Genomic DNA, 111,074 nt, shown 5'->3' with positions numbered 1-111,074 from the left:
TGGTTGATCCACGTCTCCCTGCCCTGGAGCTGAATGGCATGTACCGACTCGATAGTTTGACCGTCGCGCATCGCCTTAACGTAGTTGCGATGAAAGTCAGGGAGACTCTCGAAGTTTTCCTTGGGTAGCTGGCGCACCGTTTTGTTTAATACCTGCTCAGCCCTTAAGCCGACACTTTTCAGGTAACTGCGATTACACGAGAGCATGCGCCCCTTGAGATCACGCACGTACAGCGGTGGTGGCATGCAATCTGTCAGCGTTTCAACAAACTGTAGTTGATCGTTGAGCATTCGCTCGGCCTTGAGCCGAGCCCTGATCTGACGAAGTAGGTAAAACACCCAGACCAGTGATAACAACAGCAATAGCGAAGCACCTACAACTATCTCGGTAATCCGCCGCTCGTAATCCACCCAGGTCTGACCACTCATGCCCGGTGGCGAGCGCCAGCGGTTGGCTATAGCATTAATCTCATCAGGAGCCACGCTCTGAAAGACTTGGTCAATGATAGATTGCAGCTCAAAATCACTGCGGCGCATTGCAAAATTAACTGTCGCCGGGCCAAGATCGAGTACCAGGTTGATGGCCAGCTTGTCGCGAAACAACCGCTCAATGTAATAGCGCGCCGCAGGCATCGCCACTACGGCGGCATCCGCCTTGCCTTCATAAAGCCAATTCATCGTGTCGAGTGAGCCGCCTGCCTCGACCACTACCGCTTCAGGGTAACGCTTTCGCAACTGCTGTATAGCCACGTGCCCTGTCGGTATCGCCACCCGTTTGTCCACCAGGTTCCCTAGTTTGCCTTGCTCGTCAACAGTGCTGAGCAGCACAAATGGACTAGCAAGAAACGGCCTGGAAAAGCGCAGGGTCTCTTCACGCTCGGGGCTTGCAGTCATAAGGGCAAGATCGGCCTCCCCCTTGTGCAACGCCTCGATAATCTGCGGGAAGCCTCCACTGCGTGAAATCACCTGAAAGTGTAGGCCTGTACTCAGGGTGATGACTTCGAGTATGTCGGCGACCCCGCCGGAAAATACCCCGCTGGAATCGAAATAGGCACCCGGGGCCAAGTCATCATTGATTACCAGTCTTACTACAGGGTGACGCTGTATCCAGCGTGATTGCTCTGTAGTCAGTGCGAGGGGGGCTTCGCTGGGGATGAAGCCGTTGCCGATCCAGCGCTTGGCCGTATTGCGCAGCTGATCTTCACCAATGGCCTTGATGGCGACGTTGATTAACCGCTGCAGACGTGTGTTGTCCAACTGCAAGGCATATGTGTAACCGCCGACGTCCAGGTCGGTGAAGCGCTCAAAATGCAAATAACCATAAAACGCGCGATTGAGAAGGTAATAGGCACTGTACAGATCATCCAGATAGACATCGGCTTGACCAAAAGCAGCAGCAGCAACGGCTTTGTCATGGTCTGCGTAGACTCGAAAGTCGGCCCGGGGAAAACGCTGTATCAACTCGCGGCTGTGTTCTTCACTAATAGCCACGCGCAAGCCGGCTAGGTCAATTGGCGAATGCCTAGGTTCGACATTGCGCTTAAACAAGGCCAATCGGTCCCGGGCGTAGGGCGCACTGAACAGCAGATCCTTACGCGGCCTCAAACTGCCGTGAATACTAATCACATCGACACTACCGGCCTGTAATGCCTGAATTGCATCCTTCTCATTGGCAAAAGCCACGATCTTCACCTGCAAGCCCAATAGCTGCGCGACCATGGCGGTTACATCGGCGCTGATACCCTCGTACAAGTTGTCTTCGGCATTGATCGAGAACGGCGCAGATTCGGTTGCCGACACACCGACCTTGAGTTCAGCCTTGTGCCGCAGCCAGCTCCAGTCTTCGGTCGAAATCATCATATCGTGATGATCGACCCGCAACTGGCTGGACAGCACCTGAGAAGCCAGAGGTCCGGCAGCAGACACCAGCGGCGCGCTGTTCAGCAGCAGACAGATGGACAACCATAAGAAACGTAGACGCATGTGAAGTAAACAACCGAAAGAGCTTGATGATTGCCGCCAAGAGTGGCGCAATAGTAGTTGAAAGTGTTTACCGCCGCCCGTTCTTCAGACGCCGCTTAGCAAATTGCGCTGCTTGCAGAGGTCGATAAAATGACTTTCCGGCATCGGCCGGGCAAACAGAAAGCCCTGGGCAAGGGTGCCGCCTAATTCAATCAGGCGCTCCTGTTGCTCAATAGTCTCTACTCCTTCGATAACCAACGAAATGCCTAACGCCTGGGCTAGCGTCACAGAACAACTGATGATCGCAGCGCTTTTGGGCTGACTTTGCATCTTGCGCACAAACGCACGATCAAGCTTGATCTGGCTGAATGGCAGCTCACTGAGTCGATCCAGAGAAGAATAGCCGGCGCCAAAATCATCCATCGCCAAGCCGCAGCCGAGCATACGCAACCGCACCAGATTCTCAAGGCTGCTTGCCGGTGCACTGATAAGCCCAGACTCGGTAATTTCGAACATCACGCTTGCCGCCGACACATGCGATCGTTTGATCAGCATCGTGATGCGCTCGGTCAGCGCGGCGCAGGCCAGCTGTGCCGGATGCAGGTTGAACGCCAAGTTGATTATTTGCCCCTGTGCAGCTAGCTTTTGCTGCAGGGCCAGGCCCTGCTCGAACATCTGCCAGAACAGTCGGTTGACTAGGTTGTGCTCTTCCATCACCGGTAAAAAATGCGCGGGGGACAGCACACCCCATTGGGGGTGGGCCCATCGCGCAAGCACTTCGGCGCCGGCCAGTAACTGTTCCTTCAGGGTGACCTTGGGTTGGTAAAAGGCCTCGAACTCACCATTGTCCAAGCCCTGCTGCACCTCGCTGAGGGTCGGTAGCTCGGCAGGCGACAACACCCTGGGGACGGCACTGCAGTGTTCCCGGTAACGTTTGACTACTTGTCTGAACCCCTCCAGTCTGAACGGCTTGCCCATATCGCCCAAAAAGTTCAGGCCCAGGCACTGGATCATCGCCACCGTGGCCTGACGCAAAACCGGGTCCAGCTCGCTGCAAAGCACCACAGCGCCGATTTTGCCGCTGCTACTGGCATGCCGAAGAAACGCCAAGCCATCCATGCCGGCCATTTTCAGGTCACAGAGGGCAATGTCCACAGCCTCGCAGGCGGACAGCACAGCAACCGCCTCAAGGCCGTCTGCCGCTTGTAGAATAGGTCCCGGCAGCACTTTTTCTAGCGCAGTCACAGTGACCAGACGCTGGAAGGGGTCATCCTCCAGCACCAGAACAGTCATGTCTTGCATCGAAGGTTTACACGCACGCAATTGAAGGAGACACATTGTGCAAGGCGCAAATCCTCCATCTCTATGGGAGATTTCCTCTACTCTCTAGGAAATTTCCGAAGCTGAGCTGACAGCAAGTACAGCACTGTCCTGCACCGCTAATGGTGTTAACCTTCTGCTGACTAGGCTGTACCGCTCCATAACAAGTGCGTTCTCAAGGTAAATTCACACTATGCATAGCGTTCTGATAGTTGACGATCATCCGGTCATTCGACTCGCCGTCCGGGTCCTACTGGAAAAGCACGGCATGCGCGTGGTAGGTGAAGCTGACAATGGCGTCGATGCGGTTCAGCTGGTACGCGATCTCACCCCACAAGTGGTCATTCTCGATATCGGCATCCCCAAGCTTGACGGTTTTACCGTTATTTCCCGGATTAAAGCTCTGAAAGTGCGTAGCGAGATTCTCATTCTGACCTCGCAACCTGCCGATTCGGTGTGCCGACGCTGCATCCAGCTAGGAGCTCGTGGTTTCGTCAACAAAGAAGAAGACCTTGGCAGCCTGATTACCGCAATCAAGGCAGTGGATGCTGGCTATAGTTTCTTCCCCACGCTGACGTTTGACAGTGTAAATACTGCGGAGCAGCTATCAGAGCTTGAGCTGATTCGATCATTGACCGATCGGGAAGTGACGGTTTTGCAATATCTGGCCCAAGGCTACTCCAACAAACAGATTGGCGACATGCTATTTCTCAGTAATAAAACTGTGAGCACCTACAAAACCCGTCTATTGCAAAAACTGGGTGCCGCGTCACTGGTTGACCTCGCTGAGTTCGCCAAACGCAATGCACTGACCGGCACTTAACTGACCTGTAGGAAATTTCCTAGGCCGGCATCAGCAACGTCCTACTCACTTCTTCCCTCTCCACTCCTAGACTTGCTCCAGCTCAACGGTACACAGATACCCGAGCAGAAAGAGTGTTCCATCGAGTCCCCTTCAAGGGCTTAAATATCAATACTAGGAGTATCAGATGAAAGTTAGTTCGTTGGCTGGCGCAATCATTGCCGCTACCCTTGCTGTAACCTCTGCAGCAAGTTTCGCAGCCGATAAAGGTCACGGAAGAATCACCTTCGAAGGTTCGATTATCGATGCGCCTTGCTCTATTTCTCAAAAGTCGGCCTATCAGACAGTCGAGATGGACCAGATCTCCAACGTTGCCCTGAAGAACGGCGGTAAATCCCATCTGACTCCATTTAAAATCGACTTGATCGGCTGTGAGCTTGGCACTCTGAAATCCGCCACCGCCAAGTTCACCGGTTCGCCAGCAGGCAACGCTGACCTATTGGCCATCCGCGGCTCCGCCCGAGGCGCAAGCCTTGCGATTGCCGACCATACTGGCACGCTGATCAAGCTCGGTACCGATTCACCTGCACAGCCGCTGTCCGATGGCAACACCTTCCTACAGTTCAACGCTTATCTGCAGGGAGACATGGAGACTCCAGCAGGTGGTGGCACAGCAGTACCGGCAGCTATCGTTCCCGGCACCTATGAAACCTTCGCCAACTTCACCCTCGACTATCAGTAACACGCGTCGTCATTGAGGTGACCAGGAGCACACAGCCAGTGTGTGCTCCTGGGTGCTTGCGGAGGTTTACATGATTCGCTCAACCGCCGTGCTACTAATACCGCTGGCGCTGTTCAGGCTTGGTGATCCCGCTCGTGCCGCTGAGCCATTGCCTGGAGATGCGCTCAAGGGGCGAGTACAACTGCTAGGAAGCATTGTCGACAGCGCATGCAGCATCCGTGTGGGCAATGCCAATCAGGCCATCGCTTTTAAACCGACTGCACTGAATGGACTGGTGCGTGGCGCTGCCTCTAATCAACAAACCTTGAACATTTACATCAGCGATTGCATTTCTTCGAATTCAAGCGCCGATGGCGATCCCTCACAACGCTTCCGACTGACATTTGAAAGCGAACGTGAAGGAAAACACTTCAGAGTTCAGGGCGCTGCCCGAGGCATTGCATTACAGATAAAAGATCAACAAGGGAAGTTGATTTCACCTGGAATGCTACTCGAGCACAGCACAACGTCTACGGACACGCTGATGCTTAATTACTCGATGAATCTCGTCGGTAGCGGACATGCTCTAGAACCAGGCGATTATCACGCCACGATCAAGCTGAGTATTCAGCACTTCTGAAATGCCAATACTTATTGTGCAGTAGCGCTCAAGGATTTAGTCACGTGGATCATCGTAAGGTACTAGCTGCCACTGCAATGTACTTTGTGGCGGCGTGGGCAAATGCGGCCGAAGAATTCCAATTCAACACCGATGTACTCGACGTCAAGGATCGTCAGAATCTTGATCTAGGGGTGTTTGCCTCGGCCAACTTCATCATGCCTGGTCAATATACCCTGCTGGTACAAGTGAACCGCGATACGTTGAGCGAGTTCCCCATTGCATATTTTCCTGCCCAAGACGATCCGAAGAGCAGTGTTGCCTGTCTTTCGCCGGCGCTGGTCAGCGAATTGGGTTTAAAGGAGCAGGTTGTCAAAACCTTGACCTGGTGGCACGACGGCGCCTGCCTTGATCTCAGTAGTGTTCCAGGCATGCAAGCACGCGGCGACCTGGGCACTTCGGGGTTGTACCTGAGCATTCCCCAGGATCAGTTGGAATACACGGCGGCTAATTGGGATCCACCCTCGCGCTGGGACGAAGGGATTTCCGGAGTGCTGCTCGATTACAATTTCAACGCCCAGACCACTGATCGAAAGAGCGGAAAAGGTCGAAGCGACAGCCTCAGTGGCAACGGTACCGCCGGCGTCAACTTAGGCGCCTGGCGTTTGCGTGGTGACTGGCAAAGCCAGATGCAACGCAGTACTGGCCAGCCATCTCAAGAGCAATTTTCCTGGAGCCGCTTTTATGCGCTGCGTGCCGTGCCGTCACTGCGCTCGAGCCTGATTCTTGGCGAAGACTACCTGGACTCGAGCATGTTCGGCAGTTTCCGCTACACAGGCGGCAACCTGAGCAGCGACGATAATATGCTGCCCCCCAACCTCAGGGGCTACGCCCCCGAAGTCAGCGGCGTAGCGCGTACCAACGCACGCGTGGTAATTCGCCAGCAAGGCCGAGTGCTCTACGACACCCAGGTTCCGCCGGGTGCTTTTCGAATACAGGATCTCAACGATGCGGTTTCTGGCCAGCTTGATGTGCGCGTCGAAGAACAAGACGGTAGCGTCCAGGAGTTCCAGGTGGACACTGCCAGCATCCCCTACCTCACCCGTCCGGGCACAGTGCGCTACAAGCTAGCAGCCGGCAAACCCTCCGACTGGGAGCATAATATTGATGGCCCGGCCTTCGCCACCGGGGAGTTTTCCTGGGGCGTGAGCAATGGCTGGTCGCTGTATGGTGGCGGCCTCGGCGCCAAGGACTATAGCTCACTGGCCGTGGGCGTGGGCCGCGACCTGATGGCCTTCGGTGCGCTGTCATTCGATATCACACAGTCGCGGGCGACGCTGCCGGAGCACAATACGCTCAGCGGCAAGTCCTACCGTGCCAGCTATTCCAAGCGCTTTGACGAGTACGACAGCCAGGTCACATTCGCCGGTTACCGGTTCTCCGAGGAGAACTACATGAGCATGAACGAATTCATCGAAACTCGCCGGGGCGGCCAGCCGCTGAACCAGAGCAAGGAGCTTTACACCACAACGTTAAGCAAGCAGTTCCGCGACTACTCGCTCGGCGTGTACCTCAACTACAACCACCAGACCTACTGGAACAGCCAGGCGAGCGATCGTTACAGCCTGTCACTGTCGCGCTATTTCGATGTGGGGGGCTTGAAGAACCTTAGCCTGTCGCTGACCGCGTACCAGAACAAGTCAAACGGAATCTCCGATGACGGCGCCTACCTGTCGGTCAGTATTCCCTGGGACAGCACCGGTTCATTCAGTTACAGCTCATCGGTCAATCGCGGAGAAAGCGCCCACAGCCTAAGTTACTACGACAGTCTCGATGAGCGTAGCCGTTACATGCTCAGCACCGGCAAGGCCTCAAGCGGAGCAACCGCCAGTGGCTACCTGTCTCATGATGGTGACCAAGCCCAGGTAGTGGCAAGTGCCAGCTACCAAGCCGGTGAGTACACCTCGGCCGGCCTATCCCTGCAAGGCGGCGCCACGCTGACCGGCCAGGGTGCGGCACTGCACCGTAGCAGCGTGCTAGGTGGCACCCGGCTGCTAGTTGACACCCAGGGGGTGGCAGGCGTCCCGGTGCGCGGTAACGGCGGGGTTAGTCGCACCAACCGCTTCGGCAAGGCGGTGCTTACAGACGTCAACAGTTATTACCGCAACCAGGCCAACATCGCCCTAGACGACCTGGCCGACGATGTCGAAGCTACTCGGTCAATTATTCAGGCCACGTTGACAGAGGGCGCGATTGGCTACCGCCGCTTCGATGTGATCGCCGGCCACAAGGCCATGGTCATCATTCGCATGACCAATAGCAGCGCCCCGCCCTTTGGGGCGACCGCAAAGAACAGTCGCGGCCAAGAAACCGGCATTGTCGGCGAAGAAGGATCGACTTACCTGAGCGGCATGAAGCCGGGCGAAACCATGTCGGTGCATTGGGACGGCGCCGCGCGTTGCCAGATCACCCTGCCCGACCGAGTTACATCGCTTGAGCGACAACTGGAGCTGCTTTGTCAGCCCGTCAGCGAAGCGGATAGCTCCGCCGCTTAATCTTTTCAACAGGTACCTTTATGAATTTCAGCTCCATGCGTAACACCCTGCCCCTGCTCGCCTTAATCGGTGCGTGTACCGCACAAACCAGCCTGGCTGCCGTTTCACTGGACCGCACCCGGGTGATTTTTACCGGCAGCGAAAAATCTGTCAGCCTCAGCATCAGTAATCAGAACGGCCAATTGCCTTACCTAGCCCAAGCCTGGATCGAGAACGAACAAGCCGAGAAAATCACCAGTCCGCTGGTAGTAGTACCGCCGATCCAGCGTCTGGAAGCAGATGCCAACAGTCAGGTGAAGATTCAAGGCCTACCTGAACTGAGCCAGCTCCCCCAGGATCGCGAATCGCTGTTCTATTTCAACCTGCGCGAAATTCCGCCACGCAGCGATAAACCTAACACCTTGCAAATTGCCCTGCAGACGCGGGTCAAACTGTTCTATCGGCCGGCGGCAATTGCTCCAAAGCGCGGGATGAATGAAGCACCCTGGCAGGAAAAACTCACCTTGACCCGCCAGAACGACCGCTATCTGCTCAGTAATCCGACACCCTATTACATCACTGTCATTGACGCGACGCGCGCCCCCAAGAGCGACACTGTAACCGGTTTCAAACCCTTAATGATCGCCCCCAAAGCCCAGCAGGACCTGGGTTTGAGCAGCAAGGCGCTGGGCGAAAAACCGGTACTGACATACGTCAATGACTACGGCGGTCGCCCGCAATTGCAGTTCAGCTGTTCGGCTAGCACCTGTACTGCCAGTCCCGTTGACAATAAACACTGACTCCCGAGCCCTGTTGTATCAAGTGAGTGCACACCATGATGCCTGGAACCCGTAGCTGCCTAGCAGCCTTGCTCTACAGCGCAAGTGTTTCAACCATGTCTCACGCCGCTGGCACCCTTGCGCAAACGGCCGAGGTTCAAGTGACCGGGACTTTGCTTGAAAGCGCCTGCTATTTGGACCCGCGCTCCACCTATCAGACCCTGTCGCTGGGCGACCTGAGCACCGCCAGACTGTTGCGCGTGGGCGACCAAGGTACTCCTGTGGCCCTGCACCTCAAGCTGCAGGGCTGTGTGCGCAGTGACGGCGGTAGGCGGGATAATCAGCATGGAACCCTTGTCTGGAGTGCCATCGAGCCGGTCCTAGCGCTTACGTTTAACGCCGTGGCCGATGTCGACAGCCCCGAACTCATCAAAGTGGTCGGGGCCGAGGGTTTCGGATTGCGCCTGTTGGATATCCAGGGCCGCGACGTGCGCCTGGGCCGAACCGCCCCGGCCTGGTTCGTCTCGCCAGGCGATAACCAGCTGACCTATTACATCCGCCCTGAGCGTACAGCGGCTCCCTTAAGCCCAGGCGACTTCCGCGCCAGCCTGAATGTGAGCCTGGCGTATGACTGAGGCACCTTCAATGACTATCGTACGATCCACACTGCTGGCCATCTTGCTCGGTTGTGCATTCACAACGCACGCTGACGAGCAGCAGGTGGTGACGATCGAAGGTTTCGTATATGCAGCGATTCCTTGCGTGATCAATAGAGACAAGCCCATCACTGGCCCCTTTGGCGATGTGCAGACCGCAGGCATCGATGGCAAATACAAGACCATTAGCCTGAATTACGATCTCGACTGCAGCCGCTCGGCGACCAATGAGCTGCGCATGCAGGTACGCGGTGACCCTGCTTTCGATCCCGCGCTGCTGGTGGTACGGGGCTATGACAATCTCGGCATTGCGCTAAAAAAAGATGGTGCGCCGCTTGCACTTAATACTTGGGCTGAATTCGACTCCCGCAAAAAACCGAAGCTACAAGCCGTCCTAGTTAAGCGAGGAAACAGTGTGGTCCAAGCCGGCAGCTTTAATGCTGGTGCAACCCTAGTGGTGGATTATCGATGAATATCCTACGGTTTTTTTTTCTCATCATGACAGTCGTGACTATGCCCCTGCAGTGCGTTCGGGCGGAAAACATGAAATTTACCGGCAACCTGCAGGCACCACCCGCGTGCACCGTCAGCGATAAGGGCGGGCGTATCGACGTGCGCTTCGAGCGCAATATCGCGGTCAATCGCATCGATGGCGAACGCTATCGCCAGGTGATTCCTTATCAAATCGAGTGCCCGGGGGCGGCCGGTGCCGGTATCACCTGGCACATGCGCTTGACTCTCCATGCGGATGACGCCGTCCACTTCGATCCTACCGCGCTCAAAACCTCGGTGAACAACCTAGGTATCAGGGTGTTACTGAATGGTACCGCACTGATTCCCAACCAACCGCGGGAAATCGATGTTTACGCATCGAAACCACCTCTGCTGGAAGCTGTACCGGTCAAACTTACCGGCGCGGCGTTGCCCAGTATCGGCTTCACCGCTTCGGCGCTATTGATGGCCGAGCTCTATTAGGAGGATTTATGGGCAAGTGGGCTATGACCCTGAGCGCCTGGTTTGCCGCCAGCCTTTGGTTGCCTACGGCGCAGGCAGAAGACAATCTGCACTTCTCCGGCACCCTGGTAAATGAACCTTGTGTACTTGTAGCGGAAGACGAACTGTTCAAACTGAACTTCAAGTCCGTGGTCAACAAGGACCTCTATCTCAACGGCAGAACATTGGGGTACCCCATCGACCTGCGCCTAACAAACTGCGACCTGGACGTAGGCAAGCGCATGGTCAGCATCACCCTCAGCGCAAATGGCAACGAAAGCACCGAGCCCCCTGGGCTACTCATGCTCGAGAGCGCCACTGTCCACGGCCTGATGGTGGGGCTTGAGACCACCAGTGGCACGTCCATGCCTTTGAACAAAACCCACCGCATGGGAGAACTATCCAGCGGCGACAACGTAGTCAGCTTCAAGGCTTACCTTCAAGGTGAGCCCGAGGTGCTGGCCAATCGAACCCTTGGGTTAGGCGACTTTACAGGGTCCCTGACTTTTGCCTTGAGTTACGAGTAATTACCTTGAAAATACCTTACGCAACTGCGCTCCTCAGCGCCCTGTCATTTCTGCTGCTATGCGGTGCTCCGATGCAAGCACAAGCTGCTATTGTCATTAATACTACTGAAACTCAATACGAGCCGGGTGGAGTGCGTTATTCCTTTACAGTGCAAGACTGGTCCCAGGATTATGGAGAGACTAACCCTTGCATGCAGTACGCGCCGGGTGAAACGATCTGTAGAGTTTCGATTGCCGTAAACAAACGCCCTGGAATCTATGACCCAGTAGGGTGGTACTATAGGACTTGGGAGCTGCCAGTTAAAACTGGTGGCAGCGCGTCTTTGTACCTTCTGTACTTAGATTTACTTGGCCTGGGTCAAGCATTCTGGATACCACTGAGTTCTTCGATTTTAGTTCCATATCAAAACGCTGGCAATGAACTCTGCGTCACTTTTACCTACTCGAAAGTCGGGAACGGCGCTGGAGGGGACAAAGGTCTTTTCGGTCCATGCACTCGTGTTGCTACGCCGCCGCTGAAGTGCGAGATCAAGGGCAACCCCACGATCAACCATAAAAATCTGCCTGACAATGCCCTGGACGGTGTAAAGGCCTCGACTCAACTCTCCTTAAAGTGTCTAGGTCCGGCCAGCGTTACAGTCTCGGCATCCAGAACAAACAGTTTCGGCGTACAACTTAGAAGCGACAACAGCCTGTATTCGAAAATCACGGTAAACGGCAAGGATGCGACGGAAGGTATCAATATCCCAGTGGACGGTGGACTGGCCAGTCCACTGAACATCACCTCGACTCTGGTTACCCGCGGGACCGTCCTACCGGGTGCATTTTCCGGTTCCACGGTGATTACCGTTTCTCCGCCTTGATATAGGTGAGAGAGCAACCAGGTGTAAAAGCGCTCTATTACCGTCGTCACTATCCTGTAAGTCGGTCGCGGGCGCTTTACCCCGCACTCAGAAACTTCTCCCTCCGCAACTAGTTGCCTCCTAATAATATTTAGAACTGCTTATCCATCGCCCCTGAGCGCTCTCGCAAAGTTTTGGTTGAAATAAAAGCCGACGCATTTAATAGCTGGCGAACACTGACCTAATGCAACGAGCGTGCAGGCCCGCCAAGCGACCGCAACTGGTACTCAGTAACAGTTTGGTACAGCGACTCGGACTTCAGCCTCAGGCGTTCGATTTCTGCCGCTGACTCACCGGCGTCTAGGGCAGCTTGGTAGCGCCGCTGTGCATCGATGGCCTGCTGAATCAGCGGCTCGCCAGCCTCAACAACTCCCGCCAAGGTCTTCTTCACGCTACCGCTCCGCCTGTTTGATCAGCGCAGTATAGGACGCCTCGCACGCGAGCCCAGCTATTCTCGATCTGTCATACGCTTTCGCCAGCTCTCCCGCTCGGGCATCAGCCCGTGCGAGCAGGTCGGAGAGCACCATGGCGGCGCGGGTGGCTGCCTGGCTTCGGGCGGCAGCGGTGGAATCTGCGGTGCGCTTACCCGCGGCGGCGGCATATCGGGCTGCATCGTCGTGCAGGCGCTTGCCAGCAGCATCGGCGCCATCAGCGCCAGCAGCTGCAGTGTGTTCTTGTTCCCGGGCATTTGCTCTCGCCTCTTCCTGTGCCGCTGCGCGGCGTTGCTCTTCACTGCGGGCCCTGGCCTCTTCCTGCGCCCAGGCCTGCTGATCACCTGCATCGCGGACGGCCCAGCGGGCCTGCCATTCGGCATCCATGGTCGAGCGGCCGTGTTCGTAGGTGCCCCAGAACGCCCAGAGCACCAGCGCCAGCGATGCCGCTGTGCGCCAGGTGATCACGCCAGCACCTTCAGCGCGCGGTCATACAGGGCCTTTCGCTCAGCGGCGCCGTGCGGTACCCGGCCAGGCTTGCCGGTGTTGATCACGCTGCCGATGTCCCGGAAGCGGCCGGCGTCGGCCAGCTCGTTGAGGCTGTGGGTCGACCACCACCAGGCGGCGGACAGGGCGGCGTGCTCCGGCTGCTCGAGCAATTCGGGCTGTTCTTCCAGTGGCAGGGCTAGGCCGGCGCCGGCGCCGGCATAGTTCCCCCGACCGGTGAGCTGGATCAGGCCGCGTCCACGGTACCGCCAGCCGTCCCCCGGGCGAGTGTTGCCCATGCGCCCGCTGTACACGATGTTGGCGATCTTCTCCGGCTGCCGCGCGCAGGCGGCTGCCGACTCCGCGGTGAACCGGCTGGGCCAGATACGCACCAGCGCCTCGGCGCTGTAGTTCAGGCTCTCCACCAGGTTGCGCAGCTGGCCCGACTCATGGCCGACCTGAGCCAGGAAAGCCGCCACGCGCACCGGGCTGTCAATCTTGTAGCGCGCCATGGCCCGGTTCAGTGCAGGCAAAAAAATGCCCGCGACTGGGCGGGCGTTCGGGAGGATCTGCAGAAGTTGCTGCATTGTGATTGGCATGACTTTCAAACCTCGTACTACAGAAAAGAAAAAGCCCCGACGATGCGGGGCTCTATTGGGTGTGTTCCGTCTCTTGTGGCGGCGGCGCGGTAGCATCGTCGGGGCTTGGCGGCCAGTCGATTGACAAGGGGTAATCGGGCTGCTGGTCCAGGCGATTCAGGGCGATGCGATAGCGCTTCCAGGCCAGCAGCGCTTCCTGCTCATGCGCTGAGGCCTCGCCGAGGTCTACCGCATCCTGCAGGGGCGCGATGCGCTTCGAGGCATAAGCCAACTTCTCTTCGCGCAAAGCCAGCCCTTCGGCGCGGATACTCTCGTTCTGCGCCACGGTATCCAGTACCCAGGCGTCGCCGTCCCAGTAATAGAATTCGCCTGGGTATTCCTGGCGGGTCAGTTCGGGAGGCAGCTCGCCAAGGGCGCTGTGCTCCGTTGCATTGCCGGTAGCCACCTCGTAAACGGTGCCCCGGTTGTCCTCAACCAGGGCCCAGACGTTGCGGGCCAGATCACGAACCACGGCATGGCCGGGCACGGACCCAGGCGGCGTATCAAGGTAGGCATACGCCGGAATCAACCAGTGCTCGGCGTCGAGCGGGTCCGGGTCTGCGAAACCCTGGCCGATGTACTGCAGGGTTTCAGGGTGTGCGTTGTAAATGATTGGAGCGTCCATTAGAGGCCTCTTCAGTATTTGATACAGGCAAGCAGCGCGATGTTGCGCGGGCGCGCTTCGTTGCCGCCATCTGCGTGAATCGTTACGCCGTGAACGTGGTCACCCACAGCAGCCGCAGAGCCAACCACGGGGTGCGCGTGGTTACCACCAGAAGAAGTGAAATTCCTCCATGCAGTAACCCCGGCGGTGTTGCCCGCCAGCGATGCAGCGGTTTCTCCCGGGGCGATGCTACCGAAGCCCCCCACCCCTACCAGGTCAGCGGCGTTTGCGACGGCGGTGGCGGTTCCGCTCACAGAGTGGGCATGCCCACCGGCAGCGGAAACCGTACCGCCGTGCACGTGATTCGCGTTCTGGCTGGCTTGAATTGAGGCAATTAGGCGCCCCGGGTCAACACCACGCCCATCGTCGAAGCCGCGGATAAACTCCCCGCGTAGGTCCGGTACGTTGAAGGTGCTGTGGCCATCGCCGGCACCGCCAAACACCCTGATTGCCGCGAACAACGCCGCATAGGTGGTTCGACTGATCACCGCACCGTTCGCCTTGAGATAGCCGGGCGGCGGAGTGTTCGAGGCGAAATAAACAATGGTGCCAGGTGGCGTGTTGTTGTCGAGCCGCGTCCAGGTATTCCACTGCTCCCCGTAGCAGCTACGGGCATAGACGGCATTACCCTGGTCGTACTGGATGGCCAACTGAGAGCGGTTCGCTCCCGGGGCCAGGTACCCGTAAAACGTCGTAGTGATATGCCAGTAGTGCTTGTCATCCGGCGTGTTGGCGTGATTGGTCAGAATCACCTGATTCACGGCCAGGTTGGGGTCTTGATCGACCGGCCCCTGATTCATGCCACTGGCTGCCGTGAGTGCTGCAGCCAGGCCTGAGATGTCCGCCATGGCATGGGTGTGCGACGCCGCTGCAGCGCCCAGGGTGCCCCGCGCTGTTGCACTATCAGCGGCGCCGAGAAGCCCGCGCATCAGTGCCGACAGCGGCGCCATAGCGAACTGATCAACGCCGGTGCTGAAAATGATCTGATTTGCTGCAGTGCTCAGCGCTGCCAGAGCCGACAGGGTGTTATCCATCGGCTGCTTACTTGCCAGCGCGTTGGTCATCGTCGTGGCAAAGTTTGGGTCGTTGCCCAGTGCGTTTGCCAGCTCGACCAGCGTGTCGAGCGCACCAGGGGCGGCGCCGATCACGCCATTGATCACGCTTTTAACCCAGGCGGTGTTCGCAATCTGGGTGTCATTCGCCGCCGCTGCAGCGGTCGGCACTTTCGGTGCGCCGGTAAAGCTCGGGCTGTCGAGCGGTGCCTTGCTGGCCAGCGCGGTATTGATTGCCTCCAGGTCAGCGATAGTCAGTGCCCGCGACCACTTCATTGACTCGGGGCCTCCCGGGGGCTTGGCGAACTCGCCAAACCAGACCCGGTGCCCGTATTCAAAAACGATAAAGTTCGTCATGTCGGCACGCGGCGTGCTGGCAATAACCCCCAGCAGCACCGAGCCCGTTCCAGCCGGAGCGTTGGGCGTCGGCGCCGACGTCCCCGCACCGTTTGCCTGGTAGAAGCCACCCGGCACAATTGCCTTGAAGTCAGGCAGTGCCGGCGCTTTCGTGGCGTCCAAGCCCACTTGGCCAATTTTCAACGCATCGGTAATGCCCATGCCGGCGAGCGTGTCCGGGTTCGATGCACTCAGTACGCGGCCGTCAGCGGCTACCTTGACCTTGGTGTACTCACCTGCAGCCACTCCAGTACGCCCCAAGGCCGGGGCGAAGTTCAGCGGGGTGCTGCCCAGCGTCGGCGGCACCAGGTTGGTCAGCTGCCAGGTAGTGCCGCCGTTGGCCGTGCCGCTCTGCACAGGCACCAGGTGGCCCGGGATACATTCAACGCTTTCGTTGGCGTCCTGAGCCCGCACCCAGGCCCCGGCAGCGGCGGTGTAGATCCAGTTCTGTGCCGCGTTGGCTTGGTTCTTCACCAACACCCGGTCCCCGGCCAACACGCTCACGCCATCAATGTTCTGCAGGCCGCTCAGGGCGATAGGCCCCGTGGTCGCGCAGCGTACCGAACGCTTGGCATCGGTCGCGGTGATGGTCTGAATCGCCTTGAGCAGCTGGCTCAAGTCGCCTTCGGTCGGCGTCATGCCGGCCGAGAGGATCACGTTCAGGATCTCTTCCGTGACAGCGTTGCCCCAATGCGCCGGGATCAGCGAACCGATCTGGCCGAGGGTTGGGTTTTCGTCCACAAACTTGCCGTCCACCAGGCCAACGCCGGGCGTACTCTTGGGGTAGTCCATCAGGGTTTATCCGTATTGAATGAATTCGAGGGTGTGCGCCGGCGCCGAACGCCTGATCACACATTCCAGGGCGCCGCTTGGGTTCATCCCGAAGCGTTGCCCCCAGTAGCTCGCGCCAAAGCGGCGCCCGAGGCGCAGGCGCGGCCCGGTTTCTAGGGTCCACATAAACTGGGCGGTCCACGTCCCGAAGTGCGCGGCGCCAAAACGCGACCGGCCAAAGCGTGGTGCGCTGTGCTCGACCACCCGGGCCTGCATGTAACCCAGGCTGAAAGCCAGCTCGACAAAGTACGCCGGCGTCTGGCCGCCGACCTCGACCAGCCGGCGACGCACCGCCAGTTGCCGGTCATCGAAGGTCGGCGACTCGCCCAGGCAGGGATCAGGCAGTTTCATGACCCGTTCCCAGTCCGGTACCAGCTCGCGCACGGTGTCCGGCTCGCTCTCGGTCAGCAGGTCCGCCACCCGCAAATCCTCGCGGGCCAGCTCCTGGGCGGCGGCAGCCAACAACGCGTCCACCTGCGGGTTAAGCTCACGGTCCCAGGCCGGGCCCGGGGGCAGTAGCGCGCGCAATTGCCCGTGGTAGTCCTCTGCCGTCCTTACAGCCACAGCACACCCCCATAGGTCAGCAGCTCATGGGCGGCGGCCGATACGTTGCCCACCGGCGCAGTCAGGGTGTGGTCCCGCTCGCCGGCGGCGCCGCTGATTGCTTCGCTGATATGCGTGGCCAGCAGCTCGGCGCCCAACTCCGACTCGCGGTTGTGCAGATCGATCAACGCCGCTTCGACCGCCCGCCGCACCGCGCTGCTGTCGGGGGTAACCTTGAGCTGGTACTGAACCGGCTTTTCCGCCGGCGGCAGCACGTACACTTCAGCCGTTACCGGCCGTTCTTTCTCGATGTAGGCCGCCACCTTCGCGCAGGCCTCGGCGTTGGGGATGATGTCGATATCGCCGTCACGCACAAAGAACACCCCCACCGTGCCCGGGCCCATCCAGCGGCGCACCACCCAGGCCCGCGTCACCCCGGCCACCTCAAGCGCCCAGGTGACGTAATCGTCCTTACTGCCGCCGTGCGGGATCACCTGATAAGAGCGGATCACCCGACCGCGCAGCGTCTCGATACTCTCCTGCTCGGTACCGCCCTGCAGGCCGGGTTCCTCAACGGTAAAGACCTCATTGAGCCCGAGCACCGGGCTGATAAGCCGTAGCGTGGTACCGGCCGGGGTGTTGCCCAGCAGGCCGGCTTCCAGGGCTTCCAGCTTGGCCACGCCCTGGGCGGCGCTCAGCTTGACCGTGGCCACCACCCGAAAGCGTGCGCCGTCATCACGCTGCAGCAGCGTGCCGGCATCGAGCAGCGCCGAGACGGCCCCGGTAAAGGTCGCGGTACCGCTGGCCGCTACTGCCGCCAGGCGGTCACGCTTAAGCCGCGCGCGGGCCATGCGGCGCAGTGTGTCTTCATCGGCCGTGTCGGGCAGGATCTGCGCGGCGATGTATTCCTGATGCCCATAGCGGGCAAAGGAGGCGCCGCCCAGCACCCGGGCCAGCACCTCCGCGTCAGACCGTAGCAGCGCGCTGGAGCCCGCCAAGTCGGCCTGCGCCCGAGCGATCAGCCCGGGTAATGTCGGGGTTTCAAACGGCATTGATCACCTGCCAAAGATTGTCGAGTTTCAGGTCTATGGCGGTGCCGTCCTTCATCGACAGCACCACCAGCATGTTCAGCCGGTCCACCCCGCGCGCGGTCGTTACGCTAACGCTGGTCACCCGCCCGTCCTCCAGCATCCAGGCCAGCGCCTCCCGGGCGAAGGCCGCCGCGTCGCGCTCGGTGTCGGCGGTCAGCGTGCGCCGGCGCAGTTGCCACAGCCGCGACCCAATGCGGTCATTGGCCAAGGTGGGGAAGCTGTCGCCCCACCAGCCATACCGCTCGCTGTCGTCCAAGCGGTCGTCAGCCTCGGCGCGGCGCCAGGTCAAAAGGCTGATCACCGCCGCCCGGCGCCAGGCGCTTTCGCACGCGTCGTCATTGAGCAATGCCATATCAGCCCTCCGGTACCGGCTTTTTGTCCGAGCCTTCGTGAACGTGCAGGGATGTGCTCACGCCGGCGGCGATCTGGTCGCCGGCCGATTCGATGCGTCCCGTGGTGCGAATGACCGGCGTGTCGAACTCAACCGCCGTTTCCGCCTTGACCTTGAGGGTCAGCGTGCTGACCTCGATCACGCGGTCACGCTTGAAGTGCAGGTAGTCGCCTTCGTCGGTGTACAACGCCACCTCGCCGCTTTTGAGCCCCTGCAGGCGAAAGCGCCGGTCGGACACACAAATCACTACCCCATGCGAGCGGTCGCCGTTCAGAAAGGCCGCCAGGGCCTCCGCGCCGGGCTTAGGATTTGAAGTCAGACCGTAGGTTTCGAAGTGCTCCATGCCGTCTTTCACTTCATCAGCAGTCAGCCGCATTTGCAGGCCCTGCATCTTGCTGCCGGCGTTCACCAGCGACAGCACGCCCCGGGCCAGGAAGTTTTTAAATCCACTCATGTGCCAGGCTTCCAGTCAGCGGGGATCAGGTATTCGAAGTTGTCCGCCTTGCCGCCCTTCTTCAGCTTGCGGGCTTTGTGCGGGTCTTTCGGTTCGGGGTCGAAGGCATCCGGCGGGCCTACGGTGATGTTGGCCACCGTGCCGTTCTCGTCCAGGCTGTATTCGATTTCGCTGATCAACATGTCGCGGTCGATGCCGATCAGGTCATCGACCACCCGCACGACCATGTTGGGCAGCCATAGCGCGCCGTTGGACTGCCGCCACCCCTGCACCTTGTATTGCAGGGTCAACGCCTTGCCCATACGGTTGCCGCGTTCCCAGTTGGCCCGCGCCTCGGCGAGCGTCGGCGTCATCTGGCCGCTTTCGTGGATCAGCAGCACCCGCTTACGCGTGGCGCGCGGATCATTGACCGACGCCCTCACCTCCGAGGCCTTTTCGCCGAATTCCTCATCGGTGCCCGAGCGCTGGCCGGTCACCCGGTATTCAGAGAACACCCCGGAAAAGTCCAGAGCGGCCGAGCCGGTGAGGATGTTTTGCCCCAGCTCCAGGCGGTCAACCGCACGGCCGGCACTCCCCGGCCGGATGATCACCAAGCGGCCGCGGGCATCGTCGGTCGAGAGCAGCCGGGAAAGCGTCAACAGGCGGTCAATCGACTCGAACACCGTTTCTCCCGGCTCGATGCTGTGATCGGCCAACTTCGTGGTTTCGGCGGCCTGGCTCAGCACCTGCACCCCGTAGGGTTCGGCCAGGGCTTGGACGATCTTTTGCACGCTCTGCCCGCGCCATTGCCCGGGCTTGTTGATCGCAGAGCAGTCGACCAGATCAGAAGTAACCGAGCGGCCGGCAATGGCCCGATTGACCGACTTGCTGTCGTAGCTAACCGGTGTGCTGTAGATCCAGCCCGATAGCACCAGGTCATCACCAATGCGCACTTGGCAGTAGTCGCCCTGGCGCACCGGTATTTCGGTGTCCTGGCCGGGCCAGCGCCAGGTAACGTCGAGCTTGAAGTCTCGGCTCTGCCGCTCGATCCCGGCGCTGATGCTGACTTTCGTCCAGCCGCGATAATCCAGGCCGTTCACGCTCAGCGTGACAGCGTTCAGGTTGTCCATGGGTTTAATCCTGGGCGACGGTCAACACACCCGGCGGCAGGAAGCCCGGGTGTATGGCCTTGTTACGCGTAACGATTTCGCCGGCGCGCGTGGCGTCGCCGAAACACTGATAAGCCAGCACCAACGCCGGCAAACTTTCCTGCGTCGTCACCTCGGTCAGGCGAACGCCCGAACGGGCCACCTCGGTCAGGTGCCCGGTAACGTGCTTGCGCACGGCTTCCAGCACCTCAAAGTGATCATGCGATGCGGTCTGCGCCGCCTCCCACAGCGCGGCACCGATGGCGTCACGAATCAGCACCACCTCATCGGCTGCCGGCACCTCCGGGCGCTGGATCGGCGCCGCCACCTGCTGGGCCAGGGACGGGCTACCCGGCAGCGGCGCCGGCGCAGCGATCACCGGCATAACCGCCGCCGTGCGCGCGGCCAGCACCAGCAAGGCGTCGCGCACCAGCTCGCGGGCCGCCTTGACGACTGCGACCGTAGCCGCGCCGCCGGCGGTGTTGCTGATCGATTTGTCGGTAGCAGCCTCGGCGGCCAGCGCCCTGGCCGTTTCGACTTGGCCGGTGATATCCCGGGTTGCCGTCACGAAAGTGGTAAAGACCGGCTCAACCTCAGCCAGGCCGGCGACCGTGCGGGCAAACTCCGGGTCGGCCTCGAGGCCGGCCGCCGCGCTGCCGCTGCCGCCCCCTCCACTGCCGCCGCTACCACCGCTCGATCCGCCACCGCCGCCACCCGTGCCGCCAGTGCCGCCAGTGCCGCCAGTGCCGCCGGCACCAGAGCCAGAAGCGCCACTACCAGCACCACCCGACGACCCACCGGCACCGCCCGAGCCGCCCGACGACGGCGCCCAGCGGTAGCCCGAGGAACGCGAATGGCCGCCGATATCGGCAAACTGCGCCCGGATCATCGCGGCGAAGTTGCCCGGGGCGTTGATCAGCATGTCAGCCAGCGCCTCGACGGAACCGACCAGGGCGACCAGCTGGCCGAATTCCTGATAGATCGCCATCTGAATGCCGGCAATGCCGTTTTGCAGGGCCACCACCGCCAGGCGCGCCCGATTTACCACCGACATTGCTGCCTTGTATCGACTGATTGCCGACTCAAGCAGGGTTTCCGATGATTCCTCAAGCTGCCGAGCGGTGTTCGGCACCCCGGCCGGGAAACCCTTCTCCCCGGCTTCGATGAACACCAGGTCAAAGCGCGCCATACCGCCTTCGCGCCGCTCGTGGGTGACCTCGCAATCCCCCGCCGTTACGTTCATGCGCCCAAACCAGGGGTGCACCAGCTCCCCCGGGCCCGGCTCATCCAGCGCTTTCAGAAGGTCGTCACGCTTTATCAGGTAGTCATCACCAATGACAAAGGCCGTTAGCTTGGTCGTCCGCGTGCGCCGGCCCATATCCTCAACCAGCGGCTTGTCCCGCTGGGGATACTCATGCAACTGCGTGCGCCGGCCGACCGGCATGGCGTCGCTGTCCACATGAAACGGCACCCCGCGAAAGGATGCCGGGTGCAGCTCATCCCGCCAGGTTCTTTCCATTGTCACCCCCTCAACGAGCGGTAGCCGACTTGCGGGGTTACCGTCAGGCCGGGTTGATTGGTTTGAGGCTGGTCCACGCGCATACCCGCCGGGGCGTTCTCAAAGCGCACCAGCATGGAGCCTTCCAGATTGGTTTTCTGCGTGGCCGCCGCCTGCTGCACCAACGACCCGCGCGCGGCTGGCAAACTGGCTGCTGCCGCTAACTGCCCCGCCGATGCACCCGAGCGTGGCGGCTGGGCCAACTGCTGGGCCGCCTGGGCGGCTTTGAGCATGTCCGCCGGGGTCACCCCCTTGGGTTGCTCAAGCTGCGGCACCTTCGGCATCGCTGGCAGCGGCGCCGGTGCAGGGTGTTGCGCCAGTTCCCGGGCCTTGGTTGGAACCACCTGCAGCACCGGGCTCGGCACTTTGGGCGGGGCCACCTGCAGCACTGGGGCCGGAACCTTGGGCGCCTCAGCCTTGGGCACCTGGGCAGCGCCCGGCCGCTGTTCGGCTTCCGGCAGCATGTCCTGCGGGCCCACCTTGGGCACCAGGGCAAGCCTGGGCGGCGCCGGTGCCGGCACTGCAGCAGCGGCGACCGCCGGCGGCGGTGCCGGCGGCCATTTGGCGGCATCTGGAAGCGCCGTAGCGGCCGCCGGCGATACCGGCAGCGGTTGCGGTACCGGTTGCGGCTTCAGCAGCGGCAGCGGTGCTGCAGGCGCCTCAGCCCCTGGCGCACGCAACAAACTGGCCACGCTGGTTGCCGCCGGCATCAACTCCGGCGCCTGCGCAATCGGCTTGACCAGTTGCCCCGGCGCCGGGTGCTTGGCTGCGTTACGGGCCTTCTGTTCCTCGGCCCAGGCATTGACCTTATCCGTCGCCGCGTTGACCACGCCGGAACCATCAGCACCATCAGACTCGAAGCCAAGGAACTTCATCATCGGTTCAATGATGGGTCGCAGCTTCTCCCATAGGCTGCGGAAAAATCCGGTGATCGGCTCCCAGTGCTTGATGATCAGACCCAGCGGCGACCAGTCAAACACCGACTTCAGAAAGTCGAAGAACGGCACCGAGAAGGCTTTGACCAGCTCCCACAGGGCGCCGAAGAACCCGCTGATCGGCTCCCAGTTGGCGATAATCTGCCCCAGCGGCGACCAGGCAAAGGCCGTTTTCATCCAGCCCCATACCACCATCGCGGGCCCCTGAATCCGCGCCCAAATGGCCTCGAAATACGGCGCCACCGTCGCCCAGTTGGCGATCACCAGGCCAGCAGCCAAAGCGATGCCACGCACCACCAGGCCAATCGGGCTCATGCTGGCAACGCCATTCATCAGCGTCAGCGCAGCGGTTGCCGCTGCCGTGGCCAGGCGCAGCACGGTAAAGCCCACAGCCGCGCCGATAATGCCCTTGATCAACCACGGGTTGGCAGCGGCAAGCTCGGTCACCTTGCCAATGATCGGCCCCACGGTGGCCATGAACTCGTTAAACGGCGGCAGCAGCACACTGCCAACCGTGATGCCCAACCGGGTAACCCGGTTCTGCAGGAGCTGCATGGCGTTTTGCGTGGTCGCCGCGCGAGCCGTGTATTCCGCCTGCATCGATCCGGCGTATTCGCTTTCGTCGCCGACAGACTTAAAGTTCTTCTGCAGCGTGTTCAAGCTGGTCAGCAGCGGCGCAATGGCCCCTACCGATTCCTTGCCGAACAGGTTGGTAAGCACGGCCGCTTGCTTGCTTTTCTCGACCTTGGCCAGCGTCTGCAGCACGCGGTTAATCGTGCCCTCGCTGTCGGTCTGCATGCCCTTGGAGATTTCCTTCGCATCTAGGCGCAACGACTTGTAGGCCTGGGCCTGCGATTTAGTCGCGGCAGTGCCTGCAGTGAGCGTTAGCATGAAGTTCTTGATGCCGGTGGCGGCCACGTCCTGGGCGATACCCACACCGGCCAGGGTCGAGCCCATCGCCGCCAACTGCGCAGCGCTGACCCCGGCCACCTCACCCAGCGGACCAATGGCCGTCAGGATCGCCGAGATTTGCCCCGTGCTGGCCGCGCCGGTGTTGCCCAGGTAGTTAATCTGGTCGGCCAGGGTGACCACCTCGGCCTGATTCATTTTGAAGGCCGTTCGCCACTTGGCCATCATGCTGCCCGACTGTTCGGCCGTCTGGTCGAACGCGACGCCCATTTTCACCGCGTCTTCAGCAAACTGATTCAGCTCTTCCCGGGCAATGCCCGACTGACCGCCGGCGGCGACAATCTGCGCGATGCCCTCGGCCGCCATCGGCAGGCGCTCGGACAGGCCCAGCACGTCGTCGCTCATGGCCTTGAACTGCTCGGGCGAATCGAAGTTAACCACCTTCTTCACGTCCGCCATGGCGCTTTCAAAGCCCATGGCAGCCTGCACCCCCATGACAAACGGGGCCGCGATGGCCCCGCCCTGGATCGCATCCATGAAGGTGATCTTGCCAAGGCCCGAGCTGTTCAACTGCTTGCGCAAGTTGGCCGCATTCTTGCGAACCCCGCCCAGCACCGGCGACAGCTTGTCGACGCCGGTAATAAGCGCTTTGAGCTGGAACTTATCCGCCATTGCCGCCCCCTACTAACGCCTGAATTCGCCAGGCGTTTTCTTCACTCTCGAACAACACGTCGAGCGGCCAGGCCGTGACCTCACCCGGACTGACTTTCCAGTACCAGGCCAGGTCGTAGGCCAGTTCGATCAGTCCGTCGATTGAGCTGAAGCGGGGGCCATGAAAAAACCAATGACCATCCACGCCAGGGTGTTCAGGTCGGACAGGTCCAACTGGTTAACCGAGCCGGGCGGGATGCCGGCACAGACGGCGATGTACTTCGACGCGGTTTCGACATCTGCAATGGGGTAGCCGCTTTCGCCCATGGTGTACGGCAGAAGTTTGATGGCCCGGACCTCTTGCACTGTCGGACGGCGCAGGTTCAGTTCAGTGACTTCCTCGGCGTGGGCTTGAATGGGGGCGTTCAGCTTGTGGGTTACGGTGCTCATTACTGCCAGTCTCCTGCAATGCCTTCAAACTTCAGCGCGACTTTTGCGTCATCGCCGGTCACTTTGGTTTCATCAACCAGATACGCGCCGCTCAGCACGTAGCTACTACCGTCGGCCAACTCGGCGGTAATGGTCATGTTGGTGGCGTTGGCCAACTTGGCCCGGGGGAAGTTGGGCGTTTTAACCGCATCGACGCTGATGTAGGGCACCAGGTCTTCTTCCTTGTAGAAGCCCCGCGTGATGGTTTCGCGCTTCTTGTCCGACAGCGGGCATTCCACGCCGCCGGTGATCGTGAGCTGTTCACCGTCGGCCTTGACGTAACAGGTGCCCGCGACTTTCTGACCCATGAAGGGATCTCCCATAAAAAAGCCCGCGCGTGGCGGGCTGGAGTTGTACGAAAAGGGTTACACCGCTTCGGGGTACTGCAAGCGGAACTGGTACGCCAGGGCGAACACCCGCAGCTGATTGACCAGATCCGGCGGAAACAGGACGCTGACACGGTTGGGGTTACGCGGATCGCGCTCGACCACCAGGTACTGTTTGAACAGCTCGCTGTTCTCGACAATGCCGTCGCGTTCGAGCGCGCCATAGGCGGCTATCAGTTCGCCCCGGATCACCAGCGGGGTGACGATTGCCTGGCCAGCGCCGAAGCGAGTGCCGTCGTTGGCCAGCTTGCTGCGCCCGTACTTGCTGGTAATGATCCCGCGCAGGTAGCGGATAACGTGCGCCGACTGGTGCAGCGTCTCGCTGTCGAGGTAGGAGTCATCCGGCTGGCCCAGGTCGTTACGCTGGTAGGTCGTAACGGCGCGTTCGATGCGGTAGTTACCGCCGGTGTAACAGGCCGTGGCAATGCCGCTGGTCAGCAGCGATTGGCGCTCGGTCAGCATGAAGCGTTCGCTCGACGGCGCCGGCTCGATGCCTGCCAGCGCACCGGTTTGCGTCGGGCGCGCCGGGTCGGCGCTGATGAACACGGCAGTACGCGCGGCCCACTGCGCCGCGATTTCCCAGACCGGCTGGGGCACACCCTTTTCACAGCCGTGAATGCTCACATGCGGATCATTACGCAGGCGCCCCGCCGCCACCAGCTGGCCCAGCGTGCCGCGCTTGGCGGTGTAGACGTGGCCATACAGCTGCTTTGCCCAGGACCAGCGCCCGGCGCTGTCATCCATGGCGACTTTCCAGGCATCGAGCGTCGCGGTGTCCGTCCAGGGCTGACAGATGAACTCGAATTCCTCATCACCCAGAGCCGCCAGGGCCTCGGCAATGTCCGGCGTTCCGGTGCCACCAGTCATGGCAGTGATGGTCAGCGCCAGGCCGGCCGGGGTGACCTCGCCGTTGTTGCGGCCCAGGCGATTGAGCTGCAGCTGAATGTCGTTGCCCAGCTCCCCCGAGAACTTGGCCACCAGCTTCACCGCCGTGGCCTCTGCCGTGGCCTTCACCGGCATGTCAGGCGCCGCGTTGATGCTCTCCGCCAGGGCGGCGGCCACCACGTCAGCGGTAGCGCCGGCAACGACTGGGACCCGCACGCGCTGCCCGGCGATGTACAGATTGACCAGGCCGGCCACAGTAACCGTGCCCGCTACGGTAACGTCGGCTTTCGCCGGCGTGCCAACTGCCTTGAGCGGCAAACACCAGACCTCGCCGGCCGAGTCAATGGCGCGGTGCTGTTTGTGCATGGCGGCCAGCATCGAGCCGTCACCCGCGATAGCGCGGGCCTCGGCGGTGCGGGCCACCAGTACCAGGCTACCGATCTCGGGGCTGTCGGCGTCGTCGTTGACCTGGCCGACCAGCAGCCGGCGCAGGGTCGAGGCGCCGCTATTGGCCTGCGAGTTGTCGACCTCGGCATAAAACAGCGGCACGCGGATATCGGCCGGAATGTTGCTGAAACCTACGCTCATTGCGCCTTACTCCCTCGGGCTGGCTTGGATTGAGTGACGGGCTCAGGCGCCGGCACAGGTTCGGGCTCTACGGCCGGGCTTTCCGCCGGCGCAGCTTCGACGCGCACTACGTCGCCGTCGTTGATACGGCGCTGCCAGTACGCGTCGTGGGGCACCTTATCGCCCGCCTCTGGCAGCAGCTGGCCGCCCTTTTCCGGCATAGGGCAGAGTCGCCCCGGCGCCGGTTTCACGTGAATCAGGTTCATGGGTTCAAGTCCTCTCGGGTTTCAAGTTCGACCCGCCCGTCAGGCCCGCCGGGGGCCGCGTTTGGATCCCTCAGCGGGTCGATAAAGTCGTATCGCATATCGATGCCCTCCAGCGGAGGCAGGCCGTCAAGCTCGCGCTCGTGCCACGTCTCAGCCGGATCGCCATCGCGACTTCGGCCCAACTGGAACTCAGCGCTGAAGCTGTAGCGGTAGATCACCCGGGCTCGGTTGATGAAGATCAGCGCGCCCCCGCCATAAGTGATGGCGTCGTACTCGCTGCCAGGTTTCCACCCCACCAGTGCCCGCCAGATTTCCGCGCGCAGTTCGTGCAGATCCTGCGCGGCCTCCTGGCCACGTTCATCGCTGGTGTCCAACACAACAACCACGTCGAATCCATCTGAAATAACCTGGCGAACACCGGTCTGCAGATCATTCGGTTCTGCCTGATCGTCGGAAGCGATCACATAGGCCGATGGGTGCTGCAGCTTGGAACTGCTCGCGACAGCATCCCAGTCGATACCGGCCGCAATCCGCGTGGAAAACGTCGGACAGTAGGCGCGCAAATGCGCGACGATCACATTTAGTCTCATCGTGGTTTCCGGTTTTTGAGGTCAGTTCAAGGCGGCCGCAAATGCAGCTGATAGCAGCGCCTGCACCGATGATCTGGAATCCTGCAAGGCATCAGCCATGTAGTTGTCGCGGGGGGTAATACGCCACCCAGCGGCGGCACGGGCAGCAAGGGCCAGCGCCCTATCGCCCTTGGCTCGGCGGTTCGATTTGCCTTTACCCATGCCTGGTGCAAGCTTTCCGGGGCGGTTTCCTTTCTTGACCCCGTAATGCAGGTAGGCCGGATAGAACTCCTTCATGGAGCTGGTCTTGCGCGGAGCGATCCGCACGAGAAAGCCGGCCCGCGACACCTTGAAGTTGATCGATTCAAGGGTCGCGCCCGTGCGGTTGACCGGATAGCCGTCCTGGCCTTTACCAAGCGCTAGGTTCATCTGCGCTCGTTGCGTGACCAGGCGGCCGGCTTTACGCATCGCCGCGCGGATCTTGGACTTGTCGAAGGCGTCGCGCTCGAAACTGTCAAAGCCTTCAAAGTGCACATAGCCTTCGACCGAAGAACGGCTAGCCATAAACGCCCCCTCCAGCGGTCACCCCGCCGATCATCTCCACTTCCAACACCGTGAAGCGATGGGCTCCGTTCAGATCAGCCACGCGACGCACCCTGTAAATCTTGGCCCCGTGCACCACCTCATGATCCTCTGAGATACCGTCCAGAAAGCGAAAGGTAACGCGGTGAGTGACCTTGGCATCCAGCTGAACTCCAGCAGCGTACGCAGCGGTACCAACAGGCAAAATGGATGCCCAGCGCCAAACCTCGCCACTGAAAGCCGAGTCCAAGCCGAAGTCTTTAGCCGGCTTATCGGTGCGTTGCCGAATCATGACTCGCCGGTTTAATTCGCCCGTTGCGGGCTCCCTGAGAGCCATGACTAAAATCTGGGCGGGACAGTGATGTCCGCTATCAGATGGTCGATAAAGCTCGACGGCAACTCGGTCAGCGACTGGCCAACGACCATCAGCCCACGATGCGTAAAGGCGGTTTCGGCGGCCATCAGCAGCCAGCTCAAAACACCCGGGTGCGCCTTCAAGTCCACCCCGGCGCGATAGCGAATACGCAGCCGGCCCTCAGGTCTGCCCCCCGGAAAGATCAGATAGCTCTCCTTGCCTCCTTGGCGGAGCTCTACCCTCCCTTCAAATGCCTTTTCCTGCCCGGCATCGCCGACGGCCAGCACCGATTCAACGGCAACCACCTGGCCAACATCCAGCGAATGCCCCGACGGATACGACGCTGGCCAGTCCTCCTCATAAACCGCTTCTCGAATGGCTGCCCCGGTCTTTGATTCGGCCTGGGCGGTAACCCCGGGGATGATGATCTGATCGATCAGCTCTGGCTGCAGGTCCTCCGGCTCAGCCCTGCACTGAAATGCCACCTGCTCCAGCGTCAGCACCGGCGCCCCTGTATAGGCGATGCGGCGAGCCATGATTACGGCTTCCCGCTTTCGTCCACCTGCTCATTGGCCTTGCCGGTGGGCGCTGAGCCCTCTTCGTTCTCAGGCTTTTTGCTTGCAGGTGCAGGGCCGTCAGCGCCGGCTTTACCTTTCTTCGAAGCCGGCTTGCCCGCTTCTACTGCATAGCCTGATCCGATCAAGCTTTCAGCAACACCAGCGTCAAAGCCAGCGGTTTCACCGGCGGCATAGCCGCGCCAGTTTTTCTCGAAAGTAACGATCGTTTTGCTCATAGGATGTTCCCCGGTTTCAAGTATTGGATGCCCGGCGTGCCGGGCGAATGCCTTACAGCGAGCGGCCCCATTTGACGTCAGTCATCACCGCCACAGACTCGACGTGGCGCGGGCCAAAGTCGTGCTTGGCGATCACACGCACGAGCGTCTGATCACGCTGGAAAGCACTGATGACGTTGCCGTTGCTGTCCTTGTAGGTGGCTTCCTTGCTGAAATCGATAACCATGGCGTCGTCCTCGCCGATGAAGCAGTCGGCGAAGTCCGCAAAATGGATTTCCGAAGCATCGCCATCGGCGCCCAGGTTGATCGGGATCTGGGTGGTCGAGCCAACCGGGAACCCTTTCAGCATGTTTTGATCCAGCTCCGGGTAGGCTTTGTTACCGTTGCCATCACGCAAGGCCGCCAGCCAACGCTTGGTGCGGGGCGCCATGGCAAAGCCTGGTGCCGTCATGTTGGAGTTGGCATTCTCCAGACGCAGGATCAAGGCCGACAGGGCGAGCTCCACAGCCTGCAGTGTCATTTCCGCCGGTGCGGCGAACACGTTGAAGGCCGGCGCCCAGAAGCGCAGACCTTTGGGCAGGTTTCCGGTGCCGGCGCCACGCAGGAAGGACAAGTCTTCAGCCGTCGCTACGGATGCCACCAGGTCATTCACGACCAGGCGATCAACACTTGGATTAGTGCCGGAGTACGACAGCAGGTCATTACTGATCGGCACCAGGGCCGCCAGCTTCTTCGACGAGAGTTTCAGATCATCGAACTGCATGTCGGTGGTCGGCATGTCTTCTTCAGTGCCGATGTAACCAACAACTGCACCACCCTTGATTCGCGGTACCGTCAGGTTGCCGTTGTGCAGCGGCAACGACACGGCGCCCAGGCTGCGCACCACCGACTTCGGTCGTAGCAACTCGATCACTTCGCTGGAGAAGTTCTGCGGTACCAGTACGCCGCCGGCACCGGGTGTGACGGTGCTGAGCGCCATGGCGATTTCGGGGTTGTAGCCGGAATCTGCGGCCATTTTGGCGGCGGCATGCTGGTCGCCACGTGCGGCAGCCAGCACGCGCACCATCTGCGCCATGTTGGCACCTGGTACCGGCTTGGCGGTGAACGGACCGCTGATATTGCTGGGTGGACCATTCAGACCCTGAGCACTCTCGCTGACAGGTACTGCGCTTGCGGTCGCCATTCGCTCAGCGGCTTCTGCACGCGAAAGTTTGTCCGTGAGAGCATTGAACTGGGTGCTGAGTTGTTCGAACTGGGCCAACTGCTCGACGCTGAGCGAGGTGCCCGCGGCTTCAAGCTGGGCCAGGGCCTGGATCTGACTGTTGAGAGTGGCGCGTTCGCTACGCAATTGAGTTACGAGGGACATACTGCCTCCTGGGCATAAAAAAACCGCCCGTAGGCGGTTGGTATCACTGCCGCGAACGCGGTCAGAGTTGGGTCTGAATGGCGAGCGCTGCGGCTTGCACACTGATTCGTTGTCGCGGTATGGCGCCTAGTCGCTGCGCGCGACTGAGTGCGACCGCTTGAGAAAGATTGTCTACCGCGAGCTGAGGCGCTTCGAGGCGATCGGCCAGGCCGGCGGCAATAGCCGCTGCGCCGCGATAGCAGGCTGCCTCGGTCGCAATGATGTCTGCCACGTCACGGTTGCGGTAATCGGCGACTTGCGTGGTAAAGAGCTGATAGCTCTCCTGCACAATATCGTTGAGCACCTGCTGGGACCGTTCGGTCAGTGGCTCGTTGGGGCTCAAGTCGTTCTTGTGCGCCCCCGCGAACACCGTGGTCACTTTGACGCCCATACCATCGAGCATCTTCGAGCGATCCATGTGGCTGGCAATCACGCCGATGGACCCCACACCCGATGTCAGGCTGACCACGACTTCGGAGCAAGCAGACGCAATTAGATAACCGCCGGAATACGCCATGAAATTGACCAGGCCAGTGATGGGCTTCACTTTGGTAGCGGCACGGATATCAGCGGCGAGTTCGAAAGCCCCCACTGCGCTGCCACCTGGACTGTCGATATCGAGCACGATGTGTTCAACCATCGGGTCAGCTACCGCTACGTTCAGTGCGGCGCGTAGTCCTTCGTAGCTGGTCATCGTTTCGCAGGCATTCAAGTGACTACCGCGGCTCACCAGCACGCCATGGACCGGGATCACCTCAATGCCTGTTTGGGCGATAGCAGCGCGGCGCTGCTCTTCGCGGCGGTCCTGCTCAATCTGGTAGTCCTCTTCATCGTGGAACAGCAACGGACCAGCAGCCGCGCCGCCCACGCCTAGATTGACGATGTTCAAGCTCATGGTTTGGTTGGCCCAGCGCACCGCCAGGTCCAGCATATCGGGGGTCGTTAGCAGCGGCTGATTGAACAGCAAGCTGGCAGCGCGCAGATGTCGTTTCATGCAGCAAGCATCCTCAGGATATCGTCGCGCTGCTGCTCGAGCTGGGCGCGGACGTCAGGGTTGTTCATGTCGGGCAGGCCGTGGGCGACGTCGGTCATGTTCAGCGGCTGTAGATAGCTGTCGCCGTTGGCAACGGGCGGCATGTTTTCCAGCCGCCGGATATCGTTGATCGACAACCAGCCCCATTGCCTGCCGATCGCGTAGGCGTCGTACCGACTTTTCTGGTCGCCACGTAGCAGGCCGGAGAGGTTGAACTCGATGAAGTACTCGCGCCGCTCCGCCGGTAGCAGGAAGTCGCGCATCATTGCCTGCTCGTGGCGCTTGACCCACGGCACCAGGGCAAAGATCACGTATTGGATCAGCAGCTGTTCAAGGCTGTTGTAGCTGGCCTTCTCCAGCTCGTTGATCATGTGCGGTGGAATCTTGTAAATCCGGGCGATATCCAGGCCAGTGGCTTTGAGTATGCCCAGCAACTCGGCGTCGACGTTGTTCATCGACACCGGTTTGAAGGTCATGCCTTCCTGCAGCATTGCGACCTTTTTCGCATTGTCGATCCCAGAGAACTTGTTGCCCCACTGGTCGAGAATCCGATCGATACTGCCCTGCTCTTTGATGGGCGGCGCCTCGCGTGGACGCTCGATAACGCCGCTGACCGCAGTGCCATTGGCAAATGACTTGCCTGCGTATTGCCTGACCGCCTGCGCCAAGCCGACCGCATCGGCATGTAGCTCAACGGGTGAAAGGCCCGTGTAGTGATTCTTGGTGTGCCATCGCACATGATGGACCAGCCGCATAGGCAGAGGATCGTGCCCGCCGATCCGATAGACAGGCCGCAGATCTCCCCCCTTAAGTACCGTCACCTTGTCGTTGCCCAGCGGATAGAGCGCCTTAACTGAACCGTCGTCGTTGCGCTCGATGTAGCTGTAGCAATTACCGCGCAAGCCCAAGGCGAGCTGGCCAGCTTCGCGGTACTCGTAAGGGGTCTGCCAGGGGTTTGGCTGGTAGCGAAGGACGTCATAGAGCGGGTGGGCCGTAGCAGATTCGCGCTTGCCGTCACCCAGTCGGCGATACAGTTCAAGTGGCAGCTGGCCCACGCTCTCGGCCAGAAGTGTGACGCAAGTCTGCAGAACAGTAATTGCAAGCGCGCTGTCTGGAGTTACCGTAACCCCAGCCGCCGAGCGGCTAGAGCCGATCAGGCCCCGCCAAAAGCTGCTTCCCCCATCGGAGACCAGCCCCTCGTTGGCACCGAGAAGGTTGCTGAAGAACATGCTCAGCCTCCCTCAGGCTTATGATTGATTTGCATGCGAGCGGCCGCTTTGTCAGCGAGCCAGGCCCAACCGATGAGACCGACGCCCGCAGTAATGAATGCCGCGGGAACATTGATCAGAGCGACGCCGGCGACCAGCGAGCCGAAGCCAACCAGGCCGGCAACCCATGCAGCGATTGCGATGCTGTTCAAACTCCAACTCCTTCGTCGTATATGGAACTGCCATTGCTTCCGGATGACGCAGCGCCGCTGATGCCCGTGGCCATGATCGCGGCGATGATGCCGTCGATCCGACCTGTTGCCTTCGCCTTGTCTGCTTTGCGGTTGTTTGCAGGGTCGGAAACGATTACCGCGTTACCGGCACACCACGTCATTACCGGATTGCCGTCATGACGCAGCGACTCCACCGCTTCCGCCGAGACCGCATCGTCAAAGAATTCCTCGGTTTCATCTTCAGGCCCCGGCTGAAGCTCGGTCATTCCGAGCAAGCGCCGCTCAAACTCATCAACTGCAGGCCCCATATCCTTGAAGCCCTGACCGAACTCGACGAGTTCCGGCAGCGTGATGTCGTACTCGACCATCAGCTGACGCATGTCTTCGATCCGCCAACGGTCAAATGCAATCTTGTCGACCTGAAAGAAATCGCAGATCGTCTGCATCCTGCGCAGCACGTGTAGCTTGCTGATCGCACGCCCAGGGGTTGTTTCTAGATCCCGCGATTTGATCCACGCGGCGTAAGGCACCTTGTCGCGGACTTCGCGCTTGTCCAGCTCGTGGTCAGGAATCCAGAAGTACGGGAGCAACCGCCAGTGCGGATCCTCATAGGTCGGATAGAACAGCAAAACGAACGATGTCAGGTCGGTCGTGCTGGACAGATCCAGGCCGCCAACGCTGGGGCGATTGCGCAGCAGCGACATCGGCACGCGCTCTTCAGCCTGGCTCCAGACATCCCACGAGATCCAGGGCGACTCTGCGCCAGTCCATTCACAGAAGTTCAGGCGGCGCACCATTGCCTCCTTGCTCGGCATGCCTCGCGCCTCTGTGACCTGCTCTCGCAAGTACTTCATGCCTGGGAGGTCGGCGTCTTGCAGCGATGGGTTTGATTTGAACCAACAGCTCTCATCCCTGATGGGATCATCGCCCTCATCAAGCGAGCAGATGTAGGCGAAAAAGCCGTCATCGATCAATGATCCCGCTGCCACCCTGGTGCCGTACTCGTGGTATTCCCAGCACGGCCCGCGCTTGTTGGAGCCGCTGTTGGTAATCATGAAGATCAATGCCTGCTTACGGCTTTTGGTGCCGGCTCGCATCATCTCCACGACCATGTTGGTCTTGTGCTCATGCACCTCGTCGATCAGTGCCATGTGCGGCCTTGGGCCGGACTGGCCATCATCTGAGCTGATCGGGCGAAAGAATGACCCCGACTTGAGGTAAGCCAGGTTCCAGATGTTTTGGCCAGTGCCGCTACAGGCAAGGCGCTTGGTCAACTCCGGCGACTGCTGGACCATCGCAACGGCATCACGGAACAGGATCATTGCCTGATCTTTTTTGGTCGCGGCCGCGTAGATCTCGGCGCGGGCCTCATTGTCGCTGACCAGTCCTTTCAGCCCGACGCCGGCGGCCAAGGGAGATTTGCCCGAGCCCTTTCCGCTCTCGACATACACAACGCGAAAGCGACGATACCCATCCTCAGACTTCCAACCAAAGATGCTGCCGACGATGAATTTCTGCCAGGGCAGCAGCTCGAAGGGCAGCCCTTCGAACTCCCCACCATTGAGCTTCAGAACGGTGCGATAGAAGCGAATGGCCTTGTTGGCCTCTTCCAGATCCCAGACCAGCCCGCGCTTAGGTCCTTCCTTCAAATCCCGCAAATGGCGAGCACATGCGTTTCGGATGTCGGGCCCCGCTAGCCGCTGGCCGGAATGCACCTCCCTGGCGTATTGGGTCGCGGGATCCTCAACCGAAGAACTCCGCGAACTCGTCTTCTTTTGGCTCATCGTCTTTCACTTGGACCTTGGATCGAGCGGCCGGAGTCAGGCCGAACTCGACCAGATAACTTTTGAAGCGACGGTCGACGTCGGCCAGCATGGCAACTGCCGGGTTCGCCTTAAGTACCAGCTCACCTTGGGTGCTGGTGGTTTCGTAGGTGCGCCCCTGTGCATCGACCAGGTCGCGCAGGGCAAGAATTTCGGCGTAGCAATCACAGAGCCGCTCCAGCGCGAAGCCATCGGCTTCAGTGAGCACCCCCATGCGATCCAGCAGAACCGTGAGGCGTCCCCATGCGACCTGGCCTTCACTGCTCAAATGTCCTGGCGCGCTGGGGATACGCTTCGCAGGCTTGGGTTCGTTCTTGTTGATCGGACGCTTACCAGGATTCCCTCTGACAAGCTTCAGCTCCGTCGGAGTGGGTCGTCTCCCGGCCATTGTTTGCTCTCAAAAAAAACATTTCATTTCGCGGCTTTGCACAAAGAGGGGGGCGAACGGTCAGGAAAGGCTTCGCAAAAAACTTTTTACCCCCCCTACCCCTGGGAAGACCGCTTGACTGGGCCTGTGAGGGCTCAGGAGGGCTGATTCCAGTGGTGCCGTGGGTCCAGAGGCCTGCCGCTGACGTCGCAGCCAACCTCGCGTCCTGACTTCTCCAAACGCTGCTTGTAGGAGCTGTGGCAGTTGGTGCACAGCGATTGCCAGTTGCTCCGATCCCAGAACAGGGACATGTCGCCGCGGTGTGGTTTGATGTGGTCAACGACGGTGGCGGGCTTAACGAGACCGTCTTTATGGCATCGAGTACACAGCGGATGGCTGCGTAACCAGCCTTCGCGGGCCTGCTGCCAGCGGTAGCCATAGGGCTTTGGCTTCTTACCTTCTGCGGGTAGAGTCATGCGTTAGCCCTGCGCCTTGCGGGACAGGAACAGATCGGAGTATCCCCGCAGCTTCTCCACACCCATGAAGCCAACAGCACCACCGGCGAAGGTTGCCATGCCCTGCGGCAAGCCCATCCATTCGAGCAGCGGCACCAGGGCCAGGGTGATGAGGCCGCACAAAGCGCCCTCCAAGAACATCTGTCGGCGAGTACCGCCGCCGTATACAACTCGGAGCGCAGCGATGACAACTGACAGACCGGCAGCGTAGAGCTGCGGCTGATGGGCGATCACCCAGGCAATCAGAGCGGCCCACAGGCCAGGATCCTTCTCAGGCATGTTCGGCATCTCAATACCTCCCGTTGCAGGGAGTAAAAACGAAAAAGCCCTGCTCAATGGCAGGGCTTTGGGAAGCGTCTCGCTGCGTTCACAGCAATACACGCTGCTATGAAAACACATCTATTCCGCGCGGAAAACTATCTAATGATATTTCTTTAAATCGTAAAAACACATTAGTCACAGACCAAATCTCCCGGAATGACGCCACCCGGAGTAAAGCATCCGCAGCTATCTCCTTCCTTAGCGTTCTTCTTCATCTGAACCATGTCACACTCACCAACCTGAGTAAAACACTTGGGATTTTCACACTCCTTGCAATCATCTACTATTGACCATGCGCTCTGCTTCTTGAACACCTTCGAAACAACCTTATCAAAGTCACACTTTGGCGCATCATCGACTTCGTCTTCACAGGCCTCTCCAATAGCAGCTTTTCCGCTCCCCTGCTTATAGAGCTTAACCATATCATCGACCCGGCAACTAGCATTCGCTTGGCCAGCAAAAACAAAACAAATCAATAACGCGAAGTTCAGCCAAATATTAACTTGCCTCGCTCGCAACATGATCATTCCCCACGCACTTTACATTTATCCTTGAGGTGTACGTCCTAACACCTCCTGTTTCAGCAGGACACTCTTTCCCAATGACTTTTACCTCGTTGGTACTACACTCATCTTTCGCATTTACAATGGCATTCTTCGTCGCACGCTTACATCCTTCGTCTTCAGCCTCTTGGTCTGAGGAAAATGCGTTACGAACAATAGTCGCACTGCCAACTGCAGTGACATCCGGAGCCTTTTTGTTTGCATCATCCATAAATTGCTGGATCGTATCTTTCAAGCATGCTACGTATATTTTAAAAACACCTTCGACATGCTCGTCACCCTTCAAGTTACCAAGAGCACCGGTTAAATTCTGTTTCGCGGCTTTCACCTCCGCATCAACAGATGCCTGCTTCCAGTTTTTGATCGCTGCATCCACTTGAGTCTTTGCTGATACAGACTCAATGCTTCCGGCTCCACATGCATCTTTAATAGCATGCAAATCATCATCTTTAGGAAAAATGGTCTGTGCATGCAAAGCGAAACTCACCATTAAGATTGGCATAGCGATGCAGGGGCGTAATTTGATCACCATGCTACCTTCCTCCAGATGCACTGGACCTACTCAACCATATAGGAAGATGCTAGGTGAGATCCCTGTGCTGTCAAGCGATTAAGAGCTAAGGTTAATTGCTATATTGCATATAGCGCAAAACAATAATGAGCGAGCATTCCCACCACTCAAAACATGGAGAAGCAGTATCAATCACGTACCCTACATGCCGCTAAACTGAGTCAGAGTTACGCAGACTCTCGTAGATCTACGACAGCGCAGTCAATCCATGCAGCGCCCGCACGAACCAGCTCCCGAGCCTTTCCCTCACTTATGTGGTAGTGCTTACCAACTCGCACCATGGGCCATTTCGCTCCATAGTAGAGCCATAATACATCCCCCATCTGCTGATCCCGGCGAGATAGCTTGGCAACTGCACTGTCAATGGCAATCGCCCAGTCATCAGTAATGCAATAGTCCTTACACGCCGATGGTTGTGGCGTAGCTTCCCGCATTAATGCAAAAGACGGTGAAATGCAGCTCGGCAACCCTGCTCCATCCATCCGCCACCACCCCCATTGCTCCAACAAATACTCTGTATCTCCCAGCGGCCTACCAGCTGGCTTTCGAATCATCATTATCTCAATCCCCTGTGTAATTAATGCCCCCGGCACCCAGCCGGTTGACTTCCTGATAAATCGCCTCCGGCCCAGTGGCCCGAGGGTGTTTCAATTCGTTGATCTGTCGCTGCGCGGCCTGCAGGCGCAGACTCAGTTGCGTGACCAGGTCTTCCACCGGCAGCGCCTCCCCCGTCGCGGCGACCACCCAACCCGAGGCGTTGCACTGCACGCAGGCCAGGTCATGAAACACGCCCTTGATCACCGCTTTGCCACGGCACGCCGGGCACTGGGCCAGCTCCATCGCCTGCTTGCGAAACGCCGGGCCGTGGCTCTTGTTCATGCTTTTGAAACCTCGCTATTAACAATTTCCGGAATTGCCTTGCAAGCCACGCCATTCAAGGGCTGCACAGGGTTTTGCGAATCTTCATATTGGGCGCCTGTCAGGTTGTGAACCGCGTTGAATCCGCGTTCATCTAACCAGGCGTGCCACTTCTCCAGTGCGGCCAGACGCTGCTCCCGGGCCTGGGTGTTGATATAGGTCGAGGCGATCTTGCCCAGCGAGTGGTTCAGCAGCATCTCTCCGATGTGGCCGTCGATGCCCAGGTCAGTCCAGGCCGTGCGGGCGACCTTGCGCAGGTCATGGCTGGTCCATTCGCCCTGGCCCAGACGTGTGAACACGGCGCTGGCCTGGCCCTCGCTCAGTGCCCGGCCACGCCGCGACGGGAATAGGTAGATGCCCTCGTAGCCCTGGGCGGTCTGGGCGGCGCGATACCGGCTCAGCATGGCCTTGGTCTGGGCGGTCAGTGGCAGCCGATGCTCGGTGCGGGTCTTGGTGTGCTCGGCCGGGATGAACCACTCGCTGTCTGCCATCGAGATATCGGCCCAGCGCGCCAGTCGGGTCTCACCCACCCGGGTGCCATGGCACAGCATCATCAGTGCAAGCATGGCCTCGCCGGGTTCGCTGTCGAACAGACCGGCCAGCATGGGCACCAGTTCGACCAGGTGCACGCCGCGCAGCCGGGCCGGCTTGGGCATGATTCGGGCCTTGGTGAAGTCGACGAACTTCAGCGCGGCCATGGGGTTGGTATCGATCAGCCCCAGCTTATGGGCCTGACGGAATGCGACGACCAGCAGGCCGAACAGTTGGCGCACGTAGGACAGAGAAAGCACTTCCTGCGCGGGCCACATCAGCAGCTTGTCCAACTCAGGTGCCGACACGGCCCGAATCGGCACATCGGCCAGCCGTGGTTTCAGGTGGCACGCAATGGCCGACTTGGCGCCGGTCTTGCGCTTGGTCGACAGCGAACGGTCGCGGCTCATGCGGTCGCTGTACCAGTCGAGCAGTTGGCCTACGCTGGAAAGACTGCCCAGGGCAACAGCGGCGTCCGGGTCACGCAACAGGCGCTGACGAAGCGCGGGCAACTCGGCCAGCACCGCGGCGGCACCCAGCTCGGGATAACGGGCGATCTGGTTCCAGGCCTTGCCCTTCACCAGGTACCACGACCCGCGCTGCCGGTCCTGGCCGAATCGCAGGTACAGGCCGGGGTGACGCGGGTCGCGCAGGTCATGCACGGCGGGATCGGCGGCCTGCCGGCGGATTTCGGCGTCAGTGAACTTCACCGCGCGGGTCTTGCTCATGCGGCAATCACCCCTTCACGGATCAGAAGATCCTGGGTACGCATCACGCCTTCGGCGTGGTACTGGCGCGCGGTCACACGGTCAACAATCTTGCTACGGCCGTCGCATGCATCGTGACAGGCGCTACAGGCATGAGCACCCTGCAGGTCGTTCGGTTTCATGCCGACGCCACAGGTGCCGGCCATGCGGTAATGGGCCAACACGGTGGTGCCGGGGTCGCCGTTGCAGACGCCCGGAATGCGCACCTGGCATTCCCGGCCACGCGCGGCCTTGGTCAACTTGGATTGCTTCATGAGCGTTCGTCCTTGTGGAGATCAATAACGAGCCAGGTGGATGGCCACAGCTTGCCGCCATGCGCTCGGGCAACCTGCTCGTCTCGGTAAAGGGCAACAGGCGGCTCCGGCCTGTCGGAGAGACCGAGCAAGTGGCTGCGGCAGTACAGTGCCCAGCGGTATTCTGTGAGGTCGGGAGGAAGTAAGTTCGGATCAATCATGGCCGGGCACCCCGAGCGGAGCGCAGCGCCTCAAGCGCGGCACGGCCAACATCCAGCGAACGCGGCGCAGCCGGGGCGGCGAGCTCGGCTATCGGTACCGGGCCCAGGCTCTCGCCCTGCCAGATCTTCCGGCACTGCGCCAGGTAGTGTTTCTCAAAGCAGCTCAGCCCGAGCTCACGCGACATCAGCGGTAGGCTGTGAAAGCCGACCGCCGCCGTGGCGTGGTAGACCGCTGGATGCATCCACTTCGCCGCCGAGCGCATGGCCGGGTGGCAGTTGCGAAGCCCCTGGGCGTAGGCCTTGTCGGTACTAGGTAGGCCCAGACCTTCCGGGGCAAAGCACCAGCTCACGAACACGCCAGGCGCCGGAACAAACGGGGACTTACTCGCGCTCAGCACCCGCATGCCGTGGTCGATCTGCTCCAGGCGGGTAATGCCCGAGCGCATGAACTCGCCGAGCCATTCCAGCTTGGCCGCATTCATCACAGCCTCGGTTGGCCAGGACTGGCGCCAAGCCCCGCAAGCGCCGCGCAAACGCAAGAACAGATCCTCAATCACTTGCTGGGTGGCTGGGTCGATCGGCATCGCCCCAGGCTCTACCGGTGGCTGGTAGGCGGGATCAGTCCGGCGGTTGGCCAGCAATTGGCGGACGTTGGTTGCGGTCATACTCGAACTCCATTCTTGGCCCAGTCGGCGCCGGCCTCTTCCTGCTCCGCTGCACCTTTTGCTTTTTCGGTCTTGACCCACTTGGCCAGCCGGAAGCACCAGCCGCCGTTGCTGTCGAACACCCGCGGCTTGGCGACGTAGTAACCCAGGAAGCTCTGAAGCGTTTCCTCGGTCAGCGCCTCCAGGCTCAGGCCTGCCAATTTCAGCTGGGTGGTTAACAGGTCCGCCGGTGGGTTCCACTCGGCGAACATGGCGAAGCGCTGCCGGTCGTCCTGTGATTCGATGGCCTGGTGATCCTGCTCCTCGATCACGTTGGCCAAATCGCGCGGCTGCTGCTCTTCGGTTCCTTGATGGTTCATTGACGGATTGGGTGCAGCTGCTGCACCCCGTTCTGCGTTTTCCTGCACCCCGTTCTGCTGTGAGCTGCACCCCGTGCGGTTATCTGCACCCCGTTCTTTACGAGGTGCAGCAGATGCACCCCGCTTTAGCTGAAGGTCATAGACCACTGGGCGCCGGTCGCGGCGATCTATGTAGGCAGCGGCGATTGCTTGATTGCCTTCGGCGATCCACCCGCCCTTCTCCAACTCATTAAGTTTCAGGCGCACCGTGCGCTCGGACAGACCAGTGTCTTCGGAGAGGGTCCCGGCAGACGGGAATGCACCGCGCCCGTCGCTGCCGGCATAGTTGGCCAGACACAGGAGAACATGGCGCGCAGCGGGGTTATCCAGTGCAGCTTTAGGGATGGCCAGTGCCCAAGTCATGGCTTGAACACTCACACCCTACCCCCACTATTCCACGACCCGCACTTACGCGACAGCTTTGGAGAAATACCGAAAGCTGACGCGATAGCCCTAGAGTTGATTGACTCGACTGTAGTGTGCATAATCGACCTTGTTGTGTTTTGAAGAAGCCGCCCTGCCAGGCGGTTTTTTTATGCCTGCAATTCAGGCGTTATTGGTGTCCGGTGCATCCGTGGTAGCTTTTTGCTCCCACACGAAAAGGTCCAAGGAGACCGGACATATGAAACTCAGTCGGATGAACCACCAGGCGTGCTGGTTTGAACTGGTGAGTCGCTGCGAAGAACTGATGAATAGCGATCAGGGTCTGCGGTGGCCCGGCCATAACCCACATCAAGCCGAGTTCTGGGCCCTGGGTTACTACAAGCTCTCCTGTTTCGCAGAGAGGATTGCGAAGGACCCAAGGGCGACTTGGTCGCACTTGACTACGAACCAGGCACTCAACTTGCACTTGCTCAACAAGCATCACTGGAGCCCTGATCAATCCGCGGACATGACTGAAGACGACTATCTTTTTCTACTTCGAGATGAGCTGATGCAGATGAAACTGACGACTGAGGAATCGGCGCCGATTCTTTCGATGCTTGCACATAGCCCGTCTGCTCTTCGAGAGCTTGAGGTTCATCTGAGCTAAAAGCGGCCATGCGAGCGTCGAACAGATCAGCCCTCTCCAGAAAATCTTTGGCCTGATCTGAAAGCCAGTTGGCGCGCTCACGAAGCGTCGCCGCTTCGGGCCACACCAGCACTGGCGGATGATTGCCGTCCAGAACGGCGATACCCGCCAGAAGCTGCCTTGCTGCCTCCTCACGCTCGCGCGGTGAAGGAACCGACTGGGTGACTGCTCCGTTCATTTGATGCTCCCTGCTGGTTGGTGCGCTTCCAGTACTGGATGGATTCTCAGGTGTTTTGGTCATCTACTGGCGCAATGCCAGGCTCTGCATACTTAGTGTTGTCAGGTGACGTCTTCCCAAGGAAACGCCGGACAAAGATCCTCTTTCTTGAATTTGCCCCCAGTGAGCCGATCAGCTCGCTTCGCAACCACTGGAGACATTCCGTGCTTACCGCGCACCCAACCGGAAACTGTGCTTTGGTCCACGCCGAGTTGAGCGGCGGTAATCTCCTGCGTCCCAAAATGGGTGACGAGTTCTTTGTAAATAGTGCTCATGGCACGCCTCAATATGGGAATTATCATACAGTAACTCATGGGAATACTCATTTGCAAGAATATGGGAGCCCCCCTGATACTCCTACAATGGAACTTAAAGACCGAATTAAGACAGCCAGGGCTCACGCGAGCCTCACCCAAGGCCAGCTCGCCGCAAAGGTGGGGATGGACCAAACCTCTATTTCGAACCTTGAGCGCGGGAAGTCCCAAGGGACGAGCTACATGGCCCAGATAGCCAGCGCCTGCGGCGTAAGCGCTTTGTGGTTGGCAGAAGGAACCGGGGAGATGTTATCCACCGATAGCAACGTCATTACCGGACCGCCAATTTTTTCCCCCGCTCGAAGGATTGAAATCGTGGGCACCGCCCAGCTCGGTAACGATGGCTATTGGATTGGTCTTGATGTGGCAGATGGGTGGGTTGAGACCTGGACCCGCGACGAGGACGCATATGCCTTGCGCCTGAAAGGCGATTCAATGGCGCCCGCAATTCGCAGTGGCTGGATCGCCGTGTGCGAGCCGAATCACCGGTTGGTTCCGGGCGAGTACGTAATGGTCACTACAACCGATGGCCAGAGCATGGTCAAAGAGCTGTTGTTTGAGAATGAGGAAGGCGTAAACCTCGCCTCAGTGAATGCCGCCTATGGCGAACGTCGCGTCATTTCTTGGGCGGACATTGAAAAGATCCACTACGTAGGAAACATCCTTGCTCCCAGCAAGGTGCTGGGTCGTTTCTGAGCTGTCGAGCCGGATCAAACGTTGATCGCTTCATAGCGAGGAATTATGAAAGATGCGAAAGAACAGGGAGCTGTTTATCAGCTCACAGTGAAAGGTACTGGCTTCAACAATCCGAATGGGACGTCCAGAGCGGAGCTGATACGGCGATTTGTCCGAGACGGAATGGACGTTTTCCTCGTACCAGAACCTAATAACGCGCACGATCCAAACGCAATAGCGGTGTACATCGCAGTCAAGCGGTGGCTCTTCTTTGGCCCATATCGCTATCAGATCGGCTATATCAGTGAACGCTGGGCCAAAAGCTTCACGGCGAGATTTGCCAATGGGGGCACCATTGTCGAGGCCTACGTGCGCAGTCACTTTTCGCCGGAGGACAAAACATTCCCGCGAGTATCCATAGAGGCTGTAGCAAGCTGGCCACCACGCCCAGAGAGAAAGCCAAACACTGCCAGTCACCCCGCATGATGCAGCTGGTGCGCTAGACCAGGCCAACCCAAGACTTACAAATCAACCCGCCTTGTGCGGGTTTTTTTATATCCGCAAAAGCACAATATGGTATAGCTCATAATTTTTATGAGAGAACTCATTGACAAGAAATATGAGCATACTCATAATCACCTCATCGCCGGATCACCACCGGCCAGCAACGAAGGCAGCGATGGACAGGCCTCAACTGTCCAGAGGGTTGGCAACTGACCCAGGCGTGCAGCGTAAAGCGCCAAGACGAGTTATCCGGCGGATCAGGGTCGCGGTCGGAGGAACAACGAACGATGTGCGCCCAGGCTGCCGCCAGTAGCGGGCCTGAGCGTGGAAAGCATCACTGAAGCGCCTGGCAGACCGGGCGCTTCGGGATGATGACTAGAAGTAGCTGACTACGCCTTCTCGGCCTCTTCAGCCTCTTGCACAGCAAGCCTCAACAAAACGATCAGTTCATGCACCTCAGAAGGGTGCAGAACCAAGACCTGATCGGTACCTGGACGAGATTGCTTAATGCAAACGGCGTTGTTTTCGCTGATGTAAACGTCTGCGCCAAACCTTGGCTCAATAGATCCAACCATGGAGTACTCCTGTGCAATTTACCTACGAGTCGAAGAGCGGAATGTACATCTACCGAGGCCCCAATGGCCATTCGGGCATCGCCTACTCGCTTGAGCAGGTGAATGAGCGCCTGACCAAAACGTATGGCGAAGACGGCTACTCATTGACGCCCGCCACCGATACGGCCAGCACCACGTCAGCCTGACGTTAACTGCCCGATCCCTCGAAAGAGGCTGCATTGGAATGTCGGCGGGTCATGAAAAAAGCATCTCCAGAGCAATCAGATTGTGGCGAATACCCGGACGTCGATTGCAAAAAATGGTGTGGACCGACATTCCAATGCAGCTTCGATAGGTGGCCACTGCCTTCCCAGTGAGCGAGCAATGGAGGGTCGCAATCATGAAGTAGCAGATGAGGTGCCTCGCCCCGCCATGGGGATTGGCAGCATGACTGGGCGCTACAGACCCAGGCGCTTTGACCGACGACAGAATATCGGTCACGGAGTGCGCCGGCTTGCCGCCGGACCCGACAGCGGTCAGAGACCAAGCGGACTGTCGATGGCATCGACGCCGGATCAGTAACCGGCCCGATACACCTGGTTCCCCATCACCAGGCTGCATCGGTAGAGCTCTTCCTGGTCCTATTCAAGGGTTCAGGACGACAGTGCAGGAAGCGCTCTACCAATGCAGCCATCACCCAAGGTTACTCATCATGGAAACGATCACCAGCGGCTCCTGGAAGGGCTTCCTCGGGCGCGGCCTGGCCCCGCGTGAACTTGAAGCCCTGCTTGCGGTTGCTCAGGGCATGACAGCCAAAGAGATTGCCCGCCTGATGCAGATCACGCCGGGCACCGTGGCCAACCGCATCGAAAACGCGATGTACAAGCTCGGTGTTCACCGCCGTGCGGCTCTGGTCGCCGAGGCCATGAAGCGCCAGATCATCAGCCCGCTATGCATCGCCTTGGCCGGGTTGATGGCCATGCACGCCGTCATGGGCGATATCGACCCAATGCGCCGGGACCGCCGCGTACCTGAGCGCCGCATTGCCCAGGTCCGAATCATCCGCAAGGCCGAATCCTTCGACCTGCACGCCTGACACCCACCCCGAGGAGCTCACCATGCACCCAGTCATGCAGCAGCGCGTGGACGGCCTGGCCGCCCTGCGCGAACGTACCATCCTGGCCACCGCTGACTTCTACGCCAAGATCGGCCTTCCCGCTCCAGCGACTGAACCGCGGTACAAGGCCGTAGCCAAGGGCAAGGCGTGGCACATCGTCGACGTAGAAACCGGCAAGACGCGCTGCTTCTGCTTCACCTACAAGGCAGCCCTGCGGTTTGTTGATGCTCTGGAGGCAGCTGCAACGCGCAAGCTGGTGGGGCGGCAATGATCGGCGATCCTATCCCCAATCAGCGCCAGCAGGTGCTGGACCAGCTCAGCGCCAGCATTGATCAGTTCTTTGCCAGCGGCGGCAAGCCAACGGAGTTGCCCGGACCTTCGTTCGAGCCACGCCCTGCCCGGCCGCTTGCCGCTGATGCAGTTGTCGAGGAATGCAGCCCGCCGAAGCCTGGCAGCCGTGCAGAGATCGACCTGGTACGCAACCTGGCCAAGACCCACACATTCACCGAGGCCGTTGAGGTCAGCGGCATCGAGCGTGCCAGGCTTCTCCGGCTGTCAAAGGCGCACCTAATCACCTTCCTGGTCAGCAGCACCGAGCGCAGAGCCCGGGCCGCGACGAAAAAGAAGCGCGATGAGCAGCGCGCCAAGCACGGTGAGCAGGTCAAGGCCCTGGCCGGTACCGGCATCACTCGGAACCAAGTGGTGCAGAAGCTTGGCATCAGCTACGGATACCTGGTTCGACTGATCAATGATCAAGGCATCGATTTCCCTTTGCGTGGGAAGCTGAAGTGAAGCGTATGAACCGCGTCCGGCATGGCCGGCGCCAGCAATGGATCAACATGCCGCCCAGCGGCTTGAGAGGTATCGGCAATTGCCGAGAAGAAGACGGGGCAGCCAAGCACTCGGCGGATTACCGCGACAGGAAGAAGATCTGTTTACTTGTGTGCCCTCTCATTGGCAATCGGAATCCTTTGAAGGATATCTTGGGCACCCTCTTTCAAATACCCCAGATTGAACACCTCACCTCTAAAAACGAAGTCTCCATTACCTGGATCAAACTGCCTCATCATATCCGACTCATCTATGCCATATATGCCACCTCTAGGGCCAATATGGTCTTGGACAAAATTACGTCGAGTACTCGTCTGCAACCACTCATCAATGCGTTCGTCAAAATGTTCCAAGTGATCTCGAAGCGTTCTGTTTTTTATGGGGTGATCCTCACCAACCAAACCTAACAGTTCCTGCAGTACCAAGGCGCGCTCTCTAGACAAGCATTTTTTGCATTTCAGTCCTTTGGACCTCAGCTTCTTGCATCCACAGTCAGTTTGAAAAAAAGCTGGGGGCCAGATCAGCCTTGAAACGTTACTTAGATGGGTTAAAAAACTGTGAGTCGTCCTAAAGTACTCAGCGCGAATTATAGAGCGATCGTTATCCGAAACCTCATTAGAGCGCATCCTCTTTATGGCATTCCCTAACGCCCCCATTGCATTTAGCGCCCAGTTGGTCTGAGTTTCAATCTCGTTTAGAAATACAACCTTCGCATGCTTATCCATCATTATCGCCGCCAGCTAATAGTTAATCTCTAAACCTCGTAATACCCCACTTCAACGAATCACGCCACCCTGGCGAGGGCGGCGCCTGCACGCCTGGAGCCTGCCATGACGTACACGCTTCACTTTGGCGACTGCATCGAGGCGATGCGTGCCATGCCTGAAAACTCGGTAGACAGCATCGTGACTGACCCTCCCTACGGGCTCAGCTTCATGGGTAAGCGCTGGGATTATGACGTGCCCAGTGTAGAAATCTGGACTGAATGTCTTCGCGGGCTCAAACCTGGAGGCCACCTACTGGCCTTCGCCGGAACCCGCACCCAGCACCGCATGGCCGTACGCATTGAAGACGCCGGGTTCGAGATCCGCGACATGATCGCCTGGGTGTATGGCTCGGGTTTTCCCAAGTCGCACAACCTGGGCGGAGACTGGCAAGGCTGGGGAACCGCACTAAAGCCGGCGCTGGAGCCGATCACCGTAGCGCGCAAGCCCTTCATTGGCACTGTGGCAGGAAATGTAGCTGAGCACGGAACTGGAGCCATCAATATCGATGCTTGTCGAGTCGAGGCGATTGACGCAGTCAAGCTGGCGAAGCATTGGGACCGTGTGACGACTACCGACATGCGCGGAGGTAACTTCGTGGGAGGGCGATCGGGTGGAGTACTCCGGACCACTGAAGCATCGGCTCTGGGCCGGTGGCCCGCGAATCTGGTGCACGACGGTAGCCCTGCAGTGCTTGATCAGTTCCCGGATGCGCCTGGGCAGCAGGCAAATGCCAGCACCAGTTCGGAGGCTAGGAAAACACAGAACGCTTATGGAGCCATGCGCCGGGGCCGCGGCGCGGAACCATCGGCCGACAGCAGCAATGCCGGACTGGTCGGCTTTAGGATGAAGCCAGGTGAGCGCCGCATGGACTCTGGAAGCGCCGCACGGTTCTTCTACTGCGCCAAGGCCAGTCGAGCCGATCGCAACGACGGGCTTTCTACCGTCGAGCATCCGGCCGTATCCACCGGCGCAACCATGCGAGAGCGTGAGCAAGCGGACTGGCCCAAGCGCAACGGCAATCACCACCCAACCGTAAAGCCAACTGATCTCATGGCCTATCTGCTGCGCCTGGTTACCCCGATTGGCGGTACCACGCTCGACCCGTTTATGGGCAGCGGCAGCACCGGCAAGGCCGCCATGCGCGAAGGATTCCAGTTCATCGGCTGCGAACTCGACCCAGAGTACTTGGCGATCGCCAAGGCCCGTATCGAGCACGAGCTGGCAAAGGTCACTGCGTTGCGCGAGCCACCCCCTGAGCAACAGCTCAGCCTGTTCGGCTGCTGACCACTACAGCGAGACTTCCATGACCACAGCAATAGACCTCTTCGCCGATATGGACGAAGGCATCTATTGCTTCTGCGGCGACTAGGTCTTTCCGCTCAGTCTCCATAGGTCATCTCGTTCACCGATAACCGGATCAATGCGGACATCGTTGTAGCAAATATGAACCACGCGAGCAGGATCCATGCTCACAGCCTTTGCAATTGCCCTGGTCGTCCTCGATTCAAAGTTGCCGGGCTTAGCGGCCTCCTCGGTTAGCCAACCGAAAATCTTGTCAGCATCCCGTTGACCTGTGTACCGGCTCACAAAGGCTTGAATAGCCAAAACCAGCCCGCCGCCGATCGCGCCAGCAACAACCTCACTCCATTCCGACATCTATGCCATCTCCTTTTTGGCTGCTGGCAGAACTATAGCCGCGAGGTATCCCCATGCCCACAGCAATCGACCTATTCGCCGGACTCGGCGGATGGAGCACTGGCGCGCGCGCCGCCGGCGTCCAGGTTCTCTGGGCGGCCAACCACTGGCCAGTGGCCGTTGAATGGCATAGCGCCAACCACCCCGACACCCAGCACGTCTGCCAAGACCTGCACCAAGCCCGTTGGGAGCAGGTGCCCTCTCACGACATCCTGCTCGCCTCCCCTTGCTGCCAAGGCCACGCCAAGGCCCGGGGCAAGAAGTCGGGCAACCCTGAGCACGACGCCTCGCGCTCGACGGCCTGGGCGCCGGTATCGGCCCTTGAGTTCCACCGGCCACAAGCGGCGGTGATCGAGAACGTGCCTGAGTTCACTGACTGGGTGCTCTACCCTGCCTGGCTGCAGGCGGTGCAGGCGCTGGGCTATCAAGCCGCGCCGCACATTGTCGACTGCGCCGACCTCGGCGTGCCGCAGCATCGGGTGCGCCTGTTCATGGTGCTGACGCGCAGCAAGGCGCCGCTGATGCTGCAGCTGCCGCAGGAGCGCCATGTACCGGCAGCCAGCTTCCTCGACTTCGACGCCGGGCGCTGGTCGCCGATCGAGAAGCCAGGCAGAGCCCCAGCCACTCTCGACCGAGTCCGCAACGGGCGCCAGCGCTTCGGCGAGCGGTTCATCATGCCCTACTACGGTAAAGGCTCAGGCACTACCGGGCGCGACATCAACCGGCCGATCGGCACCATCACCACTTTGGACCGCTGGGCCCTGGTCGACGGCGACCGGATGCGGATGCTCAGCGCCAGCGAGGCGCTGGCCGCAATGTCGTTCCCGGCTGACACCCTTCGCCCAGACAACCACCGACTGACCATGCATATGGCGGGCAATGCGGTACCGCCACTGGCCGGCCAGCGAGTAATTGAAGCTCTAATGCAAGCGGCGTGAAGCGCGGTCAGTCGTCTCGCTCAACCAGTGCAATCCTAGCTTTCAGCTCCTTCACCTCGCTTTTCAGGTGTTCACACTGACCTCTCAGCTCGTTCACGTGTCTTCCGACTCGTATGAACTCATACCAGATTCCGCCAAACAACAACGCCAGCCCAACCCACTCCATAAGCATCTCCTCCAGCCGTCACTGAACTTTAGCTGGAGCAGAGCGAGGTATCCCCATGCCCACAGAAAACCGATCCAGCAACACCGAACAGATGGTCAGCGTGCCGCGTGAGCTGCTGCAGCGAGCCACCGACAACAAGTACCTGGAGAAGGAAAGGATCAGCATCTACAGGCATGAGGCGTTGTTTCAGCTTCGCGCTCTTCTCACCCAGCCAGCCGCCCAGCACCAGGGCGAGCCGGCGGTACCGGAGGGATACTGCCTCATGCCCAGACAGCTCACAGCCGAAAACGGCGCCAAGGCCCTGTTGCTTGGCGAGTTCAAATTGCAGGTCACGCGCGAATGTCCTGAATGCCAGGAGCTCGAAGAGCCATTAGAGGGCTGCGAAGTCTGCGATGGAGAAGGTGAGTACGCGCAGCGCCACACCATTCCATGGGATCAGATCAAGTTCATCTACAGCGAGGCGGTCAAGGGTCTCGCTCTCCAGCCGAACGCAGTCCGGTAGCGCAAATCCTGACAAGAGCACATTTGTACTCCACCCCGCTTTAACCCCTCTCCCCTCTATTGAACAGCCGCGATATGGCGGCAAGGACGAAGTCATGCCTGAAGAAGTGAAGCTGATCCAGCCGGCGCCGGTCGTGCGCGATGAATACGGAATGTTCCAGCATCCCAACTTGCCCGACTTCGAAGAGGGCGACGGCGAGAAGTACAAGGCCTGGATCGCGCAGCAGGGTCTTCAGCTCATGACGGTCTACCTGGAGACTGACGCACCGGAAGAGATCGCTGAGCGCTACTTCGAGGCTGGCGAACCGCATTGCGGCTACTGGGTGCCTAGCAAGCCCGAAGGCGATGGCTGGTTCTGCCTGGCTATTCACGACACGGAGGACGGTCCTGTGTGTTGGTGGGCGCGCCGTGAGGTGAAGCCATGAAGCGCCACCTGGTCGTCATGGGCGTCCTGATCGGCACCTTAACTTTGGTGCAGGTCTTCTGCGTCGGCATGTTCGTCGGTCGCGAGACCAAGGTCTGCCAGCTGCAGGCCGGCAACGAGCGCCAGCTCTCCCCGCACGAACAAGACACCCCTACCCCTGCAAAGGCGCCAGTGCGCTGGAATGAAGAGAGGTATGAGCTGTGACGAAAGCACTGGAATACGGAAAAGACCTCTGGCTGATGCTGGCCCCGACTTTTGATCAGGCCACAGCGCTGGACGGTCACAGCGGCTATCGCGAGAAGGGGCAAGCCTTCGCCGGCTTCATCGCCGCAGTGGCTGGGACTATGTGCGCCCAGATCGGCACCGATGCGGCACGAGCGGTCCTCGAAGTAACGGCTCAGGGGCTTCCGAGCATCGAGCGCGCAACACTGAAGGCGGTGACGCCATGATGATCCTCCCCATCGCCGCCCCGCTCTACATGGCCTGGATGATCTGGAAGGGGCCGAGGCCATGAGCCGGTACATCGCTGTGATCCACGGCTGGCACGTAGAGAGCAAAGGCTTCGACGTACACGAATTGGTCGCCGGCACCCCGCAGGCTGCTGACGACGAAGCATGCTTGCTGGCTGCACGGCGTGACGCTGCCTTCGACCGCACCGCCTACGTGGTTGTCGAGGTTGATGACCGCGAGCACCTTCCCCGGCGCCTGACCTGGCGCGAACGCCTCACCGGCAAGATTCAGTAACCCCTCCCCCTACAACAACTCAAGCCTGCCAGTAGGCGGGCGAGGATGAGCTATGTCCGCAACAACCCGTTTTCACGAAGCCGCCAACGACGCCCTTGTGCAGATCAGCAACAACCTGTGGCCCGAGGCCAAGCTCGCCCTGGTCATCTACACGCCTGGCGAACCCGGCAAGGACATCGTCCTGAAGGATCAAGGCCTTGTCCTTGATGAGGTGATCAGCACCCTGCGCCGCAGCGGTCTCAGCATCGACGGCGACAACGCCTACAAGCAGGACCTGTGCGACTCGATCTTCGGCGCCTTGGCTATCGGCAAGCAGAATACCAACCCGCCACCGACCGACCACTGGGGGCAGCGCTTCTGGGATATCGGTCGGGCCGAGGGGGAACTGCAGGAAGAGCTGCTCCTGGCCTTAGCGCAGTTGACCGACTGTTTGAGCAAGGCGCTAACCGGCGGCGAAGTGTCCGCTGCTGCAGCTGGCCACGCGCTGACGAAGGCCGGCGATCTGATCATCAAGCACCGAACCTAACCCTTCCCACCTCTGCCGCCATGCGCGGCGTGGAGCCTATCCCATGGAAACCGAAATTCTCTCGGAGAAAGAACTGGCCGAGCTGACCGGCTACAAGGCCAGGGGCTACCAGCGCCGCTGGCTTGAAGAGCACCAATGGCACTTCGTCGAAAGCCGCGGCGGTCGACCACTGGTTGGCCGGCAGTACGCCCGAATGAAACTGGGCATGCCCCTTCAAGTAGTGCCCTTAACGCCCCCGCCTCTGCCAGCACCGGCATGGACGCCTGATATTTCGAAAGTGAGGTGATATGCGCCCGCGCAAGACAGAGAACCGTCACCTTCCACCGCATATGTACCAACGCACTCGCAAGCGCAAAAGCGGCAAGGTCTGGGTCAGCTACTACTACCTGGACAAATCGGGCAAAGAAATCACGCTAGGCAGTGATATCAATCTCGCCCGCCTGAAATGGGCGGAGCTGGAATCAAAGGACAAGCCTCACGACCTACGCATCATGAAGGCCATCTTCGACCGGTATGAGCGGGACGTTATCCCGAAGAAGGCTGAGAGAACTCAAAAGGACAATCTGGCCGAACTGCGACAGCTTCGCCCCTTCTTCGATGATGCGCCGATCGATGCGATCACCCCCGCCCTCGTTGCTCAATACCGCGATGCCAGGACCGCCAAAGTTCGAGCCAACCGCGAGCTGGCCACCTTGTCGCACGTGTTTAACCTGGCGAGGGAATGGGGGCTCACAACTCGGGAGAATCCCTGCCAGGGTGTGCGCAAGAATAAAGAGGCCCCGCGAGACTTCTACGCGAATGATGCAATCTGGAACGCGGTCTACGAGAAGGCTGTGGGCGAGATGAAGGTCGCCATGGATCTGGCGTATTTGACAGGCCAGCGTCCTGCGGACGTGCTGGTGATGAGGAGGGATGATATCGAGGGCGTTGCCCTGGGCGTCAAGCAGCAGAAGACACACAAAAAACTGAGGATTCTGCTTGAGATTGACGGAGTGGAAACAGGTTTAGGGGCCCTGATCAGCAGCATCCTGGCTCAGAATGAGCGGCACAGCTCGCCTTATTTGATCCTGACCGACACAGGCAAACGGGTGACCGCCGCAATGCTGAGGCACAGGTGGGACGACGCGAGAGTGAAAGCAGTTAAGGCCGCCGAGGAAGCGGGTGACACCTTGCTGGCCGGGCGCATCAGCCAATTCCAGTTCAGAGACATCCGCCCTAAAGCCGCATCCGAAATCAAAGACATCGAGGACGCAAGCCTGTTGCTTGGCCATACCAAGGGGGACATTACTGAGCGTGTTTACCGGCGGGTCGGAGCGGTCGCCAAGCCGACCAAATAGCAATAGTTTTAGGACGCGTCCAAAAACTTATCGTCTTAAGTTGTTCCCAAGCGTGTTCCCAAGGCCCGATTTTCCACCCTCCAGAAACGCAAAAAGCCCTGAATAATCAGGGCTTTAGAAGTGGCGGAAGCGTAGAGATTCGAACTCTAGGATAGTTGCCCATCGACGGTTTTCAAGACCGTTGCCTTAAACCACTCGGCCACGCTTCCTCGTATTGCGGGCGCCATAATACCGAAATGAAACAAGCTGTCAAACTCTCTATGTGGCTGCTTTGCGCGGCTCTGTTATGATCTTTGCATCTGAACGTTTCAAACCCACAGGAGTGTCGCCATGCGCGAACAGGATTACGCCGTCAATCACGGCCAGCAGGTCGAGCAGCAGGAGGTCAGCCGCGTCCTGCGTAACACATACGGGTTGCTGGCTATCACCCTCGCCTTCAGTGGCGTCATGGCCTATGTGGCGCAGCAGATGCGCGTCGGCTACCCGAACATTTTCGTGGTGCTGATCGGCTTCTATGGCCTGTTCTTCCTCACCAACAAGCTGCGTGATTCGGTCTGGGGCCTGGTGTCTACCTTCGCCCTCACCGGTTTCATGGGCTTTTTGCTCGGCCCTATCCTCAACCGTTACCTGGGTATGGCCGGTGGCGCCGAGGTGGTCAGCTCGGCATTTGCCATGACCGCCCTGGTGTTCGGTGGTCTGTCGGCCTATGTGCTGATCTCCCGCAAGGACATGAGCTTCCTCAGCGGCTTCATCACTGCAGGCTTCTTCGTGCTGCTGGGCGCCGTGGTTGCCAGCTTCTTCTTCCAGATCAGCGGCCTGCAACTGGCGATCAGCGCCGGTTTCGTGCTGTTCTCGTCGGTATGCATCCTGTTCCAGACCAGCGCGATCATCCACGGTGGCGAGCGTAACTACATCATGGCGACCATCAGCCTGTATGTATCGATCTACAACCTGTTCGTCAGCCTGCTGCAGCTGTTCGGCCTGATGGGTCGCGATGACTGATTGGTTGTTGGTGTGATGTTTTAAGAGAAAGCCCGCTTCGGCGGGCTTTTTTGTGGCCGGGGTTTGCCAAGGCTTTGCCTTGCATCGCCGGCAAAGCCAGCTCCCGCACTACCGTAAACGAGTGCGGCCCCGTAGAATGCGCTCCTTTTTTCTTCCGGGGCAGCACTCCCATGAGTTCAATCGAGCAAGGACCCGGCGCACCCGCGCAGGCCAATGAACTGGTCCTCGGCCTTGAAGACCGGCCGCGGCCGCTGATTGCGATGCTGGCGGCATTGCAGCATCTGCTGGCGATCATTGTGCCGATCGTCACCCCTGGCCTGCTGATCTGCCAGGCGCTGGGGGTTTCGGCCCGTGATACCAACCTGATTGTGTCGATGTCGCTGGTGATCTCGGGGATCGCTACCTTCGTGCAGTGCCGCCGCTTCGGGCCGTTCGGCGCCGGGCTGTTGATTGTGCAGGGCACCAGTTTCAACTTTGTCGGGCCGTTGATCGCCGGTGGCGCGTTGATGGTCAAGCAAGGCACGCCGGTTGAAGGTGTGATGGCGGCGATTTTTGGTGTGGTGATCGCCGGTTCGTTCGTGGAGATGGGCATTTCGCGCATCCTGCCGTTCGTCAAACGCCTGATCACTCCGCTGGTGACCGGGATCGTCGTGCTGATGATCGGCCTGACCCTGATCAAGGTCGGCCTGATCAGCATGGGTGGCGGCTTTGCGGCGATGAGCAACGGTACCTTTGCCAATGGCGAGAACCTGCTGCTGTCGGGTGTGGTGCTGGCGATCATCGTCATTCTCAACCGTATTCCGGTGGTGTGGATGCGCAGCTGCGCCATCGTTATCGCCCTGGCCGTGGGCTATGCCCTGGCCGGCTACCTGGGCCGCCTGAATTTCACCGGCATGCACGAAGCCGCGCTGTTCCAGGTGCCGGTACCCCTGCATTTCGGTCTGGGCTTCTCTTGGGCGCTGTTTATTCCGATGCTGGTGATTTACCTGGTTACATCGCTGGAAGCCATTGGTGATGTGACCGCGACCAGCAAAGTCTCGCGCCAGCCGGTGGAAGGCCCGCTGTGGATGCAGCGGATCAAGGGCGGGGTGCTGGTCAACGGCGCCAACTCGCTGCTGGCCGGGGTGTTCAATACCTTCCCGAGCTCGATCTTTGCCCAGAATAATGGCGTGATTCAGCTGACCGGCATTGCCAGCCGCCATATTGGCGTGTGGATTGCGGCGATGCTGGTGATTCTTGGCCTGTTCCCGAGCGTGGCCGGGGTGATCCAGGCGGTGCCGGAGCCGGTGCTCGGGGGTGCGGCGATGGTGATGTTCGGCGCGGTGGCGGCTTCGGGAATCAATATCCTTGCCAGCATCAGCCTGGATCGTCGCGCGCTGCTGATCATTGCCGTGTCGCTGGCGCTGGGCCTGGGCGTGGCGCAGGTGCCGGAGTTCCTCGCGCACATGCCGTCGGCGCTGCGTAATGTGCTGGAGTCGGGGGTAGCCACCGGGGGGATTTGTGCCCTGGTGCTGAACTGGTTCTTGCCGGAGCATAAAGACAAGGCCTGAAGTTGAGGTTGCCCCCATCGTGGGTCAAGCCCGCTCCAACAGGAGCGGGCTTTTTGCTTTATCATTCCCGCAGATTTGCTGAAAGAGCCTTCCATGAAGTTCGCCATTGCGGTTTTTTCTCCGGCCCATGCGCCCTCCTCGCGCCGCGCCCTGCGTTTTGCCCAGGCGGCGGTTGCTGGCGGGCATGAGATTGTCCGGTTGTTTTTCTATCAGGACGGTGTGCACAGCGCCTCGGGCAATGTCGTGGCGCCCCAGGATGAACTGGACCTTGCCGCCGAATGGCGCGCGTTCGTCAGCGCCCAGCAGCTCGATGCCGTGGTGTGTATCGCCGCCGCCCTGCGCCGTGGCGTGCTCAACGCCGAGGAAGCCCAGCGCTACCAGCGCCCGGCGGTCAACCTACCGGCGCCGTGGGAGTTGTCGGGGCTGGGCCAGTTGCATGAAGCGGCGCAAGGCGCCGATCGGCTGATGTGTTTTGGAGGCGATTGAAATGGCCAAGTCCTTGCTGATTATCAGCCGCCAAGCGCCCTGGGCCGGGCCGTCCGCCCGTGAGGCGCTGGATATCGCCCTGGCCGGCGGTGCCTTCGATTTGCCGCTGGGCATGCTGTTTCTCGATGATGGCGTGTTCCAGCTCGCCCCCGGCCAGCAACCGGCCCAGTTGCAGCAGAAGAACCTGGCGGCCAACCTGCAGGCCCTGCCGATGTTTGGCGTCGAGGAACTGTTTGCCGCCGCTAGCTGCCTGCAAGAGCGCGGCCTTGCTGCCGATGCCCTGAGCCTGCCAGTGCAGGTGCTGGATGACGCCGCGCTTGCGGCGTTGATCGACCGTTTCGACCAGGTGGTGACCCTCTGATGAGCACCTTGCACGTGATTTGCCACTCGCCGTTTGGCGATAACCGCCTGAGCAGCTGCCTGCGCCTGCTCGGCAGCGCCGACGGCCTGTTGCTGTGCGGTGATGCGGTGTATGCCCTGCAACCCGGCAGCGCGCCGCTGCGCAGCCTGCAGGCGAGCCAGCTGGACGGGCGCCTGTTCGCCCTGGACGAAGACCTGCAAGCCCGTGCCATCGCCGTCAGCGAGCTGGCCAAGGCCATCGACTACCCGGCCTTCGTCGAACTGTCGCTGCACTATGACAAGGTCAACAGCTGGCTATGAGTACCCTGACTGTCGGCGAGCGCAGCATCGCCCTGGATAAAGACGGCTACCTGCTCGAGCTGGGTGATTGGTCCGAGGAGGTCGCCAGCGCCCTCGCCGCCCATGAAGACCTGGAGCTGACCGCCGAACATTGGGAAGTGCTGAAGCTGTTACGCGACTTCTACCGGGAGTTCGAGCTGTCGCCGGCCACCCGCCCGCTGATCAAGTACACCGCGCTCAAGCTGGGCGCGGACAAAGGCAACAGCCTGCACCTGAACCGCCTGTTCAAGGGCACCCCCGCCAAACTCGCCGCGAAACTTGCGGGCCTGCCGAAGCCGACCAATTGCATATGACCGAACACAGCCCGTTGATCACCGAAACCCCGGCCGAACACCCGTTTGCCCAGTTCGTGCGCATTCTTGGCAAGGGTAAGCGCGGCGCCCGTGGCCTGAGCCGCGAGGAAGCCCGCGAAGCCATGGGCATGCTGCTCGATGGCAAGGTCGAGGAAACCCAGCTCGGCGCCTTTCTGATGCTGCTGCGCCACAAGGAAGAGAGCCCTGAGGAGCTGGCCGGCTTCACCGAGGCCCTGCGCCAGCGTTTGCAGGCACCGCCGATTGAGGTTGATCTCGACTGGCCAAGTTACGCCGGCAAAAAACGCCACCTGCCCTGGTACCTGCTGGCTGCCAAGTGCCTGGCGGCCAATGGCGTGCGCATCCTCCTGCACGGCGGCGGCGCGCACACCGCCGGGCGGCTGTACACCGAGCAAGTGCTGGCGCTGCTGCAGATTCCGCTGTGCCGGGACTGGAATGCAGTGTCTGAAGCGCTGGAAAGCCACACGCTGGCGTTCATCCCGCTGCAAGACTGGGCCCCGCGCCTGCAACGGATGATTGACCTGCGCAACACCCTGGGCCTGCGTTCGCCGATTCACTCCCTGGCCCGGGTGCTCAACCCGTTGAACGCCCGCTGCGGCCTGCAGAGCATCTTCCACCCCGGCTACCAGGCGGTGCACCGCGAAGCCAGCCGCCTGCTCGGCGATACGGCAATCGTGGTCAAGGGCGATGGCGGTGAGATCGAGATCAACCCGGACACCAGCAGCCACCTGTATGGCACCGCCAATGGCATCGACTGGGATGAGGAATGGCCGGCCTTGGCCGCCCAGCGTCATGTCAAACCGGCGAGCCTGGAGCCCGAGCAGTTGCTCGCCGTGTGGCGCGGTGATGAGCAGAACAGCTACGGCGAACTGGCCGTGGTCGCAACCATGGCCCTGGCCTTGCGCGGCCTCGGTCAGAGCCGCGAGGAAGCCTTCGCCCAGGCCCAACGCTATTGGGATCAGCGCAACTGATCGACTGAGCCGATCAAACAGGCCCGGACTTTGCGCTATTCGTTCGAACCCAGCTCCGTACACTGGGTTCTATATCAGAACGAATCGCCAAGGAGCTCAGCATGGGCCTGTTGATCGACGGACGCTGGCACGACCAGTGGTATGAAAGCAGCAAAGACGGCGCCTTCCAGCGCGAAAGCGCGCAGCGGCGCAACGCCCTGCCCGGCGCCGAAGCCGGCCGTTATCACCTGTACGTGTCGCTGGCTTGCCCCTGGGCCCACCGCACCCTGATCTTTCGCAAGCTCAAGGGCCTTGAGAGCCTGATCGATGTGTCGGTGGTCAGTTGGCTGATGGCCGAGCATGGCTGGACCTTCGACCAGAACAAGGGCTCGACCGGTGACAAGCTTGAGCACCTGGACTTCCTGCACCAGCGCTACACCCGCGACGACCCACACTACAGCGGCCGGGTCACGGTGCCGGTGCTGTGGGACAAACACGAGCAGCGCATCGTCAACAACGAATCGGCAGAGATCATTCGCATCTTCAACTCGGCCTTCGACGAACTGACCGGCAATCGCCTGGACCTGTATCCCGAACCCTTGCGCGAGCAAATCGACGCACTCAACGAACGGATCTACCCAGCGGTCAACAACGGCGTGTACCGGGCGGGCTTTGCCACGTCGCAGGCGGCCTACGAGCAGGCCTTTGACGAGGTGTTTGCCGAGCTGGATCATCTGGAGCGGCTGCTCGGCAGTCAGCGTTACCTGGCCGGGGAATACCTGACCGAGGCCGACTGGCGGCTGTTCACCACGCTGATTCGCTTTGACGCGGTGTACCACGGACACTTCAAGTGCAACCTGCGGCGCATTGCCGATTACCCGAACCTGTCGAACTGGCTACGGGAGCTGTACCAGTGGCCGGGGATCGCCGAGACGGTGAATTTCGAGCATATCCAGAAGCATTACTACATGAGCCACAAGACCATCAATCCGAACGGGATTGTGCCCAAGGGGCCGTTGCAGGATTTTGAGCTGGGGCATGACCGGGAGCGGCTGGTGGGGCGAGGGATTTGGCGCAAGGCTGGGGAATAGGGGTGGATTCATCGCGGGTCAAGCCCGCTCCCACAGGTTTTGTGGGAGCGGGCTTGACCCGCGATGATTTCAAGGCTGGGCGCCTTCGAACCAGGCCAGTTTCTCGCGCAGCTGTACGACTTCGCCGACGATCACCAGGGTCGGTGCATGCACTTCATGCTCGGCCACAAGCTTGGGCAAGTCGGCCAGGGTGCCGGTGAACACCCGCTGGTTCGGCGTGGTGCCCTGCTGCACCAGGGCCGCCGGGGTATCGGCCGCACGCCCGTGACGAATCAACTCGGCACAGATGGTCGGCAGGCCCACCAGGCCCATGTAGAACACTAAGGTCTGCGCCGGTGCCACCAGGTCGTGCCAGGGCAGGTCGCTGGTACCGTCCTTGAGGTGACCGGTGACGAAACGCACCGACTGCGCATAGTCGCGGTGGGTCAGCGGGATGCCGGCATAGGCCGAGCAGCCGCTGGCCGCGGTAATCCCCGGCACCACCTGGAACGGAATGCCCTGGGCCGCCAGCTCCTCGATCTCTTCGCCGCCACGGCCGAAGATGAACGGATCGCCGCCCTTCAGACGCAGCACCCGCTTGCCCTGACGCGCCAGGTCGACCAGTTGCTGGTTGATCTGCGCTTGCGGCACGGCGTGGTCGGCGCGGCGCTTGCCGACGTAGATACGCTCGGCATCACGGCGGCACAGCTCGATGATCGCCGGCGCGACCAGGCGATCGTAGAGCACCACGTCGGCTTGCTGCATCAGGCGCAAGGCGCGGAAGGTCAGCAGGTCCGGGTCACCGGGGCCAGCGCCGACCAGGTACACCTCGCCCGGCGCCTGGTAAGTGGCACCGTCGATCTTGGCTTGCAGCAGGCGCTCGGCTTCAGCGCCCTGCCCGGCCAGTTGCCGCTCGGCGATCGGGCCCTGGAAGACATCTTCCCAGAAACCGCGACGCTGATTGACGTCCGGGTACAGCGCCTTGACCTTGTGCCGAAAGCGCGCGCCGAGGCCGGCCAGTTCGCCATAGGCGGCGGGAATCCAGGTTTCCAGCTTGGCCCGGATCAGCCGCGCCAACACCGGCGCATCGCCGCCGCTGGACACCGCCACTACCAATGGCGAACGGTCGACAATAGCCGGGAAGATCACCGAACACAGCGCCGGTGCATCGACCACGTTGACCGGTACGCAGCGCTGCTGGGCATCGGCCGAGACCTGGGCGTTGAGCGCCTGGTCGTCGGTGGCGGCAATGATCAGCTGGCAACCGTCGAGGTCGCCAGGCTGGTAACCACGGCTGAGGACTTCACCACCGCTGTGCCGGGCAAGCTCGGCCAGTTGCGCTTCGATCTCGGGCGCCACGACCCGCAGCACAGCCCCGGCGTCGGCCAGCAGACGCGATTTGCGCAGGGCAATCTCGCCTCCGCCGACGATCAGCACACGGCTGCCGCGCAGTTTGTGGAACAGCGGCAGGAATTCCATTTAACCGATGACCTCCAGGCCACCCATGTACGGCTTGAGCACTTCTGGCACGCGGATCGAACCGTCGGCCTGCTGGTAGTTCTCCAGCACCGCCACCAGGGTCCGGCCAACTGCCAGGCCCGAACCGTTGAGGGTGTGCACCAGTTCCGGCTTGCCGGTTTCCGGGTTGCGCCAGCGCGCCTGCATGCGCCGGGCCTGGAAGTCGCCACAGTTGGAGCACGAGGAGATTTCGCGGTACTTGTCCTGGCTCGGCACCCAGACTTCCAGGTCGTAGGTTTTCACCGCGCTGAAGCCCATGTCGCCAGTGCACAGCGCCAGTACCCGGTACGGCAGCTCCAGGGCCTGCAGCACGCGTTCGGCGTTGGCGGTCAGGCCCTCGAGGGCTTCCATGGATTTGCCCGGCTCGACGATCTGCACCATCTCGACCTTGTCGAACTGGTGCTGACGGATCATGCCGCGGGTGTCGCGGCCCGAGGCACCGGCTTCACTACGGAAGCACGGGGTGTGGGCGACGAACTTGATCGGCAGTTGCTTGGCGTCGAGGATCTCGCCGGCCACGATGTTGGTCAGCGACACTTCGGCAGTCGGGATCAGGTAGAAGTCGGCTTCGCCGTCGCGGCTGATCTTGAACAGGTCTTCCTCGAACTTGGGCAACTGGCCGGTGCCTTGCAGCGCCGGGGCCTGGACCAGGTAAGGGGTGTAGGCTTCTTCGTAGCCGTGCTCGCTGGTGTGCAGGTTGATCATGAACTGCGCCAGGGCGCGGTGCAGGCGTGCGATCGGGCCGCGCAGCAGGGCGAAACGGGCGCCCGACAGCTTGGCTGCGGTTTCGAAGTCCAGGCCGCCGGTCAGTTCGCCGAGCGCCACGTGGTCCTTGATCTCGAAGTCGAAGGCGCGCGGGGTGCCCCAACGACGCACTTCGACGTTGTGGTCTTCATCGGCGCCGACCGGCACGCTGTCGTCCGGCAGGTTGGGAATGCCCAGCAGGATGCCATCCAGTTCGGCCTGGATGCCGTCCAGCTCGACCTTGCCGCTGGCAAGTTCACCCGCCATGCGCTCGACGTCCGCCATCAGCGGGGCGATGTCTTCGCCCTTGGCCTTGGCCTGGCCGATGGATTTGGAACGGGCGTTACGCTCGGCCTGCAGTTGTTCGGTACGGGTCTGCACCACCTTGCGGCGTTCTTCCAGGGCCTCGATGCGCGCGACATCCAGGCTGAAGCCACGGGAGGCCAGGCGGTCCGCCACTTCCTGAAGTTGGCCGCGTAACAGTTTGGAATCGAGCATATCGTTCTCTCGTTGGTTCAGAATTTGGTCAAAGACAGGCCAGCCCAGGTTGCGAGCAGCCCGCCCAATACGCTGGCTCCGGCATACCCGAAGGCCAGCGGCGCCTGCCCGCTTTCGAGCAGGCGCACGGTGTCCAGTGAAAAGGATGAAAAGGTTGTCAGACCGCCGAGAAAGCCGACGATCAGGCCCGCGCGCAGCTCGACCGGCACCAGCGGGCGATGCAAAAACAGCCCGTAGAGCAAGCCGATCAGCAGGCAGCCGAGCAGATTGACCGCCAGCGTACCGAGATAGAAGTGGCGTGGCCAGTGTGCGTTGACCCAATTGGCCGTGGCAAAGCGCAGCAAGGTACCGGCGATGCCGCCGGCGCTGACCGCGGCGATCAGCGCAATCATGGTTTTCTCCGCTGCCGCGGGCTGTTGCGGTCGAGTTCGGCCAGGTGCCTGAGCTTCTCGCCGATCTTCAGTTCCAGGCCACGCGGCACCGGTTGGTAATAGTGGCGCGGCGCGAGGTTGTCGGGGAAGTAGTCCTCACCGGCAGCGTAGGCATCCGGCTCGTCGTGGGCGTAGCGGTATTCATCGCCATAGCCCAGTTGCTTCATCAGTTTTGTGGGCGCGTTGCGCAGGTGCAGCGGCACTTCCAGCGAGCCGTGCTCGCCGGCTTCGCGCAGGGCGGTCTTGAAGCCCATGTACACCGCGTTGCTCTTCGGTGCGCAGGCAAGGTAGGTAATGGCCTGGGCCACCGCCAGCTCGCCTTCGGGGCTGCCCAGGCGCTCCTGAACGTCCCAGGCCGCCAGGCACAGGCTCAGGGCGCGGGGGTCGGCGTTGCCGATGTCTTCGCTGGCCATGCGCACCACGCGGCGGGCGATGTACAGCGGGTCGCAGCCGCCATCGAGCATGCGCGCGAACCAGTACAGGGCGCCGTCGGGGTTGGAGCCGCGCACTGATTTGTGCAGCGCCGAGATCTGGTCATAGAAGGCTTCGCCGCCCTTGTCGAAACGCCGGCGGCTGTCGCCGAGCAGGCTCTGCAGCAGCTCGACGCCGATTTCGCCGCCGTCTTCGGCCAGGTCCGAGGCGTTTTCAAGAAAGTTGAGCATGCGCCGGCCATCGCCATCGGCGGCGGCCATGAGCATCTGGAAGGCTTCGTCGCCGACCCGCAACTGGCGCTTGCCCAGGCCGCGCTCTTCAGTCAGGGCGCGGTTGACCAGCTTGCGCAGCGCCGCTTCATCGAGGCTTTTCAGCACATACACCCGCGCCCGCGACAGCAGCGCGTTGTTGAGCTCGAACGAGGGGTTCTCGGTGGTGGCGCCGATGAAGATCAGCGTGCCGTCTTCCACATAGGGCAGAAAGGCATCTTGCTGGGACTTGTTGAAGCGGTGCACTTCATCGACGAACAGAATCGTCCGGCGCCCGTACTGCCCCGCCTGCTGCTTGGCGATGTCCACCGCGTGGCGGATTTCCTTGACCCCGGCCAACACCGCCGAAACGGTCTCGAAGTGGGCGTCGCAGAACTGCGCCAGCAGCCGCGCCAGGGTAGTCTTGCCGACCCCGGGCGGGCCCCAGAAGATCATCGAGTGCAGCGCGCCCGCTTCCAGTGCCTCGCGCAGCGGCTTGCCGCGGGCCAGCAGGTGCTCCTGGCCAACGTACTCGTCCAGGTTGGCCGGGCGCAGGCGCGCGGCCAGGGGCTGGGCTACGGGGTCGCTACGAAACAGGTCCATGAACGGCGGCTTGACCTCTTACTCTTTGATCACATCAGCGCCCTTGGGCACGTCGAACTTGAACTTGCTGGCCGGGATCTGCTCGTTGGCCTTCACCCCGGTGAACAGGATGTTGGTGCGCTGGCCGACGCTGTCGATCAGTTGCATGTCATTGACCAGGCCACGACGGAACGACAGGCGCAGCGAGTCGAACAGGGTGTCCTTGGTTTTCGGCTTGAGTACGAAATCCATGACCTCGCCCTGCTCCTTGGAGGTGATGTCGAAGCTCTGGCTGATCTTCGAGACGTCACCGGACAGCAGCAGTGCCGGGGTTTCGGTCAAACGCTGGTCAAGTTTCTTGATGGTAGCCTGTTCCAGGTCAGGGTCCCACAATGTGACGTTCTTGCCGTCCGAGACTACCACCTGCTCCTGTGGCGCGTCGGTGTGCCAGTAGAACAGGCCCGGGCGCTGCACGGCCATCTGCCCGGTGGTTTCCTGCAGCTGGGTGCCGGTGCCATCGAGGGTCAGCTGGGAGAAATTGGCGCTAATGGTTTTGGACTTGTCCAGCAACTGGGTCAGGCGCGCCGCATCGGCCTCGGCGGCAATTGCCGAAGCGCTGGACAGGGCCATAGCGGAAACCAACAGCATGCGAATCAGGCGCATGGAAATCCTCGTTGCAGTATGAAGGGGCCGACGGCCGTCACTGGCCGCCAGCAGGTTGGATCATCAGTCGCGGGACGGCCCGGGGGCAATCACTTCGCGCGAACCGTTGGTGTTCATGGCGGTGACCACCCCGGCCATTTCCATCGCCTCGATCATCCGCGCGGCGCGGTTGTAGCCGATCTTCAGCTTGCGCTGTACGGCGGAGATGGAGGCCCGGCGGCTTTCCAGCACGAACTGCACGGCTTCATCGTACAGCGCGTCGGTTTCGGCATCGTCGCCGTCACCACCGCCACTGCCGCCGTCGAAGCCGCTGCCGGCCTCTTCGACGCCGCTGAGGATGTCGTCGTTGTAGTCCGGGGCGCCTCGCAGCTTCCAGGCCTCGACCACGCGATGCACCTCGTCATCGGAGACGAAGGCGCCATGCACACGAATCGGCAGGCTGGTGCCCGGCGGCATGTAGAGCATGTCACCGTGGCCCAGCAACTGCTCGGCGCCGCCCTGGTCGATGATGGTCCGCGAGTCGATCTTGCTCGATACCTGGAAGGCCATCCGCGTCGGGATGTTGGCCTTGATCAGGCCGGTAATCACGTCCACCGATGGCCGCTGGGTGGCGAGAATCAGGTGGATACCGGCGGCACGGGCCTTCTGGGCGATACGCGCGATCAGCTCTTCAACCTTCTTGCCGACGATCATCATCATGTCGGCAAACTCGTCGACCACTACAACGATGGTCGGCAGGGTTTTCAGCAGCGGCGGCACGTCGTCCATGCTTTCGCGCTTGAACATCGGGTCGTAGATCGGCTCGCCGGCCTCTTCGGCATCCTTGACCTTGCGGTTGAAGCCGGCCAGGTTACGCACGCCCATGGCCGCCATCAGCTTGTAGCGCCGTTCCATCTCGGCGACGCTCCAGCGCAGGGCGTTGGCGGCGTCCTTCATGTCGGTGACCACCGGGCAGAGCAGGTGCGGAATGCCTTCGTAGATCGACAGCTCGAGCATTTTCGGGTCGATCATGATCAGCTTGGCGTCTTCCGGGCCCGACTTGAACAGGATCGACAGGATCATGGCGTTGACGCCCACCGACTTACCGGAACCGGTGGTACCGGCCACCAGCAGGTGCGGCATCTTGGCAAGGTCGGTGATCACCGGCTTGCCGCCGATGTCGTGGCCCAGGGCCATGGTCACCGGCGACTTGGCTTCGTCGTATTGCGGCGACGACAGCACCTCGGAGAAGCGCACGATCTGCCGGTCTTCGTTGGGAATCTCGATACCGACGGTGGTCTTGCCAGGGATCACTTCAACCACGCGCACGCTGGTCACGGCCAGGGAACGGGCCAGGTCCTTGGCCAGGTTGGCGATGCGGCTGACCTTGACGCCAGCGGCCGGCTGGATTTCGTACCGGGTAATCACCGGGCCTGGGTGGATCGAGTCTACCGAGACTTCGACGCCGAATTCCTTGAGCTTGATTTCCAGCAGGTGGCCAACCCCGGCCAGGGACTCTGGCGAGTAATTGACCTGCTTCTTCTCGGCAGGATCGAGGATCGAGATCGGCGGCAAGGTGCCTTCGATGGCGCTGTCGACGAACAGCGGCGCCTGTTTTTCTTTCTGCACGCGCTTGCTCGGCTCCGGCGCCTTGGCCGGGGCCGGCATGATCACCGGCGCCGGTTGCTGCACGCGCTCGGCAACATGCTTGCTCAGGGCCTGGTCGCGCTCGATGATGCGCTCCTTGGCCTTGGCCTGCTCGCGGCGGTCAGGGGCTACCGGGGCGACCACATCATGAACCTGGTCGTCGACCTCACGCAGCTGCGCCACCAGGCGCTTGCGCTCGTTGCGCGCTTCCCACCAGCGGTTGGCGGCGCCCTGGAACAGCTCGAACAGGTCGAGGGTGATCTTGCCGGTGATGTCCATGACCTTGAACCACGACAGGTCGGTGAACACGGTCAGGCCGAACAGGAACAGGGCGATGAACATCAGCGTGCTGCCCTGCACGTTCAGGGCGTTCTTGGCCAGGTCGCCAAGGCTTTCGCCCAGCGCACCACCGGCCGATGCCGGCAGGCTGGCGGCGGAATGGAAATGGATATGCGCCAGCGCCGCACCCGAAAGCACCAGGAACACCAGGCCGATCAAGCGCCAGGAAAACAGCCAGCCGCTCCACTGCCACGGCTGGTGGCGTTCGCGGAAGATCTGCCAGGTCTTGATCGCCAGCAGCAAGGGGAAGATGTAGGCGAAATAGCCCAGGACCATGAACAGGATGTCGGCGAAGTAGGCACCGGCACGGCCGGCGGCGTTCTGCACCTGCTCGACGTTGCTGGTGTGGCTGAAGCCCGGGTCGGCCTGGTCGTAGGTCAGCAAGGCCATCCACAGGTACAGGCACAGCGCGCCCACGGCGATCAGCGCACCTTCCTTGAGCCGATAGTGCAGCTGCTGGCGCCAGAGCGGCACGGGCAAGGGACTGGGTGTTGCGGTGGATTTCTTCAAAACGCGTCTATTCCTGCGCTCATTGCGCGTCCAACAGTGATTGACCCAACAGAACAGTCAACAAACCACTACTTTTAACATTACTGCCCGCCTACCGCCATGGCGGCACGCCAGAACACGCGTAAACGGGGGCCAATTTCCTATACAGCAATTTGAGCACGCATTTTCTTTTGTGACAAAGGCTTATGCGGTGTTTTTGTGCAAGTGTGACAACAAACGTCCAAGCAAGTTGCCAGACGGCACCACCGCTGCAGGAGCAGACTTGTCCCGCGAGGCTTTTTCAGGCCATGCTGGGCGCCCTCCCCTCCTCCATCATTGGACCACGATGCTGACCTGGCTGAGCCGCGACACCCTGACCTTCCCACCGCTGGACAAAGCCCTGCGCGACCCTAACGGCCTGCTCGCAGCCGGCGGCGACCTCAGCGCCGAGCGCCTGGTGCAGGCCTATCGCCATGGTTGCTTCCCCTGGTACCAGGACGGCCAGCCGATCCTCTGGTGGTCGCCCGACCCGCGTACCGTGCTGTTCCCCGACGAATTGCACGTGTCGCGCTCGCTGCGCAAGTTCATCCGCCAGGGCCACTACCAGGTCAGCTTCGACCAGGACTTTGCCGCGGTAATCGACGCCTGCGCCGCACCGCGCGCCTACGCCGACGGCACCTGGATCACCGACAGCATGCAGGCGGCCTACCTGCAGTTGCACCGGCAGGGCTTTGCCCATTCGGTCGAGGTACGCCGCAATGGCGAGCTGGTGGGCGGCCTGTACGGCCTGGCCATGGGCCGGCTGTTTTTCGGCGAATCGATGTTCAGCCGCGCCGACAACGCCTCCAAAGTCGGCTTCGTGGCGCTGGTCGAGCACCTGCAACAGGCAGGATTCGTCCTGATCGACTGTCAGATGCCTACCGACCACCTGCACAGCCTCGGCGCCCGCGCCATCGCCCGGGCCACGTTTGCCGACTACCTGCAGCGCTATCTCGACCAGCCCAACAGCGCCAGCTGGGTTTGCTAGGCGAGTTTTTCCAGCTGGCTTACACTTAAAACAAAAGCACCTCCCGAGGGGTTGATCATGACAGAGCTGGCGCGGTTGAAGTTTTATGCCACTCAACCCCATTCCTGCAGCTACCTGCCAGACGAGCAAGCCACCACGCTGTTCCTCGACCCGAGCCAGCCGATGGATGTTAACGTCTACGCAGACCTGTCGGAAATGGGCTTCCGGCGCAGCGGCGATCACCTGTATCGCCCGCATTGCCAGAACTGCAACGCCTGCGTGCCGGCGCGGATACCGGCTGCGCGCTTTTTGCCCAACCGCCAGCAAAAACGCATCCTCAAGCGCAACGCCGACATCACCGTGACGCCCGCCCGTCCGGCGTTCAAGGAGGAATACTTCGAGCTGTACCGGCGCTACATCGAGCAGCGCCACGCCGATGGCGACATGTACCCGCCAAGCCGCGACCAGTTTTCCACCTTTCTGGTCCGCGATCTGCCGTTTTCACGCTTTTACGAGTTTCGCCTGGACGGCCGCCTGCTGGCCGTGGCGGTCACCGACCTGCTGCCCAACGGCCTGTCGGCGGTATACACCTTCTACGAGCCGGACGAAGAGCGGCGCAGCCTGGGGCGCTTTGCCATCCTCTGGCAGATCACCGAAGCCCTGCGCCTGGGCCTGGACGCGGTCTACCTCGGTTACTGGATCAAAAACTGCAAAAAGATGAACTACAAGACCCAGTACCGCCCCATCGAGCTGCTGATCAATCAACGCTGGGTGACGCTGAACTGAAATCATTGGCTTGAAGGCCATTTTTCGGGCACAATGCACGCCACTTTTTTTGCCTGGCGCAGCTGTGCACCGGGCCATTAACTGGACACCGAGGGCTTTACTGCATGTCGAAAGAAGACAGCTTCGAAATGGAAGGCACTGTCGTCGACACCCTGCCCAACACCATGTTCCGTGTGGAGTTGGAAAATGGGCACGTCGTTACCGCGCACATCTCCGGAAAGATGCGCAAGAACTACATTCGTATTCTGACCGGTGACAAGGTCCGCGTCGAACTGACGCCTTACGACCTGAGCAAGGGGCGCATCACCTACCGCGCCCGCTAAGCGACACCAACAAAAACGCCCGGCTAAATGCCGGGCGTTTTTGTTGGCTCTGGAAAAGCGTCGCTGGCAAGTCGGGTCGCCGCACCGCAGCTCCCACAGGGATTGTGTGGGAGCTGGCTTGCCAGCGATGGGCTGCATAGCAGCCCCAGCCTGCCTTACGCCATCTCAGCCGTGGTCTCGAAGTCGAACACCAGTTCGCCATCGCGGATGTCGATGTGCACCACACCGCCATGCTCGGCCAGTTCGCCAAACAGGATCTCTTCGGCCAGCGGCCGTTTGATCTTGTCCTGGATCAGCCGCGCCATTGGCCGCGCGCCCATCTGCGCATCGTAGCCACCGGCCGCCAGCCAGCCGCGCGCCGCATCGCTCACCTCGAGCAACACGCGCTTGTCTTCCAGTTGCGCCTGCAGCTCGATGAGGAACTTGTCCACCACGCTCTTGATCGTCTCATGGCTGAGGCGGCCAAACTGGATGATGGTGTCCAGGCGGTTGCGGAACTCCGGCGTGAAGCTCTTCTTGATCACTTCCATGGCGTCGGATGAGTGATCTTGATGAGTGAAGCCGATCGAGGCTCGCGCAGCAGTTTCAGCACCGGCGTTGGTGGTCATGATGACGATGACGTTACGGAAGTCCGCCTTGCGCCCGTTGTTGTCGGTCAGGGTACCGTGGTCCATCACCTGCAGCAGCAGGTTGAAGACTTCCGGGTGGGCCTTCTCGATCTCATCGAGCAGCAGCACGCAGTGCGGCTGCTTGGTGATGGCTTCGGTGAGCAGGCCGCCCTGGTCGAAACCGACGTAGCCCGGAGGCGCACCGATCAGACGCGAGACGGTATGACGCTCCATGTACTCGGACATGTCAAAGCGTACCAGCTCGACACCCAGGGCCTTGGCCAACTGGCGCGCCGCTTCGGTTTTACCGACACCGGTAGGGCCGGCAAACAGGAACGAACCGACCGGCTTGTCTGGCGCCTTGAGACCGGCGCGTGACAGCTTGATGGCGGTGGCCAGCGAATCGATCGCCGCATCCTGGCCAAACACGGTCAGCTTGAGGTCGCGCTCCAGGTTACGCAGCAGCTCCTTGTCGGAACTGGTGACGTGTTTTGGCGGAATCCGCGCAATCTTGGCGACGATATCTTCGACTTGCGGCACGTCGATACGCTTGACGCGCATCTCCACCGGCTGCAGGCGCTGGTAGGCGCCAGCCTCGTCGATCACATCGATGGCCTTGTCGGGCATGTGCCGGTCGTTGATGTAGCGCGCTGCAAGCTCGGCAGCGGCGCGCAGGGCCTCATCGCTGTACTCGATGTTGTGGTGGCTCTCGAACCGCCCCTTGAGCCCACGCAGGATGCCCACGGTGTCTTCCACCGATGGCTCGCTCACATCAACCTTCTGGAAGCGCCGCGCCAGGGCCCGGTCTTTTTCGAAGATGCCGCGAAATTCCTGGAAGGTGGTCGAGCCGATGCAACGGATATCACCCGAAGACAGCAGCGGCTTGAGCAGGTTGGAGGCGTCCATCACCCCACCGGAGGCCGCACCGGCACCGATGATGGTGTGGATCTCGTCGATGAACAGGATCGCCTGCGGGCGTTTGCGCAGCTCATTGAGCAGCGCCTTGAAGCGCTTCTCGAAGTCGCCACGGTACTTGGTCCCGGCCAGCAACGCGCCCAGGTCCAGGGAGTAGACCACGCTTTGTGCCAGCAGGTCCGGCACCTGGCCATCGACGATGCGCTTGGCCAGGCCTTCGGCGATGGCGGTTTTACCGACACCGGCCTCGCCAACCAGCAGCGGGTTGTTCTTGCGCCGACGGGCGAGGATCTGCGCGACGCGCTCGACTTCGAGCTCACGGCCGACCAGCGGGTCGATGCGCCCTTGGCGGGCCTGTTCGTTGAGGTTGCTGGCATAGGCATCCAGGGGATTGCCCGACGATGAAGTTTCGCCGCCGTCCTCGTCCTGCATTTCTTGTTCGCCCTCGGAGTGTTCACCATGGCCCGGCACCTTGGAGATGCCGTGGGCGATGTAGTTGACCACGTCGATACGGGCCACGCTCTGCTGTTTAAGCAGGAACACGGCCTGGCTTTCCTGTTCGCTGAAAATCGCCACCAGCACGTTGGCACCGGTGACTTCACGCTTGCCCGAGCTCTGGACATGGAAGACTGCGCGCTGCAATACACGCTGGAAGCCCAGGGTTGGCTGGGTCTCACGGTCCTCGTCGTGCACGGGGATCAACGGCGTGGTGGAGTCGATGAACTCCTGCAGGTCGTGTTTGAGTTTGTCGAGGTTTGCGCCGCAGGCGCGCAGAACGGTCGCGGCGGCCTCATTATCCAATAGTGCCAGCAGCAGGTGCTCGACGGTCATGAACTCATGACGTTTCGAGCGTGCCTCCTTGAAGGCCAGATTGAGGGTGACTTCGAGCTCGCGGTTTAACATAGCTTCACCTCATACCCAAGTGGCCGGCGATTAACCGTCCTTCTCGATTTCACAGAGTAGCGGATGCTGGCTTTCCCTTGCGTATTGGTTGACCTGCATGGCCTTGGTCTCGGCGATGTCACGGGTAAACAATCCGCACACTGCCCGTCCTTCTGTGTGGACGGCCAGCATGACCTTGGTCGCCAGCTCGCGATTCAGGTTAAAAAACACCTCGAGCACTTCGACGACGAAATCCATCGGTGTGTAGTCATCGTTAAACAAAACCACCTTGTACATGGGTGGCGCCTGCAGGGCCGGTTTGGCCTCCTGTACCGCCAGGCCAGAACCATCGTCCTCATGCGATTGCGGGCGATCCTGATTGAATGTTAGTCGAATCTGGCTATGTGCATGCATGGAAAGAATTTCATCATTTCGACAGGTTGGTTTATGGGTTGACCGCACAGGCGACGCGGGACAGCCGTCACCTCACCTTGACTATCGGCAAAACGGTGTTACAACCAATAAGAACCCACCGTGGTCGATAAAGATCCGCGCAGTCAACCAGAATTTTCGCAGGTTCATATGCGGATGGAGTGGATGATACTCCAGTGATGGAGTCCTTTGCAGAGGGATATGAGGATGGCAAGCGGTAAAGTCAAGTGGTTCAACAACGCCAAGGGCTATGGCTTCATCAATGAAGACGGGAAAACAGAGGATCTGTTCGCGCACTACTCGGCTATCCAGATGGAAGGTTATAAAACCCTGAAAGCCGGACAATCCGTCAGCTTCGAGATCATCCAGGGCCCCAAAGGCTTGCATGCGGTCAAAATCGAGAGTGCGACCGCACCAACCACTGCCTCCCCCACCCCCAGCCCGCAAACGACTGAAGCCTGAGCCGGCGATCAGACAAAAGAAAACCGGCCAGCCCGCAAGGACTGGCCGGTTTTCTCGTGCCGCTTACATGTGCTTGATCAAGGCCTCACCGAAACCGGAGCTGCTGACCAGGGTCGCGCCGTCCATCAGGCGCTCGAAGTCGTAGGTCACGGTCTTGGCGGCGATGGCGCCGTTGGTACCCTTGATGATCAGGTCGGCCGCCTCGGTCCAGCCCAGGTGGCGCAGCATCATCTCGGCCGAGAGAATCACCGAACCAGGGTTGACCTGGTCCTTGCCGGCGTATTTCGGCGCAGTGCCGTGGGTAGCCTCGAACATTGCCACGGTGTCGGACAGGTTGGCACCCGGAGCGATACCGATGCCGCCGACTTCCGCCGCCAGCGCGTCGGACAGGTAGTCACCGTTGAGGTTGAGGGTGGCGATCACGTCGTATTCGGCCGGGCGCAGCAGGATCTGCTGGAGCATGGCGTCGGCGATGGCGTCCTTGACGATGACTTCACGGCCGGTTTTCGGGTTTTTGAACTTCATCCACGGGCCGCCATCGAGCAGCTCGGCGCCGAATTCGTTCTTGGCCACTTCGTAGCCCCAGTCCTTGAAGGCACCTTCGGTGAACTTCATGATGTTGCCCTTGTGCACAATGGTCAGCGACTTGCGGTCGTTGTCCACCACGTATTGCAGGGCCTTGCGCACCAGGCGCTGGGTGCCTTCTTTAGAGACCGGCTTGATGCCGATGCCGCAATCCTGGTCGAAACGGATCTTGGTGACGCCCATTTCTTCTTTGAGGAACTTGATGACCTTGGTCGCCTCGGGCGAACCGGCCTTCCATTCGATACCGGCATAGATGTCTTCGGAGTTTTCGCGAAAGATCACCATGTCGACGTCACCCGGCTTTTTCACCGGGCTGGGCACGCCCTGGAACCACACCACCGGGCGCAGGCAGACATACAGGTCAAGTTGCTGGCGCAGGGCCACGTTGAGGGAGCGGATACCGCCACCGACCGGGGTGGTCAGCGGGCCCTTGATGGAGACGACGTAGTCCTTGACCGCATCGAGGGTTTCCTGGGGCAGCCAGGTGTCCTGGTCGTATACCTGGGTGGCTTTCTCACCGGCGTAGACTTCCATCCAGGAAATCTTGCGCTTGCCCCCATAGGCTTTCTCTACAGCAGCATCAACCACTTTGATCATGACGGGGCTTACATCTACGCCAATGCCGTCGCCTTCGATGAACGGGATGATCGGATTATCAGGAACATTGAGAGAATGGTCCGCATTGACGGTGATTTTGTCGCCGACTGCCGGAACCTTGATTTTCTGGTATCCCATGCTGCACTCCGTTTTTTTTGGTGTGGTTCGTCATCTGGATCCCCTGAGCGTACCCCAGTTGAACGGCAACGGGAACCTCGTGCGCAAATGCCCTGCAATGGGGCAGCAACGCCTACATCTTTGGTCTAAAAAAGCCCCTGCGACGGGTTGATCTTGATCAATACGACCAAGGCTTTGGTATACTCGCCCGGTGACCAAAGGGTCACTGGGGGCGAACCGTCTGAAACGAGACCCGCGGCCCCGACAAGACTGGGCTGTTACCGCAGTTCAGCCGTTTGACACTCGACTGATGCAATCCACCATCACCGCCCAGAATCTTCGACCTTCTGCTCATGGATGTGTCTGAGCGAAGCGCCTACCCTGCGCACCTCGAGATTCTGCGCACGCTCAGCAAAACAGAGAGTTAACCCGAATATGCCCACCCGATCCAAGATCATCTACACCTTCACCGACGAAGCCCCCGCCCTCGCCACCTATTCACTGCTCCCCGTCATCGAAGCCTTCACCGCTTCTGCCGACATCGCCGTAGAAACCCGGGACATCTCTCTGGCCGGCCGCATCCTTTCTGCCTTCCCTGAACAGCTCGGCGCCGACAAGCAAGTGGCCGACCACCTGGCAGAACTGGGCCAACTGGCAACCACGCCAGAAGCCAACATCATCAAGCTGCCGAACATCAGCGCCTCGGTTCCGCAACTGAAGGCCGCGATCAAGGAACTGCAAGCCAAGGGCTTCAACATTCCTGATTACCCTGAAGCCGCCGCCAGCGATGCCGAGAAAGAAGCCAAGGCTCGCTACGACCGCATCAAGGGCAGTGCCGTCAACCCGGTCCTGCGTGAAGGCAACTCCGACCGCCGCGCACCGCTGTCGGTCAAGAACTACGCACGCAAGCACCCACACAAGATGGGCGCCTGGGCAGCCGACTCCAAGTCCCACGTGGCGCACATGAGCCAGGGCGACTTCTACGGCAGCGAGAAAGCCGCGCTGATCGAAGCCGATGACAGCCTGCGCATCGAACTGCTGGACAAGAATGGCAACACCACCGTTCTGAAAGAAAAAACCGCGGTCAAGGCCGGCGAAATCGTCGACTGCGCGGTCATGAGCACCAAGGCGCTGCGTAAATTCATCGCCGCCGAGATCGAAGACGCCAAAGCCAAGGGCGTCCTGCTGTCGGTCCACCTTAAAGCGACCATGATGAAGGTCTCCGACCCGATCATGTTCGGCCAGATCGTTGCCGAGTACTACCAGGACGCGCTGAACAAGCACGCTGACGTACTGGCGCAGATCGGCTTCAACCTGAACAACGGTATCGGCGACCTGTACGCCCGTATCAAGGCCCTGCCAGCCGAGCAGCAGGCGCAGATCGAAGCTGACGTCAAAGCCGTCTACGACGTTCGCCCGGCCCTGGCCATGGTCAACTCCGACAAGGGCATCACCAACCTGCACGTGCCGAGCGACGTTATCGTCGACGCCTCGATGCCGGCGATGATCCGTGACTCGGGCAAGATGTGGAACACCGAAGGCCAGCTGCAAGACACCAAGGCGGTGATTCCGGACCGTTGCTACGCCACCATCTACCAGGCCGTTATCGAAGACTGCAAGCAACACGGCGCCTTCGATCCGACCACCATGGGCAGCGTGCCGAACGTTGGCCTGATGGCGCAGAAAGCCGAAGAGTACGGCTCCCACGACAAGACCTTCCAGGCCAAGGCCGACGGCGTGATCCGCGTGGTTGACGGCAAGGGCAACCTGCTGCTGTCCCAGGACGTCGAAGCCGGCGACATCTTCCGCATGTGCCAGACCAAAGACGCGCCGATCCAGGACTGGGTCAAGCTGGCCGTCAACCGTGCCCGCGCCAGCAACACCCCGGCGCTGTTCTGGCTTGACCCGCAGCGTGCCCACGACGGCGTGCTGATCGAGAAGGTCCAGCAGTACCTGAAAGACCACGACACCGCAGGCCTGGACATCCGTGTCCTGTCGCCTGTCGAGGCCATGAAGGTTTCCCTGCAGCGCATCCGTGCTGGCCAGGACACCATCTCGGTCACCGGCAACGTGCTGCGCGACTACCTGACCGACCTGTTCCCGATCATGGAGCTGGGCACCAGCGCCAAGATGCTGTCGATCGTACCGCTGATGAACAACGGCGGCCTGTTCGAAACCGGCGCCGGCGGCTCGGCTCCAAAGCACGTACAGCAACTGGTTGAAGAAAACTTCCTGCGCTGGGATTCGCTGGGTGAGTTCCTGGCCCTGGCCGCCTCCCTGGAGCACCTGGGCAACGCCTACGCCAACCCGAAAGCCAAGGTACTGGCGGCGACCCTGGACCAGGCCACCGGCCAGTTCCTGGACACCAACAAGTCCCCGGCGCGCAAGGTTGGTGGTATCGACAACCGCGGCAGCCACTTCTACCTGACCCTGTACTGGGCCCAGGCCCTGGCCGCCCAGAGCGACGACGCCGCCCTGCAAGCGCGCTTCGCCCCACTGGCAAAAGCCCTGGCCGAGAACGAAGCGACCATCGTCGCCGAGCTCAACGCCGTCCAGGGCAAGCCGGCTGACATCGGTGGTTACTACTACCCGGATGCCGAGCTGACCAGCAAGGTGATGCGCCCGAGCCAGACCTTCAACAGCGCGATTGCCGCGCTGTAAGCTTGAAGGAATGAAAAAACCCCGGCCACGCACCGGGGTTTTTTAGCTTTAAGTATCAAGCTACAAGCTACAAGAAAGTGCCTTGCGCGCTCGGCTTTTACTTGTAGCTTGCAGCTTGAAACTTCCAACTTAGGGAGAGAATCGACCGTGCGCCCCCACATCACCGTCGCCACCATTATCGAAGACCAGGGCCGCTTCCTCATGGTCGAGGAATTCAAGGCCGGCAAGCACGTCTTCAACCAACCCGCCGGCCACCTGGAGGCCAACGAGAGCCTGCTCGACGCCGCCCGCCGCGAAACCCTCGAAGAAACCGCCTGGGAGGTCGAGCTGACCGGCGTGGTCGGCATCTACCTGTACACCGCCCCCAGCAACGGCGTGACCTACCAGCGCATCTGCTTCGCCGCCCGGGCGCTCAAGCACCACCCCGAGCGGGCCCTGGACAGCGACATCGTGCGCGCCGTGTGGCTGAGCCGCGAGGAGCTGCTGGCCGACCCCGAGCGCTGGCGCAGCGAACTGGTGCCCCGTTGCATCGACGATTACCTGGCCGGCCCGCTGCACAGCCTGGCGCTGATTCGCGACTGACAGCAACGATGCCTTGAAGGCCGCAGCCTGATAGAATCGTTGTCTTTTTCCAGATACACAGCCGGTACCTATGACCAGTCCAGCACTTTACGAACCCGAAAAGACACGCGTTATCGTCGGCATGTCCGGCGGCGTGGACTCTTCCGTCTCCGCCCTCCTGCTGATGGAGCAGGGCTACCAGGTGGAAGGCCTGTTCATGAAGAACTGGGAAGAGGACGACGGCACCGAATACTGCACCGCCCGCGAAGACCTGGCCGATGCCCAGGCCGTGTGCGACCGCATCGGCATCAAGCTGCATACCGCCAACTTCGCCGCCGAATACTGGGATAACGTCTTCGAGCACTTCCTGGCCGAATACAAGGCCGGACGCACGCCAAACCCGGACATCCTCTGCAACCGCGAAATCAAGTTCAAGGCCTTCCTCGACTACGCGCTGATGCTCGGTGCCGACCTGATCGCCACCGGTCACTACGTGCGCCGCCGCGACACCGATGGCCGTACCGAACTGCTCAAGGGCCTGGACCCGAACAAGGACCAGAGCTACTTCCTGCACGCCGTCGGCGGCAAGGAAATCGCCCGCACGCTGTTCCCGGTCGGCGAGCTGGAAAAACCCGAAGTGCGTGCCATCGCCGAGAAACACGGCCTGGCCACGGCCAAGAAGAAAGACTCCACCGGCATCTGCTTTATCGGCGAGCGGCGCTTCAGCGACTTCCTCAAGCAGTACCTACCCGCGCAGCCGGGCGAGATCCAGACCACCGACGGCGAAGTCATCGGTCGTCACCATGGCCTGATGTACCACACCATTGGCCAGCGCCAGGGCCTGGGCATCGGCGGCCTGAAAGACGCCGGCGACGAGCCGTGGTACGTACTGGAAAAAGACCTGACCCGCAACGTGCTGGTGGTCGGCCAGGGCAACGAACACCCCTGGCTGTTCTCCCGCGCCCTGCTCGCTTCAGAAATTTTCTGGGTCAACCCGATTGACCTTTCCAGCCCACGGCGCCTGACCGCCAAGGTGCGCTACCGCCAGAGCGACCAGCACTGCACCCTGGAGCAAACCCCGGGCGGCTACCGCGCGGTGTTCGACGAGCCGCAGCGGGCCGTGACCCCAGGCCAGTCGGTGGTGTTCTATGACGGCGAAATCTGCCTCGGCGGCGGCGTGATCGAAACCGCCGAGCCGTGGAGCGCGCGCGCATGAATGCCATGCAAGAGCAGTTGATCGCCCTGGGCGGCGTGTTCCAGGCTGCGGTACTGGTCGACCGTATCGCCCGCACCGGCCAGGCCAGCGAGGCCAACCTTGGCTGCATGCTGGGCAGCCTGCTGGTACGCGACCCCAAGGACACCCTGGAGGTGTTCGGCGGTGACGACCTGAACCTGCGCGACGGCTACCGCGCCCTGGCCAGCGCCCTGGAGCGCGACCCCGGCAGCCTGCAGCGCGAGCCGCTGCGCTATGCCCTGTCGATGCTGGGCCTTGAGCGCCAGCTGGCCAAGCGCGGCGACATGCTTGACGTGATTGGCAACCGCCTGCCGCAAATCCAGTCCCAGGCCGAGCATTTCGGCCTGGTGCATGAAAATGTCATCGCTTCCAGCGGCGCCCTGTACCAGGACACCCTGAGCACCCTGCGCCAGCGCATCCAGGTGCACGGCGACATGCGCCACCTGCAGCAGCCCAGCAACGCCTCGAAGATTCGCGCCCTGCTGCTTGCCGGCATCCGCGCCGCGCGCCTGTGGCGGCAGCTCGGCGGGCATCGCTGGCAGCTGGTGATCAGCCGGCGCAAACTGCTCAAAGAGCTGTATCCGATGTTGCGTGGCTGATAAAGCCATCGCGGGTCAAGCCCGCTCCCACAGAGGCTTCCTTCAACCTGTGGGAGCGGGCTTGACCCGCAAAAAAGCCAAAGAATTACCGGCAGACCATTTGTCAGCCACCCGACCCGGGCGCGTTTTTCATGTATGATATGCGCCCTTTTCAAAGCCTGACTGTCCGAGAACACCCCATGCAGCTTTCCTCGCTCACTGCGGTTTCCCCTGTTGACGGCCGCTACGCCGGCAAAACCCAGGCCCTGCGCCCTATTTTCAGCGAATACGGCCTGATCCGTTTCCGCGCCCTGGTCGAGGTTCGCTGGCTCCAGCGCCTGGCCGCCCACCCGCAAATCGCCGAGGTTCCGGCTTTTTCCGCCGAAGCCAACGCCCTGCTCAACGGCCTGGCCGATGAGTTCGCCCTCGAGCACGCCGAGCGCGTCAAAGAGATCGAGCGCACCACCAACCACGACGTCAAGGCCATCGAGTACCTGCTCAAGGAGCAGGCTGCCAAGCTGCCGGAGCTGGCCAAGGTCAGTGAATTCATCCACTTCGCCTGCACCAGCGAGGACATCAACAACCTGTCCCACGCCCTGATGCTGCGCGAAGGCCGCGACAGCGTGCTGCTGCCGCTGATGCGCCAGATCGCCCAGGCCATCCGCGAGCTGGCCCACCGCTTCGCCGACGTGCCGATGCTGTCGCGCACCCACGGCCAACCGGCTTCGCCGACCACCCTGGGTAAAGAGCTGGCCAACGTCGTCTACCGTCTGGAGCGCCAGATCGCTCAGGTTGCCGCCGTGCCGCTGCTGGGCAAAATCAACGGCGCCGTGGGCAACTACAACGCCCACCTGTCGGCCTACCCGCAAATCGACTGGGAAGCCAACGCCCGCGCTTTCATCGAAGACGAGCTGGGCCTGGTGTTCAACCCCTACACCACGCAGATCGAGCCGCACGACTACATCGCCGAGCTGTTCGACGCGATCGCCCGCTTCAACACCATCCTGATCGACTTCGACCGCGACGTCTGGGGCTACATCTCCCTGGGCTACTTCAAGCAGCGCACCATCGCTGGCGAAATCGGCTCCTCGACCATGCCGCACAAGGTCAACCCGATCGACTTCGAAAACTCCGAAGGCAACCTGGGTATCGCCAACGCCCTATTCCAGCACCTGGCCAGCAAGCTGCCGGTGTCGCGCTGGCAGCGTGACCTGACCGACTCCACCGTGCTGCGCAACCTGGGCGTCGGTTTCGCCCACAGCGTGATCGCCTACGAGGCCAGCCTCAAAGGCATCAGCAAGCTGGAAATCAACCAAGCGCGTATCGCCGAAGACCTCGACGCCTGCTGGGAAGTGCTCGCCGAGCCGATCCAGACCGTCATGCGCCGCTACAACATCGAGAACCCCTACGAGAAGCTCAAGGAGCTGACCCGTGGCAAAGGCATCAGCCCCGAAGCGCTGCTGACCTTCATCGATGGCCTGGACATGCCTGCAGAGGCTCGCAGCGAGCTGAAGAAGCTGACGCCAGCCTCCTACATCGGTAATGCCGCGGCTCAAGCCAAACGCGTCTGATCTGCGCCCTGCGCGTAAACGCCCGGCTCAGCCGGGCGTTTTTATTACCGAAAGAAAATTACTTTTTTTCAATAGGTTACACATGAATCCTGATACTCCTCTGCAGCTTCTGGGCGGCCTCACTGCCCGCGAATTCATGCGCGACTACTGGCAGAAGAAACCCCTGCTGGTGCGCCAGGCCTTCCCGGACTTCGAAAGCCCGATCGATGCCGACGAACTGGCCGGCCTGGCCCTGGAAGAAGAAGTCGAATCGCGCCTGGTCATCGAGCATGGCGAGCGCCCTTGGGAGCTGCGCCGCGGCCCGTTCGAAGAAGACGCCTTCAGCACCCTGCCCGAGCGCGACTGGACCCTGCTGGTGCAAGCGGTCGATCAGTTCGTGCCGGAAGTCGGCGAGCTGCTCGAGCACTTTCGCTTCCTGCCAAGCTGGCGCATCGACGATGTGATGATCAGCTACGCCGCGCCCGGCGGCAGCGTCGGCCCGCACTTCGACAACTACGACGTGTTCCTGCTGCAAGGCCAGGGCAAGCGCAACTGGAAGATCGGCCAGATGTGCGACAGCGACAGCCCGCTGCTGGAGCACGCCGACCTGCGCATCCTGGCTGAATTCGAACAGAGCGAGGAGTGGTCCCTGGAGCCCGGCGACATGCTCTACCTGCCGCCGCGCCTGGCCCACTACGGCATTGCCGAAGATGACTGCCTGACTTACTCGGTAGGCTTCCGCGCCCCGGGCGCCGCTGAAGTGCTGACCCACTTCACCGACTTCCTCAGCCAGTTCCTGCCTGACGAAGAGCGCTACACCGACGCCGATGCCGAGCCGGTCAGCGACCCGCACCAGATCCAGCACGATGCCCTCGACCGCCTGAAGAAGCTGCTCACCGAACACATGGGTGACGAGCGCCTGCTGCTGACCTGGTTCGGCCAGTTCATGACCGAGCCGCGTTATCCGGAGCTGGTCAGCGGCGAGCCGCTGGACGAAGCCGACCTGATCGAGAGCCTGGCTGAAGGCGCGATCCTGATCCGCAACCCGAGCGCGCGCCTGGCCTGGTCGGAAGTCGATGACAACCTGCTGCTGTTCGCCAGCGGCCAGAGCCGCCTGCTGCCGGGCGAGCTGCGCGAGCTGCTGAAGCTGATCTGCGCCGCCGACGCGTTGCACATTGAAAACCTTGAGCAGTGGCTTGAAAACGATCAAGGCATTACCTTGATCTGCGAACTGGTCAAACAAGGAAGCCTGGGGTTCGCCAATGAATAAGATTCGCGTCCGTCTCGCCGACTGGCAAAAAGACAACGCTGACATCCGCCGTATTCGTGAAGCCGTGTTCATCGCCGAACAGAACGTGCCGCCGGAGCTGGAGTGGGATGCCGACGACAACACCGCCGTGCATTTCCTCGCCATGGAAGGTGACTACGCCATCGGCACCGCGCGCCTGCTGCCTGACGGCCAGATCGGCCGGGTTTCGGTGCTCAAGGACTGGCGCGGGCTGAAGGTCGGTGACGCGCTGATGCAGGCGGTCATCGTCGAAGCACAGAACCGCGACCTCAAACAGCAGATGCTCAGCGCCCAGGTGCATGCCACGCCGTTCTACGAGCGCCTTGGCTTCAAGGTGGTCAGCGAAGAGTTCCTCGAGGCGGGCATTCCGCACGTGGACATGGTGCGCGAGTCGCGCGAGCTGGCCTAAAAGCATCGCGGGTCAAGCCCGCTCCCACAGTGGGAGCGGGCTTGACCCGCGATGAGGGCGGCAAAACCCCAACAAATTTGCCATCATGTCCGTTCCACCCGCGGAGATCATGGACATGCCGCTACGCCCCCTTCTCGCCTCCCTGCTTCTGTCGTTCAGCCTGAGTGCGCTGGCCGCCACCGAAGTCCTGCCGCTGAGTCACCGCACCAGCGCTGAAATCCTCCCCACCGCGCAAGCCTTCATCGGCAAGGACGGCAGCGTCAGCGCCTTTGAAAACAAACTGATCGTCAACGCCGAACCCGAACGCATCGACGACCTGCGCACCCTGCTGCAGCAACTGGACACCGCGCCGCGCAGGCTTCTGATCAGCGTCGACAACAACGACAGCAACTTCCAGGACAACCGCGGCAATGCCCGGGTCATCCGCTACGGCACCGCCAACCGCGAAGGCGGCCTGCAACAGGTGCAAGCCAGCGAAGGCAGCCCGGCGCTGATCCAGGTCGGCCAGAGCATCCCGATCACCAGCACCAGTACCGATGGCTACGGCCGGGTGCAGAGCGACACCGAATACCGCAACGTCACCCAGGGCTTCTACGTCACCGCCAGCGTTACTGGCGACACCGTGCACCTGAACATCAGTACCAACAATGACCGGATGAGCCAGGAACGTCCTGATGTAGTGAAGGTGCAAAGTACCGACACAAAAGTCAGTGGCAAGCTCGGTGAGTGGATCACCTTGGCCGGGGTCAACCAGCAGAGTCAGTCCGAACGCAGTGCTTCAGCGCTCAGTTACAGCACCCAGCGCGGTGAAAACATGACATTGCGGGTAAAAGTCGACGCTTTGGACTGAACCCAGACAAATCAAGGCCTCGACCAAAGGCCTCGAAACTGACTGAGGAGTCGCATTAGACGAAAGATGTAGTGGTAATAAAAAACCACTACAAAACATTTGACGACCCCGAACCGCCGAGGCATGATGGCCCCGCTCCCGCTAATCAGAGGCCCTGGCAAGGGCTTTCGAGCCGCGCTCTAACCTATCCACCTGAGCCGACTCGTGTCTGTACCGCCCACAAGGCAGTTTGACGAGATTGCGACTGGAACGAAGTTGTCCCGAGGGACGGAAGCGCATCAAAAGGTACCCGGCAGCACTGTTCACTGCAGTTCGGCAACCACGAGCCACCCTGCAGCGAAAACCTCGCCCACCTGCTCACTTCCCCCTTCGAGCCCCATCGTTCGACCGTCGCATATTTCGCCCATACTGACCTTTGCCAGGCTTCTGATCTGCGCAGTAGAGAGCGAGAATTTTTACCCAAGACCGATGCGACGAGGTTTATTTCCATGGCACTGACACGCGAACAGCAAATTGCAGCCCTCGAAAAAGACTGGGCCGAGAACCCGCGCTGGAAAGGCGTGACCCGTACCTACACCGCCGCTGATGTCGTTCGTCTGCGTGGCTCGATCCAGCCTGAGCACACCCTGGCCCGTCTGGGTGCCGAGAAGCTGTGGAAGCTGGTCACCCAGGGCGCACACCCGTCCTTCCGTCCAGAAAAAGATTTCGTCAACTGCATGGGCGCCCTGACCGGCGGCCAGGCGGTACAACAGGTCAAAGCCGGTATCCAGGCCATCTACCTGTCCGGCTGGCAAGTGGCTGCCGACAACAACTCGGCCGAATCCATGTACCCGGACCAGTCGCTGTACCCGGTGGACTCGGTGCCAACCGTGGTCAAGCGCATCAACAACTCGTTCCGTCGCGCTGACCAGATCCAGTGGAAAGCCGGCAAGAACCCGGGCGACGAAGGCTACATCGACTACTTCGCGCCGATCGTGGCTGACGCCGAAGCCGGTTTCGGTGGCGTACTGAACGCCTACGAGCTGATGAAGAACATGATCGAAGCAGGCGCCGCCGGCGTGCACTTCGAAGACCAGCTGGCCTCGGTGAAAAAATGCGGCCACATGGGCGGCAAGGTACTGGTTCCTACCCAGGAAGCCGTACAGAAGCTGAGCGCTGCCCGTCTGGCGGCCGACGTTGCCGGCGTACCGACCATCATCCTGGCCCGTACCGACGCCAACGCCGCTGACCTCTTGACCAGCGACTGCGACCCGTACGACCAGCCGTTCGTGGTTGGCGAGCGTACCCAGGAAGGCTTCTACAAGGTTCGTGCCGGCCTCGATCAAGCCATCGCCCGCGGCCTGGCCTACGCGCCATACGCCGACCTGATCTGGTGTGAAACCGCCAAGCCGGACCTGGACGAAGCCCGCCGCTTCGCCGAAGCGATCAAGAAGGAATACCCGGACCAGATCCTGTCGTACAACTGCTCGCCTTCCTTCAACTGGAAGAAGAACCTGGACGACGCCACCATCGCCAAGTTCCAGCGCGAGCTGTCGGCCATGGGCTACAAGCACCAGTTCATCACCCTGGCCGGTATCCACAACATGTGGCACGGCATGTTCAACCTGGCGCACGACTACGCCCGCAACGACATGACCGCCTACGTCAAGCTGCAAGAGCAAGAGTTCGCTGACGCCTCGAAAGGCTACACCTTCGTCGCCCACCAGCAGGAAGTCGGCACCGGCTACTTCGACGACATGACCACCGTGATCCAGGGTGGCAAGTCTTCGGTAACCGCACTGACCGGTTCGACTGAAGAAGAGCAGTTCCACTGATCGCTGATCGGTTGCTGACATTCGGGTAACACGCAAGACCCGGGGCCTGTGATGGGGCCCCGGGTTTTGTTTTTTGTGGGAGCGGGCTTGCCCCGCGATAGCGATGTTGCTGATTGACCGCTATCGCGGGTCAAGCCCGCTCCTACAGGCTATGCTAGGTGCACAACAACACCAAGGATCGGCCATGTCCCGCCCTGTCACCCTGCTCTGCCTGGCCCTGCTGGGCGCAGCCTTCTATATATATGCACTGGCCAGCGCCAATGCACTGCTGGGGCTGGCGGTCAAGCCGATCCCGGTGCTGGCGCTGATCTACTGGCTTAGCACCGCAGAGCCAACCCCCTACCGGCGCTGGATCATCATTGGCCTGGGCTTTTCCTTGCTCGGCGACATCCTCCTGGCCGTACCGGGCGACCTGTTCGTGTTTGGCCTGGCGGCCTTTCTCTGCGCGCACCTGGCCTACCTGCGCGGCTACCTGGGTGAGAACCGCCAACTGGCGCCCGCGGCCCTGCTCGGTTCGGCGATTGTCGGCGCGTTACTGCTGGGGCTGCTGATCAGCTCCGGCCTGGGTGAACTGCTGATACCGGTCACCGTGTACGCCCTGGCCATCAGCGCCATGCTCTGGCGCGCCCTGGCCTGTGGCGGCCTGGCAGCGCTGGGCGCGGTGTCTTTCGTGTTTTCCGACAGCCTGATCGGCATCGACCGCTTCGTCAGCCCGTTCGGCGCCGCCCAGTACCTGATCATCATTGCCTACTGGCTGGGGCAATGGGCGATTGCCGCCTCGGCCTACACCAGGCAACCGGCAAAAGCCTTGATCCAGAGCGCGGCGGGGCAAGAAAAAACAGGTTAAAACACAGGGTGTGGAAACTTGCGGGTGACGACCATGTTGCACAACTTTGTAGTTGACTCGAACAGTAGGACTAATCGCACCGCTTCAAATGATATTAATTATCATTACGAAGTTGCTGGTTCATTACGTTTTACAAGAAACATAATTAACAGAACCCGGGGCAATGCCCGGCCTGCGTGGCCTGCAGCCTGTTACGAAAGATTTTTGTTCTTAATCTTACGAATAAATTTGCTGCAGAAATTTTACTTGCACCGGGTTTACCCATAAAATCAGCGCGATAGATTCCGCTGCGACATATCGTCACTGCTCTACTTCTTTTCAAGCCGCAGAGACTGGTCTCTGTATAAGGATTTTCAGCATGCCCGATTCGACAGGACTCATCGCCCACAACTGGGGCTTTGCCATTTTCCTTTTGGGTGTCGTAGGCCTGTGTGCCTTCATGCTCGGTCTGTCCGCCCTGCTCGGCAGCAAGGCCTGGGGCCGCAGCAAGAACGAACCCTTCGAGTCCGGCATGCTGCCCACTGGCGGCGCCCGCTTGCGCCTGTCAGCCAAATTCTATCTGGTCGCGATGCTGTTCGTGATCTTCGATATCGAAGCCCTCTTTCTCTTTGCATGGTCTGTGTCCGTCCGCGAAAGCGGCTGGACCGGATTCGTCGAAGCACTCGTTTTCATAGCAATTCTGTTGGCAGGTCTTGTCTACCTATGGCGCGTCGGGGCACTTGATTGGGCTCCCGAAGGTCGTCGCAAGCGGCAAGCGAAGCTGAAACAATGAGGCTTTGGCAATGCAATACAATCTCACCAGAATCGACCCGGATGCTCCCAACGAGCAATATCCAATCGGAGAGCGGGAAACCGTCTCCGATTCGCTGCTAGAGGACCAGGTCCACAAGAACATCTTCATGGGCAAACTTGAAGATGTGCTCAGTGGCGCGGTCAACTGGGGGCGTAAGAACTCCCTGTGGCCGTACAACTTCGGCCTCTCCTGCTGCTACGTGGAAATGACCACGGCCTTCACGGCGCCCCACGACATCGCCCGCTTCGGCGCCGAAGTCATCCGGGCATCGCCGCGTCAGGCCGACTTCATGGTCATCGCCGGCACCTGCTTCATCAAGATGGCGCCGATCATTCAGCGCCTGTACGAGCAGATGCTCGAACCCAAGTGGGTCATCTCCATGGGTTCGTGCGCCAACTCCGGTGGCATGTACGACATTTACTCGGTCGTTCAGGGGGTCGACAAGTTCCTCCCCGTGGATGTCTACGTGCCTGGCTGCCCGCCTCGCCCTGAAGCCTTCCTGCAAGGCCTGATGCTGTTGCAGGAGTCGATTGGCCAGGAGCGTCGTCCTCTTTCCTGGGTTGTCGGTGATCAAGGCATTTACCGTGCCGAGATGCCGTCGCAGAAAGAGCAACGCCGTGAACAGCGCATCCAGGTCACCAACCTGCGCAGCCCCGACGAAGTCTGATCCAGCGACCTGTTGCCTGCGCATGCGCGACAGGCAGCCTGGCTTCATTCTCTACGTTGACCGAAAGCGACCGAGACCATGACAGCGGACACCGCTATTTTTATCCCGCCTTACAAGGCTGACGACCAGGATGTGGTCGTCGAACTGAACAACAAATTCGGCCCCGAAGCGTTCGTCGCCCAGGAAACCCGCACCGGCATGCCGGTGCTTTGGGTTACCCGCGAAAAACTCAAGGACGTGCTGAGTTTCCTGCGCCACGTCGCCAAGCCGTACAGCATGCTCTACGACCTGCACGGCGTCGACGAGCGCCTGCGCACCCAGCGCCGCGGCCTGCCGGGCGCCGACTTCAGTGTGTTCTACCACCTGCTGTCGGTGGAGCGGAACAGCGACGTGATGATCAAGGTGGCCTTGCGCGAAGGTGACCTCAACCTGCCCACCGTCACCGGCATCTGGCCCAACGCCAACTGGTACGAGCGTGAAGTCTGGGACATGTTCGGCATCGACTTTGCCGGCCACCCGCACCTGACCCGGATCATGATGCCGCCGACCTGGGAAGGTCACCCGCTGCGCAAGGACTACCCTGCGCGCGCCACCGAGTTCGATCCGTACAGCCTGACCCTGGCCAAGCAGCAGCTTGAGGAAGAAGCCGCGCGCTTCAATCCTGAGGCCTGGGGCATGAAGCGTTCCGGCACCAACGAGGACTACATGTTCCTCAACCTCGGCCCGAACCACCCTTCGGCCCACGGTGCCTTCCGTATCGTCCTGCAGCTGGACGGCGAAGAGATCGTCGACTGCGTCCCGGACATCGGCTACCACCACCGTGGCGCCGAGAAGATGGCCGAGCGCCAGTCCTGGCACAGCTTCATCCCCTACACCGACCGTATCGACTACCTCGGCGGGGTGATGAACAACCTGCCGTACGTGCTGGCGGTAGAGAAGCTGGCCGGTATCCAGGTGCCGCAGAAGGTCGACGTGATCCGCATCATGCTCGCCGAGTTCTTCCGCATCACCAGCCACCTGCTGTTCCTGGGTACCTACATCCAGGACGTCGGCGCCATGACCCCGGTGTTCTTCACCTTCACCGACCGTCAGCGCGCCTACACCGTGATCGAAGCCATCACCGGCTTCCGTCTGCACCCGGCCTGGTACCGCATCGGCGGCGTTGCCCACGACCTGCCGCGCGGCTGGGAAAAACTGGTGAAAGACTTCGTCGACTGGCTGCCCAAGCGCCTCGACGAATACACCAAGGCCGCCCTGCAGAACAGCATCCTCAAGGGCCGGACCATCGGCGTTGCCCAGTACAGCACCAAAGAGGCCCTGGAATGGGGCGTCACCGGTGCCGGCCTGCGCTCCACCGGTCTGGACTTCGACCTGCGCAAGGCCCGCCCTTACTCCGGCTATGAGAACTTCGAGTTCGAAGTGCCGCTGGCCCACAACGGCGATGCCTACGATCGCTGCATGGTCCGTGTCGAGGAGATGCGCCAGAGTATCCGCATCATCGACCAGTGCCTGCGCAACATGCCGGAAGGCCCGTACAAGGCGGATCACCCGCTGACCACGCCGCCGCCGAAAGAGCGCACCCTGCAGCACATCGAAACCCTGATCACTCACTTCCTGCAGGTTTCGTGGGGCCCGGTGATGCCGGCCAACGAGTCCTTCCAGATGATCGAGGCGACCAAGGGCATCAACAGTTACTACCTGACGAGCGACGGCGGCACCATGAGCTACCGCACCCGGATCCGTACCCCGAGCTACCCGCACCTGCAGCAGATCCCTTCGGTGATCCGCGGCAGCATGGTCGCGGACCTCATTGCGTACCTGGGCAGTATCGACTTCGTTATGGCTGACGTGGACCGCTAAGCATGAACAGCACGCTTATCCAAACCGACCGTTTCGCCCTGAGCGAAACCGAGCGCTCGGCCATCGAGCACGAGATGCATCACTACGAGGACCCGCGCGCGGCGTCCATCGAAGCCCTGAAGATCGTCCAGAAGGAACGCGGCTGGGTGCCGGACGGCGCCATCTACGCCATCGGCGAAGTGCTCGGCATTCCTGCCAGCGACGTCGAAGGCGTGGCCACTTTCTATAGCCAGATCTTCCGTCAACCGGTTGGCCGGCACATCATCCGCGTCTGCGACAGCATGGTCTGCTACATCGGCGGTCACGAGTCGGTGGTCAGCCAGATCCAGAGCGAGCTGGGCATTGGCCTCGGCCAGACCACCGCAGACGGGCGTTTCACCCTGCTGCCGGTATGCTGCCTGGGTAACTGCGACAAGGCCCCGGCGCTGATGATCGACGACGACACCTTTGGCGACGTGCAGCCTGCTGGCGTCTCCAAACTGCTGGAGGGTTACGTATGACCATCACTTCCTTCGGCCCGGCCAACCGCATTGCGCGTTCGGCTGAAACCCATCCGCTGACCTGGCGCCTGCGTGACGACGGCGAGCCGCTGTGGCTCGACGAGTACCAGGCCAAGGACGGCTACGCCGCCGCCCGCAAGGCTCTGGCGCAAATGTCCCAGGACGATATCGTCCAGACCGTAAAAGATTCCGGCCTCAAGGGCCGTGGCGGTGCGGGCTTCCCCACCGGCGTCAAGTGGGGCCTGATGCCCAAAGACGAATCCATGAACATCCGCTACCTGCTGTGCAACGCGGACGAAATGGAGCCCAACACCTGGAAAGACCGCATGCTGATGGAGCAACAGCCCCATCTGCTGATCGAAGGCATGCTGATCAGCGCCCGCGCGCTGAAAGCCTACCGCGGCTACATCTTCCTGCGTGGCGAATACACCACCGCAGCGCGCAACCTCACCCGTGCGGTCGAGGAAGCCAAGGCTGCCGGCCTTTTGGGCAAGAACATCCTTGGCAGCGGCTTCGACTTCGAGCTGTTCGTCCACACCGGTGCCGGGCGCTACATCTGCGGTGAAGAAACCGCTCTGATCAACTCCCTCGAAGGCCGCCGCGCCAACCCGCGCTCCAAGCCGCCCTTCCCTGCCGCCGTTGGCGTGTGGGGCAAGCCGACCTGCGTGAACAACGTCGAGACCCTGTGCAACGTGCCGGCCATCGTCGGCAACGGCATCGACTGGTACAAGTCGCTGGCCCGCGAAGGCAGCGAAGACCACGGCACCAAGCTGATGGGCTTCTCCGGCAAGGTCAAGAACCCGGGCCTGTGGGAGCTGCCGTTCGGCGTCCCGGCCCGCGAGCTGTTCGAAGACTACGCCGGCGGCATGCGCGATGGCTTCAAGCTCAAGTGCTGGCAGCCAGGCGGCGCCGGTACCGGTTTCCTGCTGCCCGAGCACCTGGACGCGCAAATGTACGCCGGTGGCATTGCCAAGGTCGGCACCCGCATGGGTACCGGCCTGGCCATGGCCGTGGACGACAGCGTCAACATGGTCTCGCTGCTGCGCAACATGGAAGAGTTCTTTGCCCGTGAATCCTGTGGCTTCTGCACCCCGTGCCGCGACGGCCTGCCGTGGAGCGTCAAGCTCCTGCGCGCCCTCGAGAAAGGCCAGGGCCAGCAGGGCGACATCGAGACCCTGCTGGGTCTGGTCGGTTTCCTCGGCCCAGGCAAGACCTTCTGTGCCCACGCACCAGGCGCCGTTGAGCCGCTGGGTAGCGCGATCAAGTACTTCCGCCCTGAGTTCGAGGCTGGCATTGCCGCCCAGGCACCGGCTGCTGCCGCTGCCGGCCTGCGCCCGGACCTGGCGAAGCCGATCGTCGTCGGCGCATAACGAATAACAACGCGGGCGGTCCGTGCCGCCCGCTGCCTGCCCAGCTCGCCCGGGGACACCTGTCGCGGGCTGCAGGCACACAGATTTCCATTAGCCACGCCCGCAGACGCGGGCCAACGAAGAACTTTGAACCATGGCCACTATCCACGTAGACGGCAAAGAGCTCGAAGTCAACGGCGCAGACAACCTGTTACAGGCGTGTCTGTCGCTCGGCCTCGACATCCCCTATTTCTGCTGGCACCCGGCGCTCGGTAGCGTCGGTGCCTGCCGCCAGTGCGCGGTCAAGCAGTACACCGACGAGAACGACACCCGTGGTCGCATCGTCATGTCCTGCATGACCCCTGCCACCGATGGCAGCTGGATTTCCATCGAAGACGAAGAAGCCAAGGTATTCCGTGCCAGCGTCGTCGAATGGCTGATGACCAACCACCCGCACGACTGCCCGGTCTGTGAGGAAGGCGGTCACTGCCACCTGCAAGACATGACGGTAATGACCGGCCACAACGAGCGCCGCTACCGTTTCACCAAGCGTACCCACCAGAACCAGGAGCTCGGCCCGTTCATCGCCCACGAGATGAACCGCTGCATCGCCTGCTACCGTTGCGTGCGTTACTACAAGGACTACGCCGGCGGTACCGACCTGGGCGTATTCGGTGCCCACGACAACGTCTACTTCGGTCGCGTTGAAGATGGCACCCTCGAGAGCGAGTTCTCCGGCAACCTCACCGAGGTCTGCCCGACCGGTGTGTTCACCGACAAGACCCACTCCGAGCGCTACAACCGCAAATGGGACATGCAGTTCGCCCCGAGCATCTGCCATGGCTGCTCCAGCGGTTGCAACATCAGCCCGGGTGAGCGCTACGGCGAACTGCGCCGGATCGAAAACCGCTTCAACGGTTCGGTCAACCAGTACTTCCTCTGCGACCGTGGCCGTTTCGGCTATGGCTACGTCAACCGTGAAGACCGTCCACGTCAGCCACTGCTGGCCGACGGCACCAAGCTGAGCCTGGATGCCGCCCTGGACAAGGCCGCGGACATGCTGCGTGGGCGCAATATCGTCGGTATCGGTTCGCCGCGTGCCAGCCTTGAAAGCAACTACGGCCTGCGTGAGCTGGTCGGCGCCGAGCACTTCTACTCGGGTATGGAAGCCGCTGAGCTGGCCCGCGTACGCCTGGCCCTGCAAGTGCTCAACGACAGCCCGCTGCCAGTGCCGACCCTGCGCGACATGGAAGACCATGACGCGGTGTTCGTCCTCGGCGAAGACCTGACCCAGACCGCTGCCCGCGTGGCCCTGGCCCTGCGCCAGTCGGTCAAGGGCAAGGCCGAAGCCATGGCCGATGCCATGCGCGTTCAGCCGTGGCTCGATGCCGCGGTGAAGAACATCGGCCAGCACGCCATGTACCCGCTGTTTATCGCAAGCCTGGCCGAAACCAAGCTCGATGACGTCGCCGAAGAGTGCGTGCACGCCGCGCCGGACGACCTCGCCCGCATCGGTTTCGCCGTGGCTCACGCCATCGACCCGAGCGCGCCAGCCGTTGACGGCCTGGACGCCGAAGCCCTGGCCCTGGCCAAGCGCATCGCCGACGCCCTGGTGGCCGCCAACCGTCCGCTGGTGGTTGCCGGTACCTCGCTGGCCTCCAACGCCCTGATCGAAGCCGCGGCCAACATCGCCAAGGCCCTCAAGCTGCGCGAGAAGAACGGCTCGCTGAGCCTGGTGGTGCCCGAGGCCAACAGCCTGGGCCTGGCCATGCTCGGTGGCGAGTCGATCGATGCCGCGCTGGATGCGGTGATCGAAGGCAAGGCCGACGCCATTGTCGTGCTCGAAAATGACCTGTACAGCCGCGTTGCCGCGGCCAAGGTCGACGCTGCCCTGGCCGCCGCCAAGGTGGTCATCGTTGCCGATCACCAGAAGACCGCCACCACCGACCGCGCCCACCTGGTGCTGCCGGCGGCGACCTTCGCCGAAGGCGACGGCACCCTGGTCAGCCTGGAAGGCCGCGCCCAGCGTTTCTTCCAGGTGTTCGACCCAACCTACCTGGACAGCAGCATCCTGGTTCACGAAGGCTGGCGCTGGATGCACGCCCTGCGTGCCACCCTGCTCAACAAGCCGGTCGACTGGACCCAGCTGGACCACGTCACCAGCGCCTGCGCCGCGGTCGCGCCGCAACTGTCCGGCATCGTCAACGCCGCACCGTCCGCGTCGTTCCGCATCAAGGGCATGAAGCTTGCGCGTGAGCCGCTGCGCTACTCCGGCCGTACCGCCATGCGCGCCAACATCAGCGTGCACGAGCCGCGTACCCCGCAAGACAAGGACACCGCGTTCGCCTTCTCCATGGAAGGTTACTCGGGTTCGGCCGAACCGCGCTCGCAAGTGCCGTTCGCCTGGTCGCCGGGCTGGAACTCGCCGCAAGCCTGGAACAAGTTCCAGGACGAGGTCGGTGGTCACCTGCGCGCAGGCGACCCGGGCACCCGCCTGATCGAAACCCAGGGCGACAAGCTCAACTGGTTCGCCAGCGTTCCGGCAGCTTTCGCTCCGGCCCGTGGCACCTGGCAAGCGGTGCCGTTCTACCACCTGTTCGGCAGCGAAGAGAACTCCTCGCGCGCAGCCCCGGTGCAAGAGCGCATCCCAGAAGCCTACGTGGCCCTGGCCAAGTCCGAAGCCGACCGCCTGGGTGTCAACGACGGCGCCCTGCTCAGCCTCAACGTCGCCGGCGTTACCCTGCGTCTGCCGCTGCGCATCAATGAAGAACTGGGCGCAGGCCTGGTTGCCCTGCCGAAAGGCCTGGCCGGCATTCCGCCAGCCATCTTCGGTGCATCCGTCGAAGGCCTGCAGGAGGCAGCACAATGACCTGGTTCACCCCTGAAGTGATCGATGTGATCATCACCGTCATCAAGGCCATCGTGGTCTTGCTGGCCGTGGTGGTCTGCGGTGCGCTGCTCAGCTTCGTCGAGCGGCGCCTGCTGGGCTGGTGGCAGGACCGCTACGGTCCGAACCGCGTCGGCCCGTTCGGCATGTTCCAGATCGCTGCCGACATGCTCAAGATGTTCTTCAAGGAAGACTGGAACCCGCCCTTCGTCGACAAGGTGATCTTCACCCTGGCGCCGGTGGTGGCCATGAGCGCCTTGCTGATCGCCTTCGCGATCATCCCGATCACCCCGACCTGGGGTGTTGCGGACCTGAACATCGGCCTGCTGTTCTTCTTCGCCATGGCCGGCCTTTCGGTATACGCGGTACTGTTCGCCGGCTGGTCGTCGAACAACAAGTACGCCCTGCTCGGCAGCCTGCGGGCCTCGGCCCAGACCGTGTCGTACGAAGTGTTCATGGGCCTGGCGCTGATGGGCATCGTTGCCCAGGTCGGCTCGTTCAACATGCGCGATATCGTTGACTACCAGGCCCAGAACCTGTGGTTCATCATTCCGCAGTTCTTCGGCTTCTGCACCTTCTTCATCGCTGGCGTCGCCGTGACTCACCGTCACCCGTTCGACCAGCCGGAAGCGGAACAGGAACTGGCCGACGGTTACCACATTGAATATGCCGGCATGAAATGGGGCATGTTCTTCGTCGGTGAGTACATCGGCATCATCCTGATCTCGGCGCTGCTGGTAACCCTGTTCTTCGGTGGCTGGCACGGCCCGTTCGGCATCCTGCCGCAACTGTCGTTCGTCTGGTTCGCCCTGAAGACCGCGTTCTTCATCATGCTGTTCATCCTGCTGCGCGCCTCTATTCCGCGCCCGCGCTATGACCAGGTGATGGACTTCAGCTGGAAGTTCTGCCTGCCGCTGACCCTGATCAATTTGCTGGTGACCGCTGCGCTCGTGTTGCTCAACACGCCAGCTGTTGCGGCCCAGTGAGGATTTGACCCATGTTCAAATATATTGGCGACATCGTTAAGGGCACTGGCACCCAGCTGCGCAGCCTGGTGATGGTGTTCTCTCACGGTTTTCGCAAACGTGACACCCTGCAGTACCCCGAAGAGCCGGTCTACCTGCCGCCACGCTACCGTGGCCGCATCGTCCTGACCCGCGACCCGGATGGCGAAGAGCGCTGTGTAGCGTGCAACCTGTGTGCCGTGGCTTGCCCGGTCGGTTGCATCTCGCTGCAGAAAGCCGAAACAGAAGACGGTCGTTGGTACCCGGAGTTCTTCCGCATCAACTTCTCCCGTTGCATTTTCTGCGGCCTCTGCGAGGAAGCCTGCCCGACCACCGCGATCCAGCTCACCCCGGATTTCGAGATGGCCGAGTTCAAACGTCAGGACCTGGTGTACGAGAAAGAAGATCTGCTGATCTCCGGCCCCGGCAAGAACCCTGACTACAACTTCTACCGTGTTGCAGGTATGGCTGTTGCCGGCAAGCCGAAAGGCGCCGCGCAGAACGAAGCCGAGCCGATCAACGTGAAGAGCTTGCTCCCTTAAGGAAGAAAGATGGAATTCGCTTTCTATTTCGCATCCGGTGTCGCTGTGGTGTCCACCCTTCGGGTGATCACCAACACCAACCCCGTGCACGCCCTGCTCTACCTGATCATTTCGCTGATCTCCGTGGCGATGACCTTCTTCGCCCTCGGCGCTCCGTTCGCCGGTGTCCTGGAAGTGATCGCCTACGCTGGCGCCATCATGGTGCTGTTCGTCTTCGTGGTGATGATGCTCAACCTCGGGCCGGCTTCGGTCGCCCAGGAACGCGGCTGGCTCAAGCCGGGCATCTGGCTCGGCCCGGTGGTGCTTGGCGCACTGCTGCTGGTCGAACTGCTGTACGTGCTGTTCGCCAGCGAAAGCGGCGCCGGCATCGGCCACACCACGGTTGACGCCAAGGCCGTCGGCATCAGCCTGTTCGGCCCTTACCTGCTGGTGGTGGAACTGGCCTCGATGCTGCTGCTCGCCGCAGCGGTGACGGCTTTCCACCTCGGCCGCAACGAGGCGAAGGAGTAATCACATGCCAGCAATTCCTCTCGAACATGGCCTGGCCGTCGCCGGCATCCTGTTCTGCCTCGGCCTTGTCGGCCTGATGGTGCGCCGCAATATTCTTTTCGTGTTGATGAGCCTGGAAATCATGATGAACGCCTCGGCACTGGCTTTCATCGTCGCCGGCAGCCGCTGGGCGCAACCGGATGGACAGATCATGTTCATCCTGGTGATCAGCCTGGCAGCGGCCGAGGCCAGTATCGGCCTGGCGATCCTGTTGCAGCTGTATCGCCGCTTCCACACTCTCGATATCGATGCTGCCAGTGAGATGCGCGGATGAACCTTCTCTTTCTGACGTTCGTATTCCCCCTGATCGGCTTCCTGCTGCTGTCGTTCTCGCGCGGCCGCTGGTCCGAGAACCTGTCGGCGCTGGTTGGCGTCGGTTCGGTGGGCCTCTCGGCCATCGTCGCCGCCTACGTGATCTGGCAGTTCAATGTCGCCCCGCCTGCAGGCGGCGCGTACAGCCAGCTGCTCTGGCAGTGGATGTCGGTGGACGGCTTTGCGCCGAACTTCACCCTGTACCTGGACGGCCTGTCGGTGACCATGCTTGGCGTGGTGGTCGGCGTCGGCTTCCTGATCCACCTGTTCGCCTCCTGGTACATGCGCGGTGAAGCCGGCTACTCGCGCTTCTTCGCCTACACCAACCTGTTCATTGCCAGCATGCTGTTCCTGATCCTGGGCGACAACCTGCTGTTCATCTACTTCGGTTGGGAAGGCGTGGGCCTGTGTTCGTACCTGTTGATCGGTTTCTACTACAGCAACCGCAACAACGGTAACGCCGCACTCAAAGCCTTCATCGTCACCCGAATCGGCGACGTGTTCATGGCCATCGGCCTGTTCATCCTGTTCCAGCAACTGGGCACCCTGAACGTTCAGGAACTGCTGGTGCTGGCCCCGCAGAAATTCCAGGCGGGTGATTTCTGGATGGTCCTGGCAACCCTGATGCTGCTCGGTGGCGCGGTCGGTAAATCGGCCCAGCTGCCGCTGCAGACCTGGCTTGCCGACGCGATGGCCGGCCCTACCCCGGTTTCGGCACTGATCCACGCGGCAACCATGGTGACCGCGGGCGTTTACCTGATTGCCCGTACCCACGGCCTGTTCGCCCTGGCCCCTGACGTGCTGCACCTGGTCGGTGTGGTCGGCGGCGTGACCCTGGTGCTGGCCGGCTTTGCCGCCCTGGTGCAGACCGACATCAAGCGCATCCTCGCCTACTCGACCATGAGCCAGATCGGCTACATGTTCCTGGCCCTGGGCGTTGGTGCCTGGGAAGGCGCGATCTTCCACCTGATGACCCACGCCTTCTTCAAGGCCCTGCTGTTCCTTGCTTCCGGTGCGGTGATCGTTGCCTGCCACCACGAGCAGAACATCTTCAAGATGGGCGGCCTGTGGAAGAAACTGCCACTGGCCTACGCCAGCTTCATCGTCGGTGGTGCCGCCCTGGCTGCCCTGCCGCTGCTGACCGCCGGCTTCTACTCGAAAGACGAGATCCTCTGGGAAGCCTTCGCCAGCGGCAACAACGGTCTGCTGTACGCCGGCCTGGTCGGTGCCTTCATGACCTCGCTGTACACCTTCCGCCTGATCTTCATCGCCTTCCACGGCGAAGCCAAGACCGAAGCTCACGCCGGCCACGGGATTTCCCACTGGCTGCCGCTGGGCGTGCTGATCGTGCTGTCGACCTTCGTCGGTGCCTGGATTCATCCACCGCTGGCGGGCGTGCTGCCGCAGAGCGTCGGCCATGCCGGCGGCGAAGCCAAGCACAGCCTGGAAATCGCCTCGGGCGCCATCGCCATCGCCGGTATCCTGCTGGCGGCGATGCTGTTCCTGGGCAAGCGTCGCCTGGTTACCGCGATTGCCAACAGCGGCATCGGTCGTGTGCTGTCGGCCTGGTGGTTCGCCGCCTGGGGCTTCGACTGGATCTACGACAAGCTGTTCGTCAAACCTTACCTGCTGATCAGCCACATCCTGCGCAAGGATCCGGTTGACCGCAGCATTGGCCTGATTCCGCGTATGGCGAAGGGCGGTCATGCCGCCATGAGCAAAACCGAAACCGGTCAGCTGCGCTGGTACACCGCTTCGATCGCCGTAGGTGCCGTGCTTGTGCTCGGTGCCGTTGTTATGGCTGCGGTCTGATATGAACCTTGCGACTTTGCGAAAGGAATTGAGCCCGTCATGATTTTGCCTTGGCTGATCCTGATCCCCTTCATCGGCGGCCTGCTGTGCTGGCTGGGTGAGCGCTTCGGCGCCACCCTGCCGCGCTGGATTGCGCTGCTGACCATGTCCCTGCTGCTTGGTATCGGCCTCTGGCTGTGGGCCAATGGGGACTACACCCTGGCCCCTGCACCGGGCGCCGCGCCCGAGTGGGCGTTCGAATTCAAAGTGCTGTGGATCGAACGCTTCGGCATCAGCCTGCACCTGGCCCTCGATGGCCTGTCGCTGCTGATGATCCTGCTCACCGGCCTGCTCGGTGTGCTCTCGGTACTGTGCTCGTGGAAAGAGATCACTCGCCACGTCGGCTTCTTCCACCTCAACCTGATGTGGATCCTGGGCGGCGTGGTCGGTGTGTTCCTGGCCCTGGACCTGTTCCTGTTCTTCTTCTTCTGGGAAATGATGCTGGTGCCGATGTATTTCCTCATCGCGCTCTGGGGTCACAGCTCCTCGGATGGCAAGAAGACCCGGATCTACGCCGCCACCAAGTTCTTCATCTTCACCCAGGCCAGCGGCCTGATCATGCTGGTGGCGATCCTTGGTCTGGTACTGGTCAACTACAGCAACACCGGTGTGATCACCTTCGACTACACCCAGTTGCTCAAGGCCGACTTGCCGGCGGGCACCGAGTACCTGCTGATGCTCGGCTTCTTCATCGCCTTCGCGGTCAAGCTGCCGGTTGTGCCGTTCCACTCCTGGCTGCCTGACGCTCACGCCCAGGCACCGACCGCAGGTTCCGTCGACCTCGCCGGTATCTTGCTGAAGACTGCGGCCTACGGCCTGCTGCGTTTCGCCCTGCCGTTGTTCCCGAACGCTTCGGCCGAGTTTGCGCCGATCGCCATGACCCTGGGTCTGATCGGGATTTTCTACGGTGCTTTCCTGGCCTTCGCACAGACCGACATCAAGCGCCTGATCGCCTTCTCCAGCGTTTCGCACATGGGCTTCGTGCTGATCGGTATCTACTCCGGCAGCCAGCAGGCCCTGCAAGGCGCGGTGATCCAGATGCTGGCTCACGGCCTGTCGGCAGCGGCACTGTTTATTCTCAGCGGCCAGCTGTACGAGCGCCTGCATACCCGTGACATGCGTCAGATGGGCGGCCTGTGGCACCGCATTGCCTACCTGCCGGCCATCAGCCTGTTCTTCGCCGCCGCCTCCCTGGGCCTGCCAGGCACCGGTAACTTCGTTGGCGAATTCCTGATCCTGATCGGCAGCTTCGTCGCTTCGCCGTGGGTCACCGTGATCGCTACTTCCGGCCTGGTGTTCGGTTCGGTGTACTCGCTGATCATGATTCACCGCGCCTACTTCGGCCCGGCCAAATCCGATGAAGTCCTGGCTGGCATGGACACCCGCGAACTGATCATGGTGCTGGGCCTGGCTGGCCTGCTGATCCTGCTGGGCGTCTACCCACAGCCGTTCCTGGACACTTCTGCCGCCACCATGAGTGGTGTACAGCAGTGGCTGGGTTCCGCTTTCACTCAACTCGCTTCGGCCCGGTAAGAGCGCTATGGACCTGACGATTCAACACTTTATCGCGCTTGCGCCGCTGCTGATCACCACCATCACCACGGTCGTGGTGATGCTGGCGATCGCCTGGCGGCGCAACCACTCGCAAACCTTCCTGCTGTCGACCGTGGGCCTGAACCTGGCCCTGCTGTCGATCATCCCGGCGCTGAAGGTTGCGCCCCTGGCAGTCACCCCGCTGCTGACCATCGACAACTTCGCCTGCCTGTACATGGCGCTGATCCTGGTTGCCACCCTGGCTTGCGTCACCCTCGCCCACGCCTACCTGGGTGATGGCGGCAAAGGCTACCCGGGCAACCGCGAAGAGCTGTACCTGCTGATCCTGATGTCCGCCCTGGGCGGTCTGGTACTGGTCAGCGCGCAGCACCTGGCTGGCCTGTTCATCGGCCTTGAGCTGCTCTCGGTACCGGTCTATGGCCTGGTCGCCTATGCCTTCTTCAACAAGCGTTCGCTGGAAGCCGGCATCAAGTACATGGTGCTCTCGGCCGCAGGTTCCGCCTTCTTGCTGTTCGGCATGGCGCTGTTGTATGCCGACGCTGGCAGCCTGAGCTTCGACGGCATTGGCAAGGCCCTGGCGGCCACCAGCATGCCAAGCATGATCGCCCAGCTGGGCCTGGGCATGATGCTGGTCGGCCTGGCGTTCAAACTGTCGCTGGTGCCGTTCCACCTGTGGACCCCGGACGTCTACGAAGGTGCTCCGGCACCGGTCGCCGCCTTCCTGGCCACCGCCAGCAAGGTCGCGGTGTTCGCCGTCGTCGTACGCCTGTTCATGATCTCCCCTGCGGCCAGCAGCGGCGTATTGACCACCGTGCTGTCGGTGATCGCCGTGGCCTCGATCCTGATCGGTAACCTGCTGGCGCTGACCCAGAGCAACCTCAAGCGCCTGCTCGGTTACTCCTCGATCGCCCACTTCGGTTACCTGCTGATCGCCCTGGTGGCGAGCAAGGGCCTGGCGGTCGAAGCCATCGGCGTGTACCTGGTCACCTACGTGATCACCAGCCTCGGTGCCTTCGGCGTCATCACCCTGATGTCCTCGCCATACAACGGTCGTGACGCCGACGCCCTGTACGAGTACCGCGGCCTGTTCTGGCGCCGTCCGTACCTGACCGCGGTGCTGACCGTGATGATGCTGTCGCTGGCCGGTATCCCGCTGACCGCAGGCTTCATCGGCAAGTTCTACATCATCGCTACCGGCGTCGAGTCGCAGCTGTGGTGGCTGGTCGGTGCCCTGGTGATCGGTAGTGCCATCGGCGTGTTCTACTACCTGCGCGTGATGGTCACCCTGTACCTGATCGAGCCAAACCTGCGTCGTCACGACGCCCCGCTGAACTGGGAACAGCGCACCGGCGGCGTGATGCTGCTGGCCATCGCCATCCTCGCCTTCGTCCTGGGCGTGTACCCGCAGCCGTTGCTGGACATGGTCCAGCATGCAGGCCTGCAACTGATCGGTTGATCGATCAGGCACTGATAAACACCCCGCTTCGGCGGGGTGTTTTGTTTTGGGCTGCTCTGCAACCATCGCTGGCAAGCCAGCTCCCACAGGATTTGGTGATGATCCTGTGGGAGCTGGCTTGCCAGCGATGAGGCCGGTACAGATCGGTGACTGTGCTTCGTCTGATAGTTGCGACGTCAGATACCCGCTCTCAGTCCTGGAACCCCATCGATGCACCCCACCCTACCCCGCTCCTCCCTCGCCTTGCTGATCTCCTGTGCCGCGTCGGTGCAGGCCAGCGATAGCATCGAACTCGGCCAGGTGCTGATCCAGGAACAGGAGCAGAGCGAGTTGCAAGATGCTCGCGAACGCCTGCAGCAGGTGCCTGGCGCCAGCAACCTGATCGACATGCAACGGGTGGAGCAAGGCCGGGTCGCCAGCAACCAGGATGTGCTCGCTTACCAGCCCGGGGTGTTCGCCCAGTCGGCCGGCAACGACGGCATCAAGCTGTCGATCCGGGGTTCGGGTATCAACCGCGCCCCCGGCGCCCATGGCTCGGGCGTGCACACGATGTTCGACGGCCTGCCGCTGACCGGCCCGGGCGGCACGCCCTATGAACTGTTCGAACCACTGTGGCTGAGCCGCGCCGAAGTGCTGCGCGGTGCCAACGGCTTCGACCGCGGCGCGTTGGCGCTGGGCGGCGCTATCGACTACATCACCCACACCGGCCGCGACGCTGCACCGCTGCAACTGCGCTACGAGCTCGGCAGTCGCGGCTATGCCAAACGCCAGATCAGCTCCGGCCAGGTCCTGGGCGACCTGGACTACTACGTGGCGCTGACCGATTCGGAATACGACGGCTACCAGCGGCACAGCAGCGGCAGCAGCAAGGGCATCGCCGCCAATGTCGGCTACCGCTTCAATCCGAACCTGGAGACCCGCTTCTACCTGCGTTATCGAGAGACCGAGAATGATCTGGCCGGGCGCTTGACCCAGGAGCAGATCAAGTATGATCCGCGGGCGGCCAACCCGGCCTACCTGAGCCGTGACGACAGTCGTCCGCAGCCGGGCAGTACCTGGCTGGGCAACAAGACCACCTTCTATCTCGATGACGATTCGCAGCTCGAAGCAGGCCTGGTCTATCACGATTATCCGATGGACCTGCGCGAAGGCCCGATGCGCCTGAAGGTCGCCTACACCGACGTTAGCGGCACCCTGAATTATCAGCGCCGCCACACGCTGTTCGGCCACGAGAGCAAAACCACCGTCGGCTGGCGCACCACCAAGCACTTGCCCAACAGCGGCGCTTCGCAATACTCGCGGGCCAATGGCGTATTCGGGGCAAAAACCCGGGACTTCACCTACCAGGGCTCGGACACTGTCCTGCATGTCGGCAACGAACTGGAACTGATCCCCGACCTGTGGCTGACCAGTGGCCTGGCGGCGATCTACACCCGCCGCGAGAGCGCGGTGACCTACCCCGACAATGGCGGCAAGGTCAGCCAGAGCGATTGGGACTACGCCCCGCGCCTGGGCCTGCGCTACGACATCAGCCCGCAGTTGCAGGTCTATGGCAACCTCAGCCGTTCGGTGGAGCCGCCGCACCCGTGGTCGCTGATCTGGAGCTCGACCAGCAACACGCAACCGATTGAAATGCACAACCAGACCGCCACTACCCTGGAACTGGGGGCCCGCGGCGAGTCGGCCATCGGCCGCTGGGACCTGGCCTGGTATTACTCGGACGTACGCCATGAGCTGCTGGCGGTGGAGATCGTGCCAGGCCAGCCGGCCAAGGAGTTCAACGCCAGCCCGACCGTGCACCAGGGCATCGAGGCCGGCCTTGACAGCCTGCTGTGGCAGCGCGCCGGGGTCGGCACGCTGAGCCTGCGCCAGGCCTACACCTTCAGCGACTTCCACTACCGCGACGACGACAGCTTCGGCGACAACCGCCTGCCGGGCATCCCCATGCACTACTACCAGGCCGAACTGCGCTTCGACCTGCCCAACGGCCTGTTTGCAGGGATCAACACGCAGATGGCCTCCAAGGTCCAGGTCGACTACGCCAACAGCTACCCGACCGACGCCTATGCCATTCTCGGCGCCACCCTGGGCTACAACTCGCCGAAACAGGACTGGCAAGCCTGGCTCGACCTGCGCAACCTGACCAACAAACGCTATGCCGCCACCGTCACCCCCGGCTACAACGACAACGGTACCGACATTGCCCGCTCGACCCCGGGCGAAGGCTTCGGGGTCTATACCGGGGTGTCCTACAGCTTCCGTTAACTGGGCAATTGCACCTGCGGTTTGGTCGAGACGAAGATCGCCCAGCTGGACATGAACAGCGCGGCGATCAGCGGGCCGATGACAAAACCGTTGAGGCCGAATACCGCCAGGCCGCCCAGAGTGGATACCAGGATCAGGTAATCGGGCATCTTGGTGTCCTTGCCCACCAGGATCGGGCGCAGCACGTTGTCCACCAGGCCGATGACGAACACGCCGAAGGCGGCCAGCACCGCGCCTTGCCAGAAGGCGCCGGTGGCGACGAAGTACACCGCCACCGGCGCCCAGACGATCCCTGCACCCACTGCCGGCAACAGTGACAGAAAAGCCATCAGCACGCCCCAGACCAAGGCGCTGGGGATGTCGAGAATCCAGAAGATGATCCCGCCCAGGGCGCCCTGGGTCACCGCTACCAGCAGGTTGCCCTTGACCGTGGCGCGTACCACGCGGTTGAACTTCAGTTGCAGACGGCGCTTTTGCTGTTCGGCCAGCGGCACCGCGGTGCGGATCTTGCGCACCAGCTCGGCGCCGTCACGCAGGAAGAAATACAGCAGGTAAAGCATGATGCCGAAGCTCACCAGAAAATCGAAGGTGCCCTGGCCGAAGCTGAAAGCCTGAGTGGCGAAGAACTGGCTGCCTTGCATGGCGCCCTTGGTGATTTTATCGCGCAGGCCGGCCAGGTCGCCCATGCCCATGCGCTCGAGGAAGTTCTGCACAAAGGCCGGGAGGATGTTCTTGAAGCGCTCGAGGTAGCCGGCCAGGTCCAGCTCGCCGCTTTCGATGTTCTTGTACAGCGCCGCGCCCTCCTGCACCAGCAGGGTACTGATGATGATCACCGGTAAAATTGCAATCACCAGGCAGATGAACAAAGTCAGCCCGGCCGCCAGATTGCGCCGCCAGCCCAGGCGCGCCAGCAGGCGGCGCTGCAGCGGGGCGAAGACGATACCGAGGATCACCGCCCAGAACACCGCGCCATAGAACGGCAGGAGAATCCAGATGAAAGCGATGGTCACCAGCACCAGCAGTGCCAGTAACGCCTTGTGTTGCATGACGGTTTCGTTCATGTGCGCTCCTTGTGCGTTCTATTCATTAGTGCGCCGGGCATTGCCAAAAGTGCCGTTGATGCAGATCAATAAACACTCGCTGCAGCCGGCGTAGCATCCGCGCCTTTTGCCGCGACCCGATCATGACCCTTCTCGCCAAACCCGAACTGCTCGCCCCCGCCGGCTCACTGAAGAACATGCGCTATGCCTTCGCCTACGGCGCCGATGCCGTGTATGCCGGGCAGCCGCGCTACAGCCTGCGTGTGCGCAACAACGAATTCGACCACGCCAACCTTGCCTTGGGCATCAAGGAAGCCCAGTCCCAGGGCAAGCGCTTCTACGTGGTGGTCAACATTGCCCCGCACAACGCCAAGCTCAAGACCTTCCTCAAGGACCTGGCGCCAGTGATCGAAATGGCCCCGGATGCACTGATCATGTCCGACCCGGGGCTGATCATGCTGGTGCGCCAGCACTTCCCGCAGATGCCGATTCACCTCTCGGTGCAGGCCAACACGGTGAACTGGGCCAGCGTCGAGTTCTGGCGCAGCCAGGGTCTGACCCGGGTAATCCTGTCGCGCGAGCTGTCGCTGGAAGAGATCGAGGAGATTCGCCAGCAGGTGCCGCAGATGGAGCTGGAAGTGTTCGTCCACGGCGCGCTGTGCATGGCCTACTCCGGTCGCTGCCTGCTGTCGGGTTATCTGAACCGCCGCGATGCCAACCAGGGCAGTTGCACCAACGCCTGCCGCTGGCAATACACAGCCACCGCGGCCAGCGAGAATGTCACCGGTGAAATCGTTCGCGAAGTGGAGCCGACCCTGGGCCTCGGCGCGCCGACCGAGCAGGTGTTCGTGCTGCAGGAAAGCAACCGCCCGGGCGAAGACATGCCGGCGTTCGAAGACGAGCACGGCACCTACATCATGAACGCCAAGGACCTGCGCGCGGTGCAACATGTCGAGCGGCTGACGCGCATGGGCGTGCATTCGCTGAAGATTGAGGGCCGGACCAAGTCGCACTTCTACTGCGCGCGCACTGCCCAGGTGTATCGCCAGGCCATCGATGACGCGGCAGCCGGGCGTGAGTTCGATCGCAACCTGATGCTCAACCTCGAGTCACTGGCCCAGCGCGGCTATACCGAAGGTTTCCTGCGCCGGCACGTGCATGACGAATATCAGAACTACCAGCGCGGCAACTCGGTGTCCGAACGCCAGCAGTTTGTCGGCGAACTGAGCGGCGAGCGGGTCAATGGCCTGGCTGAAGTGCGGGTGAAGAACCGTTTTGCTGTGGGTGATCACCTGGAACTGATGACACCCAAGGGCAACTACCACTTCGACTTGCATCAGTTGCGCAATCGCCAGGGTGACGAAATCGAGGTAGCACCGGGGGATGGACACACAGTGTATTTACCGATCCCCGAGCAGGTAGACCTGGCCTTCGGTTTGCTGCTCAGGGATCTGGTTGACTGAATCAAGGCGCGGACGTGGCCACCGTCGCGCTTTCAACCTCGCGAATCACTTGCAAGCGGTACTGCGGATCGGCCTTGATCTGCGCCTCGGTGAACGGAATCACCTGCCACTGCTTGGCCGAGAACGCGCGGGTCTGGTCGCTGGCATGGGCCGAACCCGCTTCGCTGGACTCGGAGAACGCCAGCATCCCCAGCGCATGCGGGCCCTGGTCATCGAAGGTCACCAGCTGCAGGTAGCTGGTACCGCTGACTACCAGGCGCTTGTCGGCGGCGACCGGTACGCTCTGGATTGCGTTGTACACGCCAAGGCTTGCCGGCCCACCGTGGATCGGCGTGCCATCGGCAGCCTGCTGGATCTGCCCCCAGCGCGCGTCCTCGGCGAAACCGGCCTTGCTTACCTGCGCAACTGAAGCCAGGGCTGCCTGACGCAAAGCGCTGGCCACCTCGGCGCGATCAACGGCCAGCCCGCGCGGCGTGTGTTGCGGATCGGCGGCGTCGAAACCAACACGCCAGATGTCCTTGCGCCCCTGCAAGGCCTGCAAGATGTTCTGGAAATGCACCAGGCCAAGGCCACTGTCGAGGTTGGCGCGCAGGTCCCAGGCCTTGAGGCTGGTACACAGCGCGCCGAGCTGGGCATCTGCCGCTTGCGCGGCGCACCAGTTGAGCAGGTCGGGCATGACCAGCTCGGCGACATACACCTGGTTGTCCATGACCATCTGCTGCAGGTCCGCCGGGCTGATCTTGCCCTTCTCGCTCAGGCTCGCCAGGCGCTGCAGGGCAAAGCGGCTGCGCGGGCCCAAGGGTTGGTCTTCGCGGCTGACCAGCGGCGAATAGCCCTGCAACGGTGTGGCCGGGTTGACCATCCAGGCCGAGTCGTTGGAATGCTGGACGAAGTCCTTGCGGCTCAGGCTCGGCAGCAGTTGCGCGGGGAAGATGCCTGCCTGGGCGGCCCGCGGGTCGACCTTCCAGTTGCAGGCACTGCGCGAACCGTCGAGCACGATCATCTCCTGCCCGGCGGCCGGGTCGCTGCAGCTGGCCAGCAAGGCGGCATCGACGTACGGCACCACCGACTGATTCAAGTACAGCGCCTGACCCTTGGCGTCCACCGCCAGGGTATTGACCCAGGGAATGCCCTGCAGGCGCTGCACCGAAGCTTGCAGGCTTTTCAGGCTGTCGGCGCGGTTCATCGCATCCCACTGCGCCAGCACCCGGGTGTTTTCGAGGTTGGCATCACGCAGGCTGAAGGCGTACTGCTTGTTCCAGTCCAGACGCCCCGGCCATTGCACGATCGGGCCGAACACCGAGCTGTAGACCTCACGGGTCACCGGCTTGAGCTGGCCGTCCGCGCCCTTGACCGTCACGTTCAGGCGCTGCTGGGTCAAGGCCTGCGACTTGCCGTCGAGCAGGTAGCGGGTCGGGTCCTTGGGGTCGAGCTCCAGCCGGTACAGGGTGAAGTGCTTGGAGGTGTCGACCGTGTGGGTCCAGGCCAGGTGCTGGTTGAAACCGATGTTGATCAGCGGCAAGCCCGGCAGGGCCGCGCCCATGGCATCGAGCTGGCCCGGCAGGGTCAGCTGCATCTGATAAAAGCGCATGCCGCCGGCCCAGGGAAAGTGCGGATTGGCCAGGAGCATGCCGCGACCGTTGAACGAGCGCTCGGCACCGATGGCCACGGCATTGCTGCCGCGCTCGACGGCAAATTGCTCCTGGCGCAACTGGGCAACGCGCAGGTCGGGGCGCAATTGGGCGACGACATTCGGCGGTGTGGCCCCGACCAGTGCTTCGGCGAACTGGCCGACACCGCCTTCGACCAGCAAGCGGCGAGTCAGCTTGACCAGGTCGAGGGTGGTGATCGGCCGTAGCCATTCGGCCTGCAGGCACTGCACGCCCTGCCCCTGGGCCTTGAGCTCGGCCAGCGCGCGGTTGTAGCCCTTGGCATAGCCTTCGAGCCGTGCACGCATGGCCGGCGGTTGTGCCTGCCAGAAGCCGAACACCGCCGTTGGCGTATTCAGCCAATTGAAGAACAGGTCGCTGGGCAGGTTTTCGCGCTGCTCGAAGGTGCGCTGTTCTGGCCCGAAGTAACGCGAACGCTCGCCATTGACGGTGACCACCTCGTTGGCCAGCAGGCACAGGTTGTCTTGTGCATAGGCATAGCCGATACCGTACCCCAAGCCCTGCTCGTCCCTGGCCAGGATGTGCGGCACGCCGTAACTGCTGCGGCGGATTTCAGCGCTGGCATCACCCGGCGCCACGCGCGCCTGGACGGACAGGCTCAGGCCGGCAAGCAGCCCGGCCATACAAAGGGTCGCTAAGGGAAAGGGCTTGATCACGCGCACTCCAGCTCAATCAGGGGAAAGGTCGTCCTGACTGAACGAAATACGCCAAATAAATTTACCGGTTTGCGCCGCTCAATACGTCTTTAGAGGGTGAGGCTGAAGATTTTTTTCATCAGGTACTGCAGTTTTGCCGCGCTCATTCGTCTTATAGGTGTAGGCAAACACTTTTGCTTACCTGGACAGGCCAAGAAATGGAGCATTCACATGTACAACCAGCCACAGCCAGCGCTAACCGCTGGCCCTGGACGCACAAAGAGCCAACCGGTGACTGCAAGAACCGAAGCCGGCGAGCACGAGCGCCCTGGCAATGAACACATCCGCGAGCTGCTCAAGGCCTTTGGCCTGCGTACCAGCCTGATCCGCCTGAAGGTCATCGATGCCCTGCACATGGCCGATCGCGATGGCCGCAGTATCGGCGTGCGCGGGGTCCACAGCCAGCTCGAACAGCTGGATATTCCGTTGTCGTTCCTCAGCGTTCGCGAAGTGCTCAAGCGTTTGTGCGCCGAAGGCGTGATCAGCCTGGGCAACGACAAGTGCTACAGCCTCAACCCCCAGGCCCGCGCGGTACTGGAGCAAGCCACCTGCCGTTGAGCGACCGGCCGGCGCGCAGCCGGCCGCGCTTACCGCCTCAGGGCTTGACCTTGCGGCGCATGATGCCGTTGACCACCACCACAACCACCGCCACGCCTATGGCGATGTACTGGAACACTTGCTCGCTGATGGTGCCCTGCTTTTGCAGGTAGGACAGTCCGAGCATGATCCCCAGCACCAGCAGGGAGATCAGGATGGAGTATTTCAGGCGTTGACCTTGAGTCATGGGTAGTTCCTTGCGACATCGGCGAAAAGCCCCGAAGCGGGCCGAGCGCATGATACAACGTCACCCGCAGGCAGCGGACTATTTCCCGCTTCTGCCCGCCCCGCAGCATTGCCAACATGGCTTCCCGGACGACTGCCCAGACCAACGCAAGGATCACCATGTCGATGCGAACCCTGCTGCTCAGCCTGGCGCTGCTCAGCCCCCTCAATGCCCATGCCCTGCCCACCGAATCCCAACCTCAGGCTTTGCTGCTGGAACTGGCTGCACAATTGGCGCACAGCGCCGGCAGTAGCCAGTGGCAACAACTCTGGCAACGCAGCCGACAGGCCGGGCATCTGCACAGCAACCCGCACACCGAGCATTTCGATGTGCCCCAGGCACAAATTCCGGCACTGGTAGCCAGCACCCTGGCCAGCGCCGATCAGGCACGACCGTTGAAGCAGACGCAGGTGCGCTATCGCCGCGACTTTCACCCCAGGGTCATCGGCAAGGCTGGCACGCAGGCGTTGACCGCCCTGTGCGTGTGGGTCGACTGGCGCAGTTTCCCCGAACAGGGCGTCAACCATCCAACCCCCTACCTGGGCCAGGTCAGCCTGTTGCTGGCACGCCCTTGCGAGTAAGCATGGGTGGCTCAACCTGGGAAGGTCACCATCGCCATGGCAACCGGTAATCAAGGCGTTGCGCTTACGTCGCAATTCATTTCCCACCCATCGGCATGGTTCGTCCTACAGAAAGCGTACATAAAGCCCTCCCTTGCCGCCCCACTTGCTGCCTAGCCCGCCTTCCGCCCAGTAGCCGAGAATCCAGCTCAAGCCACGACAGACAGATGCGATTTGTCGCATTGACGCTGCCTGCAATGGCCCTAGCTGCCTGGCACGGATCATCAAGGTGCCGAACTATCGCCTACAAGGAAGTCACCATGGAACTGAGCGACCTGAACCGTATCGATATCGAACAACTGCCCCACTCGCTGCAGATGCTGATCGAATGCCTGGGTATCGAGAATGCCTACAACCTGACCTGCGCCTTTGGCGGGCGCCCCAAGTACATCCCCAAGCACCGCGAACGCACCGCACTGGCGGAAATTCTCCCGGCGCCGGCGCTGGATGCGCTGATCAAGCGCTTCGCCGGCATGGCCCTGGAGATCCCCAAGGTTGACCATTTTCTGCGCCAGCTGCGCAACCAGCAAATCCAGCAGGAAAGCGCCGACGGTCTGTCACGCAGCATGCTCGCCAACAAGTACGGATTGAGCCTGCGCCAGATCGGCAATATCCGTCGCCAGGAACCCTGCCCGCGCTAAGCGTCATCGACTTGAGCCGATAACTCCGGCATTCAAGGCAACCCCGCACAATGATGTGCAGTCAAGACAAGGAAATCTCTGATGGCAACAATCGACAATGGCCTGATCGGCTCGGTAATGAACGCCTTGCCACTGGACCGGATGATCTCGGGACCTCTGCAGGCGATGATCCAGGCGCAGATTTCGGCAAGCAAGTCGTACGCCGACTTTCTTATGGGCGTGTGCATCCAGAATGGCAAAGCCGTCGCCATTCAATTCGACTACGACGAAACCATCACCGATGAACAAGGGGTGTACAAGGGAACTGTCTCGAAGAAGATGCAGATCCCGCTGCTGGCAGCGGTCACTCACCCCAACATCGTCATCGAAGAAGGCAACATCGAATTCGAACTGACCATCAGCCAGCAAGCCGAGAGCACCGAAGAGAGCGGCAAAGAGGCAAGTTTCGGCGCGTCGCTGGGCTGGGGCAAATTCAGGCTCAATGTCAAAGGCCAGGTCAGCCACAAATCCACTCAAACGCGCAAAACCGATACCCGTGCACGTTACGCCTTCAACACCAAGGTACGCCGCCAGGACCCACCCGAGGCGCTGATGCGGGTCATCGACTTTCTCACCGACGCTGCGACCAAGCCTGTGGTCATGGCCGATGCCACCGCGCAAAACCTCGATGCGATGCCGGTTTCGGCACTGCCGATGCCTGACGAACAGGAAAGCCGCAAAGAAACAGCTATCTGATCGTGCAGCATAAATAAAAACCCAGGCCTCTCATGCTCGAGAGGCCTGCTGACGAGCACAAGGAGTGGGAACGATTGGACCAAACCTCGGCAGTGAACGCCCCCATTACCGCCAGCGACCTCTGTGATATTACCCGCGGCCTGCAAGAGGCCGCCGCAGCCACCAACAACCTGATTGCCCAGCAATACATCAAGCTGTTCGACCAGTTTTTCGATTATGACGTCGAGGCGCTCGGGACCCCGATGAAGGCCAAGATGGTCGAAGTGGCGATGGATGATCAGCACAAGATGCAGATTCCATTGATCGCGCTGGTTTCACCACGCGGGCTGGCACTGGAGCGCATGCAGGTCGACCTGTCGGTACGGATTCAAAACACCGAGACCACCGATGCCAGTGAAAACCTGCAGCGCGAACGCTTCTATGTGACGGTCGGCAGCCAGGGCAAACGCAACGGCGATGCCGCACGCGACCCCGATGAAGTACAGATCCGCATGCAGTTCCAGGCCTGTGAGCCACCGGAAGCGTTGAACCGGCTGATCGAGGAGTACACCAGCCTGATCACTCCGCAGCGGGTGTCCACGCCGGCCCAACCCACGATCGACAGCAACGAGTTCATCGCAGCGGCGACCGTGCGCTGA

Annotated in this window: 123 protein-coding genes, 1 tRNA gene and 1 pseudogene (1 of these 125 cut by a window edge); 69 read left to right on the top strand and 56 right to left on the bottom strand. The window is 61.3% G+C overall.

Annotated features, from left to right (window positions below; genetic code table 11):
• Positions 1-1,982 carry the 5' portion of a transporter substrate-binding domain-containing protein gene (locus UB48_RS24270; RefSeq protein ID WP_045201475.1) on the bottom strand. It extends 1,660 nt beyond the left edge of the window, so 1,982 of the gene's 3,642 nt are visible here — the first part of the coding sequence; its start codon is at positions 1,980-1,982; its stop codon lies beyond the left edge, outside the window.
• 84 nt (positions 1,983-2,066) lie between these two features.
• Positions 2,067-3,263 carry an EAL domain-containing protein gene (locus UB48_RS24265; RefSeq protein ID WP_045201473.1) on the bottom strand — a complete coding sequence of 399 codons (1,197 nt, stop codon included), beginning with the start codon at positions 3,261-3,263 and terminating at the stop codon, positions 2,067-2,069.
• Positions 3,264-3,474: 211 nt separating this feature from the next.
• Here UB48_RS24265 and UB48_RS24260 point away from each other — a divergent pair, with 211 nt between their 5' ends.
• From UB48_RS24260 to UB48_RS27810, 10 genes are all read left to right on the top strand, one after another.
• Entirely contained in the window at positions 3,475-4,104 is a 630-nt protein-coding gene (locus tag UB48_RS24260) for a response regulator transcription factor (protein ID WP_045201471.1), read from the top strand.
• A gap of 166 nt (positions 4,105-4,270) precedes the next feature.
• Complete coding sequence (locus tag UB48_RS24255) at positions 4,271-4,825, top strand: fimbrial protein (RefSeq protein ID WP_045201470.1); 555 nt, start codon at positions 4,271-4,273, stop codon at positions 4,823-4,825.
• A gap of 70 nt (positions 4,826-4,895) precedes the next feature.
• On the top strand, positions 4,896-5,444 hold the full coding sequence (locus UB48_RS27815; protein WP_156160240.1) for a fimbrial protein: 549 nt from the start codon (positions 4,896-4,898) through the stop codon (positions 5,442-5,444).
• Positions 5,445-5,488: 44 nt separating this feature from the next.
• Positions 5,489-7,978, top strand: coding sequence for an outer membrane usher protein (locus tag UB48_RS24250; protein ID WP_275560737.1), 2,490 nt, complete (start codon positions 5,489-5,491; stop codon positions 7,976-7,978).
• Positions 7,979-8,013: 35 nt separating this feature from the next.
• On the top strand, positions 8,014-8,757 hold the full coding sequence (locus UB48_RS24245) for a fimbria/pilus periplasmic chaperone (protein ID WP_045201519.1): 744 nt from the start codon (positions 8,014-8,016) through the stop codon (positions 8,755-8,757).
• 95 nt (positions 8,758-8,852) lie between these two features.
• The gene (locus UB48_RS24240; protein WP_045201468.1) at positions 8,853-9,371 is read left to right on the top strand and encodes a fimbrial protein; all 519 of its coding nucleotides are present in this window, start codon (positions 8,853-8,855) and stop codon (positions 9,369-9,371) included.
• A gap of 10 nt (positions 9,372-9,381) precedes the next feature.
• The gene (locus UB48_RS24235; RefSeq protein WP_052676570.1) at positions 9,382-9,864 is read left to right on the top strand and encodes a fimbrial protein; all 483 of its coding nucleotides are present in this window, start codon (positions 9,382-9,384) and stop codon (positions 9,862-9,864) included.
• Between the two features lie 71 nt (positions 9,865-9,935).
• Positions 9,936-10,367 carry a pilus assembly protein gene (locus UB48_RS24230; protein ID WP_177329182.1) on the top strand — a complete coding sequence of 144 codons (432 nt, stop codon included), beginning with the start codon at positions 9,936-9,938 and terminating at the stop codon, positions 10,365-10,367.
• A gap of 8 nt (positions 10,368-10,375) precedes the next feature.
• Positions 10,376-10,912, top strand: coding sequence for a fimbrial protein (locus UB48_RS24225; RefSeq protein ID WP_045201466.1), 537 nt, complete (start codon positions 10,376-10,378; stop codon positions 10,910-10,912).
• A gap of 71 nt (positions 10,913-10,983) precedes the next feature.
• Positions 10,984-11,775: a hypothetical protein gene (locus tag UB48_RS27810; RefSeq protein WP_156160238.1), complete on the top strand. Its 792-nt coding sequence runs from the start codon at positions 10,984-10,986 to the stop codon at positions 11,773-11,775.
• A 220-nt stretch (positions 11,776-11,995) separates the two neighbouring features.
• On the opposite strand, the gene UB48_RS24220 is transcribed toward UB48_RS27810, so the two are convergent.
• The 39 genes and pseudogenes from UB48_RS24220 to UB48_RS24030 all read right to left on the bottom strand — a co-directional run bounded on the left by UB48_RS24220 (position 11,996) and on the right by UB48_RS24030 (position 42,199).
• Positions 11,996-12,205 (bottom strand): hypothetical protein, encoded by a 210-nt coding sequence (locus UB48_RS24220; protein WP_045201465.1) that lies wholly within the window; start codon positions 12,203-12,205, stop codon positions 11,996-11,998.
• Between the two features lies 1 nt (position 12,206).
• On the bottom strand, positions 12,207-12,713 hold the full coding sequence (locus tag UB48_RS24215) for a DUF2514 family protein (RefSeq protein ID WP_045201464.1): 507 nt from the start codon (positions 12,711-12,713) through the stop codon (positions 12,207-12,209).
• A complete protein-coding gene (locus UB48_RS24210) occupies positions 12,710-13,330 on the bottom strand; it encodes a glycoside hydrolase family 19 protein (RefSeq protein ID WP_045201463.1) in 621 nt (206 codons plus the stop codon). Before UB48_RS24210 ends, UB48_RS24215 begins: the two co-directional genes overlap by 4 nt.
• Before the next feature lie 52 nt (positions 13,331-13,382).
• The gene (locus UB48_RS24205) at positions 13,383-13,994 is read right to left on the bottom strand and encodes a tail assembly chaperone (protein WP_052676568.1); all 612 of its coding nucleotides are present in this window, start codon (positions 13,992-13,994) and stop codon (positions 13,383-13,385) included.
• 11 nt (positions 13,995-14,005) lie between these two features.
• Complete coding sequence (locus UB48_RS27135; protein ID WP_052676567.1) at positions 14,006-16,273, bottom strand: tail fiber protein; 2,268 nt, start codon at positions 16,271-16,273, stop codon at positions 14,006-14,008.
• 6 nt (positions 16,274-16,279) lie between these two features.
• Positions 16,280-16,876, bottom strand: coding sequence for a YmfQ family protein (locus tag UB48_RS24190; RefSeq protein ID WP_045201462.1), 597 nt, complete (start codon positions 16,874-16,876; stop codon positions 16,280-16,282).
• The gene (locus UB48_RS24185) at positions 16,867-17,907 is read right to left on the bottom strand and encodes a baseplate J/gp47 family protein (protein WP_045201461.1); all 1,041 of its coding nucleotides are present in this window, start codon (positions 17,905-17,907) and stop codon (positions 16,867-16,869) included. The genes UB48_RS24190 and UB48_RS24185 overlap by 10 nt, the downstream gene beginning before the upstream one ends.
• Positions 17,897-18,292 carry a phage GP46 family protein gene (locus tag UB48_RS24180; protein ID WP_177329188.1) on the bottom strand — a complete coding sequence of 132 codons (396 nt, stop codon included), beginning with the start codon at positions 18,290-18,292 and terminating at the stop codon, positions 17,897-17,899. The genes UB48_RS24185 and UB48_RS24180 overlap by 11 nt, the downstream gene beginning before the upstream one ends.
• A 7-nt stretch (positions 18,293-18,299) precedes the next feature.
• Positions 18,300-18,791, bottom strand: coding sequence for a phage baseplate assembly protein V (locus tag UB48_RS24175; RefSeq protein ID WP_045201459.1), 492 nt, complete (start codon positions 18,789-18,791; stop codon positions 18,300-18,302).
• Positions 18,788-19,900, bottom strand: a complete 1,113-nt coding sequence (locus tag UB48_RS24170; RefSeq protein WP_045201458.1) for a phage baseplate assembly protein — start codon at positions 19,898-19,900, stop codon at positions 18,788-18,790. Before UB48_RS24170 ends, UB48_RS24175 begins: the two co-directional genes overlap by 4 nt.
• Before the next feature lie 4 nt (positions 19,901-19,904).
• Entirely contained in the window at positions 19,905-21,437 is a 1,533-nt protein-coding gene (locus tag UB48_RS24165) for a DNA circularization protein (protein WP_045201457.1), read from the bottom strand.
• Between the two features lie 2 nt (positions 21,438-21,439).
• Entirely contained in the window at positions 21,440-23,992 is a 2,553-nt protein-coding gene (locus UB48_RS24160) for a phage tail tape measure protein (RefSeq protein WP_052676566.1), read from the bottom strand.
• A gap of 129 nt (positions 23,993-24,121) precedes the next feature.
• Positions 24,122-24,421: a phage tail assembly protein gene (locus tag UB48_RS24155; protein ID WP_045201456.1), complete on the bottom strand. Its 300-nt coding sequence runs from the start codon at positions 24,419-24,421 to the stop codon at positions 24,122-24,124.
• Entirely contained in the window at positions 24,421-24,768 is a 348-nt protein-coding gene (locus UB48_RS24150; protein ID WP_045201455.1) for a phage tail tube protein, read from the bottom strand. Before UB48_RS24150 ends, UB48_RS24155 begins: the two co-directional genes overlap by 1 nt.
• Before the next feature lie 57 nt (positions 24,769-24,825).
• Complete coding sequence (locus tag UB48_RS24145) at positions 24,826-26,319, bottom strand: phage tail sheath subtilisin-like domain-containing protein (protein WP_045201454.1); 1,494 nt, start codon at positions 26,317-26,319, stop codon at positions 24,826-24,828.
• An 89-nt stretch (positions 26,320-26,408) separates the two neighbouring features.
• Positions 26,409-26,564, bottom strand: a pseudogene (locus tag UB48_RS28250) (DUF2635 domain-containing protein); the annotation flags it as partial.
• On the bottom strand, positions 26,561-27,154 hold the full coding sequence (locus tag UB48_RS24135) for a hypothetical protein (protein WP_045201453.1): 594 nt from the start codon (positions 27,152-27,154) through the stop codon (positions 26,561-26,563). The pseudogene UB48_RS28250 and the gene UB48_RS24135, both read right to left, overlap by 4 nt.
• A gap of 21 nt (positions 27,155-27,175) precedes the next feature.
• Positions 27,176-27,697 (bottom strand): hypothetical protein, encoded by a 522-nt coding sequence (locus UB48_RS24130; protein WP_045201452.1) that lies wholly within the window; start codon positions 27,695-27,697, stop codon positions 27,176-27,178.
• Entirely contained in the window at positions 27,690-28,007 is a 318-nt protein-coding gene (locus UB48_RS24125) for a head-tail adaptor protein (protein ID WP_240047884.1), read from the bottom strand. Before UB48_RS24125 ends, UB48_RS24130 begins: the two co-directional genes overlap by 8 nt.
• Before the next feature lie 47 nt (positions 28,008-28,054).
• Positions 28,055-28,606, bottom strand: coding sequence for a hypothetical protein (locus UB48_RS24120; RefSeq protein WP_045201450.1), 552 nt, complete (start codon positions 28,604-28,606; stop codon positions 28,055-28,057).
• A gap of 2 nt (positions 28,607-28,608) precedes the next feature.
• Positions 28,609-28,863, bottom strand: a complete 255-nt coding sequence (locus tag UB48_RS24115; protein WP_045201449.1) for a hypothetical protein — start codon at positions 28,861-28,863, stop codon at positions 28,609-28,611.
• A 52-nt stretch (positions 28,864-28,915) separates the two neighbouring features.
• Positions 28,916-30,229 carry a phage major capsid protein gene (locus tag UB48_RS24110; RefSeq protein ID WP_045201448.1) on the bottom strand — a complete coding sequence of 438 codons (1,314 nt, stop codon included), beginning with the start codon at positions 30,227-30,229 and terminating at the stop codon, positions 28,916-28,918.
• Between the two features lie 61 nt (positions 30,230-30,290).
• Positions 30,291-31,262, bottom strand: coding sequence for a S49 family peptidase (locus tag UB48_RS24105; protein ID WP_045201447.1), 972 nt, complete (start codon positions 31,260-31,262; stop codon positions 30,291-30,293).
• Positions 31,259-32,530 (bottom strand): phage portal protein, encoded by a 1,272-nt coding sequence (locus UB48_RS24100; RefSeq protein WP_045201446.1) that lies wholly within the window; start codon positions 32,528-32,530, stop codon positions 31,259-31,261. The genes UB48_RS24105 and UB48_RS24100 overlap by 4 nt, the downstream gene beginning before the upstream one ends.
• 2 nt (positions 32,531-32,532) lie before the next feature.
• Entirely contained in the window at positions 32,533-32,721 is a 189-nt protein-coding gene (locus UB48_RS24095) for a hypothetical protein (RefSeq protein ID WP_045201445.1), read from the bottom strand.
• Positions 32,718-34,526 carry a terminase large subunit gene (locus UB48_RS24090; RefSeq protein WP_045201444.1) on the bottom strand — a complete coding sequence of 603 codons (1,809 nt, stop codon included), beginning with the start codon at positions 34,524-34,526 and terminating at the stop codon, positions 32,718-32,720. The genes UB48_RS24095 and UB48_RS24090 overlap by 4 nt, the downstream gene beginning before the upstream one ends.
• Positions 34,486-34,833: a phage terminase small subunit P27 family gene (locus UB48_RS24085; RefSeq protein WP_213570596.1), complete on the bottom strand. Its 348-nt coding sequence runs from the start codon at positions 34,831-34,833 to the stop codon at positions 34,486-34,488. Before UB48_RS24085 ends, UB48_RS24090 begins: the two co-directional genes overlap by 41 nt.
• A gap of 254 nt (positions 34,834-35,087) precedes the next feature.
• Positions 35,088-35,408 carry an HNH endonuclease gene (locus tag UB48_RS27495; protein ID WP_045201442.1) on the bottom strand — a complete coding sequence of 107 codons (321 nt, stop codon included), beginning with the start codon at positions 35,406-35,408 and terminating at the stop codon, positions 35,088-35,090.
• Positions 35,409-35,411: 3 nt separating this feature from the next.
• Positions 35,412-35,735, bottom strand: a complete 324-nt coding sequence (locus tag UB48_RS24075; RefSeq protein WP_045201441.1) for a phage holin, lambda family — start codon at positions 35,733-35,735, stop codon at positions 35,412-35,414.
• A 164-nt stretch (positions 35,736-35,899) separates the two neighbouring features.
• Positions 35,900-36,295 (bottom strand): hypothetical protein, encoded by a 396-nt coding sequence (locus tag UB48_RS24070; protein WP_045201440.1) that lies wholly within the window; start codon positions 36,293-36,295, stop codon positions 35,900-35,902.
• Positions 36,267-36,863, bottom strand: coding sequence for a hypothetical protein (locus UB48_RS27805; RefSeq protein ID WP_156160237.1), 597 nt, complete (start codon positions 36,861-36,863; stop codon positions 36,267-36,269). The genes UB48_RS24070 and UB48_RS27805 overlap by 29 nt, the downstream gene beginning before the upstream one ends.
• 206 nt (positions 36,864-37,069) lie before the next feature.
• Entirely contained in the window at positions 37,070-37,459 is a 390-nt protein-coding gene (locus UB48_RS28035; protein WP_177329181.1) for an antiterminator Q family protein, read from the bottom strand.
• Positions 37,460-37,463: 4 nt separating this feature from the next.
• Positions 37,464-37,781 (bottom strand): hypothetical protein, encoded by a 318-nt coding sequence (locus UB48_RS24065; protein WP_045201439.1) that lies wholly within the window; start codon positions 37,779-37,781, stop codon positions 37,464-37,466.
• On the bottom strand, positions 37,778-39,079 hold the full coding sequence (locus tag UB48_RS24060; RefSeq protein WP_045201438.1) for a site-specific integrase: 1,302 nt from the start codon (positions 39,077-39,079) through the stop codon (positions 37,778-37,780). Before UB48_RS24060 ends, UB48_RS24065 begins: the two co-directional genes overlap by 4 nt.
• Positions 39,076-39,372: a DUF1364 domain-containing protein gene (locus UB48_RS24055; protein WP_045201437.1), complete on the bottom strand. Its 297-nt coding sequence runs from the start codon at positions 39,370-39,372 to the stop codon at positions 39,076-39,078. Before UB48_RS24055 ends, UB48_RS24060 begins: the two co-directional genes overlap by 4 nt.
• A 196-nt stretch (positions 39,373-39,568) precedes the next feature.
• Complete coding sequence (locus UB48_RS24050) at positions 39,569-40,237, bottom strand: replication protein P (RefSeq protein WP_045201436.1); 669 nt, start codon at positions 40,235-40,237, stop codon at positions 39,569-39,571.
• The gene (locus tag UB48_RS24045) at positions 40,234-40,998 is read right to left on the bottom strand and encodes a helix-turn-helix domain-containing protein (RefSeq protein WP_045201435.1); all 765 of its coding nucleotides are present in this window, start codon (positions 40,996-40,998) and stop codon (positions 40,234-40,236) included. The genes UB48_RS24050 and UB48_RS24045 overlap by 4 nt, the downstream gene beginning before the upstream one ends.
• Before the next feature lie 491 nt (positions 40,999-41,489).
• Positions 41,490-41,885, bottom strand: a complete 396-nt coding sequence (locus UB48_RS27800; protein ID WP_156160236.1) for a hypothetical protein — start codon at positions 41,883-41,885, stop codon at positions 41,490-41,492.
• Positions 41,886-41,986: 101 nt separating this feature from the next.
• Entirely contained in the window at positions 41,987-42,199 is a 213-nt protein-coding gene (locus UB48_RS24030) for a YdaS family helix-turn-helix protein (RefSeq protein ID WP_045201511.1), read from the bottom strand.
• Positions 42,200-42,286: 87 nt separating this feature from the next.
• On the opposite strand from UB48_RS24030, the gene UB48_RS24025 reads away from it, so the two are divergent.
• Together UB48_RS24025 and UB48_RS28450 are read left to right on the top strand one after the other, a co-directional pair.
• Positions 42,287-42,934 carry a S24 family peptidase gene (locus UB48_RS24025; protein WP_045201432.1) on the top strand — a complete coding sequence of 216 codons (648 nt, stop codon included), beginning with the start codon at positions 42,287-42,289 and terminating at the stop codon, positions 42,932-42,934.
• Between the two features lie 45 nt (positions 42,935-42,979).
• Complete coding sequence (locus UB48_RS28450; protein ID WP_082075506.1) at positions 42,980-43,399, top strand: HIRAN domain-containing protein; 420 nt, start codon at positions 42,980-42,982, stop codon at positions 43,397-43,399.
• 407 nt (positions 43,400-43,806) lie between these two features.
• Here the strand turns inward: UB48_RS28450 and UB48_RS24020 are convergent, their stop codons facing one another.
• On the bottom strand, positions 43,807-43,992 hold the full coding sequence (locus tag UB48_RS24020; RefSeq protein WP_045201431.1) for a hypothetical protein: 186 nt from the start codon (positions 43,990-43,992) through the stop codon (positions 43,807-43,809).
• Between the two features lie 11 nt (positions 43,993-44,003).
• Between UB48_RS24020 and UB48_RS27795 the strand changes: the two genes are divergently transcribed.
• From UB48_RS27795 to UB48_RS23995, 6 genes are all read left to right on the top strand, one after another.
• The gene (locus UB48_RS27795) at positions 44,004-44,177 is read left to right on the top strand and encodes a hypothetical protein (protein ID WP_156160235.1); all 174 of its coding nucleotides are present in this window, start codon (positions 44,004-44,006) and stop codon (positions 44,175-44,177) included.
• 506 nt (positions 44,178-44,683) lie between these two features.
• Positions 44,684-45,067 carry a response regulator transcription factor gene (locus tag UB48_RS24015; RefSeq protein ID WP_045201430.1) on the top strand — a complete coding sequence of 128 codons (384 nt, stop codon included), beginning with the start codon at positions 44,684-44,686 and terminating at the stop codon, positions 45,065-45,067.
• Between the two features lie 22 nt (positions 45,068-45,089).
• Entirely contained in the window at positions 45,090-45,359 is a 270-nt protein-coding gene (locus tag UB48_RS24010) for a hypothetical protein (RefSeq protein WP_045201429.1), read from the top strand.
• Positions 45,356-45,880 (top strand): hypothetical protein, encoded by a 525-nt coding sequence (locus UB48_RS24005; protein ID WP_045201428.1) that lies wholly within the window; start codon positions 45,356-45,358, stop codon positions 45,878-45,880. Before UB48_RS24010 ends, UB48_RS24005 begins: the two co-directional genes overlap by 4 nt.
• Positions 45,877-46,326 carry a hypothetical protein gene (locus UB48_RS24000; protein WP_156160234.1) on the top strand — a complete coding sequence of 150 codons (450 nt, stop codon included), beginning with the start codon at positions 45,877-45,879 and terminating at the stop codon, positions 46,324-46,326. The genes UB48_RS24005 and UB48_RS24000 overlap by 4 nt, the downstream gene beginning before the upstream one ends.
• A gap of 423 nt (positions 46,327-46,749) precedes the next feature.
• Entirely contained in the window at positions 46,750-47,970 is a 1,221-nt protein-coding gene (locus tag UB48_RS23995; protein ID WP_045201426.1) for a site-specific DNA-methyltransferase, read from the top strand.
• Between the two features lie 81 nt (positions 47,971-48,051).
• Here the strand turns inward: UB48_RS23995 and UB48_RS23990 are convergent, their stop codons facing one another.
• Positions 48,052-48,342, bottom strand: coding sequence for a hypothetical protein (locus UB48_RS23990; RefSeq protein ID WP_045201425.1), 291 nt, complete (start codon positions 48,340-48,342; stop codon positions 48,052-48,054).
• Positions 48,343-48,395: 53 nt separating this feature from the next.
• Between UB48_RS23990 and UB48_RS23985 the strand changes: the two genes are divergently transcribed.
• The 9 genes from UB48_RS23985 (at position 48,396) to UB48_RS23945 (ending at position 53,017) form a co-directional block, all read left to right on the top strand.
• Positions 48,396-49,319: a DNA cytosine methyltransferase gene (locus UB48_RS23985; RefSeq protein WP_045201424.1), complete on the top strand. Its 924-nt coding sequence runs from the start codon at positions 48,396-48,398 to the stop codon at positions 49,317-49,319.
• Positions 49,320-49,540: 221 nt separating this feature from the next.
• Positions 49,541-49,987 carry a hypothetical protein gene (locus UB48_RS27125; protein WP_052676563.1) on the top strand — a complete coding sequence of 149 codons (447 nt, stop codon included), beginning with the start codon at positions 49,541-49,543 and terminating at the stop codon, positions 49,985-49,987.
• 94 nt (positions 49,988-50,081) lie between these two features.
• Positions 50,082-50,411: a hypothetical protein gene (locus tag UB48_RS23975; RefSeq protein WP_045201423.1), complete on the top strand. Its 330-nt coding sequence runs from the start codon at positions 50,082-50,084 to the stop codon at positions 50,409-50,411.
• Positions 50,408-50,614 carry a hypothetical protein gene (locus UB48_RS23970; protein ID WP_045201422.1) on the top strand — a complete coding sequence of 69 codons (207 nt, stop codon included), beginning with the start codon at positions 50,408-50,410 and terminating at the stop codon, positions 50,612-50,614. Before UB48_RS23975 ends, UB48_RS23970 begins: the two co-directional genes overlap by 4 nt.
• Positions 50,611-50,859, top strand: coding sequence for a hypothetical protein (locus tag UB48_RS23965; RefSeq protein ID WP_045201421.1), 249 nt, complete (start codon positions 50,611-50,613; stop codon positions 50,857-50,859). Before UB48_RS23970 ends, UB48_RS23965 begins: the two co-directional genes overlap by 4 nt.
• Before the next feature lie 61 nt (positions 50,860-50,920).
• Positions 50,921-51,154: a hypothetical protein gene (locus UB48_RS23960; RefSeq protein ID WP_045201420.1), complete on the top strand. Its 234-nt coding sequence runs from the start codon at positions 50,921-50,923 to the stop codon at positions 51,152-51,154.
• Between the two features lie 52 nt (positions 51,155-51,206).
• Entirely contained in the window at positions 51,207-51,680 is a 474-nt protein-coding gene (locus UB48_RS23955) for a hypothetical protein (RefSeq protein ID WP_045201419.1), read from the top strand.
• A 43-nt stretch (positions 51,681-51,723) separates the two neighbouring features.
• Positions 51,724-51,966: a DUF4224 domain-containing protein gene (locus UB48_RS23950; protein WP_045201418.1), complete on the top strand. Its 243-nt coding sequence runs from the start codon at positions 51,724-51,726 to the stop codon at positions 51,964-51,966.
• A gap of 1 nt (position 51,967) precedes the next feature.
• Positions 51,968-53,017, top strand: coding sequence for a tyrosine-type recombinase/integrase (locus tag UB48_RS23945; RefSeq protein ID WP_045201417.1), 1,050 nt, complete (start codon positions 51,968-51,970; stop codon positions 53,015-53,017).
• A 121-nt stretch (positions 53,018-53,138) separates the two neighbouring features.
• Here UB48_RS23945 and UB48_RS23940 read toward each other — a convergent pair.
• Positions 53,139-53,226 (bottom strand) — tRNA-Ser (locus UB48_RS23940).
• 121 nt (positions 53,227-53,347) lie between these two features.
• Here UB48_RS23940 and UB48_RS23935 point away from each other — a divergent pair.
• The 8 genes from UB48_RS23935 (at position 53,348) to UB48_RS23900 (ending at position 59,106) form a co-directional block, all read left to right on the top strand.
• A complete protein-coding gene (locus tag UB48_RS23935; RefSeq protein WP_045201416.1) occupies positions 53,348-54,019 on the top strand; it encodes a Bax inhibitor-1/YccA family protein in 672 nt (223 codons plus the stop codon).
• 170 nt (positions 54,020-54,189) lie between these two features.
• The gene (locus UB48_RS23930; protein WP_045201415.1) at positions 54,190-55,569 is read left to right on the top strand and encodes a nucleobase:cation symporter-2 family protein; all 1,380 of its coding nucleotides are present in this window, start codon (positions 54,190-54,192) and stop codon (positions 55,567-55,569) included.
• Positions 55,570-55,662: 93 nt separating this feature from the next.
• Entirely contained in the window at positions 55,663-56,055 is a 393-nt protein-coding gene (tusD, locus tag UB48_RS23925) for a sulfurtransferase complex subunit TusD (protein WP_045201414.1), read from the top strand.
• Position 56,056: 1 nt separating this feature from the next.
• Positions 56,057-56,416 carry a sulfurtransferase complex subunit TusC gene (gene tusC / locus UB48_RS23920; protein WP_045201413.1) on the top strand — a complete coding sequence of 120 codons (360 nt, stop codon included), beginning with the start codon at positions 56,057-56,059 and terminating at the stop codon, positions 56,414-56,416.
• The gene (tusB, locus tag UB48_RS23915; protein ID WP_045201412.1) at positions 56,416-56,715 is read left to right on the top strand and encodes a sulfurtransferase complex subunit TusB; all 300 of its coding nucleotides are present in this window, start codon (positions 56,416-56,418) and stop codon (positions 56,713-56,715) included. Before tusC ends, tusB begins: the two co-directional genes overlap by 1 nt.
• A complete protein-coding gene (locus UB48_RS23910; RefSeq protein ID WP_045201411.1) occupies positions 56,712-57,047 on the top strand; it encodes a TusE/DsrC/DsvC family sulfur relay protein in 336 nt (111 codons plus the stop codon). The genes tusB and UB48_RS23910 overlap by 4 nt, the downstream gene beginning before the upstream one ends.
• A 14-nt stretch (positions 57,048-57,061) precedes the next feature.
• Entirely contained in the window at positions 57,062-58,036 is a 975-nt protein-coding gene (locus UB48_RS23905) for a glycosyl transferase family protein (RefSeq protein ID WP_177329187.1), read from the top strand.
• Between the two features lie 101 nt (positions 58,037-58,137).
• Positions 58,138-59,106: a glutathione S-transferase family protein gene (locus UB48_RS23900; RefSeq protein WP_045201409.1), complete on the top strand. Its 969-nt coding sequence runs from the start codon at positions 58,138-58,140 to the stop codon at positions 59,104-59,106.
• Positions 59,107-59,175: 69 nt separating this feature from the next.
• Here UB48_RS23900 and cysG read toward each other — a convergent pair whose 3' ends face one another.
• From cysG to ftsK, 6 genes are all read right to left on the bottom strand, one after another.
• Positions 59,176-60,564: a siroheme synthase CysG gene (cysG, locus tag UB48_RS23895; RefSeq protein ID WP_045201408.1), complete on the bottom strand. Its 1,389-nt coding sequence runs from the start codon at positions 60,562-60,564 to the stop codon at positions 59,176-59,178.
• Positions 60,565-61,845, bottom strand: coding sequence for a serine--tRNA ligase (serS, locus tag UB48_RS23890; protein ID WP_045201407.1), 1,281 nt, complete (start codon positions 61,843-61,845; stop codon positions 60,565-60,567).
• A gap of 17 nt (positions 61,846-61,862) precedes the next feature.
• Positions 61,863-62,237, bottom strand: a complete 375-nt coding sequence (crcB, locus tag UB48_RS23885) for a fluoride efflux transporter CrcB (RefSeq protein ID WP_045201406.1) — start codon at positions 62,235-62,237, stop codon at positions 61,863-61,865.
• Complete coding sequence (locus tag UB48_RS23880) at positions 62,234-63,559, bottom strand: replication-associated recombination protein A (protein ID WP_045201405.1); 1,326 nt, start codon at positions 63,557-63,559, stop codon at positions 62,234-62,236. The genes crcB and UB48_RS23880 overlap by 4 nt, the downstream gene beginning before the upstream one ends.
• A gap of 18 nt (positions 63,560-63,577) precedes the next feature.
• Positions 63,578-64,201 (bottom strand): outer membrane lipoprotein chaperone LolA, encoded by a 624-nt coding sequence (gene lolA, locus UB48_RS23875; protein WP_045201404.1) that lies wholly within the window; start codon positions 64,199-64,201, stop codon positions 63,578-63,580.
• A 63-nt stretch (positions 64,202-64,264) separates the two neighbouring features.
• A complete protein-coding gene (gene ftsK, locus UB48_RS23870; protein ID WP_045201403.1) occupies positions 64,265-66,676 on the bottom strand; it encodes a DNA translocase FtsK in 2,412 nt (803 codons plus the stop codon).
• Between the two features lie 325 nt (positions 66,677-67,001).
• Between ftsK and aat the strand changes: the two genes are divergently transcribed.
• The 3 genes from aat (at position 67,002) to infA (ending at position 68,770) form a co-directional block, all read left to right on the top strand.
• Positions 67,002-67,682 carry a leucyl/phenylalanyl-tRNA--protein transferase gene (aat, locus tag UB48_RS23865; protein WP_045201402.1) on the top strand — a complete coding sequence of 227 codons (681 nt, stop codon included), beginning with the start codon at positions 67,002-67,004 and terminating at the stop codon, positions 67,680-67,682.
• Positions 67,683-67,739: 57 nt separating this feature from the next.
• Positions 67,740-68,447 carry an arginyltransferase gene (locus UB48_RS23860; RefSeq protein WP_045201401.1) on the top strand — a complete coding sequence of 236 codons (708 nt, stop codon included), beginning with the start codon at positions 67,740-67,742 and terminating at the stop codon, positions 68,445-68,447.
• A gap of 104 nt (positions 68,448-68,551) precedes the next feature.
• Positions 68,552-68,770 (top strand): translation initiation factor IF-1, encoded by a 219-nt coding sequence (gene infA, locus UB48_RS23855; RefSeq protein WP_002553999.1) that lies wholly within the window; start codon positions 68,552-68,554, stop codon positions 68,768-68,770.
• Between the two features lie 155 nt (positions 68,771-68,925).
• On the opposite strand, the gene clpA is transcribed toward infA, so the two are convergent.
• Together clpA and clpS are read right to left on the bottom strand one after the other, a co-directional pair.
• The gene (gene clpA, locus UB48_RS23850) at positions 68,926-71,196 is read right to left on the bottom strand and encodes an ATP-dependent Clp protease ATP-binding subunit ClpA (RefSeq protein ID WP_045201400.1); all 2,271 of its coding nucleotides are present in this window, start codon (positions 71,194-71,196) and stop codon (positions 68,926-68,928) included.
• A gap of 30 nt (positions 71,197-71,226) precedes the next feature.
• Complete coding sequence (gene clpS, locus UB48_RS23845; protein WP_009400967.1) at positions 71,227-71,589, bottom strand: ATP-dependent Clp protease adapter ClpS; 363 nt, start codon at positions 71,587-71,589, stop codon at positions 71,227-71,229.
• A gap of 225 nt (positions 71,590-71,814) precedes the next feature.
• Between clpS and cspD the strand changes: the two genes are divergently transcribed.
• Positions 71,815-72,069: a cold shock domain-containing protein CspD gene (cspD, locus tag UB48_RS23840; RefSeq protein WP_045201399.1), complete on the top strand. Its 255-nt coding sequence runs from the start codon at positions 71,815-71,817 to the stop codon at positions 72,067-72,069.
• A 63-nt stretch (positions 72,070-72,132) separates the two neighbouring features.
• Here cspD and icd read toward each other — a convergent pair whose 3' ends face one another.
• Positions 72,133-73,389 carry an NADP-dependent isocitrate dehydrogenase gene (gene icd / locus UB48_RS23835; RefSeq protein ID WP_045201398.1) on the bottom strand — a complete coding sequence of 419 codons (1,257 nt, stop codon included), beginning with the start codon at positions 73,387-73,389 and terminating at the stop codon, positions 72,133-72,135.
• A gap of 414 nt (positions 73,390-73,803) precedes the next feature.
• On the opposite strand from icd, the gene UB48_RS23830 reads away from it, so the two are divergent.
• The 24 genes from UB48_RS23830 (at position 73,804) to UB48_RS23715 (ending at position 102,749) form a co-directional block, all read left to right on the top strand.
• Complete coding sequence (locus UB48_RS23830; RefSeq protein WP_045201397.1) at positions 73,804-76,029, top strand: NADP-dependent isocitrate dehydrogenase; 2,226 nt, start codon at positions 73,804-73,806, stop codon at positions 76,027-76,029.
• Positions 76,030-76,176: 147 nt separating this feature from the next.
• A complete protein-coding gene (locus UB48_RS23825; protein WP_082075505.1) occupies positions 76,177-76,611 on the top strand; it encodes an NUDIX hydrolase in 435 nt (144 codons plus the stop codon).
• Between the two features lie 70 nt (positions 76,612-76,681).
• Positions 76,682-77,806: a tRNA 2-thiouridine(34) synthase MnmA gene (gene mnmA / locus UB48_RS23820; protein WP_045201396.1), complete on the top strand. Its 1,125-nt coding sequence runs from the start codon at positions 76,682-76,684 to the stop codon at positions 77,804-77,806.
• A complete protein-coding gene (gene hflD / locus UB48_RS23815; RefSeq protein WP_045201395.1) occupies positions 77,803-78,423 on the top strand; it encodes a high frequency lysogenization protein HflD in 621 nt (206 codons plus the stop codon). The genes mnmA and hflD overlap by 4 nt, the downstream gene beginning before the upstream one ends.
• Before the next feature lie 179 nt (positions 78,424-78,602).
• Entirely contained in the window at positions 78,603-79,973 is a 1,371-nt protein-coding gene (gene purB / locus UB48_RS23810; protein ID WP_010226761.1) for an adenylosuccinate lyase, read from the top strand.
• Between the two features lie 82 nt (positions 79,974-80,055).
• A complete protein-coding gene (locus UB48_RS23805; protein WP_045201394.1) occupies positions 80,056-81,222 on the top strand; it encodes a cupin domain-containing protein in 1,167 nt (388 codons plus the stop codon).
• Positions 81,215-81,649: a GNAT family N-acetyltransferase gene (locus UB48_RS23800; RefSeq protein WP_038996039.1), complete on the top strand. Its 435-nt coding sequence runs from the start codon at positions 81,215-81,217 to the stop codon at positions 81,647-81,649. Before UB48_RS23805 ends, UB48_RS23800 begins: the two co-directional genes overlap by 8 nt.
• 115 nt (positions 81,650-81,764) lie before the next feature.
• Positions 81,765-82,499, top strand: coding sequence for a secretin N-terminal domain-containing protein (locus UB48_RS23795; RefSeq protein ID WP_045201505.1), 735 nt, complete (start codon positions 81,765-81,767; stop codon positions 82,497-82,499).
• Positions 82,500-82,987: 488 nt separating this feature from the next.
• Positions 82,988-84,313, top strand: a complete 1,326-nt coding sequence (gene aceA, locus UB48_RS23790; protein ID WP_038996041.1) for an isocitrate lyase — start codon at positions 82,988-82,990, stop codon at positions 84,311-84,313.
• A gap of 184 nt (positions 84,314-84,497) precedes the next feature.
• A complete protein-coding gene (locus UB48_RS23785) occupies positions 84,498-85,160 on the top strand; it encodes a lysoplasmalogenase (protein WP_045201393.1) in 663 nt (220 codons plus the stop codon).
• Between the two features lie 358 nt (positions 85,161-85,518).
• The gene (locus UB48_RS23780; RefSeq protein ID WP_010220397.1) at positions 85,519-85,932 is read left to right on the top strand and encodes an NADH-quinone oxidoreductase subunit A; all 414 of its coding nucleotides are present in this window, start codon (positions 85,519-85,521) and stop codon (positions 85,930-85,932) included.
• Positions 85,933-85,942: 10 nt separating this feature from the next.
• Entirely contained in the window at positions 85,943-86,620 is a 678-nt protein-coding gene (locus UB48_RS23775; protein ID WP_010220398.1) for an NADH-quinone oxidoreductase subunit B, read from the top strand.
• A 78-nt stretch (positions 86,621-86,698) separates the two neighbouring features.
• Entirely contained in the window at positions 86,699-88,480 is a 1,782-nt protein-coding gene (gene nuoC / locus UB48_RS23770) for an NADH-quinone oxidoreductase subunit C/D (RefSeq protein WP_045201392.1), read from the top strand.
• A gap of 2 nt (positions 88,481-88,482) precedes the next feature.
• Positions 88,483-88,980 (top strand): NADH-quinone oxidoreductase subunit NuoE, encoded by a 498-nt coding sequence (gene nuoE / locus UB48_RS23765; protein WP_012313767.1) that lies wholly within the window; start codon positions 88,483-88,485, stop codon positions 88,978-88,980.
• Positions 88,977-90,350, top strand: coding sequence for an NADH-quinone oxidoreductase subunit NuoF (gene nuoF / locus UB48_RS23760; protein ID WP_045201391.1), 1,374 nt, complete (start codon positions 88,977-88,979; stop codon positions 90,348-90,350). The genes nuoE and nuoF overlap by 4 nt, the downstream gene beginning before the upstream one ends.
• Positions 90,351-90,483: 133 nt before the next feature.
• On the top strand, positions 90,484-93,198 hold the full coding sequence (nuoG, locus tag UB48_RS23755; RefSeq protein WP_045201390.1) for an NADH-quinone oxidoreductase subunit NuoG: 2,715 nt from the start codon (positions 90,484-90,486) through the stop codon (positions 93,196-93,198).
• A complete protein-coding gene (nuoH, locus tag UB48_RS23750; protein WP_038996049.1) occupies positions 93,195-94,202 on the top strand; it encodes an NADH-quinone oxidoreductase subunit NuoH in 1,008 nt (335 codons plus the stop codon). Before nuoG ends, nuoH begins: the two co-directional genes overlap by 4 nt.
• An 11-nt stretch (positions 94,203-94,213) precedes the next feature.
• Positions 94,214-94,762, top strand: coding sequence for an NADH-quinone oxidoreductase subunit NuoI (nuoI, locus tag UB48_RS23745; RefSeq protein WP_009400993.1), 549 nt, complete (start codon positions 94,214-94,216; stop codon positions 94,760-94,762).
• 9 nt (positions 94,763-94,771) lie between these two features.
• The gene (nuoJ, locus tag UB48_RS23740) at positions 94,772-95,272 is read left to right on the top strand and encodes an NADH-quinone oxidoreductase subunit J (protein WP_038996050.1); all 501 of its coding nucleotides are present in this window, start codon (positions 94,772-94,774) and stop codon (positions 95,270-95,272) included.
• 4 nt (positions 95,273-95,276) lie between these two features.
• Entirely contained in the window at positions 95,277-95,585 is a 309-nt protein-coding gene (nuoK, locus tag UB48_RS23735) for an NADH-quinone oxidoreductase subunit NuoK (protein ID WP_028944232.1), read from the top strand.
• Complete coding sequence (gene nuoL / locus UB48_RS23730; RefSeq protein WP_038996051.1) at positions 95,582-97,435, top strand: NADH-quinone oxidoreductase subunit L; 1,854 nt, start codon at positions 95,582-95,584, stop codon at positions 97,433-97,435. Before nuoK ends, nuoL begins: the two co-directional genes overlap by 4 nt.
• Before the next feature lie 39 nt (positions 97,436-97,474).
• Entirely contained in the window at positions 97,475-99,007 is a 1,533-nt protein-coding gene (gene nuoM / locus UB48_RS23725) for an NADH-quinone oxidoreductase subunit M (protein ID WP_045201389.1), read from the top strand.
• A 7-nt stretch (positions 99,008-99,014) separates the two neighbouring features.
• Positions 99,015-100,484, top strand: a complete 1,470-nt coding sequence (nuoN, locus tag UB48_RS23720; protein ID WP_045201388.1) for an NADH-quinone oxidoreductase subunit NuoN — start codon at positions 99,015-99,017, stop codon at positions 100,482-100,484.
• Between the two features lie 210 nt (positions 100,485-100,694).
• Positions 100,695-102,749: a TonB-dependent receptor gene (locus tag UB48_RS23715; RefSeq protein WP_045201387.1), complete on the top strand. Its 2,055-nt coding sequence runs from the start codon at positions 100,695-100,697 to the stop codon at positions 102,747-102,749.
• Here the strand turns inward: UB48_RS23715 and UB48_RS23710 are convergent.
• The gene (locus tag UB48_RS23710; protein WP_045201386.1) at positions 102,746-103,810 is read right to left on the bottom strand and encodes an AI-2E family transporter; all 1,065 of its coding nucleotides are present in this window, start codon (positions 103,808-103,810) and stop codon (positions 102,746-102,748) included. The genes UB48_RS23715 and UB48_RS23710 overlap by 4 nt on opposite strands.
• A 122-nt stretch (positions 103,811-103,932) precedes the next feature.
• On the opposite strand from UB48_RS23710, the gene yegQ reads away from it, so the two are divergent.
• Positions 103,933-105,252, top strand: a complete 1,320-nt coding sequence (gene yegQ, locus UB48_RS23705; RefSeq protein ID WP_045201385.1) for a tRNA 5-hydroxyuridine modification protein YegQ — start codon at positions 103,933-103,935, stop codon at positions 105,250-105,252.
• A 1-nt stretch (position 105,253) separates the two neighbouring features.
• Here the strand turns inward: yegQ and UB48_RS23700 are convergent, their stop codons facing one another.
• On the bottom strand, positions 105,254-107,545 hold the full coding sequence (locus UB48_RS23700) for an acylase (RefSeq protein WP_045201384.1): 2,292 nt from the start codon (positions 107,543-107,545) through the stop codon (positions 105,254-105,256).
• 243 nt (positions 107,546-107,788) lie between these two features.
• Here UB48_RS23700 and UB48_RS23695 point away from each other — a divergent pair, with 243 nt between their 5' ends.
• On the top strand, positions 107,789-108,175 hold the full coding sequence (locus tag UB48_RS23695) for a fe2+ zn2+ uptake regulation protein (protein WP_045201383.1): 387 nt from the start codon (positions 107,789-107,791) through the stop codon (positions 108,173-108,175).
• A 37-nt stretch (positions 108,176-108,212) separates the two neighbouring features.
• On the opposite strand, the gene UB48_RS23690 is transcribed toward UB48_RS23695, so the two are convergent.
• Positions 108,213-108,401, bottom strand: a complete 189-nt coding sequence (locus UB48_RS23690) for a hypothetical protein (protein WP_038996058.1) — start codon at positions 108,399-108,401, stop codon at positions 108,213-108,215.
• Between the two features lie 158 nt (positions 108,402-108,559).
• Here UB48_RS23690 and UB48_RS23685 point away from each other — a divergent pair, with 158 nt between their 5' ends.
• The 4 genes from UB48_RS23685 (at position 108,560) to UB48_RS23670 (ending at position 111,074) form a co-directional block, all read left to right on the top strand.
• Positions 108,560-109,021: a hypothetical protein gene (locus tag UB48_RS23685; RefSeq protein ID WP_275560657.1), complete on the top strand. Its 462-nt coding sequence runs from the start codon at positions 108,560-108,562 to the stop codon at positions 109,019-109,021.
• Between the two features lie 299 nt (positions 109,022-109,320).
• Positions 109,321-109,701 (top strand): Mor transcription activator family protein, encoded by a 381-nt coding sequence (locus tag UB48_RS23680; protein WP_045201382.1) that lies wholly within the window; start codon positions 109,321-109,323, stop codon positions 109,699-109,701.
• Positions 109,702-109,782: 81 nt separating this feature from the next.
• A complete protein-coding gene (locus UB48_RS23675) occupies positions 109,783-110,436 on the top strand; it encodes a DUF2589 domain-containing protein (protein WP_045201381.1) in 654 nt (217 codons plus the stop codon).
• A gap of 104 nt (positions 110,437-110,540) precedes the next feature.
• Entirely contained in the window at positions 110,541-111,074 is a 534-nt protein-coding gene (locus UB48_RS23670) for a DUF2589 domain-containing protein (RefSeq protein WP_045201500.1), read from the top strand.

The sequence above is a fragment of the Pseudomonas sp. 2(2015) genome, assembly GCF_000955865.1.
GTDB lineage: Bacteria > Pseudomonadota > Gammaproteobacteria > Pseudomonadales > Pseudomonadaceae > Aquipseudomonas.
This window is presented reverse-complemented; position numbering and strand designations above follow the sequence as displayed.

Bases quoted from the DNA above. Each gene is read 5' to 3' on its own strand.
- UB48_RS23780 (WP_010220397.1), top strand. From the start codon at position 85,519: ATGCCCGATTCGACAGGACTCATCGCCCACAACTGGGGCTTTGCCATT.
- UB48_RS28450 (WP_082075506.1), top strand. From the start codon at position 42,980: ATGAAAGATGCGAAAGAACAGGGAGCTGTTTATCAGCTCACAGTGAAA.
- UB48_RS24005 (WP_045201428.1), top strand. From the start codon at position 45,356: ATGATCGGCGATCCTATCCCCAATCAGCGCCAGCAGGTGCTGGACCAG.
- UB48_RS24015 (WP_045201430.1), top strand. From the start codon at position 44,684: ATGGAAACGATCACCAGCGGCTCCTGGAAGGGCTTCCTCGGGCGCGGC.
- clpA (WP_045201400.1), bottom strand. From the start codon at position 71,196: ATGTTAAACCGCGAGCTCGAAGTCACCCTCAATCTGGCCTTCAAGGAG.
- nuoN (WP_045201388.1), top strand. From the start codon at position 99,015: ATGGACCTGACGATTCAACACTTTATCGCGCTTGCGCCGCTGCTGATC.
- yegQ (WP_045201385.1), top strand. From the start codon at position 103,933: ATGACCCTTCTCGCCAAACCCGAACTGCTCGCCCCCGCCGGCTCACTG.
- infA (WP_002553999.1), top strand. From the start codon at position 68,552: ATGTCGAAAGAAGACAGCTTCGAAATGGAAGGCACTGTCGTCGACACC.
- UB48_RS24210 (WP_045201463.1), bottom strand. From the start codon at position 13,330: ATGCCAATCACAATGCAGCAACTTCTGCAGATCCTCCCGAACGCCCGC.
- aceA (WP_038996041.1), top strand. From the start codon at position 82,988: ATGGCACTGACACGCGAACAGCAAATTGCAGCCCTCGAAAAAGACTGG.
- UB48_RS27815 (WP_156160240.1), top strand. From the start codon at position 4,896: ATGATTCGCTCAACCGCCGTGCTACTAATACCGCTGGCGCTGTTCAGG.
- UB48_RS23700 (WP_045201384.1), bottom strand. From the start codon at position 107,545: ATGGCCGGGCTGCTTGCCGGCCTGAGCCTGTCCGTCCAGGCGCGCGTG.
- UB48_RS23880 (WP_045201405.1), bottom strand. From the start codon at position 63,559: ATGGACCTGTTTCGTAGCGACCCCGTAGCCCAGCCCCTGGCCGCGCGC.
- UB48_RS23680 (WP_045201382.1), top strand. From the start codon at position 109,321: ATGGAACTGAGCGACCTGAACCGTATCGATATCGAACAACTGCCCCAC.
- nuoL (WP_038996051.1), top strand. From the start codon at position 95,582: ATGAACCTTCTCTTTCTGACGTTCGTATTCCCCCTGATCGGCTTCCTG.
- UB48_RS23945 (WP_045201417.1), top strand. From the start codon at position 51,968: ATGCGCCCGCGCAAGACAGAGAACCGTCACCTTCCACCGCATATGTAC.
- UB48_RS24170 (WP_045201458.1), bottom strand. From the start codon at position 19,900: ATGGACAACCTGAACGCTGTCACGCTGAGCGTGAACGGCCTGGATTAT.
- UB48_RS24090 (WP_045201444.1), bottom strand. From the start codon at position 34,526: ATGAGCCAAAAGAAGACGAGTTCGCGGAGTTCTTCGGTTGAGGATCCC.
- nuoJ (WP_038996050.1), top strand. From the start codon at position 94,772: ATGGAATTCGCTTTCTATTTCGCATCCGGTGTCGCTGTGGTGTCCACC.
- UB48_RS24265 (WP_045201473.1), bottom strand. From the start codon at position 3,263: ATGCAAGACATGACTGTTCTGGTGCTGGAGGATGACCCCTTCCAGCGT.
- UB48_RS27135 (WP_052676567.1), bottom strand. From the start codon at position 16,273: ATGGACTACCCCAAGAGTACGCCCGGCGTTGGCCTGGTGGACGGCAAG.
- UB48_RS23805 (WP_045201394.1), top strand. From the start codon at position 80,056: ATGAATCCTGATACTCCTCTGCAGCTTCTGGGCGGCCTCACTGCCCGC.
- UB48_RS23935 (WP_045201416.1), top strand. From the start codon at position 53,348: ATGCGCGAACAGGATTACGCCGTCAATCACGGCCAGCAGGTCGAGCAG.
- tusD (WP_045201414.1), top strand. From the start codon at position 55,663: ATGAAGTTCGCCATTGCGGTTTTTTCTCCGGCCCATGCGCCCTCCTCG.
- UB48_RS24185 (WP_045201461.1), bottom strand. From the start codon at position 17,907: ATGCCGTTTGAAACCCCGACATTACCCGGGCTGATCGCTCGGGCGCAG.
- UB48_RS24130 (WP_045201452.1), bottom strand. From the start codon at position 27,697: ATGGCTAGCCGTTCTTCGGTCGAAGGCTATGTGCACTTTGAAGGCTTT.
- UB48_RS23950 (WP_045201418.1), top strand. From the start codon at position 51,724: ATGGAAACCGAAATTCTCTCGGAGAAAGAACTGGCCGAGCTGACCGGC.
- UB48_RS24165 (WP_045201457.1), bottom strand. From the start codon at position 21,437: ATGGAAAGAACCTGGCGGGATGAGCTGCACCCGGCATCCTTTCGCGGG.
- UB48_RS24150 (WP_045201455.1), bottom strand. From the start codon at position 24,768: ATGGGTCAGAAAGTCGCGGGCACCTGTTACGTCAAGGCCGACGGTGAA.
- UB48_RS24120 (WP_045201450.1), bottom strand. From the start codon at position 28,606: ATGGCTCGCCGCATCGCCTATACAGGGGCGCCGGTGCTGACGCTGGAG.
- UB48_RS24205 (WP_052676568.1), bottom strand. From the start codon at position 13,994: ATGGACGCTCCAATCATTTACAACGCACACCCTGAAACCCTGCAGTAC.
- UB48_RS24045 (WP_045201435.1), bottom strand. From the start codon at position 40,998: ATGACTTGGGCACTGGCCATCCCTAAAGCTGCACTGGATAACCCCGCT.
- UB48_RS24225 (WP_045201466.1), top strand. From the start codon at position 10,376: ATGGGCAAGTGGGCTATGACCCTGAGCGCCTGGTTTGCCGCCAGCCTT.
- nuoK (WP_028944232.1), top strand. From the start codon at position 95,277: ATGCCAGCAATTCCTCTCGAACATGGCCTGGCCGTCGCCGGCATCCTG.
- UB48_RS27495 (WP_045201442.1), bottom strand. From the start codon at position 35,408: ATGACTCTACCCGCAGAAGGTAAGAAGCCAAAGCCCTATGGCTACCGC.
- UB48_RS23910 (WP_045201411.1), top strand. From the start codon at position 56,712: ATGAGTACCCTGACTGTCGGCGAGCGCAGCATCGCCCTGGATAAAGAC.
- UB48_RS24145 (WP_045201454.1), bottom strand. From the start codon at position 26,319: ATGAGCGTAGGTTTCAGCAACATTCCGGCCGATATCCGCGTGCCGCTG.
- UB48_RS24100 (WP_045201446.1), bottom strand. From the start codon at position 32,530: ATGTTCTTCAGCAACCTTCTCGGTGCCAACGAGGGGCTGGTCTCCGAT.
- UB48_RS23955 (WP_045201419.1), top strand. From the start codon at position 51,207: ATGTCCGCAACAACCCGTTTTCACGAAGCCGCCAACGACGCCCTTGTG.
- UB48_RS24050 (WP_045201436.1), bottom strand. From the start codon at position 40,237: ATGACCGCAACCAACGTCCGCCAATTGCTGGCCAACCGCCGGACTGAT.
- aat (WP_045201402.1), top strand. From the start codon at position 67,002: ATGCTGACCTGGCTGAGCCGCGACACCCTGACCTTCCCACCGCTGGAC.
- nuoM (WP_045201389.1), top strand. From the start codon at position 97,475: ATGATTTTGCCTTGGCTGATCCTGATCCCCTTCATCGGCGGCCTGCTG.
- UB48_RS24030 (WP_045201511.1), bottom strand. From the start codon at position 42,199: ATGAGCACTATTTACAAAGAACTCGTCACCCATTTTGGGACGCAGGAG.
- UB48_RS24240 (WP_045201468.1), top strand. From the start codon at position 8,853: ATGTCTCACGCCGCTGGCACCCTTGCGCAAACGGCCGAGGTTCAAGTG.
- UB48_RS23800 (WP_038996039.1), top strand. From the start codon at position 81,215: ATGAATAAGATTCGCGTCCGTCTCGCCGACTGGCAAAAAGACAACGCT.
- UB48_RS24245 (WP_045201519.1), top strand. From the start codon at position 8,014: ATGCGTAACACCCTGCCCCTGCTCGCCTTAATCGGTGCGTGTACCGCA.
- UB48_RS23690 (WP_038996058.1), bottom strand. From the start codon at position 108,401: ATGACTCAAGGTCAACGCCTGAAATACTCCATCCTGATCTCCCTGCTG.
- nuoF (WP_045201391.1), top strand. From the start codon at position 88,977: ATGACCATCACTTCCTTCGGCCCGGCCAACCGCATTGCGCGTTCGGCT.
- UB48_RS23995 (WP_045201426.1), top strand. From the start codon at position 46,750: ATGACGTACACGCTTCACTTTGGCGACTGCATCGAGGCGATGCGTGCC.
- UB48_RS24155 (WP_045201456.1), bottom strand. From the start codon at position 24,421: ATGAGCACCGTAACCCACAAGCTGAACGCCCCCATTCAAGCCCACGCC.
- UB48_RS23710 (WP_045201386.1), bottom strand. From the start codon at position 103,810: ATGAACGAAACCGTCATGCAACACAAGGCGTTACTGGCACTGCTGGTG.
- UB48_RS23985 (WP_045201424.1), top strand. From the start codon at position 48,396: ATGCCCACAGCAATCGACCTATTCGCCGGACTCGGCGGATGGAGCACT.
- UB48_RS24255 (WP_045201470.1), top strand. From the start codon at position 4,271: ATGAAAGTTAGTTCGTTGGCTGGCGCAATCATTGCCGCTACCCTTGCT.
- nuoI (WP_009400993.1), top strand. From the start codon at position 94,214: ATGTTCAAATATATTGGCGACATCGTTAAGGGCACTGGCACCCAGCTG.
- UB48_RS24125 (WP_240047884.1), bottom strand. From the start codon at position 28,007: ATGATTCGGCAACGCACCGATAAGCCGGCTAAAGACTTCGGCTTGGAC.
- UB48_RS24010 (WP_045201429.1), top strand. From the start codon at position 45,090: ATGCACCCAGTCATGCAGCAGCGCGTGGACGGCCTGGCCGCCCTGCGC.
- UB48_RS23785 (WP_045201393.1), top strand. From the start codon at position 84,498: ATGTCCCGCCCTGTCACCCTGCTCTGCCTGGCCCTGCTGGGCGCAGCC.
- tusB (WP_045201412.1), top strand. From the start codon at position 56,416: ATGAGCACCTTGCACGTGATTTGCCACTCGCCGTTTGGCGATAACCGC.
- UB48_RS23830 (WP_045201397.1), top strand. From the start codon at position 73,804: ATGCCCACCCGATCCAAGATCATCTACACCTTCACCGACGAAGCCCCC.
- purB (WP_010226761.1), top strand. From the start codon at position 78,603: ATGCAGCTTTCCTCGCTCACTGCGGTTTCCCCTGTTGACGGCCGCTAC.
- UB48_RS24055 (WP_045201437.1), bottom strand. From the start codon at position 39,372: ATGAAGCAATCCAAGTTGACCAAGGCCGCGCGTGGCCGGGAATGCCAG.
- UB48_RS23715 (WP_045201387.1), top strand. From the start codon at position 100,695: ATGCACCCCACCCTACCCCGCTCCTCCCTCGCCTTGCTGATCTCCTGT.
- UB48_RS23960 (WP_045201420.1), top strand. From the start codon at position 50,921: ATGAGCCGGTACATCGCTGTGATCCACGGCTGGCACGTAGAGAGCAAA.
- UB48_RS27805 (WP_156160237.1), bottom strand. From the start codon at position 36,863: ATGGTGATCAAATTACGCCCCTGCATCGCTATGCCAATCTTAATGGTG.
- UB48_RS24160 (WP_052676566.1), bottom strand. From the start codon at position 23,992: ATGGCGGATAAGTTCCAGCTCAAAGCGCTTATTACCGGCGTCGACAAG.
- UB48_RS23970 (WP_045201422.1), top strand. From the start codon at position 50,408: ATGAAGCGCCACCTGGTCGTCATGGGCGTCCTGATCGGCACCTTAACT.
- UB48_RS23685 (WP_275560657.1), top strand. From the start codon at position 108,560: ATGTCGATGCGAACCCTGCTGCTCAGCCTGGCGCTGCTCAGCCCCCTC.
- UB48_RS23975 (WP_045201423.1), top strand. From the start codon at position 50,082: ATGCCTGAAGAAGTGAAGCTGATCCAGCCGGCGCCGGTCGTGCGCGAT.
- nuoG (WP_045201390.1), top strand. From the start codon at position 90,484: ATGGCCACTATCCACGTAGACGGCAAAGAGCTCGAAGTCAACGGCGCA.
- UB48_RS24020 (WP_045201431.1), bottom strand. From the start codon at position 43,992: ATGGTTGGATCTATTGAGCCAAGGTTTGGCGCAGACGTTTACATCAGC.
- UB48_RS23795 (WP_045201505.1), top strand. From the start codon at position 81,765: ATGCCGCTACGCCCCCTTCTCGCCTCCCTGCTTCTGTCGTTCAGCCTG.
- UB48_RS28035 (WP_177329181.1), bottom strand. From the start codon at position 37,459: ATGATGATTCGAAAGCCAGCTGGTAGGCCGCTGGGAGATACAGAGTAT.
- lolA (WP_045201404.1), bottom strand. From the start codon at position 64,201: ATGCGCCTGATTCGCATGCTGTTGGTTTCCGCTATGGCCCTGTCCAGC.
- UB48_RS27810 (WP_156160238.1), top strand. From the start codon at position 10,984: ATGCAAGCACAAGCTGCTATTGTCATTAATACTACTGAAACTCAATAC.
- UB48_RS24060 (WP_045201438.1), bottom strand. From the start codon at position 39,079: ATGAGCAAGACCCGCGCGGTGAAGTTCACTGACGCCGAAATCCGCCGG.
- UB48_RS23860 (WP_045201401.1), top strand. From the start codon at position 67,740: ATGACAGAGCTGGCGCGGTTGAAGTTTTATGCCACTCAACCCCATTCC.
- cspD (WP_045201399.1), top strand. From the start codon at position 71,815: ATGGCAAGCGGTAAAGTCAAGTGGTTCAACAACGCCAAGGGCTATGGC.
- UB48_RS23900 (WP_045201409.1), top strand. From the start codon at position 58,138: ATGGGCCTGTTGATCGACGGACGCTGGCACGACCAGTGGTATGAAAGC.
- nuoC (WP_045201392.1), top strand. From the start codon at position 86,699: ATGACAGCGGACACCGCTATTTTTATCCCGCCTTACAAGGCTGACGAC.
- tusC (WP_045201413.1), top strand. From the start codon at position 56,057: ATGGCCAAGTCCTTGCTGATTATCAGCCGCCAAGCGCCCTGGGCCGGG.
- clpS (WP_009400967.1), bottom strand. From the start codon at position 71,589: ATGCATGCACATAGCCAGATTCGACTAACATTCAATCAGGATCGCCCG.
- crcB (WP_045201406.1), bottom strand. From the start codon at position 62,237: ATGATTGCGCTGATCGCCGCGGTCAGCGCCGGCGGCATCGCCGGTACC.
- UB48_RS24235 (WP_052676570.1), top strand. From the start codon at position 9,382: ATGACTATCGTACGATCCACACTGCTGGCCATCTTGCTCGGTTGTGCA.
- UB48_RS23990 (WP_045201425.1), bottom strand. From the start codon at position 48,342: ATGTCGGAATGGAGTGAGGTTGTTGCTGGCGCGATCGGCGGCGGGCTG.
- UB48_RS24115 (WP_045201449.1), bottom strand. From the start codon at position 28,863: ATGAGCAAAACGATCGTTACTTTCGAGAAAAACTGGCGCGGCTATGCC.
- UB48_RS24110 (WP_045201448.1), bottom strand. From the start codon at position 30,229: ATGTCCCTCGTAACTCAATTGCGTAGCGAACGCGCCACTCTCAACAGT.
- UB48_RS23930 (WP_045201415.1), top strand. From the start codon at position 54,190: ATGAGTTCAATCGAGCAAGGACCCGGCGCACCCGCGCAGGCCAATGAA.
- mnmA (WP_045201396.1), top strand. From the start codon at position 76,682: ATGACCAGTCCAGCACTTTACGAACCCGAAAAGACACGCGTTATCGTC.
- UB48_RS24070 (WP_045201440.1), bottom strand. From the start codon at position 36,295: ATGATCATGTTGCGAGCGAGGCAAGTTAATATTTGGCTGAACTTCGCG.
- nuoH (WP_038996049.1), top strand. From the start codon at position 93,195: ATGACCTGGTTCACCCCTGAAGTGATCGATGTGATCATCACCGTCATC.
- UB48_RS27125 (WP_052676563.1), top strand. From the start codon at position 49,541: ATGCCCACAGAAAACCGATCCAGCAACACCGAACAGATGGTCAGCGTG.
- serS (WP_045201407.1), bottom strand. From the start codon at position 61,845: ATGCTCGATTCCAAACTGTTACGCGGCCAACTTCAGGAAGTGGCGGAC.
- UB48_RS24105 (WP_045201447.1), bottom strand. From the start codon at position 31,262: ATGAAACGACATCTGCGCGCTGCCAGCTTGCTGTTCAATCAGCCGCTG.
- icd (WP_045201398.1), bottom strand. From the start codon at position 73,389: ATGGGATACCAGAAAATCAAGGTTCCGGCAGTCGGCGACAAAATCACC.
- UB48_RS23775 (WP_010220398.1), top strand. From the start codon at position 85,943: ATGCAATACAATCTCACCAGAATCGACCCGGATGCTCCCAACGAGCAA.
- nuoE (WP_012313767.1), top strand. From the start codon at position 88,483: ATGAACAGCACGCTTATCCAAACCGACCGTTTCGCCCTGAGCGAAACC.
- hflD (WP_045201395.1), top strand. From the start codon at position 77,803: ATGAATGCCATGCAAGAGCAGTTGATCGCCCTGGGCGGCGTGTTCCAG.
- UB48_RS24025 (WP_045201432.1), top strand. From the start codon at position 42,287: ATGGAACTTAAAGACCGAATTAAGACAGCCAGGGCTCACGCGAGCCTC.
- UB48_RS24065 (WP_045201439.1), bottom strand. From the start codon at position 37,781: ATGAACAAGAGCCACGGCCCGGCGTTTCGCAAGCAGGCGATGGAGCTG.
- UB48_RS24230 (WP_177329182.1), top strand. From the start codon at position 9,936: ATGAAATTTACCGGCAACCTGCAGGCACCACCCGCGTGCACCGTCAGC.
- cysG (WP_045201408.1), bottom strand. From the start codon at position 60,564: ATGGAATTCCTGCCGCTGTTCCACAAACTGCGCGGCAGCCGTGTGCTG.
- UB48_RS23675 (WP_045201381.1), top strand. From the start codon at position 109,783: ATGGCAACAATCGACAATGGCCTGATCGGCTCGGTAATGAACGCCTTG.
- UB48_RS24075 (WP_045201441.1), bottom strand. From the start codon at position 35,735: ATGCCGAACATGCCTGAGAAGGATCCTGGCCTGTGGGCCGCTCTGATT.
- UB48_RS24135 (WP_045201453.1), bottom strand. From the start codon at position 27,154: ATGAGACTAAATGTGATCGTCGCGCATTTGCGCGCCTACTGTCCGACG.
- UB48_RS24175 (WP_045201459.1), bottom strand. From the start codon at position 18,791: ATGAGTGGATTTAAAAACTTCCTGGCCCGGGGCGTGCTGTCGCTGGTG.
- UB48_RS27800 (WP_156160236.1), bottom strand. From the start codon at position 41,885: ATGAACGGAGCAGTCACCCAGTCGGTTCCTTCACCGCGCGAGCGTGAG.
- UB48_RS23695 (WP_045201383.1), top strand. From the start codon at position 107,789: ATGTACAACCAGCCACAGCCAGCGCTAACCGCTGGCCCTGGACGCACA.
- UB48_RS24260 (WP_045201471.1), top strand. From the start codon at position 3,475: ATGCATAGCGTTCTGATAGTTGACGATCATCCGGTCATTCGACTCGCC.